Here is a 115,343-nt window from a genome sequence, read left to right on the forward strand (position 1 = left end):
GCTGCAGGAGACGCAGAACCGGCTCATCCTCCAGGACCGGCTCGCCTCGCTGGGCGCCATGACGGCCGGCATTGCCCACGAGCTGCGCAACCCGCTCAACTTCGTCAACAGCTTCTCCCGGCTGTCCGCCGACCTGCTCCAGGAGATGCTGGACGAGCTGGCCTCGCTGGGCACCCAGCTCGACTCCCAGCGCATGGCCAGCCTGCGGGACACCGTCACGGACCTGGGCGGCAACCTCTCCAAGATTGGAGAGCACGGCAAGCGCATGGAGGGCATCATCCGCTCCATGCTGGAGCACTCGCGCGGGGGGCGCGGCAACACGCAGGAGGCGGACCTCAACGCGGTGGTGTCCACCTACGTCAACCTGGCCTGGCAGGGCGTGCGCTCGCGCAAGCCCGACGCGCAGGTGGAGTTCGAGCTGGCGCTGGACGACTCCGCGGGCAAGGTGAGCCTGATGCCCCAGGAGTTCAGCCGCGTCATCGTCAACATCGTGGACAACGCGTGCCATGCGGTGAGCATGAGGAAGGCCCAGGCCGGCCCCGCGGACTTCAAGCCACGCATCCAGGTGCGCAGCCGCAACCTCGGCAACCGGGTGGAGGTGGGCATCCGCGACAACGGCGTGGGGATTCCCCACCTCATCCGGGACAAGATCTTCAACCCGTTCTTCACCACGAAGCAGCCCGGCGAGGGCACGGGCCTGGGGCTGTCCATCAGCCACGACATCATCGTGAAGGGCCACGGCGGCACCCTCCACTTCGAGTCGGAGGAAGGGGCCTTCACCGAGTTCATCATCACCCTGCCCCGGGGCGAGCCGCAGGGCGGCGTCAACTGACGCCGGGGTGGGCTCGGGCTCAGGCCCGAAGACCTCGCCGAGGGCGTCGCCCACGTGGTGGAGGAGAGCAACCCCGCCCCCAGGTGCTCACGCGCTGGCCCGGTGCCTCGCCAGCTCCTCCATGTAGAGCGTCCGCTCCTCGGCCAGGGCCTTCGCGACGCTCGGTCGCTCCGACAGGCGGGTGACGTAGGCACGGAGCGCGGGCCAGCGGTCCAGGTCGATGGGCGTCGCCACGCACCAGTTCAGCACCGTGACGAGGTACGCATCGGCCACGCTGAAGCGGTCCAGGAGGAACTCGCGACCGGTCAGGTGCTTCTCCACGTGGTCCAGCCGCGACTTCCCCTTCTCCAGCGCGTAGGCCCTCACTCCCTCCGGGGCCCTGTTGTCGAGGAGCGGGTTGAAGAGCGCCTTGTGCAGCTCGGTCCCGATGAAGCACAGCCACTGCTGCAGCTGCGTGCGGCCCTTGCGGTCGGTGGGGGCGAGGTTCGCCTTGGGAAAGGACTCGGCCACGTGCTGGAGGATGGCGGCGTTCTCCGTGAGGATGTCACCTTCGTCGGTGCGGATGGTGGGGACGAGGCCGAGGGGGTTGACCTCGCGGAAGTCCATTCCGTCGCGCGTGAGCTTCGTCTTCGGGTCGACCTCCACGTACGTCGCGTCCGCGCCAGCCTCGTAGAGGGAGATGCGGGTCGCCAACGAGCATGCCAGGGGTAGGAAGTAGAGCTGCATGGACAGTCCTCCGGGGTTCGAGCCTCGTTCCCTTCGTGGGAACAGGCGACACTCTCGGCAATGCGGGGTGATGCGTCCAACGCATAGATGGCATAGGCTCGATGCATGGATGACATCGCCTCCCTGCCGAACCCCCGCCTCGACATCCGCGACCTGCGCGTGGTGCTGGCCCTGGCCTCCGCCGGCACCACGGCGCAGGCCGCGTCCGTGCTCCACCTCACGCAGCCGGCGGTGAGCCGGGCGCTGCTCGCGGCGGAGGACAAGCTGGGAGCGCGCCTCTTCGACCGGACCTCGCGCGGGCTCGTGCCCACCGAAGCGGGCCAGCAGCTCGTCTCCGGGGCGACGCGGCTGCTCGTCGAGCTGGGCGACCTGGAGCACCGCGTGCGCGCGCCGGTGGCCCCGCCCATGCGCCTGCGGCTCGTGTGCGAGTGCTACACCGCGTACCACTGGCTGCCGTCCGCGCTGATGAACCTGCGCAGGAGCCTGCCGGGGCTGGAGCTCTCGCTGGCGGTGGAGCACACCCAGGACCCCGTCCCCGCCCTCGTGTCGGGAGACATCGACGTCGCGCTCGTCACGACGTCGCCCGTTCCGCGCGCCAGGCTGGAGGAGCGGCAGATCTTCTCCGACGAGGTGGTCTTCGTCATGGCGGCGTCGCATCCGCTGGCAGCGCGCAAGGCGCTCACGCGTGACGACCTCCGGGCGAGCACGCTCCTGACCGGGCAGACGCCACCAGCGGAGGTGCAGTGGTTCATGACCCGCGCATTCGGGCGCGAGCGCCCGCGGCTGCGCTTCGAGCGGCTGCCCCTCACCGAGGCCCTCCTCGACGTGGCACGCGCGGGCATGGGCGTCGCGGTGCTCTCCGAGTGGATTGCGAGCCCCCACCTCGGCAAGGGGGACCTCGTCGCCAGGCGGCTCGCCTCGGGGCCGCTGCGCCGGCCCTGGCGCATCGCCTGGCGGCGCGAGGTCGGCGACGCCGCGCTCCGCCTCGTGTCCGCGCTCGAGGCCACGGTGCCCCGGGGGCTCGCGGTAGGCTAGGCCCGGGTCGCCTCCGCATCAGGGGTCACCCGTAGGTGGCGTGGAGAGCGGAAAGCCGTGGAAGACTGGCGAGGTTCGCACCAAACCGGGGGGTTCCCACCATCTGACAAGCGAGACGACGTCGCCAGGTCGCCCGCCCGCCATGCGAGCGGGCGCGGGCAATCTCAAGGTCCCGCGCCGACGCCGTTCTCCCGTGGTGCGCCGGTCGCGCCCACAACGACCCTCCAGGCGCGAGGGCTCCGTATGCCAATTGTCCCGTATGTGATGTTTTGGTAGAAGTGCACGCTGGGAGCACACGTATCCTCCCGACATCATGATGGTTTTCTCCGTTCACCACTGGGCCGCGTGGGCTCCCGGGCTTGTCGGGCAGGATGCCTGGAAGGCCTGGTTGTCACGGCCGCATCCGCTTCCGGCCGAGGGCACTCCGCCCTTGACCGAGATGCCGGCGATGATGCGCCGCCGCGTGGAGCGGCTGGGGCGCATCGCGCTGCAGGCGGCGTACGGGTGTCAGGCCGAGGCCCCGCCGTGTCCGGTGGTGTTCGCCTCGCGCTACGGGGAGCTCAGCCGCTCCGTGGAGCTGCTGGAGCAGCTGGCGCGCGCCACGCCACTGTCGCCCACGTCCTTCAGCCTGTCGGTGCACAACGCGATTGGCGCGCTCTTCTCCATCGCCCGCGGTGACACCACCGCCTACACCGCCGTGGCGGCGGGTGAGGAGACGGTGGAGGCCGCCTTCGTCGAGGGGTGCGCCCTGCTCTCCGAGGGGGCCCCGGAAGTCATGGTGGTCGTCTACGACGAGCCGCTCCCCCGCCCCTACCAGCACTTCCAGGAGTACGCGGCGTTCCCTCATGCCTGGGCCTGCCGCCTGCGCGCCGCCGACGGCGCCTCCGGCTACCGCCTCACCTGCGGCGCCGCGACGGGGGCTCCGGAGCACACCGGGGCGGAGGCACTGCCCGCGGGGCTCTCCGTGCTGCGCATGCTGGCCGGCGGGGCGGAGGGCTTCGAGCACGCCGTGGGCCCCCGGCGCTGGCGGTGGCAGAGCCATGCTTGAGACGCTCGAGCGCGGGTGGCGCGTGCTGGCCACGGGAATCTGCTTCGCCACGTTCGGCCTGGGCGGGCTCGGGCTGCGGCTCTTCTACTTCCCCCTGCTGCAGCTGCTCGTCCGGGACCCGGCGCGGCGCACGCGGCAGGCGCGCCTGGCGGTGCACCACACGTTCCGGTTCTTCATCGAGCTGATGCGCGTCGTCGGCGTGCTGCGCTACCGCATCGAAGGGGTGGAGAAGCTGTCGCGGTCCGGGCTGCTCATCCTCGCCAACCACCCGACGCTCATCGACGTCGTCTTCCTCATCTCCCTGGTGCCCAACGCCGACTGCGTGGTCAAGGCCAGCCTGGCCAACAACCCCTTCACCCGCGGGCCGGTGCAGGCCACCGGCTACCTCTGCAACGACTCCGGTCCGGAGCTCGTCCAGGCCTGCATCGACTCGGTGAAGGCGGGCAACAACCTCATCATCTTCCCCGAGGGCACGCGCACGCCGGTGCAGGGCCCGATGAAGCTGCAGCGCGGCGCCGCCAACATCGCGGTGCGCGGGCCCTGCGACATCACCCCGGTCACCATCCGGGCAGAGCCGATTGGCCTCGCCAAGGGAATGCCCTGGTGGCGGGTGCCGCCCAGGCCCATCCAGTTCACCATCGTGGTGCGTGACGACATCGCCGTGGCGCCGCTGCTGGAAGACGCCGGAGGCGAGGCGGCACTCGCCGCCCGTCAGCTCACCACGCGGCTGCACGACTACTTTTCCAGGGAGACACAACGCCATGCAGGCGCTTGAGCAGGACATCAAGAAGCTGGTCATCGAGACGCTGAACCTCGAGGACATCACTCCGGACGACATCGATCCGGCCGCGCCGCTGTTCGTCGAGGGACTCGGGCTCGATTCCATCGACGCCCTGGAGCTCGGCCTGGCGCTGCAGAAGACCTACGGGGTCATCCTTGCGAGCGATTCGAAGGAGAACCGCCGCCACTTCGCCAGCGTGCGCGCCCTCGCGGACTTCGTGAGCGCTCATCGCAAGGCCTGAACTCAAAACCCGAATGGAGGGGGAAACCATCATGACCAAGACTCAGCTCTTCGAGAATCTCAGCACGCTGTTGCAGGACACCTTCGGCATCGAGCCGGAGCGCATCACGCCGGAGGCCCGCCTGCGTGACGACCTGGACATCGACAGCATCGACGCGGTGGACCTGCTGGTGAGGCTGAAGCCCGTGACGGGCAAGCGCCTGCCGCCGGAGGTCTTCAAGTCGGTCCGCACCATCCAGGACGTGGTCGACGCGCTGCACGGGCTCATCGACGAATCCGTGGCGGCGTGAAGCACCTCCGTCCAGCACTGGTGGGACTGCTGACGCTGGCATACCCGGTGCTGGTCTACTTCGGACTGGGCCGGTTCGAGCCCCGCTGGATGGCACTGCCCCTGGTGGGCATTGCCGTGCTCCGGGCCCTGGCCACGCGCGAGAAGGTCTGGCTGGCCGCGGCCGGCGGGGCCTTCGTGCTCGCGGCGGCCACCCTCTTCGGCAACCACGCCCTGCCGCTGAAGCTCTACCCTGTCCTGGTGAACACCCTGCTGCTCACGGTCTTCGCCACCAGCCTCGCCTTCCCCCCCAGCGTCATCGAGCGCCTGGCACGGCTGCGCGAGCCGGCGCTTCCTCCGTCCGGCGTGGCCTACACGCGGAAGGTGACGCAGGTGTGGTGCGGGTTCTTCGTGCTCAATGGCGGCATCGCGCTGGGCACGGCGCTCTGGGGCAGTGACGCCACGTGGGCGCTGTACAACGGCCTCATCGCCTACGGGCTGATGGGCCTGCTCTTCGCCGGCGAGTGGGTGGTGCGGCAGCGCGTGAGGGCGAGCCACAGTCATGGCTGAGCACCTCGGCATCGAAGCGCTCCTCACCCGGGGGCGGCCTCCCGCGCATCCGGTAGCGCTGCGCGACGGCCAGGTCCTCCGGTTCGCCGACTTCGCCGCGCGGGCCGCCCGCTGGCGTGCGGCCTTCGAGCGCCAGCCGGGCCGGCGCCTGGCCCTGTACTTCGAGGACACCTTCGAGTTCGCCGCCGCGCTGCTCGGCGCGTGGCATGCGGGGAAGTGCGTCTATCTCCCCTCCGAGGCCCAGCCCGCGACGCTGGAGCGGCTGCGCGACGAGGTGGACGGCTTCGCCGGCCAGCTCCCCGCGGCGTACGCCCCGCTGGCCCCGGTGGAGGGTGCCGAGGGGGGCTGGCGGCCCCTGTCCCTGGAGGCCCGGGCCCTGGTCGTCTACACCTCCGGCTCCAGCGGCGAGCCCACCGCCATTGCGAAGCAGCTGGCGCAGCTGACGCGCGAGGTCTCCACGCTGGCCGGCCTCTTCGACGCGCGGCTCGGCGAGGCGCGCGTCCTCGCCACCGTCTCGCACCAGCACATCTACGGGCTGCTGTTCCGGGTGCTCTGGCCCCTGTCGGCGGGCCGGCCCTTCCCGGCGCGGAGCCTGACGTACCCCGAGGACATCGTGACCGCGCTGGAGGAAGGCCCCGCCGCGCTCATCGCGAGCCCGGCCCACCTCAAGCGCCTGCCGGAGTCCCTCGACTGGGCGGGCGTCCGGGGGAACCTGCGCGCGGTCTTCTCCTCGGGCGGCCCGCTGCCCGCCGAGGCGCTGCGGGACTGCCGGGACCTGCTGGGCCAGGCGCCGGTGGAGGTCTACGGCAGCTCGGAGACGGGGGGCGTCGCCTGGCGCCAGCGCGCGCGGGACGACGGCTCGGCCTGGACGGTGATGCCCGGTGTCGAGGTGCGCACCGAGGACGAGGCGCTGGCCGTGCGCTCGCCCCACCTGCCCGAGGGCACCTGGCTGCGGACCGAGGACCGCGTCCGCCTCCTGCCGGAGGGCTTCGAGCTGCTGGGGCGCAAGGACCGCCTGCTGAAGCTCGAGGAGAAGCGCGTCTCGCTGAGCGCCATGGAGCGGACCCTGCTGGAGGGCGGGCTGCTGCGGGAGGCCCGGGTGCTGCCGCTCCCGGAGGGACACCGGCTGACGCTCGCGGTGGCGGCGGTGCCAGGGGATGACGGCTGGAAGCTGCACGGCGAGGGGGGCAAGCGCGCCCTGAACCAGGCCCTGCGCGAGCAGCTGTCCAGACAGTTCGAGGCCAGTGTGCTTCCGCGCCGGTTCCGGTATCTGGAGGCGATGCCAGTCAACAGCCAGGGCAAGGTCACCGAGGCGGCGCTGACCGCCCTCTTCGATTCGCGCCGCCCCCCGTCGCGGGTGCTGGAGCGCACCGCGGAGCGTGTCGTCCTGGGCCTGGAGGCGCAGGCGGGCTCGCCCTACTTCAAGGGCCACTTCCCCGGCATGCCCATCCTGCCGGGCGTGGCGCAGCTGGAGTGGGCCATCCAGCTGGGGCGCGAGCACTTCCCCCTGCCCCCCGACTTCCTGCGGATGGAGGCGGTGAAGTTCCAGCGGGTCATCGTGCCCGACACGCGCCTCACGCTGGAGCTCACCTGGGCGGAGGCGAAGGGCAGCCTCCACTTCAAGCTCACCTCGGATGCCGGCGTCCACGCCAGCGGCCGCATCCTGTTCGGAGGAGTCCCGGGATGAAGGTCTGCGCGGTGATTCCCGTCTACAACCATGGCGAGGCCGTGGGCGCGGTGGTGGACGCGGTGCGCGCCCACGGGCTGCCCTGCGTGCTGGTGGACGATGGCAGCGAGCCGGGCTGCGCCGCGGTGCTGGACTCGCTGGCCGCGAAGGACGCCTCCGGCATCGAGCTGGTCCGCTTGCCCCAGAACGAGGGCAAGGGCGGTGCGATGATGGCCGGCCTGCGCGCGGCGAAGGCCCGGGGCTACAGCCACGCGCTGCAGATTGACGCCGACGGCCAGCACGACACCGGCGACATCCCCCGGTTCCTGGAGCTGGCGGCCCGCGCTCCCGAGAAGCTCGTCTGCGGCACCCCCGTCTATGACGAGTCGGTGCCCAAGGGCCGGCTCTACGGCCGCTACGCCACGCACATCTGGGTGTGGATCAACACGCTGTCGTTCGCCATCCGCGACTCGATGTGCGGCTTCCGCATCTATCCGCTCGCCCCCACCGTCGCGCTCATCGACTCGGTGCGCATCGGCAAGCGGATGGACTTCGACGTGGAGGTCCTCGTGCGCCTGTTCTGGCGGGGGATGGGCATCCTCAACCAGCCCACCCGGGTGCGCTACCCCACGGACGGCATCTCCCACTTCGACGTGCTCTGGGACAACGTGCGCATCTCCGGCATGCATGCCCGGCTCTTCTTCGGGATGCTGGTGCGGCTGCCCCTGCTGCTGTGGCGCAAGGTGGCGGCATGAAGGCGCGGCACTGGGCGGAGATGGGCGAGAGCACCTTCGTGCTCGGCATCTGGATGCTCTACTGGATTCACCGGCTGCTGGGCCGGTGGCCGTTCCGCCTCTGCCTGTACCCCGTGGTCGTGGTGCACTGGCTGGCCCGCCCGCTGGTCCGCGAGGCCTCGCTGCAGTACCTGGCGCGGGTGGAGCAGACCACCGGGGCCCTCGGCCGGCCTCCGGGGTGGAGGGACAGCCTGCGCCACGTCGCGACCTTCGCGGAGACGATGCTCGACAAGGTCCTGGCCGTCAGCGGGCGCTACCGCTTCGAGCAGGTCCGCACCGAGGGGCGCGAGCAGTTCTACGAGGCGGCGAAGGCCGGCAGGGGCGGCATCATCATCACCGCGCACCTGGGCTGCCTCGAGCTGTGCCGCGCCATGGCCGAGCGGCGCGGCGAGGTGAAGCTCACCATCCTCGTGCACACCCGGCACGCCGAGCAGTTCAACCGCCTGCTCAAGCGGTTCAACCCGGACAGCGACTTCCGCCTCCTGGAGGTCACCGACCTGGGACCGGCCACGGCGGTGGCACTCCAAGAACGCATCACCGCGGGCGAGTTCGTGGTGATTGCCGGGGACCGCGTCCCGGTGCACGCCAGCCAGACGGTGAGAGTGGACTTCCTGGGCCACGCCGCCCCCTTCCCGGTAGGCCCGTACGTGCTGGCGGCGTTGTTCAAGTGCCCGCTGTTCCTGCTGGGGTGCATCCACGAGGGCCCCGGCTACACCATCCACTTCGAGTGCCTGGCCGAGCGCGTCGAGCTTCCCCGAGGGAAGCGCGAGGCGGCATTGACCGGGTACGCCCGTCACTATGCCGAGCGGCTGACCGCGCTGCTGAAGCGCTCGCCGCTCGACTGGTTCAACTTCTTTCCCTTCTGGGACCAAGCCCATGTCTCCGCCAGGCCTCACCAGTGAGCGAGCGGTCCGCTTCGACGGAAGCCGACTCACCATCGAGGACGTCGCCTCCCTCTCCCGCCGCGAGCGCGGCGCCGAGCTGGGCACGTCCACCGACTTCCGCAAGCGCATCACCCGGGGCGCGGAGTTCCTGGACCGGCTGCTCGCCGAGGACGGCGTCATCTACGGCGTGACGACGGGGTACGGCGACTCGTGCACCGTCTCCATCCCGCCGGAGCTCATCGCCGAGCTGCCGCACCACCTCTACACGTACCATGGCTGCGGCGCGGGCCGGTTCCTCTCCCCGGAGGAGACGCGCGCGGTGCTGGCGACGCGGCTGGCCTCGCTGTCCCTGGGCTTCTCGGGCGTGGGGCTGGGGCTGCTCACGCAGCTGGAGCTGCTGCTGCGGCACGACATCCTGCCGCTCATCCCGGCCGAGGGCTCGGTAGGCGCCAGCGGTGACCTCACCCCGCTGTCCTACGTGGCGGCGGTGCTCTGCGGGGAGCGCGAGGTCTGGTACCGCGGCGAGCGGCGGGCCGCGGGAGAGGTGCTGGCGCAGCTGGGCATCGCGCCGCTGCGCCTGCGCCCCAAGGAGGGGCTGGCCATCATGAATGGCACGGCCGTGATGACGGCCCTGGCCTGCCTCGCGTGGGAGCGCGCCGAGTACCTGTGCCGGCTGGCCACGCGGCTCACCGCCTTCAACGTGGTGGCCAGCGCCGGCAATGCGCACCACTTCGACGAGTCGCTGTTCGCGGTGAAGCCGCACGTGGGCCAGCAGCGCGTGGCCGCGCGCCTGCGCGTGGACCTGGCCACGGGCCACCCCAGCCGCAACGAGCAGCGGCTGCAGGACCGCTACTCGCTGCGCTGCGCGCCGCACGTGATTGGCGTGCTGGAGGACGCGCTGCCCTTCTTCCGTACGCTCATCGAGAACGAGCTGAACAGCGCCAACGACAACCCGCTCATCGACCCCGACGCCGAGCGAGTGCTCCACGGCGGCCACTTCTATGGGGGGCACATCGCCTTCGCGATGGACAGCCTGAAGAACGCGGTGGCCAACGTGGCGGACCTGCTCGACCGCCAGCTGGCGCTGCTCGTCGACACGCGCTTCAACCACGGACTGCCGGCCAACCTCTCCGGCGCGACGGGCCCGCGGGCCGCCATCAACCACGGGCTCAAGGCGCTGCAGATCAGTGTCTCCGCGTGGACGGCCGAGGCGCTGAAGCAGACCATGCCGGCGTCCGTCTTCTCGCGCTCCACCGAGTGCCACAACCAGGACAAGGTGAGCATGGGCACCATCGCGGCGCGCGACTGCCTGCGGGTGCTGGAGCTGTCCGAGCAGGTGGTGGCGGCCATGCTCATCGCCGCGCGTCAGGGCATCTCCCTGCGCCGCCGCGTCGACGAGGGCTTGAAGCTGGCCCCCTCGCTCGAGGCGATGCAGGCCGACCTGGAGAAGCGCATCCCGCTCGTGGTGGAGGACCGCGCGCTGGACCGCGAGCTGCAGGGCCTGCTGGGGACCCTCCGCGCTCGGGAGTGGAGGGTGCATGAAGCCTGACCTCAGCCATGAAATCGAGCTGACCCCCGCCTTCCATGACATCGACCTGATGGAGGTCGTCTGGCATGGCCACTACGTGAAGTACCTGGAGCTGGCCCGCTGCGCGCTGCTGGCGAGGTTCGACTACGACTACCCGCAGATGCTGGAGTCCGGCTTCGCGTGGCCCGTGGTGGACATGCGGCTGAAGTACGTGCAGCCGGCGCTCTTCGGCCAGAAGCTGAAGGTGCGCGCGGAAATCACCGAGTGGGAGAACCGCCTGCGCATCGACTACCTCATCCGCGACGCCGCCACCGGCCGCAAGTTGAATCAGGCGCACACCATCCAGGTCGCCGTGTCGCGGGCCACCCGGGAACTGCAGTTCGTCTGCCCGCCCGTGCTGTGGCAGCGGCTGGGAGTGAAGCCCGAATGAAGCGAGTATTGCTCCTCGTGGGAGTGCTGCTGGCGACGAGCGCCAGCGCCGGTGACGTGGTGGCGGGAGTCCGCGCCCGGCTGGAGGACGCGCCCCTGCTGCGGGGCGAGTTCGAGCAGAAGAAGACGGTGACCGGCTTCAAGAAGCCGCTCGTCTCCCGCGGCGACTTCCTCCTGTCCCGCGAGAAGGGCGTCCTCTGGGACACCCGGGTGCCCTTCGCCTCGACGCTGACGCTGACGCGCACGTCGCTGAAGGCGGAGCAGGGCACGGGCGGCGCGGCCTACCAGCTGGACACGGGCCGCGAGCCTGCGCTGGCGGCGATGAATGCGCTGCTCTTCGCGCTGCTCTCCGGTGACGTGGCCACGCTGGCCACGCGCTTCCGCATCGAAGGGGAGCTGGTCGGCACGGAGGGCTGGAAGCTGGCGCTCACGCCGACGGACGCGAGCCTCGCGCGCGTCTTCCGGAACATCCGGCTCGAAGGAGACCGGTTCGTGCGGCAGGTCCACCTCGAGGAGACGCGTGGGGACTCGAGCGTGATTCAGTTCAGCCACCTGGCGAGCACCCCGCCGCTCAGCGACACGGAAGCGAAGCGCCTTGCGAAGTAGGTGGGCCATCCTCTGGGCGTTGGTGCTGGTCGCCGTCGGCGTGCACCAGGTCGGGTTCTGGCGCTCGGCGCGCCTGGACACCGACGTCCTGGCGTTGCTGCCCGAGGATGAGCAGGCGCCCGAGGTGGGCGCCGCCACCCGGAGGCTCGCGGAGGGCGCGGGCCGGGAATTGGTGCTGCTGGTGGGGGCCCCGGACTGGGCCCTGGCCCAGCGCGCGGCGGACGCCGCCCGGGAGGAGCTGGAGAAGGACTCCGCGCTGCTGGAGCCGTCCGTCACGGATGCCTCCGCGCTGGACGCGGCGGTGGAGTTCTACCGCCCGTACCGGGACCGGCTGCTGACGCCGGCCCAGCGCGCGTGGCTGGCGCGAGCGAGCTCCGAGGAGCTGGGCGGCACGGCCTTGATGAAGCTGTACCAGCCCGCCGGCCCGAGGCTGACGGACTTCGACGCCGACCCGCTGGGCCTGTGGCCCGACTGGTGGGCGGCGCGCGCCACAGAGAGCGCGGCGCGGCCTCGCGATGGACGGCTCTGGGTGTCCGGCGAGGGACGCGAGTGGGTGCTGCTGGCCTGGCAGAGCAAGGTCTCCGCCTTCGCCCTGGGCGCGGACGCGCGAATCACCGCCGCGGTGGAGCGCGCCCGGGCCGCGGTGCTGGCGGCGGTCCCCGAGGGGCGACTGGTTGCGGCGGGTGTGCCGCTCTATGCCGAGGCCGCCGCTTCGCAGGCCAGCACGGAGATGTCGACCATCGGCCTGGGCTCGCTGCTGGCCGTGCTGCTGCTCGTCTGGCTCACCTTCCGCTCTCCCCGCCCCATCCTCCTGGTGGGCGTGTCGCTGGCGCTCGGCTGCGCGGTGGCGCTGAGCGTCACCGCCCTGCTCTTCGAGCGGGTCCACCTGCTCACCCTGGTGTTCGGCTCGAGCCTCGTCGGCGTGGCCGAGGACTATGGCTTCCACTACTTCGCCGCCCGCCAGGGGAAGCCGCCCGAGGAGCGCGGTCCGGTGCTGCGCAGCCTGCTGCCGGGGATGGCGCTGGCGCTCCTCACCAGCGTGGTGGCGTACCTCGCGCTGGGCCTGGCGCCCTTCCCGGGGCTGCGGCAGATGGCGGTGTTCTCCGTCGCGGGGCTGGTGGGCGCCTTCCTGACGGTGGCCTGCTGGTTCCCCACGCTGGATACCGGCGCGCTGCCGGTGACGCCCTTCGCGAAGCGCGTCTCCGCGTCGCTGCTGCGCTGGCCCCGCTTCTCCTCCACGCCGCGGTGGTGGCTGGGGGCGGCGGTGCTGGCGGTGGCCATCGGCGGCGGGCTGTGGCGGCTGGTGCCGCGTGACGACGTCCGCCAGCTCCAGAGCGCGCCCGCGAACCTGGTCGCGGACCAGCGCGAGCTGGGACGGCTGCTCGGCCTGCCCAGCCCGGCCCAGTTCTTCCTCGTCGGCGCGGGAACCGAGGAGGAGGTCCTCGCGCGAGAGGTGGCGCTGAAGGAGCGGCTGGAGCCGCTCGTCGCGGGTGGGGTGCTGGCCGGCTACCGCGCCGTGTCGGACTGGCTGCCCTCCGCGGCGCAGCAGCTCGCGGACGCCAGCCTGAGCGCCCGCGCGGAAGCGCAGGCCGTGGCCGCCGTCGCCGCCGCCACGGGCGAGTCCCCCACCCGGGCCGCCTTCGCCACCGACGTGCTCACCCCCGCCCGGTTCCTCGCCAGTCCCGCCGCGTCCGCCGTGCAGCGGCAGTGGCTGGGGCTCCTCGGGGAGCAGCACTACAGCGTCGTCATGCTGCGCGGGCTGAACGACCCGTCGGTGCTCCCGCGATTGGCTGAGGCTGCGCGAGGGCTGGACGGCGTGCGCTGGGTCGACAAGACGGAGGAGATTTCGCGGCTGCTGGGACGCTACCGGCGGCTCATGGGCGGGCTCATCGTCGTGGGCTACGTGGCGGTGCTGCTGACGCTGGTCGCCCGCTTCCGGCGCGAGGCCTGGCGGGCCTGGCTTCCCTCCGTGCTGGGGACGCTCATCACCCTGGCCGTCTTCGGCTGGACGGGTGAGCCGCTGCAGCTCTTCAGCGTGCTGGGGCTCGTGCTCCTGCTGGGGATGGGCGTGGACTACGGCATCTTCCTGCTGGAGCACCCGGGAGAGGGCTCCGCGTGGCTCGCGGTGGCGCTGGCCGGCGTGAGCACCCTGCTCTCCTTCGGACTCCTCGGGCTGTCGGCCACGCCGGCCCTGCGCTCCTTTGGCCTCGCCATGCTGCTGGGCGAGGTGACCATCTGGTTTCTAACCCCTTGTTTCAGACTGCCTTCGGGCAAGGACATCACGTGAAAGTCGAGAAGACGGAGATCCTCATCATTGGCGCGGGCCCCGCGGGCTCGGTGGCGGCGGGACTTCTGCGCAAGCAGGGCCGCGAGGTACTGATTCTGGAGCGCGAGCAGTTTCCCCGCTTCTCCATCGGCGAGAGCCTGCTGCCGCAGAGCATGGAGTACGTCGAGGAGGCCGGCATGCTCCGCGACGTCGTCGAGGCGGGCTTCCAGTACAAGAATGGCGCGGCCTTCGCGCGCGGTGACAAGTACACGGACTTCGACTTCCGGGAGAAGTTCTCGCCGGGCTGGGGCACCACGTACCAGGTCCAGCGCGCCACCTTCGACCAGGTGCTGGCCGGCGCCGCCGCGCGGATGGGCGCCACCGTGCGCTTCCGCCACGAGGTCACCTCCGTCGACACCGAGGGCGCGCAGCCCGAGGTGACGGTGCGCTCGCCCGAGGGCGAGACGTACCGCGTCCAGGCGCGCTTCCTGCTCGACGCCAGCGGCTTCGGCCGCGTCCTCCCCCGGCTGCTCAAGCTGGAGACGCCGTCCAACTTCCCGGTGCGCGGCGCGCTCTTCACCCACGTCGAGGACCGGATTGCGCCGGGCACCTTCGACCGGAACAAGATTCGCGTCACGGTGCATCCCGAGCACGTGCACGTGTGGTACTGGACCATCCCCTTCGCCAACGGCCGCTGCTCGCTGGGCGTGGTGGCCAAGAAGGAGTTCCTCGAGCAGTTCCAGGGGACGGAGACCGAGCGCCTGCGCGCCATCGTCGGGCAGGACCCGGGGCTCACCACCCTGCTGAAGGACGCGGTCTGGGACACGCCGGCACGCGCCATCACCGGCTACGCGGCGAACGTGAAGTCGCTGTGGGGCAAGGGCTTCGCGCTGCTGGGGAATGCCGGCGAGTTCCTCGACCCGGTGTTCTCCTCGGGGGTGACCATCGCCTTCAAGTCCGCGAGCCTCGCCTCGGCCTGCATCCGCCGCGCCTTCGCGGGTGAGTCCGTGGACTGGGAGCGCGAGTACGCGGTGCCGCTGAAGGCCGGCGTGGACACGTTCCGCACCTTCGTCGAGTCCTGGTACGCCGGTGGCTTCCAGGACGTCATCTTCCACCCGAACGCCTCCCCGGAGGTCCGCCGGATGATCTCCGCCATCCTCGCCGGCTACGCCTGGGACACGAACAACCCCTACGTGGCCGACAGCAAGCGCCGGCTCGGCGTGCTCGAGAAGCTGTGCGCCGCCTGATTCCCACCCTGGCCCTGCTGTGCCTCACCGCCTGCGCCACCGCCCGTCCCCGGGCCGTGGCGCCGGAGGTGGAGCTGCCCGTGCTCGGACTGTCGCCGGCCTCCTTCGGCACGTCCGTAGACCTGACGCAGCGGCTGAGCTTTGCCCACGACGCCGACCCGGACGGCCCCCGCTCGCTGGAGGCCCTGGTGGAAATCGACCCGGCGGCGCTGCGCCTGGCCGGCTTCGCGCTCGGGCAGCGGGTCTTCACGCTGCGGTGGGACGGGACGGCGCTCGACGAGGAGCGCGACCCGCGGCTGCCCGCGCAGTTCCAGTCGCGCCAGGTGCTCCGGGACGTCCAGCTCGTCTACTGGCCGGCCGAGGCGGTCCGCGCCGCCCTCCCCCCAGGCTGGACGCTGGAGGAGGGCCCCGGCCGCCGCGTCCTGCTTCAAGGGGGCCGTGAGTGGCTGACGGTGCGTTATGGTGGCGAGCCCCGCTGGGTGGGGCGCGCGGAGCTGGTCAACCTCGCGGAGCACTACCGCCTCACCATCGAATCGAGCCCCACCGAGGGATGAGTAAATGACCCCTCCCGTCTTCCTGAACCAGCTCGGCCTCGTCTGCGCCCTGGGCGCCGGCAAGCGCGAGGTGACCGAGGCCCTCTTCGGAGACAGGCCCGCGGGCGTGGCGCCGAGCCCGGACTTCGCCGCGCGGACGCTCCACGTGGGACGCGTCACCACACCACTCGCCAGCACGGACGTGCTGCCCGCGCCGCTGCGCAGCCGGAACAACGCGCTGCTGCTCACCGCGCTGGCGGAGCTCCGCCCGGCCATCGATGCCGCCCTCTCCCGCTATGGCCCGGAGCGAGTGGCCATCGTCCTGGGCACCAGCACCTCCGGCATCGGTGAGAGCGAGGTGGCCATCGCCGAGCACGTGGCGACGGGGCAGCTGCCCGGGCACTTCGACCTCCAGCAGCAGGAGCTGGGCTCGGCGGCCCTGGCGCTGAACCACCTGCTGCGGGTGGCGGGCCCTTCACACGTCATCTCCACCGCGTGCTCCTCCAGCGCCAAGGCCCTGGCCAGCGCCGCGCGGCTCTTGCGCTCGGGCGTGGCCGACGCCGTCATCACCGGCGGCGCGGACTCGCTGTGCCGCTTCACGGTGGCCGGGTTCTCCTCGCTGGAGTCGGTGAGCGAGGCCCGCTGCAACCCGATGAGCGTGAATCGCCGCGGCATCAACATCGGCGAGGCCGCGGCCCTGTTCCTGATGACGCGCGAGCCGGGGCCGGTGCGGCTCGCGGGCTGGGGCGAGTCCTCGGACGCCCACCACCTCTCCGCCCCCGAGCCCGGCGGCCGGGGCGCGCTGGCCGCCATGCGCGGGGCGCTGGAGCGCGCGGGCCTCGCGCCCTCGGACGTGGACTACGTCAACCTGCACGGCACCGCGACGCCCCACAACGACGCGATGGAGAGCCTGGCGGTGCATGCGCTGCTGGGGGGAGGCGTGGCGGCCAGCTCCACCAAGCCGCTCACCGGCCACACGCTCGGGGCCGCGGGCGCGCTCGAGGCGGCGCTGGGCTGGCTCACCCTGACGGACAACCCGCGCGGACGGCTGCCTCCGCACTGGTGGGACGGCGAGCCCGACCCCGCCCTCCCCGCCCTGGCGCTGGTGAAGCCCGGGCAGTCGCTGGGACGACCACCGCGCCATGTCCTGAGCAACTCGTTCGCCTTTGGTGGCAGCAATGCCGCCCTCGTCCTGGCGGGGGCCTGATGCGCACCGCAATCTCCTACGACATCGCCGACCTGGTCCCCCACGCCGACCGCATGCGCCTGCTGGACCGGGTGGTGGAGGGCGACGCGGAGAGCCTGGTGGCCGAGGTGACCCTCCGCGAGGACTTTCTCTTCCACGAGAATGGCGGTGTGGGCGGCTGGGTGGGAGTCGAGCTCATGGCGCAGACGATTGGCGCATGGGCCGGATGGCAGGCGCGGCTCCGAGGCGAGCCGCCGAAGGTGGGGTTCCTGCTCGGCACCCGCCGCTATGATTGCAGCCGGCCCACGTTCAAGACGGGGGAGCGGCTGCGCATCGAGGTCCACCGGAAGTTCTGGGCGGACAACGGGCTGGGCCAGTTCGACTGCACCCTGGGCATTGACGGCGTGACGGTGGCCACGGCCGCGCTGACGGTGTTCGAGCCGCAGGTCCCGGGAGATGTGATGAAGGTGGGCACGGATGAGTGACAAGACGGTTCTGGTGACAGGCTCGAGCCGCGGCATCGGCCGCGCCATCGCCCTGCGCCTGGCGCGCGACGGCTACGACGTCGTGGTGCACTGCCGCAGCCAGGTGGAGCAGGCGGAGGCGGTGGCCACGCAGGTGCGCGAGCTGGGCCGGAACGCCCGGGTGCTGCAGTTCGACGTGTCCGACCGCGCCGCGACGGAGCGGGTGCTCCTGGCCGACGTGGAGGCGCACGGCTGCTACTACGGCGTGGTGTGCAACGCCGGGCTGGCCCGGGACACCCCCTTCCCCGGCATGTCCGCCGAGGACTGGGACGTGGTGATTCACACCAACCTCGACGCCTTCTACAACGTGCTCAATCCGCTCTCGCTGCCGCTGGTGCGGCGGCGCAAGCCGGGGCGCATCGTCACGCTCTCCTCCGTGTCCGGCATCATCGGCAACCGGGGGCAGGTGAACTACAGCGCGGCGAAGGCGGGCATCATCGGCGCCACCAAGGCCCTGGCGGTGGAGCTGGCGAGCCGGGGGATTACCGTGAACTGCGTGGCCCCCGGGTTGATTGAGACGGAGATGGTGGAGCCGCACGTCGTGGAAGAGGCCCTGAAGATGATTCCGGCCAGGCGCATGGGCCGGCCCGAGGAAGTCGCCGCCGCGGTCAGCTTCCTGATGAGCGAGGACGCCGGCTACATCACCCGGCAGGTGCTGTCGGTCAACGGAGGGCTCATCGGATGAAGCGCGTGGTCGTCACGGGCGTTGGCGCCCTCAGCCCCCTGGGACATGACTGGCCCACGGTGGAGGCGCGGCTGAAGTCGCTGCGCAACGCGGTGAAGGTGATGGAGGAGTGGAAGCAGTACGACGGGCTGCACACGCATGTCGGTGCCCCCGCGGCCCCCTTCGAGCTGCCGCCCCAGACGTACTCGCGCAAGACGATGCGGGCCATGGGCCGGGTGGCCATGCTGGCCACGCGCGCCAGCGAGCTCGCGCTCGGTGACGCCGGGCTCCTGGGAGACCCGCTGGTGAAGAGCGGCCGGATGGGCATCTCCTACGGCTCGTCCGCGGGCACGCCGGCCAACATGGGCGACTTCGGCCGGATGGTGACGGAGAAGACCACCGAGGGCATCACCGCCACGACGTACGTGCGGATGATGTCGCACACGGCGGCGGTGAACATCGGCGTCTTCTTCGGAATCACCGGACGCATCATCACCACCTCCAGCGCGTGTACCTCGGGGAGCCAGGGCATCGGCTACGCCTACGAGGCCATCAAGCTGGGGCGGCAGGTGGCCATGCTCGCGGGAGGCGCCGAGGAGCTCGACGCCACCGGGGCCGCGGTGTTCGACACGCTGTTCGCCACCAGCACGAAGTGCAACGACACGCCGGAGCTGACGCCGCGCCCCTTCCACGCACAGCGGGATGGGCTGGTGCTGGGAGAAGGCGCCTGCACCCTGGTGCTCGAGGAGCTGGAGCACGCCCGGGCGCGGGGCGCGAGAATCCACGCCGAGCTCATCGGCTACGGCACGAACAGCGACGGGCGCCACATCACCCAGCCCTACGCGGAGACCATGGCCCAGGCCATGTCGCTGGCCCTGGAGGACGCGGGGATTTCTCCCTCGGCGGTGGGCTACGTGAATGCCCACGGGACGGCCACCGACCAGGGCGACGTGGCGGAGAGCGAGGCGACGCACCGCATCTTCGGGGAGCGGATGCCCATCTCCTCACTCAAGAGCTACATGGGCCACACGCTGGGCGCCTGCGGCGCGCTGGAGGCATGGATGAGCCTGGAGATGATGCGCTCCGGCTGGTTCGCCCCGACGCTCCATCTGGAGCGCGACTCGGTGGATCCCCGCTGCGCGCCGTTGGACTATGTCACGGGGAATGGTCGAAGGATTCAGACCGACGTCGTCATGAGTAACAACTTCGCCTTCGGCGGCATCAACACGTCGTTGCTCTTCCGCCGGTGGGAGTGACCGAGGAACCCGATGAAGAAGGCACTGTCCCTGTCGCTGCTGGCGCTCACCCTCTCCAGCCCGGCGCTCGCCCGAGATACCGTCTACATGGTCCCGCTCTCCGAGGTGCTGCAGATGGCGGAGGCCAAGACGAAGCTGGACGGCTCGGTGAAGTTCTACCTGGCCGGCCAGAAGACGCCGAAGGTGCTGGAGACGCTGAACAGCGACGTCACCAACAAGAAGACCAACGGCGTGGGCAAGTCGGACGAGGAAGGCTGCAAGTGGGCGACGCTCTCGGCGCTGATTGCCCTGCAGCAGAGCGCCAAGAAGAACGGCGCCAACGCCGTCGTGGACATCGTCAGCTACTACAAGAAGAACGAGGTCAAGAACGCCAAGGAGATCGAGTGCCACGCGGGCTCGTTCGTCGTGGGCGTGGCCCTCAAGGGGACCTACGCGAAGGTCGCCGCGAAGTAACGCGGCCCGGGGGCCGAGGGAGGGCCAGGCGCCCTCCCCCGCCTGTCCGACTCAGAAGGTGAACTGACCGCTGCTGCCCTGGGCGTTGATGCTCAGGCCGTACGCCACGCGGAAGAAGTCCTGGGCGAGCTGCTGCAGCGTGGCCTGGGGATGCGGCGTCCCGTCGATGGTGGCATAGCGCCAGAGGCCCAGGCGCGCCGGCGGAGTGACGCCCGTGCTGCACTGGAAGTTGTCGAAGGCGACGGCCATCACGTACGAGCTGGAGAAGCGGCCCGTCCCGGTGTTCTTGCCGCCCCAGCCGCGGTTCTTCACGGCGATGTGGCTGGTCAGCTCCAGGGTGTGGACCTGGGCGCTGCTGGACGAGTACTCCAAGGTGTAGGCGCCGACGCGCGCCGCGTCGAAGTTCGCGTACATGTCCTGCGAGGTGGAGCCGTTGGTCCCCGAGCGGCTGACGAGCCCCGCGAAGGAGCGGATGATGCGGCTGATGAGGTCTCCGCTGATCTGCGTGTAGTCGCCCGTCTTGATGATGGCGACGATGTCGAGGGCGGACTTCACCAGGTTGGCCACCTCTTCGATGTTGAAGGCGCTCTGGCTGGCGAAGTGGCTGACGGCGCCCAGCTTGTCGAAGAGCTTCTGCGTGGCCGCCGCGCCGCTGGGAGGCGTGTACTCGAGCACGACACCGTCAGCGACGGACGTGTGCGCGGCCTTGTCCCAGACGCCGTTGGTGTCGCCGTAGGCATAGACGCGAGTCCCGTACTCCACGAACGGATACATCCGCGCGGAGCAGGAGCCGCTGCAGGCCAGGCCCGCGCCGTCCACGCATGCGAGCTGGGTGCGCAGGCGCGTGTAGTGCTGGCGGTCTCGGGAGTGCCCGGACTCACCATGGTAGTGGTAGCGGTACATGGAGCCGGCGTGGGCGGCGCCCTCGGCGGTGATGTTCCACTGGAACTCCTCCTTCACGTCACTCCGGTTGGGCCACGCGCGCATGTCGCGGAAGCCCTCGCTCTCCGGGGTGCTGACGGAAGGGTTGGCGCTGATGGCGGCGAGGACGTTGCAGCTACAGCCGGCCATGGCCGTCCGCTCCTCGGAGCCTGTCGCCGATGCGCGCACCAACTGCTGGTGGAGCTGCTGGGCCTCGGGGGCGAGCTGGGGGGCGTGCTGCTTCACGTAGGACACGAGGTCCACGGGTGCGGCGGCGGCAGCGGACCTCCGCGCCTCGGAGGGGGCCGTCTCCTGGGACCAGCGGGCCACCAGGTCGAACAGCTCGGGAGAGACCTCCGTCTGGGGGGCCTGTACCTCGGCGGGAGCCTCGGGTCCTTCGCCGCAGGCGGAGACCAGCAGGCCCGCGGGGAGTAGCAGGGAAGCCACGACACGCTTCAGGAGCTTCGACATGCTTTGCTTCCTCCTTGGATTGGCGCTCTCGCGAGGCCAGGGGTGGAAGCTTGCAGGTGTAGCAGGGATACACGCCTAGACGGAATACCCGGACTTGCGGGTTGCTCACTGCCGGGCGGGTATCGAAGCGACCCAGGAACTCGGCCCTCTTCTCTTACGGGCAGAGCCGCCGGAGCCAGCGGTGCATGTAGTCCCTGTTCATCGGGGGCCAGAGGCCGCCCTCTTCACAGAGGTAGGGCTCCAGCAGACGCGCCAGCGCTCGGTACTGGGGCGGCACCGCCCCCTTCTCGGTGTCCATGGCATCGGGCCACTCCCCCAACGTCAGCAGCAACCGTTCGCTCTCCATCGGCTCGAAGGTGACCTCTGGAAAGGGCAGCTTGTCGCGCAGCGCTTCGGCGCCTCCGAGCCGCCCGAGCAGCGGCTGGCCTAGGAACGTGAGCCAGTACGCGCCCCGCGCCCCGGTGCCGATGACATCGCTGGTCTCACTCAGGAGATAGAGGTCTAGTCCCAGGTAGCGCTGCAGGAGGTCGAGGAGTTGCCTTCGAACGCCATACCAGACCCCTGGATGCGAGACGAAGGCGAGACTGGCGTAGCCGAAGCTGAAGGGCAGCTCGCGACCGAGTTCCAGAGCCAGGGCGCGCAGGTGGGCGGGGCCGTGCTCCAGGAGGTACTCGGTGGGAAACGAGAAGGACACCCCGCTCGTGACGCCCTCTTTGCGCGAGGACAGGGGGTGGTCGAGCTGCCGGCCTTCGTAGTCGAAGTGATACCCGCCCGCTTCGCCAGGCGTATCGCTCAGCGATGCGAGCCTCCCAGCGCCCGCCCATGGACGCTCGAGAAGCGTCTTGCGGATGTGCTCCCAGCCCTGGTCGTCGAGCGGCAGGGTGTCTCCGTCGTCCGAGCCGTACCAGTTCAGCGACGCGGGGGAAATGGCTCGGTGATAGGCCTGCAAGGCGCGCCACACTGCGGGGGCTAGCTCTCCATGTGAGCGACGCATGAAGAAGCAGAGGATGACGCCGTCGCGGACGGCCACATCGCCGTAATCGTTCCGCACACGGATGATGGGGATGTTCTCTCTCATCGGGTCACCCCTCCCCGTGGCGAGATGAGAAAGGCCTCTCCCCCCAGTGCGTCTTTGTAGACCCGACCCTGGTTGAAGTTGGGATAGGCGCTGTCTTCTCCATACTTCTTCCACCGTGCCGAGTTGGTGTCGGGGCAGGGAAATTTATAGTCGAGGGTGAGCACGGACCGCAGCAGGTCGCGGTCGGCATGGAGCACGATGTCCGGCTTGATGGTGCGCCACAGCTCTCCGGTGCACCCCTGCGCGATGAGTCGCGCCTCCTCCTGCCGGCTGACCGTCTCCAGCAACCCGGCGTTGGGGTAGTAGCGGTAGCGCTGCTCAATGCTGTACGGCTTGGGCCACAGTTCCTCCAGCACCTCGCGGGCGCACTGGAGCGCCAGTTCGTGCTTGCGCTGGCCCAAAAGCATGGCCCGCGTGATTCGTGCACCACACCCGTCTACCTCCACCTCCTCACCGCACTCCTGGCGTGTCGGGGTGCGGTCGCCGAAGAACGCGGTGTTGACCTGGCGCTCGGCCAGCCGGGCGCACTCCACGAGACGCCTATCCAGTTCCCCCACCGCGTTGTCGCTCTCGAGCAGGACGAGCAGGACTGGGGCGGACTCCGCGAGGACGGAGGCCACGATGGCCCGGCCGGCGCCAGGAGCAAGCGCGCTCGCGCCCCTGCCCGTGGCAGCGGCATGGCGGAGCCGACCCACGGTCTCTGTGTCGAGGCGCAGGTCTCCGCGGGCGGCCTGCTGGGCGCTGCTGGCACAGGCCACCGACAACGCGCTGGCCACCAACAGGAGTGAGGGCTTCCAGCGCACGACTCGACGAGCGGGCACGTTCGTCTCCTGGAAGAAGACCAACACACCGACACAGCGCCAGGAACGAAAAAAGCCCCCGAGTCTTTCGACTCGGAGGCTTCTATCGGAGTGCCCAGTGCGGGATTCGGAGCCGGCAAATCACATCATGCCCGGTGCCAGGTGGTGAATCCTCTCCAGGAAAATCAAGCACTTGTGCGGACGACAGGCGCAATACGTCGCGTCCCCTCAAACAGCGGCGTAGCTGTGTAGCAGCACCCCTCACGGTTCGAACCGGCCTCCCGTTCGGGGTGCAGCAGGCCCCCGCTGCCAATGCTTACCCGGCGGTCCGATGGCTACTCCCCGCTCCGCGAGGGACACGGCGCGCCCGAGGCCCCGTAAGGGCCAGTCCCACCATGTATGCACGCACGCCCCTCCCCTGCCAACCTCTGGGCGGGCACTTCTCAAGAAGCCGGTGGGGTGAGAGGCGTCGGAGATCATCACACGCAGAGCCGCCGGTTGAGCAACTCGAGGTCCTTGCGCGCGCCGCGAAGGACTGCCTCTGCGAAACTCTGCTCGCAGTAGCCCGCTTCATCGTCGAGCGATGGGACACCGCCGAGCAGCAACCCGAAGGCGTTGATGCGCTGCCTCATGATGCCGACGGCCTTCTCGTCGCGTGTGCCGCCGAACGTCGGGTACGCGTAGCAGATCGGCTGGCCCGTGAGCGCCGCCCACGAACCGACGCGACGCACGCGGCCGTTGCGCTGCAATGTGCGCACGGGGCTGGGATCGAGTTCATAGTGGATTAGGTATCGGCAGCAGCGATGCAGATCGACGCCCTCGCTCAGGCGGTCGGTGGTGACGAGCACGTCGGGCCCGAACGGGCTATTGAAGAGCGCGAGCACGATGTCGGGCTTGCCCGTGTACAGCGTCTTCGGCGACTCGCCGTGACCATCGTGGTCCCATGCGCCCATTGCTCGAAGGCCGTCATCGAGGCGCCCCGGGAACTGGGAGGCCTTGCCGCCGAAGGTGTGCGTTCCCTTCACAATGCTCTTCAAGAGGGCGCGCGTCGACGTCGACTGCGTGTCGAGGAGAGACTCCGTCAGCGTCGTCGCCGCCTCGAGAATCGTCGGCACGCCGGAGGGCGCATTGCGCGGTCTGATTGTCGCGAACTGGTCCGCCAGAGCCTTCGCGGTGCTCGCCGGCTTGCCGAGCCAGCCACCGATCTGCAACCGCAGACCGGGCGTGCTGAGCCAATCGATGATCGGTGCCACGAGGGCATCCTTGCCGGGCAGCAACGACTCCCACGCTGCACGCCACACCTTCTCAGGCGGACCGCTCCGCGAATCGCTCGCTGCCTTCAGGGATCGCTCCAGCGCGCCGAGCAACTCGCTTGCAGTCGCGCGGTGGTGGCAGAACACGAGCACCTTCTCGCCAGCGTCCAGCAGCGGCCGGATGGCCTCGCTGACCGCCGCAATCTTTGGGTGGGGCATCGTGCGCCTGACGCTCAGCGCCTTCGTCGCCGCCTTGATGTGACGGAGAGCAGCGTGGTCGGAGCCGTCTTTGGCCCGCTCCGTGGCTCGCTCGAGCCTGGTGCCGACGTGCTGCCAGCCGATGTGGAAGCGCGGGTCGTTCCGCCGTTCACCCTTCCGCTCCGGTGTGAGCTGGAGGAGGCGGTCCATCCGTAGGAGCAGCGCGAGATCCTCCTGCGTCGCAGGTGCCGTTGGGATCTCCCATCGCTCTGCGCTGACGGCACCGAAGTGCTTCCGCTCTGACGCCGACAGGTCGTCGACGCCGTGACGGATGAGGTATGGCTGCAGTTCTTCTATCGCCGCCCTCGCAGCGCTCACGAGCCGCTTGGACTCAGCGGTGACGTCGTGGCCATCGCCGAGGGTGTAGAGTCGCTTCAACTCTCCCGCATAGCGTCGCACCGCCTCGAGTTCGGTTGCGCCGGCGAACTGCAGCAGTTGCTCCAGCTCAGCGAGCCTGATGCTAAACGGCGTGGCGGTGAGAATCAGCTTCCGCTTCGCGCGGTCGCCGAGGTTTCGGAGCGCCTCGTTGAACGCGCTGCCGTCCCCCTTCGCACGGTGCGCCTCGTCGATGATCATGAGGTCGCACGCGGTGCGCAGCTCATTGTTACCGTGGCTCTTGACCAGTGCGTGATGGGTCGCGATCTGGATGCGCCCCGCGTTCAGCTTCCCGACGTCGCCTTGCTTGATGCGGTCGTAGCTCGCGCCGAGCTGCTCGAGCAGGGGCACGTGGCGCTCGAGCTCCTCGGCCCAGCGCCGACGCAGGACCTCGTTAGGCGCGTAGATTCGCACGCGCTTGTCCTGGCAGGCGACGACCCACGCGACGAGCGCGCCGACCGTCGTCTTGCCGAGCCCAACGTCGTCGGCCAGCAGCACACCACGTCCGCCCGCGAGTCGAGAGAGGATCTCCTTCGCTGTCTTGAACTGCCTCGCGAGCGGCTCAACCTGGAGGCCGCCCGTCTCGTGTTCGATGTACCGAGCAGGGTTGTCGAGGAAGCGCAACCTCCGGGCGTCGATCTGAAAGTCGTCCATCATGCCTCCTCGTCGAGGCGCCAGCCGAGTTCCTCGGCCACGAGTCCAGCGGCGGGGCCCTCGCGCCGCGCGTAGAGCGCGCGCAGTTCCTCGCCGTCCAAGCGCACACGTTCGAGGAGCGCGGGTTCAATCGCCGCCTCCGCGAGCGCCGATCGCCACCGGTCGACCACGTTGAACGCCGCACGTGCGTCGAGCCATGCTTGAACCGAGTAGTCGGCGGCGGGCGCACCGACGGCCGGCGGCCTGTGGCCGCCTCCGAGACCGGGAATGGACTCGGGATCGACGACCGGACCACCGTAACGCTGAAGGAGGAACGCCTCACGCAGGGCCTTCGCGACAGCGGGATCAACCTCGGGCAAGGGCGTCTTGGCGAACTCGGCAGGAGGGCGAAGGTCGACGACAGCGACCTCCAGCGTCTCAGCGCCCTGAGTGAATCGTGCGGTGATCGGCGTGTGCTCCGGGTCCTTCCACGGTATGGCGGCAGCGCCATCGACGAGCGAGATGCGTTCCTCTGAGCTGCCCGTGAAGGTGACGAGGGTGGTGATCGGCGTGTCGAGGTCGGAGCTGCGTGCGCGCAGCTCAATCCGCTTCCCGTCCCAACTGGCTTCTGCCCATTCGAGCGCCGGATTGGGCTGCTCGTCGTCGGCGCGATCGACGCAGAACGGAATCGTGTCCGGCGGTTCGAACGGCTCGCCGAGCGCTTCGAGGTCCGTCCACTCGGACTCGAAGACGACGCCGAGCTCGAAGTTGCGAGGCGAAGTCTTTCCTGCGCCCCACGCTGCGACACTCCAGTTCGCCGACGTCACGAGCAGCCACCGCTTTCGTCGACTGCGCAGCAGGTACAGCTTGGCGTGACTCCAGCGCGGGTCACCGTCGCGATGCTGCTCCGTGAACCTCGCCTCGTTCGGAAGGCACTCGAGCTGCACCCCGTTGCTCTCCAGCTTCTCGCTGGCGGCAGTGGAGAGCGCCCAGCCCGTCGTCGCGGCCCATGGGTGCTTCTCCGAGATCCACTTGAGGTGGATCTTGCCCGGGACGACTCCCACGTCGGCGCTCCACGCCGACAGAGTTCGATCTTTCCACTCGCCGATGGTCGGCGTGAGCACGTGAAGCTCGGACGGCTCAAACTGCTTGAGCTGTCGAGCGGCGCTCCTCTGACCGGGGATGCTCGCGACGAACGTGACGTCCGCCGGGCACTCCACGCGGCCGAGCAACGTGATGAGGCGCTGGACTCGCGTCGCCGCGACCTCCCCTGCGGAGGCGCCGAGTGCTTCGAGAAACGGAACCAGGTCCCCCCAGGTTTGACGCGTGCTCTGGGTGGTGCGATCGCCCAGCGGCAACGTCACCTGCCAGCCAGCCTGCAACTGCCCCTTGAATGCCGAGGCTGTGAGGTTCGTGGACGAGACGTGCAGCTCGAGGTGCTCCTTGTCGTCGACCTTCCAGTGGAAAGCCCAGAGCTTGGCGTGTTGCACGGCGCGCGCCGCTGCACCGACGGTAAAGTGGCTCACGTAACGCCAGAGCCACGGGTATTGAGAATCCTCCCTCGCTGCGCGTGGCGGCGACGAGATAACGGTGAGCCGGCCGTGCAGCACTTCGAGGGCCGTGCCCAGCTCGCCGAAGAACATAGTGCGCTCCTGCACCTCCTGCGAGAGCGAGTGGCTCGCGCCGAGCAGCGACGGCAGCAGATGCTCGACCAAGAGACCGGCGTCGGGCTGCTCGAAGCTCGTCATCCACGCCTCGTGGAGCCGGCCTCTGGGAGGGGGAATGGGAAGGACGTCTTTCCAATTCGGAGTGGTCACAGGGCGTCGCCTTCCTCGTCGTCGGGCTCGTGCCGTGCAACGTCATCGAGGTCGTTCCGCGCAACGGCGTCGAGCACGTCGCCCATCTTCGCGACTCCGCACTGGGCCGCCAGACGACTCAACGGCCGTAGGCGGAAGCGGTAGTCGCTCGCGGCGATGCCGGTGTCCGCCACGAGCGGGACCATCTTGCCGGCTTGTTCACGGAACCAGCGCCGACCTCCGCCATGTTCGTGGTGATGCCGCGCCAGCGCCCGCAGTTGGTCGACCGGACTCACTGCGTCTCGCATGGCCTCGGCGAGCCTCGTAATCGCGTGATCGTGTGGGAACACACTCCTGCCGGGCGCACGAAGCCATGCCGCGCCAGCGCCATGAACCGAGTCGAGCCTCGAACGCAGCTCCGCCGCTCGCGCCAGCTTCTCGACGGCGGGAGCCTGCTTCGCTTCGTCGTGGTTGATCTCCCTCCAGAGCCCTCGCATCGCGTGCATTGCCGCGTCAGCGAAGCGCGAAAAGGCAGGGAGCGGCGCAAGGGATGCGGGCTCAACCTTCTTCGAGAGCACGCTGCAGTTGGCGAGCGCGTCGCACAGGTCGGCGTGCGACCTCGCGCCTTTCGCGCTGGCCAGCACCTCGGCCGTAACACGGCGAGTCGACTCTGCGCTGAACAACACGGGCTTGAGCAATCGGCGTTCTTCCTCGGGGAGCCGCTTGCTTACGGCCTCGTCGGGCGTGGGCAAGAAGCCACCGACCTTCGCCCATGACGTTTGCCACCCGCGCTCTACCCAGTAGCGCGCCTCGTCACCAGCGCTCCAGTGGCCCCATTTCGTGCCGTTTTCGAAGTGCTCCTGCTTGAGCTGTACATCATGAGGGAGGCTGTCGTTCACGAGGTTCGCGAGCTCAAGACTGGTGGCGTCGGGCGTCCACCCGTCGCCCATCGTCAGCCCTGGGATGGTACGCAGGACCACGCGGTACGCGCCGTACGTTCCGACCTGTCGGTGCCGACGGAACTGGTCCGGGCTCATCGCGAAGTTGGGAAGCTGGCGGTCGGCCTTGCGCCAGCGCTCGATGCTTCGTCGCCCACGAAGCTGGCCCGTGGTCTGCCCGGACTCCAGCGTGCGGTCCACCCAGAGAAGCTCAAGGGGGCGGAGCCACGCGTACCGCGCGCGTTGATCGTCACGTCGAGACAAGTCACCGCCGCCGGCGTTCCGCCACGCGACGTGCGACCACTTCAGACACCACGAGAGGAGGGTAATCCATCTCGCGTCGGAGGCGGCATTGCTCAAGCCGGGTGCCAACAGGTCCGCGAAGTAGTCTGCGCCCGCGCGGAGGCCGAGCGCGTCGCCGCGCCGAACCGGCACTGGGTCCCAGGGTGCAGTGAAGTACCAACCGCGCTGCTCGATCATCTTCTCACCGCTCCGCACGTCGTGGCTCCCGCTCGGCCGCCGTCAGCCTTGCCGCGACCGCTGCGCTCTCTTCCATGAGCCGTGACACAGAGTGTCCGTGGCTCGATCGAAGCAAGCACCGTTCGCGTCGGCCGCGACATGGGCCGGCGGCATGGCAGCAGGCGCGCCACGCGCGAGCGCATTGAGTGCTTCCCCACGATGGTCGATCGACGGGGTCCCCGTCGTGGTCGTCGACGCGGGCGGCGTCACGGCAGCCTCCATCACATCAGCGCTGGCCGTCATGCTGGCCTCCCCCGGTGTCCGGCGTGACGCCCAGCTCGTTGAAGCGCTCGTGAAGCGCGAGGAGCACCTCGGCGTCGAGCGCGGCATACTTCAACTGGTCGGCGTCGAGCGGGCGGCGGCTCCAGTTAGAGGTCTGCGAGGTCTTATCGAGGACGATGCCCAGCTCGCGCTCGCACACCATCGCGAGGCTGTGACCGCCGAGGGCGTCGGTGCCGCGCGCGCGGCGCGAGGCCACCAGGGTGTCGTAGACGCCGTCGAGGGCGACGCCGATGGCCGCGAGGACGCGCCGCTCGAAGCGAGCGTTGTGGATGACCTTCACGGGCACCGCGCCGCTGAGGACGTCGAGAATGGGCTTGAGGTCACCGACGGCCAGCGGGTCGATGAGGAAGGTCCGCTTGCGCGTCGCGATCTGCAGGAGACAGAGTGTTCCGAAGTCGAGCGCGGTCTCGACGTCGAGGCCGACGACGTCGGCGGCGCGCAGCTCCTCGCTGACGACGCGCAGTGCCGCCGGCGTGTCCACCCACTGGACGTCGTTCTTCGGCGCTGCGGCAACGCCCGGGACGGCGCGCGGGGCGAGCTCAAGGGGCAGCGGGCCGGTGGCCTCGACGTCGGCGAGGCGCATGCCGGTCGGTCGCGCGGCCACGCGGGAGCCGTTGACCTTCACGCTGGCGAGGAATCGCAGCGTGCCGGCATGATCGAGGAGGCGCTCGGACAGGAGCCGGTCCTCAGCCTCCTCGGGAAGGCACGGTTGGAATTTGCTGAGCATCCCGCGCGCCATCTCGCGGGCAGCGTCGGCAGCGATGCGCTCCCAGTTCAGGTCGGCGAGCGAGCGGATCGCGTCACCCGCAGCCGTGAAGGCGATGTCCTTGCAACGCAGCGAGAGGTTCCCCGCCACCCACTTCTTGCCGGACTTCTGCTCGAGGCCCGCCGCGAGGAGCCGGTTCACCGCACCGCCCGCGAAGGTGTGCCACTGGACGCCATCGGGGTGGTCTTCGAGCGATGCCGTGCCTTCCTCGAGGAGGCCGTCGTAGCTGTCACGCACGACAGCCAGCTCGGCGGCGGCGGCCTTGCTGAGCCACGCGCCCTCCTGCTTCTCGTGAAGCAGCACGTCGTGCATGCCCTGGCAGAGCGCGTTCGAGAGCACGCCCGGCAGCCCGAGCCAGCTCGGCACGCGGCCGTAGTCGGCGGGGCGCACGTGGAGCACGCCCTTGCCGTAGTCGATCTGCCCGACCTCCCACGCGCGCCCGGAGAGACGGAAGCAGAGCGGGCCCTTGCTGGCGTCATGCATCGAGACGAAAAGCGCCTGGATGTAGCCGACGTCTTCCTTGCCGTGCTGCACGCGCATGACCGGCGGTGCGGTGAAGACGGCGTAGAGCTCGAAGAAGTTCTTGCGGCCGTAGAGCTTCTCGCCGCGCTGGCCGAGCGACAGGAGCCCGTCGGCCTCGTAGAGAATCTCGCGCTCGAGCATCGTGTCGACCAGTTCTTGGACGCGCTCGGGGCGCACCGATGAGAACGGGTACGCGGCCTCGACCCACGGCATCAGCTTGTGCCGCGAGATGCCTCCCTCTTGGAGAATGAGCGCCATCACCTGGTGCGCGAGCACGTGCATCGCGTGAGCGGCGGGCGTGACGTCCTCCACCCATCCCGCCTCGGCGAGGCGCAGCAGCGCCACCGACTGGAGCAGTGACTCGGAGCTCAGGCAGAAGAACGTGCAGTTGGCACGCGTGTTCGCGCGGCGGCCGGTGCGTCCGAGGCGCTGGAGGAACGAAGCGACCGAGGCCGGCGCGTCGACCTGGATGACCTGATCGAGGTCGCCGACATCGATGCCCAGCTCCATCGTCGAGGTGCAGACGATGGCCGTGTTCTGCCCCTTGGCGAACTGCTCCTCAGCGAGGGTGCGGTCGGCGCGGCTCACCGAGCTGTGGTGGATGAAGACCTCGACTCCTGTGCCAGCGAGAGCGTGCGCGACCTTCTCGGCCTTGCTGCGGCTCTCGACGAAGACGAGGCTCTTCTTGCCGCGCGCGACCTGCCCGATGGCGGCCGCGGCCTCGCTGATGTCAACGCACAGGTCAAGGCGCAGGTCACGCTGCGCCTTCGCCTTCGGCGGGTCGACGAGGCGGAACGGCCGCTTGCTCGAGCCCTGGAGCCACTCGCCGATGACATGCGGGTTGCCGACGGTGGCCGAGAGGCCGATGCGCTGGATGTCACGGCCCGTCATCGCGACGAGGCGTTCGAGCAGGCTCGCGAGATGCGCGCCGCGATCGTCGGCGGCGAACGCATGCACCTCGTCGATGATGACCGCCGAGAGCCCCGAGAAGAGCGCCTTCGCGTCGGTGCGCTCGGAGATCATCATGACCTCGAGCGACTCGGGGGTGGTCATCAGGATGTGCGCGGGCGTCTCGCGGAACTTCTTCTTCTTCGAGTCCGAGACATCGCCGTGCCACTTGAAGACCTCGAGGCCCACCATGCGCGCGTACGACGAGAGCCGCTCCTCTTGGTTGTTGAGGAGCGCGCGGATGGGGCACACGTAGAGCGCGCAGACGGGCTTCAGGTCCTCCGTGAGAATCCGCGAGAGCACCGGGAAGATCGACGCCTCGGTCTTTCCTCCGGCTGTCGGAGCGAGCACCACAGCGTTGCAGCCATCGAGGATCGCGTCGATCGTCAGCTCCTGGACAGGGCGGAGCGAGCGCCAGCCCAGGTCGTGGATGATCGCGTGCTGCAGGTGCGGATGAAGGCGCGCGAGTCCCGCCATCGCTACCCGTCCAGTCGTTTCCGCTTTGGAGCCGGGGGCGGTTCCTCGCTGTCGTTGGAAGTCGGCTCTTCGGGCCCCTCGGGCGGCTCTTCGACGGGGCGCCCGTGCTTGGCGGCGAGCTCCTCGGCGGTGAGCTTTCCGTCGTCGAGCGCGAGCTTGTAGTGCTCGCGCGGATCGTAGGCCTCGTGGATGTCGACGCGGTCCATCACGTCGATCAGCTCGCGGAGGAACATGCGCGGCGCCAGCGCCACCTTGCCGCCGAAGCCCGCCGTGACCTGCGTCACGAGCCCCTGGAGGAACGCGTCGCTGACGCGCTCGGTGAGGCGCGCCGGGTTCTTCGCGGGGTACAAGTTGCGGATTCGAGTGCCAACCGTGAGCAGGCGGTCGTCCGTGAACGGCGTGAGCCGCACCTGCGGGGCCTTCAGGTTGTCGAAGCGAGTGTCCTCAGAGAAGTTCACCTGCACGCGCTGGTACAGCGGCGCGAGCGCCTTCAATCCCTTGTAGCCCTCGAAGAAGTCGCGCGTGCCGGTGACCACCAGGTACAGCCCGGGCAGCTCTTCCTTCGCGAGCACGTCCATGAGCTGCCGGAGCGCGTTGAGCGACTTCTCGCGCGTCTGCGCGTTCATGCGCTGCACGGTCTCGACCTCGTCGAGGACGACGACGAGCCCGGCGTAGCCCGACTGCCGGAGCAACTGGAGCAGCCCGGCCAGGAACGTCAGCGACGCCTGGCCGTCGACCTTGCCCTTCACGCCCGCCGCCGCGAGCACGGAGCGATCCGTGTGCGGCTGCCCAGCGAGCCACGCGAGCAGGCCCTGCGCGGTGGCGAAGTCGCCCTGGTGCGTCGCTCGGTGGTAAGCGCGAAGCACCTGCGCGAAGGCGGGGTTGCGCTTCGAGAGGTCGGCGAGCTTGTCCTCGAGCCGCTGCTCGGTCGCGTCGGGGAAGCCTGGGTCGTCCTCACTGATACCGCGCAGGCGCGTGACCTCGTCGCCGACCTGATAGAGCCACCCCTCGACGATGGCTTGGAACGCATTGGGCCCGTCGGCTGCCGTCTCGAGCTTCTCGATGAGGCGCCGGTACACCGTCTCCAGGTGATGGAGCGGTGTGTCGTTGATCGAGATCTGTACCTCGGAAGATGCGAACTTCCGCTCGCGCGCCTTCGCGCACAGGTAGCGCGCGGCGAAGGTCTTGCCGGTGCCGTACTCGCCGCGAATCCACTTCGACAGGCCCTTGCCGCCGGCAACGAAATCGAGGTCCTCGTTGACCGCTCCAACGAGCGCGTCGAGGCCGGTCGCGAAGTGTTCGAGCCCCACGTTCGGCACGAGACCACTGCGGAGCGCGTTCACGATGGCTGCTGATTCGGGGACGACAGCCATCAGCGTCCCCCCTTCGGCTGGTAGCGGTACATGGTCTCCCCACTCGGCAGGACTTCATCGCTGAAGAGAACGTGGCCCCCCTCGTGAAGGGTCCGGCGCAGCGACCGCATGAGTCCGTTGAGGCGGCCCGGGTTCTTCTTGAGGCGTTCGGCCAGCTCGCTCGCCCGCGCAGAGCCCGTCTCGCGCAGCAGCACGAGGATGCTCTTCTCGTCGAGGCTGAGCTTCGCGAGCAGCTCCTTCGGGATGGGCAGCGAGTCCGCCTTGTCGGCCGGGTTGAACAGCGAGAGCTGCGCCTTCGGCTTCGCGGGAACTTCGTCCGATGGCAGCGGCGTCACGATCGGCGGCTGTACCGGCTTCGCTTCGGTGGTGACCTCGGCGAGCGCACCGCGCCCGTACCACCACGCGGGCTCGTCGGCGTGGAGGCCATCGCGCTCCAGCCAAGCAAGAGGGACGACCACCTCCTCGAGCCCGCATCCGCCGTGGAATCCGACCTGCGACCCGCCGAGGTACGCGCCCGAGCGCCAAGCGAAGGCGCGCCGCTCGGGCGGTCCGCCGAGCCCGGCGACGTCGATCTCGATGAAGCCCTCGGGCACCGGATCATGCTTGCCGAGCGCGGTGTAGCGCGGCGTCTTGCCGTTGCCGGAGCGGAGCGACTTGTCGACGAAGGGGCTGTGACCGTGGTCGGCCGTGATGAGCACGCGCCGCTTCGCATTGAGCGCCACGCGCAGGGCGGGCTTGAAGGCGGTGATGTCCTCCGGCGAGATCTTCACCGTCGCGCCCGTATTCGACGAACCGATCTGGTCGTCGACCGCGTTGAACACGACGCCGACCACCGAGAGCGACTCGTCGTCGAGCGCGGAAAGAAGCTCCTGGCCGCCGTCGGTCAGGTCGCCCTTGAGGAAGAGACGCCGCTTGCGGCTGCCGAGGGCGGCGTTCTGGTTGAAGCGCGCCTTGTCTGTCTTCGCCTCGTCCTGGTCCCGGAACACGGTCTCGGCGACGAGCGGGTCGTTCGGCAGCTCGCCAAGGAAGATGGCGCCGCGTGCGTGGCTCGTGACGGTCGGCAGCGGCGAGAGCGCCGGAAGGCCCGCGACGAGCCCGCTTGCATCGGGCTTGATGCCGAGTGGGAAAGAGCTGTCCTGCGCGAGCGTGTAGAGCAACTCGAGGAACACCGGGTAGCTGCAGCCGTCCAGCACGACGAGGAAGAGGCGCGCGTCGGGTTCCTGCTGCCACACGGGCGCGACGGTGCGCTTCCAGAGTCGGTGCAGCGGCGTGAGCCCCTCGCGGTGGAGCGCGGCCTCGTAACCACCGGAGAGCGTCTCGGCGAAGTGGCGGTTCTCGCGGTCGCGGCGCTCACGGCACGCGGCGAGCAGCTTGTTGGCCTCGGCGTGGTAGTGGACGCTGCTCGCGAGCGCGCGGCGCAGTTGCATCATCGCCAGGTCGACGAACGCACCACCCCGCTGGTAGTCGCGTACCTGCTCGAGCAGGCCGAGCTTCGGGCTGAAGGGCTGGTCGAGGTAGCGCGAGATGCGCGCCATCGACTCGAGCACCGCGAGGTCGCCGCGATGCATGCGCGCCGCGCGGTGGTTCGACAGCCACGTGATGTCGGCGGCGCTGATCGCCCTCCCGTTGGCCGCCTGCTGCGCGAGCTCATGGCAGCGGTCCGAGAATGCGAGCGGAAGCACGCGGCTGGTCTGGAGCTGCGTGGGCGTGAGGCTTTCACGCCCGACGCGATCTGCACCGGCGAGGAGGTCACCCGCCGCGTCGCCCAGGAGCGCCAGCGTCTCCTCCGCGAGTCGCGCGACGGTGCGCCGGAGGATGCGCCGGTCCATCTCGAGCGGAGGCTCGGTGGCGGCCTTCCACAGCGTGCCCCAGGCGGGCTTCGGCAGTTCGGCGGCTTCGACCGTGAGGACCGCGCCGTAGACCACGAGCTCGCGCAGGCGCTTCTCCGGCTCGGCGAGCGCCCACGCGAGAAGGCGTCCCTCGTCGCCGTGAAGCGAGGGCATCGCGTCGCGCACGAGCTGGCTGATGTTCGGCGACCAGCGCGGCGGCTCCTGTACCCAAGTGGCCAGAAGCTGCGCGGGGCTACGCGTCCGCACCTGCTCGCCCACGCTCACGTCGACGAGCAACTCCGTGAGCAGCCGGCGGTCGACCACCGTGGGCAGCGTTCGATGGCTCATCACGAAGCCCAAGCGATCCACGTTCTCGAGCGCGAGCTGTTGCATGTAGGGCGCGTCTGCGCCGACGACGCGCACGCCAAGTACGACCTCGAGCACGTCGTTCACCGAGAGCGCGTGGACGCGCTGGTTGCGCGCGCGCCGCAGCAAGTCCGGGGCGTTCTGGATACGCCGCGCCACGTCCTCGGGCATCACGGCGATGAGAGGCGCTCCTTTCGCCTTCCACAGCAAGTGCCGAAGTCCGAGCTCGGACGAGATCCGATGCACGCCGTAGGAGCCCTTCGGCGTTGGCATCTGGTCCGGCAGGTTCTCGAGGCCCTCGCCGTCGATCACAAGCAGGTAGCCCGTCTCGCTGACACCACCAGCTTGATCGAGGAGACGACGGAGAAGGAGCTGGGCAGCACTCACTCGAGTTCCTCAGTGCGCACGAGTACGACGCTGATCGGCTTCGTTCCCTGCGCAGTGAGCGCCTTGCGCACCTCGTCCAGGAAGTCCGAGATGGCGTCGGCGTCGGTCGGGTTCACGCGCTTCTTGAGCAGCACCGTGCGTGGCGTGACCTCAGTGCCACCGCCGACGAGCGGGGGCTGGGCGCCACCACCGATGACGGGCGGCTGCACGCCACCACCGATGGCCGGAGGCTGCTCGATGAGGCGCTTGATCAACTCCTGCGCCTTCTTGTTCCAGGTCGCGACCCAGTCCTTCGTCAAGGGCTGCTCGGCCTGCGCCGCCGCGAGGCGGCTGTCGAGCGCGCTCAGGTGTCCGCTCACCTCGCTGCCGATGACGGGGTGGTTCACGCCCGCCTTGAGGTTCCCTCGCGCGTGCTCGTTCAACTCGGCGAGAGCATCACGAAGCGTCTCGGCCTGCTGCACGATGGTGCGCAGCGCGTCCGACGCATCGTCGGGCCACGCGGCGAGCAGCTCGCTCAGCACCTTGTGGCTGTCGGTCGTGGTCTGCGCGAGCGGGCCGAGGCGCGTGTTCGCGGTCGACAGCTCCTTGAGTCGGTCGCCGCCCTGGACGCCGAGATGCACAAGACGCGTGTGCAATGCCTGCAGCACGGTGCGCCTGGCCTGTCCCCTGGTGCGCAGCTCGGTCGTGAAGCGGTCCTGCCCCTGCAGCGAACGATGCGCGGCGGGGCGCGGGACCTCGAAGAGCTGGTTACCGAGGTCACGCAGCCGGTGCCAGTCGGCGGCGCTCACGAGCTTGCCGCGCTGGAGCCGGATGCGCGTCGTCTGCGACATGCCGATGCGGACGTCGGCGGGCTCGCCGCTGATGTCTTCGAGCGCGCGGTGGTCTCGTTGGCAGAGGAAGCAGAGGAAGAGGTCGACGAGCAGCGGCTGGAACCCGTAGGTCTCTCGCAGGTGGTCGGCGATCGGCGTCCACGACACCGAGTCCTGGTCGGCGCGCTGGAGGACATCCTTGATGTAGCGGGAGTCGAGCCGCAGCGACGCCTTGGTCTGTCCGAGGTTTACCAGCTCGAGCGGCTGGCCGAGGTTCTTGAGGACCTTGCCGACGTTCTCGTCGTACGCGATCGAGACGCTGCCTTCGCCTGCGTCGACCATCCAGCCGAGCAGCGACTCGAGGTCCTGCTTTTTCGGCTCGGCGAGAAAGGTCGGGTGCTGCGGGTAGCGGCGGTCCACGAGCAGCGCCGCGATGTGCTCGAGGTTCTCGGCGAGCGTCTCGCGCGGGCGGCTCGAGTCCACGTCCGAGATCAGCGCGACGAACTCACCATGCCGGACGTAGACTTCCTTGAGCAGGTCTTCGAGCTGGCCCTCGAGCGTCTTCTGGCGAATGCCCGCCTGGTCGAGCACCTTGCTCTTGTCCTGCGGCCCGAGCGTCTCGAGCAGGTCTTCCTGCCCGGCATCCGAGAGCAGGTAGCGCACCGCCGCGAGCTCGGTCAGCACGCCGAGCTCGGTCGGGCTCATGTGACGCGGCAGCCAGCAGACCGTGTGCAAGAGGCCCTGCTTCTTGCGAACGTTGATCGCGCGCAGACGGTCTTCATCGACCGTGTGCCCGGGCTCGTCCCACGGATAGTCGACGAGGATCTTGAATGCCCCGTCCGGCGGCGCGAAATCGTCGTACGACATCTCGCGCACGTTCCCGAGCTTGATGCGACCACGCCGCCTGGTGCGCCGCCACGAGAGGTCCCAATCCCCCTCGTTGGGTCCGCCGTCCTCGAAGCCCTTGGTGCCGGCGACGCCGAGCGTCTGGCGCAGCGCGAGCCAGAACACCTTGAAGCGCTGGGCGGGGTTGTCGACCTTCGAGCGCGCGCGCCCGAGGATCTCGCCAAGGCTGACGCGCCCGAGCACGTAGCGGACGAGCGCGGTCTTGCCTTGCCCGGCCACCTGCAGGTCGGGCACACGCTGCGAGAGCGCGAGCAGGTCCGTCTCGGCCACGCGCACCTGACCACGGAAGGTCTCGCCTTCGACGTCGACGGCGTTGAGCTGCACGATCCGCTCGATGGTGAGCCCACCCTGCTTCAGGCGCGGCGACACCTCGGCGAGCAGCACCGTCTTCACGAGCTGGTTGAGTGCGCGGCGGCGCTCGTCGTTGAACTCGGCGCCGCCCTCTTCGGCCATCTTCGCCATCGCCGGCGCGAGGCGCGAGTAGTACTGGTGGTGGATGTCCTGCATCAGCTCCACCTTCTTGCTCGCCTCGACGCCCGACTCCGGGAAGATGGCAGAGAAGGCCGAGCCCACCGGCAGGAACTCCCCGAGCGGCAGCTTCGGATAGTGAACGACGAGCAGCTCGTAGAGCAGGCGCAGCGCTGAGCGCTCGCGCTGCATCAGCGAGGTGACGTCAACCAGCATCTCGATGAGCGCCGGGTGGAAGGGATAGACGTCGCGCAGGTAGTCGAGGTCGCCGCCCGCCAGGAGCGCGGGCAGCACCTTGCTGTGCTTCTCCGACAGCGAGCTGACCGCAGCCTTCACCTCGTCGGCCTTCTTCGACCGGAGCACGCGGCCGCGCACGATGTGGCGCAGCTCGACGTCCTGCAGCTTCGTGATCTCGAAGCGCTTCGCGTGGTGATCGAGGTGCTCGTGGATCTTCGACTCGTCGACGAGGTCCGGGAAGAACTCCTGGAGATTTCGCTGGCGGGCGACGAAGACGAAGATGGGCGCCGGTCGCTGCCCCGTGTTGTGGTCGACGATGACGTTGAGGTTGTTGATCTCGGCAACGAACTCCTGGCCGCTCTTCTCGGCGAGCCAGAGAAGGAACTCGTCGATCATCAGCACGATGCCGCCGAAGCCCTGGGCCTTGGCGTGCTCGGCCATGCGCTTCAGGCCCTCGCTCCAGCGCGGGTCGATGCCAGCGTCGGAGGCGTCGCGCCCCTTGTACTTGAGCCACGCGCGCGCGAAGCGCTCCTTGGCCTGAATCGAGCCCGCGGCGAGCGCCTCGAAGTCTTCGCGCCCGCCGACGATGCCCTCGGTCTCAAGGCGCTTCCAGACGACCTCACCGTACTCCTTCGCCTCGCGGCGGACCTCCTCGAAGATGGCGTCGACGTTGAGGAACTCGAAGGGCACCTTGCCGCGCCGCTTGAGCGCCGCGTTGAAGCCCTCGTAGACGGCGCGGTCGAAGCCGGTGCTCTTGCCTCGCACCGAGAGCATGTGGATGCGCACGACGAGCAGGCCCGCCTTCGTGAGCCACGCTTCGTGGTCGCTGGCCTCGCCGCCCTTGCTCGCCTTTGCGTCGCGATGGGCGTTGAGCAGCGGGCGAAACTTCTTCCACGCGGGCGGCGCTCCCTCGACAAGCAGCGAGAGCATCGTCATGAAGTGCGACTTGCCGCTGCCGAAGCTGCCGTGGATGAAGCGGCCGTACTCCTCGCCTCGGTCGAAGACCTGCTTCATGTCGTCGAGGATGCGGGGCAGCTCCTTCTCGACGGCGGGGGTGACGACGTAGTCGCGTGCGAGCTGCTCGACCTCCTCGGAGTTGGGGTCCAGTTCGCGCAGTTTGACGACGAAACCCATCGCCCGGATATCCTCGGGACGCGGAAGCTCGAAGGCCTCAGTGATGGTGGTCATGACTCGTCGCTCTCCTCGATCTCGCAGTCTTCCTCGTCACGCGCAGCGGCCTTCTTCGCGCCTCGCTTGGCGCCGGAGGCGCGCGAAGTGGGTGGCGGGAAGCGTTTCTTCCAGTCCTCGATGAGCTCGCGGCTCGGGCCCTCCGGACCCACGAGCGCCTGCAGCTCGGCCTTCAGCCGCGTGGCGGCTGCAACGTCTTCGCGCGCGACGTCGGGCAACAGGCGCCACGAGCTGTCGAGCAGGCCGATGCGGTCAGCGAGCGGCACGGACGCGTCCTCGAGCTCCTCGTCGATGGTGAGGATGGCCTTCACGCGCTGCTGCGCGGTCCAGCCCGCCCAGCCGTAGAGCGTTTCGACGCCGGAGCGCCCGGGCACCTCGGTGAAGGAGATGAAGCGCTCGCGTGGGACGTTCAGCTTTCCCCGCAACCGCCAGTACTCAGTGCGCAGGAAGTCAACTGACTTGCCTCGACTGCCTTGGCTGAACTCTGGAAGAGACTCCCCGCGTTGAAGCTTCTCGCCTGCATCTTCTCTTCGCTGAAACGCCCACACCTCTTCCCAGGCGTTTCGCTTCAACAGGCCAGATACCGTGTAGATGTGGGAGGGGTGGGTCGGAACTGCCTCGGTTGCGAGAACACTTGAGACCAATGCCTGCACGTCGACGTCGCGACGTCCTTCGTAGAGCGAAGCAACGTCGAGGAAGCGTTCATCGTCCTGCACGGCCGCGGCGAGGTGAGCGGTCGTTAGCGGACGCGCCTTGTTTGCGAACACCGCCTCAAGCTGGTCACTCAGCCATGCAAATGCGGCCACCTCGAGGTGGTCCGAGTAGTTGTACGGCTCCCACTTGCGTTTGTACTCAGGGGCTTCGAGTGCGCCCAACGGGGCGTGAGTAGCGATCAGCTTGAGTCTACGCTCAAGCACTTCGCGGTACGCCTTCTGGTACACGTCGGGAACGTCGACGACTGCCATCCCACCGTTCGCCGAGAACCAATGAGTCTGCACGTCGCCAGCAGCTACCCGTCGGGCCAGATGGATTGCGAACGGGCGGTGCTCGGAACTGATCGAGTCGATCTCGGACAACGGCGTGAGTTCTGTTCGCGGCGCCAGTCCAAAGAGGCAGTAGACGGTCCAGTCGAGTTCCTCTTGGAGCGCAATCATCCTTTCGCGCACGACCCGGTGCTTCCGCTCTGCCGTGACCACTTCCGAGGAAAGGTCTGACCATGACTGGCCGAGAAGATAGGAGGGCTCAAGCTGAACCAACTCCCGTGCGAGCTTCTCGATCCGACTTGCGACCTCCCTAACGCGGCCACTGTCGTCCGCAAGGTACGGGAGCCGCTCGACAAGCCCACCAGAGAACCGGAGCCGCTGTGCCCACGGCTCTGCCTGCTTCTTGGTGCCGGAGCTTCGTCCGCCGACCTTCTTCGCGTTGTTGCGGAGCCAGAACGAAGCAAGCGACGAGTTGAGGAATCCGAGCAGCTCAAGGTGCGCAAGCTCGCCGCCGCCCCCCTTGACGCGAATGATTGGAGCCGTGTTGTTGAAGACGAACCCGCCGCGTTCCAGCGCGAAATGGTTGTGCGTCGCTACGTCCGCGAACGTGATGCGCAGCGGTACGCGGTAGCGAGCGGGAATCCACCTGTACCAGTTCCACCAGTTCGCACCCTCAGAGGCGCGATCGCCGGAGAAGGAGCTGACCGAGTTGAGAGCAGTCCGATAGCGCCAGAGGTGGTTGGGGCGAGCGAGTCGTCCTTCGAATGGGAGAGGCTCGGCGTCCTGCACGCCGTAGGGCGTCAGCGCCTCTTCCGTTGGACGGAGGCACCAGTCGCGGACGTTGGTGCCCGCAAGCAGGGGGCGGACAAACTCACAGCTGTATCCAAGGCGGACGAAGGTACCCTTGGGCTGGTAGAACGGCTCGTCTAGACCGGCAAAGGAAGCGAAGCCGATCTGCTCCACAACATCCCCGAGTCGGACCCGGGTCGTTGCTTCAATTTTGCTGATAAGATCCGATGTATCGCCTACGTGCAATACCCACGGATGCGCGGCCATCCTGGCTCGTGCGAGGTCGTCGACTCGGATGTAATCGTTTTCGAAGCCAAGTGTGGCCCAGCCGGCAACCACGCTCGACCACACGGCTGCCGTGGAGAGATCGACAGGCCGATCGGTGTCACCGGACTTTCCGATCACAGTGCGGATCGGCGCCAACTTTTCTGGACGTCGATTTCGCCCGAATAGCATCACGGTCGGCGTCTCGAATCCGGAGTGCGCGACGATGGCTCCCGAGAGATCCACAACGAGGCTCAGGTCGATCCCTGCAAGGACCTCCTCCACGAACGGCTTCCCGGCCTCTCCCTTCATGAAGTTGTTCGCCGTGATCACTCCCACGAAAGCCAAGGGCTTTGCGAGCTGAAAGCATCGTTCGGTGAAGAGAGCGCCAAGTCCGTAGTCCTTGAATGCGGCCACGTAGCGTCGACGGCGACCTACGTTCTCGCGGTGGTACTCCTTCTGAAGCCTGTCGCGTTCCTCGTTGTACGGAGGATTTGCGACCACCGCGTGGAACTTTATCTCGAAGACCTTCTTGAGTGCCGCGCGAACATCCGAGCGCGTGAGCGTCGCGCGCGGCTTCTCTTCGACCGGCTCGAAGAGCGAGAACTGAAGCGAGGGCTTCTGCTCCTCCCTCTCGACCTGTTCGAGCCCATCGGCCCAGTACACGTGCGGATGGAAGCGCGCGGCGTCGGCGAGCTTGGTCACGCCTGCCAGCTCGGCGGCCGTCATGATGAGGCGCGTGCGTGCGAGCGCGCAGGCATAGTCGTTGAGGTCGATGCCGACGACGCGGTCGAGCGCGTGCGCGACGACCTGCTCCTTCGACCAGTCCGAGTGCTTGTCGGCGGTTGCGGCGACGAGGCGCTTCAAGCCGTCGATCAGGAAGTGGCCCGAGCCGCAGGCGGGATCGAGCAGCCGCACTTCGTCAGCGCCGAAGGTCTCGATGGCCGGCGTCAGGGTCCGGTTGAGGATGAAGGCGCGCACGAAATCGGGCGTCTGGCAGAGCGCGAAGCGGTCCTTCACGACCGGATCGAGCTCCTGGTACAAGTCGCCCATCAGCTCGCCTTCGAAGCGCTCCTCGGCGAAGCTCCACACCGCGCCGCTGTCGGCGTCACGGTGGCGCCAGAAGCCGATGAGCGCGCGAGAGAGATCGTCCGACGGCAACGACACCTCGGCGGGCTGGGGGCTGAACAGCTCGGGCACGCCGCCGCGCGTGCTCGCGAGGTCCTTGTAGATCCAGCGCAGGAAGGCCGTGTCGCCGAGGTTCGGCGCGAGCTTCTCGAAGAGCTGCTGTGCCTCAGGATCGAGCAGCCGCCCCGGCGCGAGGAGCCCCCGGTCTTCGAGCACGCGCACGTAGACGCTCTTCAGCACCCAGAGCACCGCAGCGCGGCGCGAGAGGAGGTCCGTCCAGACCTCGAAGTCCTCGGCGACGCGCTCGTCCTTGTGGAGCTGCTCTGCGGCCGCGCGTGCAGCGCCGGGCGCGCGCATCTTCGCGCGCAGGTCGGCGGCGATCTTCGCGACGTGGTCGCGGAGAGCGGTGGTCAATCGGGCTCGGTCGTTCGCTTTCATCGATGTTGGCTCAGCCCGGAAGTGGGTGCAGAAGAGGCAGCGTCGCGCCTTCGAGGTGCCACATGGCGGGGCCCTCGTTGAAGCGCGGCTGGCGGTTGTGGATGACGCCCGGGACCACGAGGATCCAGAAGCCCCGACTGCTGGAGAGCGTCTCGTCGTAGAGGCGGCGCGGAAGGTCAAGCGCCTCGCACAGGCCGAAGAGCGCGGTGTCGCCGAGGACAATCACGTTGCCTGCTCGCCCGTGTTCTTCGAGCAGATTGAACAGCGTCTGCTCGGCCGCCTCGGTGAGCGCCTCGCGCTGCGCGACGAAGCGCTCGGCACGCTCGAGCGACTTGATGTCGGCGGCGTGCTCACCGAAGAAGGCGTCGTCGAACGAGACCCACTTGCCACCGAGCGCGCTGGCGACGGAGCGCCCGATCTCGGCGTGGCCCTCGGGTGGCGTCACCAGCATGCGGAAGCCGCGCGACCCCGCGGCCTCCTTCAGCATGTCGCGCACCACCAGCTCGGGGCTGCGCTCGGCGCCGAAGCTGTTCGGCAGCTCGTCGGCCGCGAGCGGCTGCGCGGCCACGATCGAGCCCGCTCGGCCCGGCAGCACCAGTGCGCCCTGAACGCGGCAGTCGAGGTCGCGCAGAATGGCGAGCAGGTGGTCGGGATCGGGGTACGGCGTATGCGGGCCGAAGATGCGTCGCACGCGCACAGCCAGCTCTTCGAGCGCGATGGGCTCTCGCGCCTGGTCGATGACGAAGCCGATGCTGTGCTTCGGGTCGATCGGGCCGATGAAGAGGTGGCCCGTCTCGGCGATCTCGACGTCCTCGCAGATGCGCACGCCGAGGGCGAGCGGATCGCCGTCGAAGTGTGGCAGGAGCCCCGCGAGCGTGCGCCGCGCAGTGTCGGGCTCGACGGGCGACCACTGACCGGCGAGGCGCACCACCTCAGCGGCGAACGCCTTGACCGTGTCGCGATCGAAGATGGGGCGCGCGACGATCGGCTGCTCGGCGCCGTCGACCTCGAAGATGTGCGCGCGACCGGGCGTGACGCGCACGATCACGCGCACGATGCCTTCACCGGTCACGACGCCGGCGGGCCACTCGCTCTCGAATCGCTGGCCGATCTCGTCGAGCCGCACGAGGCCACCAAAGCCATCGACCACCGCGTCGAAGGCGCTCGTGAGGTCGGCGAGCGCCGAGAGGTCCATGCGCTCGAGCCCTTTGGAGACATCGTGGCTGACCTTCGGCTGATTGGTCCCGAGGTCCTCGGCGATCTGCTCCTGCGTCTCGGGCTCGCCGGTGATGCCGATGACGCGCTCGACGGCGATGCGCTGCTCGGGGGTGAGCGGCCTCGTCGCGAGCTCCCAGACGCGATCGAGCGTGTGCGCGCCGTCGTTGCCACCCTTCGCCTTGCCATCGGTGTACGCGCGGAACTGGTACAGCGCCTCGACGACCTCGGCCAGCTTCTTGCGGCCAATGCCCGGGAGCGCGAGCAGCGCGCTGCGCGTGACCGAGGCCACCGCGCCGACCGTGGGGAGCCCGCCCGCGGCGAGCGCCGAGCGCAGCGTCTCTCCGAGCGGGAGCTTCTGCACAGGCTCAGGGGAGGAGCAGAGGTCGGGCAAGAGCGGAGGCTCGAGCGTGCCCGCCGCCTCGGTGCCTTCGAGCCCGCGACCACGCAGCGTCTCCTGGAAGGCGATGATGTCGTTCGCGGTCTTGGTGCCGATGGCGTGAATGGCGCGCACCTGTGCGGCAGGCAGCGCGAGGAGCTGGCCCACCGTGTGGACCTGGCAGCGGGCGAGCGCGTTGATGGCGCGCGTCGAGAGCCCCGAGGTGCGCAGCGGCGTGGTCGCGTCGATCTGCTTGGGCGGCGGGACGGAGGACGATGTGGTCGTGTCCTCGCCGAGCGCGACGAGCAACGCCTCGCGCATGGCGCGCGCCGACGGGAAGCGCTTCTCGGGTGTCGGATCAAGTGCCTTGCGGAAGAACGCGGCGAGGCCCGTGGGCTGGATGTCGTCGTCGGCGACGATCGGCGCCTGGCCCGGTTCGGGCAGGCGGCCCTCGAAGGCATGGCGGCCGGCATAGAGCTCGAAGAGGCACAGCGCGGCTGCGAAGCGGTCGGTGGCATGCGTCCAGCGCGCGCTCGCCGGGTCGCGGTAGAGGGCGGTGCCGCCGTAGGGCGCGTCCTCGGGCATGGCCGCGAGGCTGAAGTCGATGATGGTGAGCCGCCCGTCGGAGACGAGCAGGTTGTCGGGCTTGAGGTCCTTGTGCGTGACCGACTTCTGCTCGAGGTAGTCGAGGCCCGCGATGAGGTCCTCGGCGAGGCGGCGCTGCGTGGTGGGCTCGGGGGCTGGGTGCTGCGCGAGCCACTGGCGCAGGTTCATGCCGCTCACCCGCTCCATGACGAGCGTCAGGCGCCCCTCGACCATCTTGGTCAGGTCGATGACCCGCACGATGTTCGGGTGATCGAGCCCGGTGAGCACGGTGTACTCGCCGCGCAGGGCCTCTTCCGCGGCGTCCTCCGAGCGCGCGATCTTCAGGGCGCGGGTGCGCCCGCTGACCAGGTGGCGCGCGGCGTAGACGACGGCCATGCCTCCCTGGCCGAGGCGCGTGACGATCTCGTAGTCGGAGCCGATGCGCTGGCCCGCCTGGAGGTTGTCGGCATCGAGCGGCGCGCGCCCGACGTTCGGGATGAGCGCCTGACCGCGGGGCGACGGATCGCGCCCGACGCGCACGGCCTCGATGGCCTCGGCGAGCGTGGCGTAGCGGTCGGTGGCGCGCAGCTCGACCATCTTGGCGACGGCCTCGTCGAGGCTGAGGGGCAGGCGCTGCGAGATGTCGCGCACGCGGCGCATGAGCCGGCGCTGCGCCATGAGCTGGCGGGTGTTCTCGAAGAGCGGCTTGCCGGTGAGGACGAGCGCCAGCATCGCACCAAGGCTGAACTGGTCGGACGCTGGCTCTGCGCTGGAGAACGCGGTCACGACCTCGGGCGCCGCGTACACGAGCCGGTCGTCGTGGATGGTGGTGAGCGAGATGGTGGCGTCGCTCGTCATCTGCTTCGCGAGGTCGAAGCCCGTGACGCGCACCTCTGTCGGCTCTTGCTTGTCCTCGACGAGGACGACGTCGGGCCGAAGCAGGCGATGGACCACGCCCTGACGGTGCACCTCGTCGATGGTCTGGGCGATGCGGATCCAGAGGTCCGTGCGGATGCGGAGATCAGCCTTCTCTTTGCCGCGCGCGTCGGGCCCGTAGCGCTCGACCCAGGTGGTGAGCGTGATGCCCTTGAAGTGCTCGAGCGGCAGCACGATGCCGGCCTCGTCAGAGAAGGGCGGATCGGCGGTGAGCACACCTTCACTGCGACCGAGGCGACCGAGGACCTGCGCTTCCCACCGCGCGCGCTCGGCGATGCGGTCACGCTGCGTCTGCGTGGCGAGGGGCGGGACGCTGTAGATGCGCAGCACGCGCTCGGCTCCCGACAGCGTGTTCTTCCCGAGCAGCTCAGTGAAGGTGTCGTGGTGATCGAAGGTCTCGACGACCTCGTACTCGCGAACGCGGCGCACCGGGCGCGGTCCGCTCTGCGCGCCCGTGAACAGTTCGAGCAGTTCGCGCTCGGCGTTCGACGACGGCATGAGCGCGCGCCCGCCGCTCATGCGATTGATGAGCTCAGGATCCTGGAGCGCGGCGAGGATGGTCTTGCGCGTGTGGACGCGGTCGTTGCTCGCCGGGCCGCGCACGCCGACGTCGGTCGTGGCCGAGAGGAACACGAGGCCTTCGGTCCACACTTGGCCAGCCTGGTAGCTCGCGTTCTTCAGGTGCGACTTGAGCACCTGGGACGTGATGCGATTCAGCTTGAGGGGGCTTCTGATCTTCTCGGGCAGCCACCAGTCGTTGTCGGTGCCCTCGATACGGCCTCGGTACGACTTGATCTCGACGACGAAGACTGCGTGCGGCGCGACGACGACGGCGTCGAGCTCATAGACGACGCCGGTGCGCTCCACGAGCCATGCGTTGCCGTAGACGGTGAAGCTCTCTGGCAATCCATCGACGAGGAAGCGGAGCGCCTGCCGTTCGGCATCGTGCGCGGGCTCACCGATCTGGATGAACTTGGCCGCCATCTTTCACACCAACAGGACCTTCGCGGTCGGGAACCAGATCGCGAGCTGGTCCTCGACGCGGAAGAGCCCGCCCTTGTCGGGGTGGAGTCCGACGACGAAGTCGAAGGAGCGTTGACGGAGCGGGTGCTCCGGGTTCCTGAGGTCGGCCGCGTCGGCGCGCGTAGCGAAGTCGGAGTGCGGTGCGCCGAGCTCGAGCGCGACGATGCCCGCGAGCGTCAGCTCTTGCCAGGAGCCGCATGCGACGGAGAAGTTGTCCTGAAGAGTGAGGTCCTTCTGGCTGCTCACGAGGTGGTGCGCGAGCTGGCCGCCGGTGCCCGGCAGCTCGAGGACCTTCTGGTGCGGCTTCATGACGTGCAGGTCCGAGCGCGCCATGCGCATGGGCAGGCCGAGCAGGCGCGCTTGTTCGAGGATGTAGTCAGCGCCAGCCGTGTTCAGCGGCAGGGACTCGATGGCCTTGAGCCAGTCGTCGGTGACCGTTTCCGGCAGGCGCTCGGGGCGCAGCGCGCCACCCACCGCCTCGGGATCGAAGGGCACGCGATGGAGGACGGCGGCGTCCTCGAAGAGCAGCGAGACGAGGTCGACACTCGACAGGCGCCCACGGAAGCGGGACCAGGTGTCGAGCTTCGGCTCGGTGAGCCGCGGCCGACGGCGGCCCGCGGCTTCGTCGCGCGCGAGGGCGTGGAGCAGCGATGCCGCCCAGACACCGGTGGGGCGCTGAGCGTCGCTCAGCGTGGACACATCAAGGGACGGCATCAACGATCTCCCCGTGTCGGGTGCTCGGCGGCGCCTTCAGCGCGAACCCACTCATCGACCTCGGAGAGCTTGAATTTCCAGAGGCGACCAATTCGGTGAGCCGGGAGCTTCCTCGACTCAATCCAGCGGTACACCGAATCCTTCGCAACCCCGAGGTGCTTGGCGACGTCTTCGACCGAGACCCAAGACTCTGTTGTCATTCCCTTTGCTCCGGGCCGATCGGGACCACTGTGCACTTGAGGACGGTACCTGGGTCGGGCCTTGTCAACAAGACCCGAGGAAAGTCGATGAGACCGGAGGAGCAACGGCAAAGGGCAAGGCCCACAGCTTCGGAGGGGACTGGACCTCGACGAAGTTGGACGTGCTGGCGAAGTATCTGCAGGGGTACACGACAGCGCTGATGGGAGTCGCTCTGCGCGGAGGTGGCGAAGCTGAAGGTGGAGTTCCGACTTCCATCGACGTCGCCGACAGGACGCGCGCTGCCCGCGTCGGACGAAGGCCGGTAGCTACAGTCGAGCTACAGCGCAGAGCCAGGAACGAAAAAAGCCCCCGAGTCTTTCGACTCGGAGGCTCTTTCGGAGTGCCCAGGGCGGGATTCGAACCCGCACACCTTTCGGCGCCACCCCCTCAAGATGGTGTGTCTACCAGTTCCACCACCTGGGCGTTTGCTGCGCGGACCATCTACCGGACCGCTTCGGATCACGCAACGACAATTTCAACCGTCGCGTGACCCGACTTCTTCCTGAAGCCTACTGCGCCGGAGCCGGAGCAGGCGGCGTGGCCGACGGAGCGGCCTCGTTCGTCGCCGGGTTGCCACCGCCCTCGGAGGGAGGAGGCGGAACCGGCGTCTCACCGCGCGGCTGCTCCACGCTGCCCGGGCCGGACGCCGCCGGAGCGGCCGCCCCGGGAGGAGGCGCGGCAACCGAGCCGCCAGCCGCCACCGAGGTGCGCAGCCCCACGAAGGACAGGCCGAGCGAGGAGATGAAGAAGAGCACCGCGAAGACGCCGGTGAGCTTGCTCAGGAACGTCACCGCGCCCCGGCCACCGAAGGCACTCGTGGCAGCGCCGCCGCCGAGCGCGGAGCCCATGCCCGCGTCCTTACCGGGCTGCAGCAGGATGACGAAGATCATGAACACGCAGACAAGGACGTGCACGATCGTGACGAAGGTCAGCATGGCGAGTCTTCCAGACGTTCCGTGAGAAGGAGGCGCACCCTACACAAACTGGTGAACGGGAGACAACATCTTCCCGTCCCCCATTCCTACATGACCCTAGCTGGCCGCCTTGACGATGGCCGCGAAGTCGCCCGCCTTCAGGCTCGCTCCGCCCACCAGCGCCCCGTCCACGTCCGGCTGCCCCAGCAATTCCGCCGCGTTGTCCGGCTTCACGCTGCCGCCGTACTGGATGCGCACCCGCCCGGCCGTCTCCCCGTCGTACAGCCGCTCGAGCAGGCCCCGGATCGCCGCGTGGACCTCCTGCGCCTGCGCCGACGTGGCGTTGCGCCCCGTCCCAATCGCCCACACCGGCTCGTACGCCAGGACGAAGCTGCCCACGTCCTTCGCGTCGAACCCGGCCAGCGCCCCGCGCACCTGGCGCTCCACCACCTCCAGCGTCCGGTTCCCCTCGCGCTCGGCCAGCGTCTCGCCCACGCAGATGATGGGCGTCATCCCCGCCGCTTTCACCGCCCGGGCCTTCTTGTTCACCGACTCGTCCGTCTCACCGAAGAGCTGCCGGCGCTCCGAGTGGCCCACGATGACGTAGGCACACCCGAGCTCCGCCAGCATCTGCGCGGAGACCTCGCCGGTGAAGGCTCCGGACGCCTCCCAGTGGCAGTTCTGCGCCGCCAGTTGCAGCGGCGCGCCCTCCAGCGCCACGTGGAGCGGCTGCAGCGCCACGAACGTCGGCGCCAGCACCACCTCCACCGTGTCTCCCAGCGGGGCCACCATCCCCCGCAGCTCACGCACCAGCGCCAGTGCCTCGGGCACCGTCTTGTGCATCTTCCAGTTCCCGGCGACGATCTTCCGACGACGAACCGCGGCGGCCATGTGTCCCCCCAGGGGTGTGGGATACGGGTTGCGTTGCGGGCGCGCAGCCTAACGCGTTTCCAGTGCCTTGATACCCGGCAATTCACGTCCCTCCAGGAACTCAAGGGACGCACCACCGCCGGTGGAGACGTGGCTCATCTTCTCCGCGTAGCCCATCTGCTCCACGGCCGCGGCGCTGTCTCCACCGCCGATGACGGTGGTGGCCTGGCTGTTGATGGACATGGCCGCGGCCACCGAGCGGGTGCCCTCGGCGAACTTGGCCACCTCGAACAGGCCCATGGGGCCGTTCCACACCACCGTGCGCGCGTCGCGGATGTGCTGGGCGTACATGGCCCGCGTCTTGGGGCCGATGTCCAGGCCCAGCATGTCCACCGGAATCGCGTTGTCCGGCGTCTCCTTGGCCACGCTGTTCTCCGTGAGGTCGGTGCCCACGATGTGGTCCACCGGCAGGACGATGGGCGTCTTCAGCCGCTGCGCGGCCTCCAGCATGCGGGTGGCCAAAGACAGCTTGTCCCCCTCCACGCGGCTCTTGCCCACCTCCACGCCCTGCGCCTTGAGGAAGGTGTAGGCCATGGCGCCGCCGATGAGCAGCGCGTCCACCTTGGGCAGCAGGCTCTCGATGACCTTGATCTTGTCGCTCACCTTGGAGCCACCCAGGATGGCCACGAAGGGCTTCTCCGGGTTCTTGAGCACCTTGCCCAGGTACTCAATCTCCTTGCGCATCAGGAAGCCGGCGGCCTTCTCCTTCACGAAGGGCACCATGCCCGCGGTGGAGGCGTGGGCGCGGTGCGCGGTACCGAAGGCGTCGTTGATGTAGACGTCGGCGTTGGCGGCCAGCTCGCGGGCGAAGGCCTCGTCGTTGGCCTCCTCTTCCTTGTGGAAGCGCAGGTTCTCCAGGAGGACCACCTGGCCCTCCTTGAGGTCCTTCACCTGCTTCTTCACGCCATCCCCCACGCAGTCGTCGGTGAGGATGACCTCGTGCTTGCCGCCGAGCAGCTCGGCCAGCCGCACGGCGACCGGCTCGAGCGACAGCTTGGGGTCCGGGCCCTTGGGCCGGCCGAGGTGGGAGGCCAGGATGACCTTCCCGCCCATCTCGAGCGCGCGCCGGATGGTGGGCAGCGCCTCGCGAATGCGGGTGTCGTCCGTCACGCGCCGCCCCTCCAGCGGGACGTTGAAGTCCACGCGGATGAAGACGCGCTTCCCGGTCAGCTGCAGATCGTCGATGTAGCGGATCATCTCGGTCCTTCCCTCTCGGTGCCCTTCAACGCCCTGGGACTAGATGCCCTTGGAGACCAGGAACTTCGCCGTGTCCACCATGCGGTTGGAGAAGCCCCACTCGTTGTCGTACCAGGCCATGACCTTCACCAGGTTGTCGCCCACCACGAAGCAGTTGGTGGAGTCGAAGATGGCCGAGTGCGGGTTGCCGTTGTAGTCCACCGACACCGTGGGCTCGTCGCTGAACTGGAGGATGCCCTTGAGCGCGCCGTCCGCGGCCTTGCGGTAGGCCTCGATGATGGCCTCGGCGGTGGCGGGCTTGGTGGTGTTCACCGTCAGGTCCACCAGGGACACGTTCGGGGTGGGTACGCGCACCGAGATGCCGTGCATCTTCCCCTTCAGTTGCGGAATCACCTCGCCGATGGCCTTCGCGGCGCCGGTGCTGGTGGGAATCATGGAGAGCGCGGCGGCGCGGGCGCGGCGCATGTCCTCGTGGGTGAGGTCCAGGATGCGCTGGTCGTTGGTGTAGCTGTGGACCGTGGTCATCAGGCCCTTCTCGATGCCGAAGTTGTCCACCAGCACCTTGGCGAGGGGCGCCAGGCAGTTGGTGGTGCACGAGGCGTTCGAGATGATGTGGTGCTTCGCCGGGTCGTACTCGTTGTGGTTGATGCCGTAGGCGATGGTGAGGTCCGGGCCCTTGGCCGGGGCGGAGATGATGACCTTCTTCGCGCCCGCCTTCAGGTGCTTCTCGGCGCCGTCGCGAGCGGTGAAGCGGCCGGTGCACTCCAGCACCACGTCCACGTTCATGCTCTTCCACGGCAGCACCGTGGGGTCCTTCTCCGCGGTGACGGCAATCTCCTTGCCGTCCACCACGATGCCCTTCTCGGAGGCCTTCACCGTGCCCGGCCAGGTGCGGTGCACGGAGTCGTACTTGAACAGGTGCGCCAGTGCCGCGGGCTTGTCGAGGTCGTTGATGGCGACAATCTCGAGGTCTTCCTTGCGGCTGAGGGCGGCGCGCAGGATGCAGCGTCCGATACGACCGAAGCCATTGATGGCAATCCGGGTAGCCATGTCCGTCGTCTCCTTCAAGCGGTGAGCACGAGTGCCCACGGGTCGTCACGTCTGAATTCGAGGGCGCCGACCGTAGGCATGCGCATCCGCCGAGTCAACGCTTCGCGTCGTTCGTGCGACGGCGCGCACGCCGAAGCTGAACAATCACCCCGAGCAACAGCCAGATACTGGAGCCCGTTCCCGCCCCGGCCCCGCAGCCGCAGCCGGAGTCCCCCAGCGGATAGTAGAACTGCGGCGCCTCATCCAGGACCACCGGCTGCGGGGGAGGAGGAGGCGGAGGCGGGGGAGGCGGAGGCGGCGGATGCGGGTCCACCCCGCGCGCGGCCACGCAGGCCGTGAGCAGGCCAGGGCCCGTGCCACCGGGGTCCTCGGCCGGTGGAGGCGGCACCTGGGCAAGCAGGCCTGCGTTCACCAGGAATGCGGACAGCAGCTGCCCGCGCCGCGCCCGGCTGACGATGCCCTCGAAGGGCACCCCCAGCAGCAGCACCTGGCCACTGGAGCCCGAGGCCGCGGAGGCCACGCCGGCCACCAGGTCCGTCCCCGTGTAGCGCAGCACCGGCGAGCCGCCGGAAGCGGGGGTGAGCACGTCCGTCACGCCCACCGGGAATGCCCCGCGCGTGCCGTCATCCAGCTCCGCCGCGGGCACGCCCGAGAGCCAGCCGCCAGGCAGGCCCTCCACCGTGAGCGGCGGCGTCCCACCGGCCGGCGCGGCCCGGAGGATGTCCGCCAGGAAGGCCTGGTCCTCGGCCGAGCCCACCGCGAGCGCCGACGTCACCTGGGTGCCCGAAAGCAGCAGATGGCCGCCCCCGGTGACGAAGGCGCGCAGCGCGTCCTGCTCCGCGCGCGTGGGCCGGGCGCTGTCCGCCCCGCCCCGGCCGGTGAACCAGTCCACCATCCGGTAGGGCGCGCCGAGCGAGAACAGCCCCGCGGGAAGCGCCGCGCTGGTGGCGCTGTCGAAGGCGGTGGCCGCGTGCGCGAGCGCCTCGCCATGGCGCCGCACGTAGGTGCCGTCGTTCATCGCCTCCACCAGCAGGCGCACCGGCGCCGCCAGGTCGTACGCGTCCAGCGCCTCGGCGCACGCCATCGCGGAGTCGAGCCGCTCGAAGGCGTTGACGAGCAGCACGGGCACCTGTGCCCCCTGGGGCGTGCGTACCCCGACGATGGCGGACGGGAAGCCCTCCCCGCCCGCGTTGAGCGCGGCCACGCGGAAGTAGCGCACCGTGCCCGGGGCCAGCGTCGCGGAGAAGCTCGTCCCCAGCACCTCGGTTCCCTCGTCCCAGGCCTGCCCGTCCGCGCTCTGGTAGACGCGGTAGCCGGTGGGCGCGTCGCGGCCCTCCTCGTCCGGGTTCGCGGTGGGGACGGCCCAGCGGACCTCCACCGCGCCGTCCAGGCCGTTGCGCGCGAGCACCGCGGAAGGCGCCTCGGGGGGCAGGAGCACGGGCACGCCGTCGCGCGCGGCGAAGTACTTGATGAGGCCCTGGAGGATGGCGCGCGCCGCCACGCGGCGGAAGGTGGGCTCCTTCAGCCGGTTCGAGTCGGTGAGGTTGTCGTGGTACGCCATCTCCAGCAGCACGGAGGGCATCTCCGGGTTGTGCGTGGGGTTCACCTCGCCCAGGTTGGCCGACCGCAGCGTGCGCACCCGCCAGGTGGGGTCCACCTCGCGGCGGAGGTCCCTTCCGATTTCGTCCAGCAGCGCGCGCGCCATGACGTCGCTGCCGGGCACTCCGGTGAAGTTGAGCGTGCCGTCCACCGGGTTGGGCCCGTACACGTAGGCCTCCGTGCCCGCCACGTTGCCGGAGGTGGACGCATTGGTGTGCCAGGCCACGTACACCGCGTCCTCGCCATCCTCGTGCAGCCACGCGGCGAAGCGGGGGCGCGCGCTGACATCCGCGTTGCGCTCGTTGGCCAGCGCGTTGGCCCCGGTGGGCGCGTACACGGACGCGGGCGCGCCGCTGAACTGCACGTGGTAGCGCGCGGACTCCTCGTAGCGGGGCCGGGGCAGCGGGGGAATCTCCGCGTCGCCAATGAGGCCGCTGCCGCCACCGAAGCGCACCGCGTCCAGCGACACCGTACCGCCCGCCGCCGAGTCGTTCATCGCCACCACGGACCCGGCTTCCGGGTGCCGGCCGGCCTTGAAGTAGAAGCGGCCGAGCAGCACCCACGTGCCGCCGTGGCGGCGCTGGTTGACGCGGAAGTGGCTCTCACCGCCCGCGTGCCGCACCACGTAGTGCGCGTCCGTCGCCCGCGTCGGGTCCGCCGCGTACGAGACGTAGACGTGGTACGCGCCGTCCACCGGGACTTCCGGCGCCCACGTCGCGCTCGCGGTGGCGGTGGCCGCCGTCGTCATGACGCGGGTGGTGCCCAGCGTGAAGGGCTCCACGCTGTTGCCCATGGGCGACGGAAGCGCCCCCCACCCCTTCTGGGCGGAGGACTGGAAGACGTCGCCGGCCTCGGTGTAGGCGCCGGCCTGCCCATCGTCGACGATGGCCATGCGCGCGTTGAGGTCCGGCTCGCGCACCGGCACCACCGTGGCGCCCGCCCCCATCAGCATCGGCAGCAGGTACTGGTTGAGCACCTCCGCGGAGATGAGGTCCTCCACCACCGCCCAGGTGTTGGGGCGCTGCGTGGCCCACCGGTCCAGCGGCGCGCTCCGCGTGAAGCCGTGCCCCGGGCTCAGGTACACCACCTTGCCGGACAGCGCCCCACCCCGTACCCGCGTCTGCGGCACACCGGCGAGCGCGGCGCGCACCGCCCCACCCGGGGCTTCGCGCCGCACCACGGGCGGCTCCGCGGCGGACAGCCGGCGGGACTCGTGCGGCCGGGGGCCCGGGAGGGGGACGTACTCGACGCCGGGGGGCTCCAGGCCACAGGCCCCCTCGTCCAGGGTGGGGGCCGGGGCGTGGGCCCGGGCCAGCGTGGAAGTCAACAGGAGGGCCAGGGCCGCGCCACCCAGGCGCGCCCTCTCACGGTAGGAAGCAGAAGTCACGGGGTCGGACCATACCCCTTCACACCCGAGGGGCAACCGTACCCATGGGTGCTAGGGTGCGCGCCCCTTCCATCTCCGATGAACGTACCTGTCCGGCCACCCTCCGCCTTCCCTCCCCGTCACGGCTCGGGGCTGTTCGCCTCGTTCGGCCATGCGTGGGCGGGGCTCATCCACACCGTCGTCCACCAGCGCAACATGCGCGTCCACCTCATCTCCGCGGTGCTGGTGGGCCTGGTGGGCAGCGGCATCCCGCTGGGGCTCGCGGAGAAGGTGACGCTCATCTTCTGCGTCCTGCTCATCTTCTTCGCCGAAATCCTCAACAGCGCGCTGGAGCACCTGGTCGACCTGGCCGTCCAGCAGTTCGACGAGAAGGCCCGCCTCACCAAGGACGCGGCCGCCGCCGGCGTGCTGGTGCTGGCGCTGGGCACGGTGGTCATCTTCGCCGCCATCCTCGTGCACAACTGGGACACGGTGCGTGGCAGCACGGACGCCATCGTCCGGCAGGTCGTGCTGGGAGTGCCGCTCACCGTGTGCATCCTCGCCCTGGTGCTGCCTCAACGCCGCCCCCTCGGGGTGGACGTGGGCGCCTTCCTGGGCGGTGGCGCGCTGCTGGTGCTGCTGGCGCAGCGCTCGGCCAGCATCGTCTTCACCGCGATGACGGGAGGCCTGCTCGTGGTGGCCGGCGCGGCCGCGTACGAGCGGAGACGGGAGCTTCGGTCAGCGGTGGGGGCGGCGGCCGATTCGCCAGTCAGCGGAAACAAAAAGACCGGCTGACGCCGGTCCTTTCACATCCGTCTCCGCGCGGGCGGGAGCCCCGAAGCCAGTCCGGAGCCCGCGCGCCCGCGGGGTGTTGCAGTTGCGAAGGCTAGGCAATCAGGCGCGCTGGCGCCACTCGGAGCCCTGCTCCTGTGTTGCCTGGACGGCAACGGCCTTGTCGCCTTCCTTCAGGTCCGCGGTCACCAGATCGAGCAGCTCCGTGGCGATACCGATGACCTGGTGCGGCGTGTAGCCGCTCGCGCGCAGCTGGTTGAAGAAGGTGCGCGCCAGGATCCGGGTGCCCTTTTGATCGGTGCTCACAGTGAATGCCTCCAGAGGCGGCGGATTGAGGGGGGCCGCCGCGTAATCATGCGGCGTCAACACTTCAACCCCCGTGCCAGACGTTTCCTTCCTAACGGATTCCCCAGCAGTTCTCAGTGGTTGAGGTACACCAGGGCCCGGCATGGCCCCTCCAGCGGTGCGAAGGCGGTTACGCACCGCACGGCGTCACGGGGGGATGGCCGAGGGGGGTGCATCGGCGGGTACGCACCCCTGAAGCCCCCAAAGGGCCTCGTGGTTTCAAGTGCTTGCAATCTTTCAGGAGGGCGGAGCAGATACGCGCCCCCACCTTTAGGAGCAGACAGCAATGGCGTATCGGGTGAACAACATCGGGCTGTGGCTGGACGAGCCGGAGGAGCTGCTCGGTCAGCGGGCCGCGGAGAAGCTCGGGGTCACCCGCTCCGACCTCGCCTCCGTGCGGGTGGTGCGCTCGGTGCTCGACGCCCGGAAGAAGGGCAGCCCGCGCTACATCTACACGCTGGAGGTGGAGCTGGCGCCCGGCCGCAAGCCGGCCCGCCTGCCCCCCGACGTGGGCGAGGCCCCTCCGCCCCCGGAGGCCCTGCCGCCGGTGAAGCCGCCGGAGCGGTGGCCCATCATCATCGGCACCGGCCCCGCGGGGCTGTTCTGCGCCCTGGGGCTGATGGAGCGCGGGGTGCGCAGCATCCTGGTGGAGCGCGGCCGCGAGGTGGTGACGCGCCGCAAGGACGTGGCGAAGCTGATGCGCGACGGCTCGCTGGACCCCGAGAGCAACATGAACTTCGGCGAGGGCGGCGCCGGGGCCTACACGGACGGCAAGCTGTCCACGCGCATCAACCACCCCATGGTGCGCAAGGTCATCGAGGCCTTCGCGAAGTACGGCGCGCCGGACCACATCCTCATCGAGGGCAAGCCGCACATCGGCTCGGACCTGCTGCCGGGCGCGGTGGCGAAGCTGCGCGACGAGCTCATCGCCGGCGGGTGCCAGGTGCTCTTCGAGACGCGGGTGGAGGACCTGCACTACCGGGACGGCCGCGTGGCCGGCGTGAAGCTGTCCGACGGGCGCACCCTGGAGAGCGACCGCGTCATCCTCGCCCCCGGCAACTCCGCGCGCGAGCTGTACGAGCGCTTCGCCGCCGACGGCCGGGTGAGCGTGGAGGCCAAGCCCTTCGCGCTGGGCTTCCGCGCCGAGCACCCCCAGGCGCTCATCAACAGCATCCAGTACGGCAACGCGGCGAAGAACCCGCGCCTGCCTCCCGCCGACTACAAGCTGGCGGAGAACCTGGACGTGGACGGCGAGGTGCGTGGCGTCTACTCGTTCTGCATGTGCCCCGGCGGCATCGTGGTGCCCACGCCCACGCAGGACGGCCTGCAGTGCACCAATGGCATGAGCAACTCGCGCCGCAACGCGAAGTACGCCAACGCCGGCATCGTCGTCTCCGTGTCGGTGGCGGACTTCGAGCGCGAGGGCTTCCGGGGGCCGCTGGCGGGCCTGGAGTTCCAGCGCCACTGGGAGTCCAAGGCGTACGAGCTCGGCGGCGGCCGCTTCTACGCCCCGGCCCAGACGATTCCGGACTACCTGGCCGGCCGCGTGAAGAAGGACCCGGGCGGCACCAGCTACCGGCCCGGCCTGGCGCACACGGACCTCAACCGCCTCTTCCCGGCGCGGCTCACCGAGTCGCTCAAGCAGGCGCTGCGCACCTTCGAGCGGAAGATGCGCGGCTTCATCAGCGAGGAGGGCAAGCTCATCGGCATCGAGAGCCGCACGTCCTCGCCGGTGCGGATCACGCGGGGCGAGGACCTGCAGTCGGTGTCCCTCAAGGGGCTCTATCCCGCGGGCGAGGGCTGTGGCTACGCGGGCGGCATCGTGTCGTCCGCCATTGATGGCCTGCGCGTCGCTGAGCAGATTGCCACCGAGCTATCCTGAGGGAAGGACAGCCCGGGAGGAGGGCCCCATGCGCTACGTGGTCCGCACGACAGAAGGTGAGCTGACCTACCCGAGCCTGCTCGACGTCGAGAAGGCGTATGTCCAGGGACTGGTGGACCCGGAAGACGAGGTGCGGGAGGAGACGGCCTCCACCTGGCGCAAGGCGGGAAGCCTCCCGACGCTGGCGCAGGCCCGCCGCACCTCCGCCGGCGTGGCCGCCCGGGGGCAGGCGCTGATGGTGATGGGGGTCGTGCTGCTGGGAGGCCTGGCCCTGTCGCTGCTGTTCCGCGACTCGTGGAACCTGCGCCTGATGGGCATCGTCCTCGCCCTGGTGGCCAGCTTCATGCTGACGCGCGTGACGTTCAGGGCCTTCAAGCGCCCGTCCTCCGGCGGCTGAAGTCCCCTGGCCCCGGGCTTCCGGGGCCCGCTCCCTCCCCTGCCCTCCTGCGCGGCGGCCCGGCGCCCGCCGCAAGCTGGCGGCCGGCGGCGCATGTTCTCTCCCGGGAGCACGCCCAGGGGCGACGGTGCCCGGGCACACGCGAGAGGGAGGACACACCTTGCTCAGCACCTATCTGTCCCGGGATGCCGCCCGCCGGCTTCGCCATGGTGCCCCCTGGCTTCGCCGGGAGGACATCGTCTCGATGGAAGGCACGCCCCAGCCCGGTGAGCCCGTGCAGCTCCGGGACGAGGACGGCTCGGTGCTGGGACTGGGCGACGTGGACCTGGAGGCCTCGTACGCGGTGCGTCGGCTGGGCCAGCCGGACGAGGCCGTGGAGGGCCTCATCCCCCGCCACCTCCGCCACGCCTTCGAGCGGCGCGGCCGGCTGGTGGACGACCCGCGCTTCTGCCGGGTGGTGAACGATGACGGGGACGGCCTGCCCGGCCTCGTCGTGGACCGCTACGACACCCACTTCGTGGTGCAGACCCTCACCCGCGCCATGGACGCGCGCCAGGCGGAAATCACCCGCGCGCTGGTGGAGGTGACGGGCGCCGGCTCGGTGCTGCTGCGCAACGACACGCCCCGCCGCAAGGCCCTGAGCCTGCCCACGCAGCGGCCCCACGTCCTCTATGGCACCCCGCCCCGCTGGTGCCGGCTGCTGGAGCTAGGGGCGCGCTTCACCGTGGACCTCACCTACGGGCTGGGCACCGGCTATCAGTACGACCAGCGCGAGCTGCGTCGCATCATCGCCCGCCTGTCCCAGGGCGGCCGGGTGCTGGACGTGGCCTGCAACGTCGGCGGCCTCTTCGTCCACGCGGGCCTGCACGGGGCGCGGCAGCTGCTGGCCTTCGACAGGAACCCGGACTCCGCGGACCTGGCCCGGGAGAACGCCGAGGCCAACGGCCTGCTCGGCCGGGCAACGGTGGAGACGGGCGAGTCGCTCCAGGTGCTTCGCGCCCTGCGGGACACCTTCGACCTGGTCCTCCTGGACACGCCCGGTGTGGGCTCCGAGGAGGCCTTCGTGGAGCAGTTCCGGCACGCCCTGCGGCGCACCCGCCATGGAGGGAAGCTGCTGGTGGCCGGCTACCACCCCCCCCTGCCCGTGGGGGGCTTCGACGAGCTGGTGGCCACCGCCTGCGAGGGGGAGGCCCGCATCGCCACCCGGCTGGCCCGCCTGGGCCTGCCCCCGGACCACCCCACGCTGGTCGGCTCCCCTGGTTCCGAGTACCTCGAAGCCGTGGCCCTCGAAGTGAGCTGACGCCTTCCCCCCACAGCGCCTTCCTGGTGCTAGTGTCCGCCGCCGCAATGACCAACGAAAACGTGCCAGAGACCGCGCCCCCTACCACCCCGGAAGGTTCCGTGGAGACCGTCCGCAAGGTGTACGCGGCGGACCTGCGCGAGAAGGACCGCGTCAACACCGTCTTCCGCGTCACCAAGAAGGAGAAGGTGACCGCGCGCAGCGGCAAGGTGTTCCTCGCCCTGACCCTCGTCGACAAGAGCGGCGAGGTGGACGCGCGCATCTTCGACAAGGTGGACGCGCTCGAGCCCACCTTCCAGTCCGGTGACTTCGTGCTGGTGCAGGGCGGCGTCATCCAGTTCCACGGCCGCACCCAGGTGGTGGTCGAGGCCGTGGAGCGGCTGGACCCGGAGCCCCTGGACCCCAAGGAGTTCGAGCCGCCTCCGGCCCCGCCCGCGGACGCGAAGCCGGCTCAGGACGGCAAGCCCGCGCAGGACGGCAAGGCCGCGCAGGAGGGCAAGCCCGCTGGCGAGGCGAAGGCGTCCGAGAACCGCGCCGACAAGGCCGAGGCCCGGAACACCGAGGGCAAGGAGCCCAAGGGCCCCGAAGGGCGCCATGACGGCGCGGCGGGCGCGCGCGCGGCCGGCCTCATCCGGGAGATGGTCTCCGAGCGCATCAACGACCCGCACGTGAAGCAGCTGCTGCTGGCCTTCCTGGACGACCCGCAGATTGCCGCGGGCCTGCCGGTGGCCCCGGCCGCCAAGGGCATGCACCACGCGTGGCGCGGCGGACTGGCCGAGCACCTGCTGTCGGTGATGCGGCTGACGCTGCGCGTGGCGGACCACTACCCCATGGCGGACCGCGACCTGCTGCTGGCCGGCGCGCTGCTGCACGACGTGATGAAGGTGGCCGAAATCTCCCCGGACAAGGGGTTCGACTACACCGACGAGGGCAAGCTCGTCGGCCACCTGGTGATGACGGCGCAGAAGATTCGCGAGAAGACGCTCGCCATCCCCGGCTTCCCGCCGCTGCTGGAGCAGCACCTCACCCACCTGGTCATCTCCCACCACGGCCACCTCGAGTACGGCAGCCCCAAGGTGCCGATGACGCTGGAGGCGCACATCGTCCACGCGCTCGACTCGCTGGACTCGCGCATCGCCTCGTGGCTGGAGGCCATGCAGAAGGACTCCAACGAGAAGTGGACGGACGTGCTGCGCCACTACGACCGGCAGCTCTGGAAGGGCCCGGCGCCGACGTCGCGCGGCCGCGCCCCGGTGGAGGGCGGCGGAGGCGGCCGCCGCAAGTCCCGCGAGGAGAAGCGCAAGAACCGGGGCGACAAGCCGCAGCAGCAGGCTGCCGCCCCGGCCGAGGGTGCCGCCGCGCCGCAGCCCGCCCGCGACGAGCAGCGCCCGCCCCGCCGCGAGCGCCCGCCCCGCGAGGAGCGTGCGCGCGAGGACCGTCCGCCCCGCGAGGACCGGCCGCCTCGCGAGGATCGTCCTCCCCGTGAGGAGCGTGCGCCCCGGCCTCCCCGTGAGGAGCGCCCGCCGCGAGACCCGAACTCGCTGCCCCGCGAGCTGACCTTCAAGCCGTTCAGCGCGCTGACCTCCATCGCCCCGGCCGGCAACGGTAACGGCGAGGGCTCCTCGGAGAGCTGAGGGACCGAGGCACCATGGCGAAGAGGTTGGGAGAGCGCCTCATCGAGGCGGGCCTCGTCAACGCGGGGGCCGTCGAGCAGGCCCTGGAGCACCAGAAAATCACCGGCCACAAGCTGGGTGACTGCCTGGTGGAGCTGGGGCTGCTCCAGGAGGCGGCGCTGCTGCGCTTCCTGGCCTCGGAGTTCCAGACGCGCTTCGTCACCGCGGACAAGCTGGCCAAGGCGAAGATTGCCACCGAGGTGCTGGACCGGCTTCCGGTGCGCCTGGCGGAAGCGCAGAACGTGCTGCCGCTGGCGGTGGACCCGGAGCGCAAGCTGCTGTCGGTGGTGGCCGCCGAGCCGCAGAACAAGGCGCTGATGGACGAGATTGCCCTCGTCACCGGCATGTCGGAGGTCTACGCGTACGTGGGCCTGCGCAGCGCCATCGCCGCGGCCATCCGCAAGCACTACTACGGCGACCCCACCGCCTTCACCGCGCTGCTGGAGTCCGCCAGCGCGCAGGGCCGAGCGCCCGAAATGGGCTCCCGCCCGGGCGCGGCGGAGCACGGCCGCACCACCACCACCGCGCGCAGCACCATGACGGGCCTCAGCCTCCAGTACCGCATGGAGACGGACCCGCGCATGCGGGTGCAGCGCCCCAGCAGCAGCGGCACCCCGGCCGTCCGCCCCTCCACCCAGCGCCGCGAGCCGGGTGGCCCGCGCGGCATGGTCAGCGACAGCGACTACGTGGAGACGCTGAGCATCATGGTGGGCCTGCTGGAGCAGGACCGGCAGCGCCACCGCGGCCACTCCGCGCAGCTCGCGCGGCAGGCGGGCATCGTCGGCCAGCGCATGGGCATGCCCCACAAGGAGCTGACGGCGCTGGCCATCGCCGCCTACCTGCATGACCTGGGCAAGCCGTCCGAGCGCCACTTCTCCCTGGCCAGCAACGCCGTCAGCCCCGACTGGAAGGCGCAGGCCAAGGTGGCGTGCCGCACGCCCACCAAGCTGTTCGAGACGGTGCACCTGCCCGCGCAGGTGAACACCATCCTCGCCCAGCTCTACGAGGCCTGGGACGGCTCGGGCACGCCCCAGGGCGCCAAGGGCGAGGACATCACCCTGGGCGCGCGCATCCTCGCCGCGGTGGACAGCTTCCTCGAGCTGACGAAGAACCCGGGCAACGCGCTGGGCAAGGCCCTGCCGAAGGAGCAGGCCCTGGAGCACCTGCGCAAGAACGCGGGCGTGCTCTATGACCCGATGGTGGCGGACATCGTCATCCAGCTCCAGAGCGGCGAATTGCTGCGCCACCGGCTGGAGAGCGAAGGCCGGCAGGTGCTCGTCGTGGAGCCGGACGAGGCGGCGCGCGGAGAGCTGCTGGAGGCGGTGCTGAAGCAAGGCCTGGTGGCCCACGCGCTGTCCACGATGGAGGGCGCCCAGGACGGGCTGGCCCGGCAGGACTGCGACGTGCTGGTGGTGAGCCTGCGCCTGGGACAGCAGGAGGTGCTGGAGCTGCTCCAGCAGGCGCGCTCGGCGCCGGAGACAGCGGGGCTGCCCATCCTCGTGGTGGGAGAGCCGGACGCGGCCACGCGCGAGCGGCTGTTGATGGGCGGAGCCACGAGCGTCCTCCCGCCGGGAGACCGGCCCGCGGTGGCCAGCGCGGTGCGCGAGCGCCTGGAAGACCGGGTGCTGCACAACGGCCCGGGCCGCGTGGTGCGCGGCAGCTTCGACGAGCTGCCCCCGCGCGAGCTGCTGCGCACGCTGTCCGGTGGGCTCAAGAGCGGGCGGCTCCAACTGCGCCAGCACACGCTGGAGGGCTTCCTCCACCTGGAGCGCGGCCGCGTCGTCTTCGCATCCTTCGGCGGCATCCTGGGCGAGCCCGCGCTGCAGGCGCTGCTGAAGCTGAAGCAGGCGGACTTCCAGTACGACCCGGACGCGCTGCTGCTCGACGTGCCGCAGATGGACCAGGACCTCCAGGACCTGCAGGCCCTGGCCGGCGCCGTCAACGCGGGGTGAGCCCGGAAGGGCTCAACGCAGGCTGAGCCCGGAAGGGCTCAACGCAGGCTGAGCCCGAAGAGCGCGGAGGCGTTGGCGGTGGTGGTGGCCGCCACCTCTTCCAGCGTCACGCCCTTGAGCTCGGCCACCTTGCGCGCCGTCTCCACCACGTGCGCGGGCTGGTTCTTCCGCCCTCGGTGCGGCACGGGCGCCAGGTACGGGCTGTCTGTCTCCACCATCAGCCTGTCGAGCGGCGCGAAGCGCACCGCGTCCTGCAGCGCCTGCGCGTTCTTGTAGGTGACGACGCCGGAGAGGGACAGGAAGAAGCCCAGGTTCAGGTAGCGCCGCGCCGCGTCCGTGTCGCCCGTGAAGCAGTGGATGACGCCGCGGGACAGCCCCACCTCGCGGAGCACGGCCTCGCAGTCGTCATGCGCGTCGCGCACGTGCACCACCAGCGGCTTGGCCAGCTGGAGTGCCAGGGCGCACTGCCGCCGGAAGACGGTGGCCTGCACTTCCCGAGGCGAGTGGTCGTAGTAGTAGTCCAGGCCCGCCTCGCCCACCGCGCGCACCTCGGGCCGGGCGCACGTCTTCTCCAGCGTGGCGAAGTCCTCTTCCGTGGCGCGCGCGGCCTCGTGGGGGTGGATGCCCAGCGTGGGCGACAGGAAGTCCGGGTGCGCGGCGGCCAGCTCCAGCGCGTTGCCCCAGTCACCGGGCCCGTGGAACTGCCCCACGACAATCGCATGCACCAGGCCGGCGGCGCGGGCACCCTCCAGGATGGCGGCCACGTCCGGGTAGTCCTTCACCTCGAGGTGGCAGTGGGCGTCGACGAGTCTCATGGCTCCTCCAGCAGCTCTTCCAGCTCCCTGCGCGCTTCGGGTGACGCAAAGGTGGGGATGGCGGCGCGCACCCGCTCGCGGCCCTCCGGCAGGGCCAGGCGCCACAGCGCGTCGGCCGCGTCCAGGCGGAAGTCCTCGGTGGCGCGCCGGTCCTCGAGCAACGCGAGCAGCCAGGGCAGCGCCCGCGCGTCGCCCAGCCGCCCCAGCCCGCGCGCGGCGGCGCCCCGCGCGTCGTCCTTCGGGTTCTCCAGAATCTCCCTCAGCCGCTCCAGCGCGCCCTCCGCCTTCACCGCGCCGCACAGCTCCACGGCGAGGGCCCGGTCCTGGCTCCACTTCTTGCGCGTCCGCTGGAGCAGCCAGGTCGAGCCCTCCGCGTCTCCCAGCACCGCCATGACGCCCGCGGCCTGCGTCTTGTCGAAGGCGGGCAGCAGCCACCGGTGGAACAGGCGCTTCACTGCCGGGAGTGCGCGGGGGTCCTCCAGCTCGCCAATGGCGCCCAGCGCGCGGAAGCGCAGCAGGTCCGCGTCCAGCGCCTCGATGAGCACTTCCAGACCCGCGGGGTGCTTCAGGGAGGCGATGCCGCGCGCGGCCTCGAAGCGGACCTCGGGCATGGGGTCCTCCAGCATGCCCGCCAGCGCGCCGCGCAGCTCCGGCCGCGCCAGGTCCGCGAGCCGGCCGGTGGCCTCGAGGCGCACCTGGAACTCCTCGTCGCGCAGCCGGGCGAGGAGCGCGCCGGGGAGCTCCTCCGCGGGCAGCACCACGGCGGCCAGGCTGACGCCGGAGCGGCGCACCTCCGGCTGCCGGTCCGCCAGCAGCCGGGTCAGCGCATCCGTGAAGTCAGGCGCGCGCTCCGGCGCCTCGGAGGCCAGGTGGTAGAGCTGGTCCGCGGCCTCGGCCCGGAACACCGGGCGCTTCTCGCGCTCCAGTGTCAGCAGGGCGCGGTCGCGCTCGGCGCGCCAGTCCGTCACGTCACTTCACCTCGCTGCCGGGCGGCATGTCGCCCGGGTCCAGCAGCGACAGGTCCTTTCCTCCCGAGCCGGCCGTCAGCAGCATGCCGCGCGACTCGATGCCCTTCAGCTTGCGGGGCTTGAGGTTGGCCACCACGACGACGCGGCGTCCGGTGAGCGACTCGGGCGCGTACGCCTCCGCGATGCCGGAGACGATGGTGCGCGGGCCCGTCGGCTCTCCCAGGTCCACGGTGAGCTTCAGCAGCTTGTCCGCGTCCTTCACCTTCTCCGCGGCCAGCACCTTGCCCGACTTGAGCACCACCTTCGCGAAGTCCGCGTACTCGATTTCCCCCGGCGCCTCGCCAGCGCCCGCACCGGGCGAGGCCTGCGTGGCGGGAGGAGCGGCCTTCTTCTCCGCCTTCTTGTCCTTGCCCTCCTTCGCGCCGGCGGGCTTCGCCTCCTGCGCGGCCGGGGCGCCCTCGGGCGTCTTGATGATGGCGTTGACGCGGTCCGGCTCCAGGCGGGGCAGCAGCGGCTCCGGGGTGCCGGTGGGGCGGCTGCGGTCCAGGAGCGGATACTTCGCCCCCTCCAGCGCCTGGAACGTCAGCGCCGGCGCACCCAGCTGGGTGAACAGCTTCTCCGACAGGCGCGGCGTCACCGGGGCGAGCAGCGCGCCCAGGAGGTACACCACGTCCGCCACGTCGGACAGGTCCGCGCGCGCGGCCTCCGCGTCCTTCTTCACCTGGGCCCACGGCGCCTGCGCCTGGACGAAGGCATTCGCGGCCGAGGCAATCTCGGTGATGACGCGGATGGCGTTGCGGTACTCCAGCTTGTCGAACGCGTCGCGCACCTCGGGCACGCGGGCCAGCGCGGACTCCACCAGCGCGCGGCCCGGCCCCTCGGTACGGCCGGGCGCCAGGCGCTTCTCCAGCGGCCCGGCCAGCAGCGACAGGGCGCGGTTGGCCAGGTTGCAGATGTTGTTGACCAGCTCGCCGTTCACCCGCTCGCGGAAGATGGAGAGGCTGAGGTCCAGGTCCTCCACGCCCGCGCCCAGGTTGGCCGCGTAGAAGTAGCGCAGGTAGCTGGGGTCCAGCTGGTCGAGGTAGTCGCGCACCGGGACCATGGTGCCGCGGCTCTTCGACATCTTCTCCCCGTTCACCGTGAGGTGGCCGTGGACCTTGATTTCGTTCGGGATGTGGAAGCCCGCGACGTTGAGCACCGCCGGCCAGAACAGGGCATGGAAGTAGACGATGTCCTTGCCGATGAAGTGGACGATGCGCGAGGGGGCGCCCGCCTCCCAGTAGTCCAGCGCACTCTTCGCCTTCCCCGTCTCCGTCGCCCACTTCTCCGTGGTGGCGATGTAGCCGATAGGGGCGTCCAGCCAGACGTAGAAGAACTTGTCCGTCTCGCCCGGAATCGCGAAGCCGAAGTAGGGCCCGTCGCGACTGATATCCCAGTCCGCCAGGCCCTTCTCGAAGAAGCCCTGGAGCTGGGTGGCGAGACCCGGGTGGATGAAGCCCGGCTTGCGCAGCACCGACTGCAGGAAGTCCTCGTGCCGCGACAGCTTGAAGAACAGGTGCTCGGAGTTCTTGCGCACGGGCGGGGTGCCGCACAGCGCACAGCGCGGCTCGATGAGGTCGGTGGGCGCGTAGGCCTTGCCGCACTTCTCGCAGGCGTCGCCGTACTGGTCGGGCGCCTTGCAGTTGGGACAGGTACCCTTGATGAAGCGGTCCGGCAGGAAGCGGCGGTCCTTCTCGCAGTACGCCTGCTCGATGTTGCGGCGCTCGATGTCCCCCTTCTCCTTCAGCCGCCCGTAGATGAGCTCCGCGTAGTGGCGGTTCTCCGGCGAGTTGGTGGAGTGGAAGTAGTCGAAGCGGATGTCGAGGTCGTGGAAGTCCCGCTGGTGCTCCCCGTGGAACCGGGCGACGAAATCCTCCGGCTTGATGCCCTGCTTCGCCGCGTTGATTTCGATGGGGGTTCCGTGGGTGTCATCCGCACAGAAGTAGACGACGTCCTTGCCGCACGAGCGGAGGAAGCGGACGTAGATGTCGGTTTGCACGTACTCGACGGCGTGGCCGATGTGGACGGGGCCGTTGGCGTACGGAAGTGCGCTGGTGACGAGGATTCTCTCAGCCATGGACTCTCCTGAGGGCGGCGGACCTTAGCCGCTCGGATGGCCGAGGTCATCGACGGCGTGAGGGGCGCGAGCACGAATGCGCCACGGGGCCGCAGATGTTATCGACCGGATACGCATGTGCACCATCGTCATCATTCGCCAGGTCCACCCTGAATGGCCGCTGGTGCTCGCGGCCAACCGGGACGAGTTCTACGCCCGCCCCGCCACCGGTCCCCAGGTCCTCCTGGAGTCCCCTCGCGCCGTCGGGGGACGGGACGTGGAGCGTGGCGGCACGTGGATGGGTATAACCAACGAGGGAGTGTTCGTTGGACTGACAAACCAGCGCGGTGGGCGAAGCCAGGGCCCGGCCCCCCGCTCGCGGGGCGAGGTCGTGCTCAAGGCCCTGGCGGCGGGGAGCGTGGAGGCCATCGACCGCTACCTGGACACCCTCCCCGGCGACGAGTTCCTCCCCTTCAACCTCCTCTACGGGGACGCCCGGGTGCTGCGAGCGGCGTACGCCCGCCGGGGGAGCAGGCAGCTGAGACGGGAAGACGTCCCGCCCGGCATCCACGTGCTGCCCAACGACATGCTGAACGCGCCCGGGATACCCAAGGTGGAGCGGGCCCGGCTGCTGGCGGCGGAGGTGGCCCACCGGCCCTGGCCGGAGCTGGAGGCGGGGCTGAAGGCCCTGCTGGCCGACCCCACCCTGCCGGCACTGGAGCAACTGCCCCCGCTGGCAGACGGAGAGGACCTGCCGCGCGACTTCCTCCAGCGGCTCCAGGCGCTGTGCATCCACACGCCCCTGTATGGCACGCGCTCGTCCAGCATCGTCGCGCTCGCGCCCGGGCGCGTGGGCCACTACCTGGCCTCGGACGCGCCCCCCTGCGAGGGCCCGTGGCGCGACGTCACCGGACTGCTCGCGCCCACCGGCTGACAGCCCCGTCCGCCGGGCGCCTACGAGGTACGCGGGGCCGGCTCGCCCACCAGCACGCGGGCGCGCCCGTCCATGGACAGCGTCACCTCTTCCACCTTCGCGAAGCCCGAGGCCCGGGCCAGCTCGGCCAGGTGCCGCATCCACGGGTTGTAGGGCATCCCGTTGTCCGAGCAGCACGGCACCACGGCGAAGGGCAGCCCGTGCTTCGCGGCGTACTCGATGATGACGCGGGTGGCGCCGTCCGGGTGCATGCCCACCACCAGCTCCGCCTCGCACGGCTCGTCCAGCGTGAAGATGCGCTGGGCATAGGTGACGGGCAGGTGCTTGTGCCGCAAGTCGAACGTGGTGACGGCACGGCCGCGCTTCGTCAGCGCCTCATTGAGCCGCCCCTGCCCGCCCGCCACGTCGAAGACGCGAGGGGCCGCGAAGCGCGACACGAGGAAGTCCGCGAAGAGGTCGAAACGACGTTTGTCCGCCATACGCGCCTCCTCTACCCGAGCCCGGGCCTCCATGCACCCGGAAGCGCTCCGGGGTGGGCCGGACAGGCGGCCCCTCCCCCGTCCGGTCAGGGGCTCAGAGGCCCTTGCACACCGTGGTCAGCAGCCGCTCGATGACCAGCTTCCCGCTGGCCGAGGACTTGAGGGCCAGGTCCGCCTCCGCGCACGCCACCAGCGCGCCCAGCAGCTCCCGGCGCTCGTAGCCGGCGGCGGCCTTCATGCTGAAGGTGAGCGCCCAGGCATTGGGCATCTTCCGCTTGGTGCCCTTCAGCTCCGCCTCCAGCCGGGGCAGCACGCGCGCCTCCACGTCCTTCGCCGTGCGCGGCGGGGTGCCGCCCGCGTAGCGGTGCAGCCACTCGTGGCTCTCCAGCAGGCTTCTCACGATGGACGCCACCGCGCCCAGCAACTGCAGCGCGTGGGTGCCCTGCCCCATCGCGTCCTCCGCGTAGTGCAGCGCGCCCCGGAAGTCGCGCTTCTGCAGGGCCTCGGACAGCTCGAAGAACTCCTCCTCGCGGGCGTGGTGGACCAGCATCGCCACGTCCGTCTTTTCAATCGCGGGCCCCTCCGAGTAGGTGGCCAGCTTCTCCAGCTCCGACTGGAGCAGGCGGATGTTGCCGCCGATGCGCTCCTTGAGCTCGTCCAGCGCGCCGGGGCCCAGCCGCTTCTTGAAGGGCGCCAGGAACTCCTTCGCGATTTCGGAGAGGTCCAGGTCCTTGTGGCGCGCGGCCACCTTGCGCTCGACGACGTGCCCCTTGTCATGGGCCAGCTTCACCAGCGGATTCTTGGCGTCGACTTCAGAGGCCGCCATCACCAGCGCATGGCCGGGCGGCACACCCTTCTGGATGAGCTCCACCAGCGCGGAGGTGTCCCCTTCGGGCGCGGAGATGCGCTCCTCGCGGCAGAAGGCGGCGGCCTCCTTGAGGAAGGCGAGGTCCGCCTCCGCCAGGTCCACGTTGAGCTCGTCCTTCCACTGCTCCACGGACGGAGCGCCGGACTTGCCCGGGTCCAGCTGCTCCACGCCCCAGCCCGCGCGCGCCGCGAGCGCCAGCAGTCGCCGCGCGCCCTCCTTCCGCTTGCCCGCCTTCCACGCCTCGCGCGCCTTGCCCAGCGCGTCCCCCTTGCCCTTCTTGGGCGCGAGGAACTCCGGGTCCCTCACCAGGACCACCTTGCGCCCGGGGAACAGCGGCATCGTGGCCAGCTCCTGCGCCACCTCGCGCGGACTGCCCGCGTCCAGCACGGCCAGGTTGAGCCCCATGGCCGCGTCCGGCACCAGCAGCTTCACCAGCTCGTCCGCCCCCTTGCGGACCAGGAACTCCTCGCCCCACAGGAGGTAGAGCGGCGCCACCTTGCCCGCCTTCGCCTCCGCCAGCACGTCGTCGATATCGGCGCTCATCGCGCGGCCTCCGTGAGCATCTCGATGAGCATGCGCTCCAGTTGCAGCCGGGGCGCGCCGTTGCGGGCAATCGCCGCGCGCGTGCCCTCCAGCAGGGAGTGTCGCCGGTGCAGCGTGGCCTCGGAGGTGCGCGAGGCCACCTCGCGAGCCAGGTCCTTCATGTCCCGGTTGGCCAGCGAGTCCTCCAGCCCGGCCCGGGACAGCGCCACGTCGCGCGTCCACAGCACCAGCAGCTCCAGCGCGCCCTCCGCGTCCTCGCGCGAGCCGCCGTGCGCCTCCGCGAAGCGCAGCAGGGCCACCGCGTTCTCCCCCGTCAGCGCCTCGAAGGCGGTGATGACGTCCTTGCGCTGGGCGAGCGCGTCCACATCCAGCGCCAGCGCGCGGCCCAGGCTGCCACCGGCCATGACGGCCGCGAGCGCGGCGGTGCCCGCGTCCAGCTTGCGCTCCTGCTGCACGCGCTGGGCGACCAGCTCCGCCGGCAGCGGGCCGAAGTGCACCTTGCTGCACCGGCTGCGGATGGTGGGCAGCAGCTTGTCCATGGCGCTGGCCACCAGGATGAGCGTCGTCTCCGAGGGCGGCTCCTCCAGCGTCTTGAGGAAGGCGTTCTGCGCCTGCACGTTCATCGTCTGCGCGGAGACGATGATGGCCACCTTGCGCTTGGACTCCAGCCCGCGCAGGGCCAGCCGCTCCTGGAGGCCTCGAATCTGCTCCACGCGCAGCTCCCGGCTGGGCGTGCCCGTGAAGTCCGAGCGCCCCGCCAGCCCGCGCGACACCCGCTCCTCGTCCGGCATCACCCACGTCACGTCGGGGTGCAGGCCCTTGAGCACCCGCGTGCAGCTCGCGCAGGTACCGCAGCCCACGTCGGGCTGCTCCGGGCAGGTGAGCGCCTGCGCCAGCCCCCCCGCCGCAAGCTCCTTGCCCACACCCTCAGGCCCGGCGAAGAGATACGCATGGTGGACCGCGCCACCCCGAAGTGCCGCCTGGAGTGCATCAATCGCGCGCGGCTGTCCCAGCACTGATGCGAGCGTCATGAGGGGTGTATCCCCGCTCGCGCGGCACCCGTCAACAAGCTGCCTTGACCCCCATGGAAGCCACGGGGGACATTCGGGGGGTCTTGCTTCCCTTCCTCCAGAGCAATCTGTCCCTGGCCGTGGGCGCGTTGCTGGTGCTGGTGCTGCTGGCCGTGCGCACCGGTACGGGCGACAAGGACCTGAAGAGGGACCTGAACGGGGCCATCCGGCTGCTGGTCGCCTTCCTGGTGCTGCGGCTGACGGCCTGGGCGCTGCCGGAGGCGACGCCCCAGGCGCTGCTGACGACCGTCCGCGTCGGCTGGATGCTGACGGCCGCCTTCGGGCTCATCCGCACGGGCGTGGCCTTCGGGCTGAAGCTGATGCGGCTGCGGGCCGCGTCGGTGGCGCCGCCCAAGATTCTCCGGGACGTCATCGACTTCACGCTGTACACGCTGGCGGCCGTCCCCATCCTCAAGACGCAGCTCTCCCTGGACCTCACGGGCCTGGTGGCGACGTCCGCGGTGCTGTCGGTGGTGATGGGCCTGGCGCTCCAGGAGACGCTGGGCAACCTCTTCGCGGGGCTGTCGCTGCAGCTCGACAGGCCCTTCGAGGTCGGCGACTTCATCCGCATCGGCAGCCACTCCGGGCGGGTGGTGTACATCGGCTGGCGCTCCATCCGGCTGTCCACGTTCCGGCGCGAAATCATCACCCTGCCCAACAGCATGGTGGCCAAGGAGCTGGTGCAGAACTTCTCCCAGGACCAGGAGCCGGTGGGCGTGGACGTCGAAATCCGCCTGTCGCACGACGCGCCGCCCAACCAGGTGAAGACGGCGCTGCTCGAGGTCATGCGGGAGATTCCGCAGATTCTCGTGGAGCCGCCGCCCATGTCGCGCACGCTGGCGTACGACGAGTCCGCCATCCGCTACATGGTGCGCTTCTTCCTGGCGGACTACGGGCTGGCGGACGCGGTGAAGGAGGACCTGCACACCCGGCTCTGGTACCGGCTGCGGCGGGAGAACATCGAGATTCCGTACGCGCAGCGCACGGTGCACGTGCGGCAGCAGGTGGCGCGCACGGAGCTGTCCGAGGACACGGTGCGCGGCCTGCTGCGCGCGGTGGACGTCTTCCAGCCCCTGGGCACCGAGGACCTGGACCGGCTGCGCCAGGAGGTGCTGGTGCGGCGCTTCGGCAAGGGCGAGCGCATCATCCAGGAGGGCGACGAGGGCAGGACGTTCTACGTGCTCGCGTCCGGCGAGGTCAGCGTGCGCGCCGGCAAGGCCCAGGCGGAGGTGACGCGGCTGGGGCGCGGCGGCTTCTTCGGGGAGATGTCGCTGCTGACGGGCGAGCGGCGCTCGGCCACGGTGGTGGCGGTGGAGGACTCGCTGCTGCTGGAGGTGGACCGACCCACCTTCGCGCGCCTGTTCGAGCAGTACCCCGGGCTGGCGCGGCAGCTGTCCGCACTGCTCGCCCAGCGCAGGACGCAGCTTCGCGCCCTGGCCCAGGCCAGCGGCGGCGGCGCGGACGCCATCCCCGCCGAGGTGGGCCGCATCCTCGGAAGGCTGCGGCAGATTTTCGGACTCAGCGCCACGGAGTGACGGCGGAAAAGCCCCCCTGCTCCCGCCGCATCGTTGAGACTCCAATCAACCGGGAGTGCGCGAAGACACACCCGTGGAGCAGTGAGCAGGCGCCCGGGGTGACGCGGATTGTCACTCGACGCGCCGCCACCGGCATGCGAGACGCCGGTGCATGGAAGTCGCAGCACCGTCGCCCTCGCCGCACGACACACACGCGCAACCGCACCTGGGGCTGTTCCGGCTGACGTGGCCCATCTTCCTGGAGCTGCTGCTCTTCATGATGATGGGGACCGCGGACACGCTGATGCTCAGCGGCGTGTCGGATGACGCCGTCTCCGCGGTGGGCGTCGTCAACCAGTATGTCTTCATCTGCATCCTCATCATGGAGGTCATCGGCAACGGCGCGGCCATCGTCGTCGCCCAGTACCTCGGCGCCCGGCGCACGGAGGAGGCGGCGCGCATCGCCGCGCTCTCAATCACCCTGAACCTGGGCCTGGGCCTCGCCGTCAGCGCGGGCCTGCTGCTGTTCGGGGACCGCATCCTCGGCGGGATGAACCTCCAGGGCCCGGTGCTCGCGCACGCGCGCACGTACCTGCACGTCGTGGGCGGGTTCCTCTTCCTCCAGGCGCTCATCAACGTCTTCGCCAGCCTCATCCGCACGTATGGCTTTACCAAGGAGTCGATGTTCGTCTCCCTGGGGATGAACGTGCTGCACGTGGCCGGCAATGCCGTGCTCATCTTCGGCCACCTGGGCCTGCCGGCGCTGGGCGTGGCTGGCGCCGCCGTCTCCACCGTGGTCAGCCGCGCCGTCGCGCTCGGCGTCTTCGTCTGGGTGCTCTACCGCGTCATGCCCGTCCGGATGGTGCTCCGCGACTACGTGACGCTGTCGAAGGACTACGTCCGCAAGATTCTCAAGGTGGGCCTGCCCTCCGCCTTCGAGCAGCTCACCTACCAGGCCTGCCAGACGGTGTTCCTGTACTACGTCACCTTCCTCGGCCCCGTCGCCCTGGCCTCGCGGCAGTACGCGCACTCCATCTCCCAGTATGTCTTCCTGGGCAGCCTGGCCATCGGCATGGGCACCGCCATCGTCGTGGGGCGGCTGGTGGGCGCCCACCGCGCGGACGAGGCGTACCGCCGCGCCCTGCAGAGCCTGAAGTGGGGCCTGGCCCTCACCGTCGGGGTGGACGTGGCCGTCATCCTCGTGCGCGAGCGGCTCGTCAGCCTGTTCACCGACAATGGCGACATCCTCCGCGTGACGTCCCAGGTCATCGTCCTGGGCCTCCTCCTGGAGACGGGCCGGGCCTTCAACCTCGTCCTCATCAACGCGCTGCGGGCCGCCGGTGACGCCACCTTCACCGTCTACATGGGCATCCTGTCCATGGTCTGCATGAGCCTGCCCCTGGGCTACTACCTCGTCTTCAAGCTCGACCTCGGGCTGGGCGGCGTGTGGCTCGCCGTCGCCGCCGACGAGTGGGTGCGCGGCATCACCATGTGGCTCCGCTGGCGCAGCCGCGCCTGGGAACAGCAGTCCCTCGTGGCCCCCTCCGAGCCCGTGGCACCGCCCGCCACCGCGCTCGGCGCCTGAGGCACTTTCACCCCACCCCTTCCCCTCCCCCGCGCCCATGGCGTGACGGTGGATGTGTGCCCGTGGATTGAAAGATTTTTCGCATTATCCCGTGAAGATTTGGCTTCCGAGACGTTGTGATTTTGCCTGGGGGAGATGCGTGTGGCCCGTCACGACGGCCCGGGTGTGGGACTCACATCCTTCGCGTGCAAAGCCAACCACGCAGGGGGTGTGCCGGCACGGGCATGAGGGGGGGCGTCGAAGACGGACGCTCGAGCCAAACCACAACCAAGGAGTACTCAAGACATGCGAACCCCGTTCTCATGGCTGACGGACCCGCTGCGTCCGCTGGCCCTCTCCATCCTCGGCACCAGCCTGCTGGCGCCGCTGCCTGTCTTTGCGGCGGACAAGTCCTCCGCCGACGCGCGTCCCGCCGAGGAGATGCTGGCCACACGCACCTCCGCGCTGGCGCCCGCGCGCGTCGTCGACCTGGGTCGGTCCACCCCCGCTGAAGACGGGCCGAGCCGTGGCATCGCCCCGGTGTCCCATGGCCGCTATGCCCTGACCACCAGCGAGGGCCTCACCTTCCATCGCACCGACCGGCCCGTGCGCGGCCTGCGCACCATCGACGTGTCCGGCTCCTCGCTCCAGCTCTATACGTGGGACGAGCAGCAGGCGGACGGCACCCAGAAGTCGCACTACGCCTTCAGCCGCGGCGGGCTGCTGCCCGTCGGCCGCGTGCAGGAGACGACGTACCAGGTCCGCCTCCAGGAGTCGCAGTTCGACCCGCTGCGCACGCCCGAGCCCCTGCGCACGGGCATCCTGTCCGCGGACGCGGGCAACCAGCTGCACCTGGTGCAGTTCCTGGCCGCGCCCATGCCCGAGTTCCGCGAGGCCATCGAGGCCGCGGGCGGCAAGGTGCTGCGCTTCCTCACCGACCACACCTACCTGGTGGAGATGAACCGGGACGTGAAGTCGCGCGTGGCGCAGCTCGGCTACGTGCGCTGGATTGGTGACTACCACCCCGAGTACCGCCTGGAGCGCGAGCTGCGTGACTCCCTGATGGGCGTGGCGCCGCGCCTGCCGGAGACGCAGCGCTACTCCATCATGCTGGGCGAGGGCGGCCGTGGCCGCCAGGACGCCGTGGCCAGGCTGGTGGAGCGCGTGGGCGGCAAGGTCGCCCTCATCGAGGACGGCGGCCTGCGCGTCGAGGCGACGCTCACCCAGGAGCAGCTCCAGCAGGTGGTGCGCGCCAACGAGGTGCAGTTCATCGACCGGTGGGGCGGACCCGGTGAGACGGACATGAACGCCGTCCGCGAGCTGGGCGGCGCCAACCACCTGGAGACGCTGAAGGGCTGGACGGGCCAGGGGGTGCGCGGAGAAATCTTCGACACCGAGCTGCTCCCCACCCACCAGGAGTGGCCCCACACGCCCATCATCCACAGCACGGGGACCACGGGCGGCCTCCACGGCACGTCCGTCTACAGCAACATCTTCGGCCGGGGCACGGTGGCCAACGCGCGCGGAATGATTCCCAGCGGCCAGGGCATCTTCTTCCGCTACAACGAGTCCTCCCAGTTCGGCGGCGCCATCTCCCGCTACACCATCAACCAGGAGCTGACGGACCCGAACGGCCCGTACCGCGCCGTGTTCCAGACGTCGAGCGTGGGCAGCGCCCTGACGACGTCGTACACCACCATCTCCGCCGAGGTGGATGACTACCTCTTCAAGCACCCCATCCTCAGCACGCAGTCGCAGAGCAACGCGGGCAGCCGCAGCTCGCGGCCGCAGGCGTGGGCGAAGAACATCGTCTCGGTGGGCGCCTTCTACCACAACGACACCGTCAGCCGGACGGATGACGTGTGGAGCTTCAGCGGCAGCATCGGCCCCGCGGCGGACGGCCGCATCAAGCCGGACCTGTCGTACTTCTACGACATGATCCACTCGGCCACCGGCTCGGGGAACGCCAACTACACCGAGTTCGGCGGCACCAGCTCCGCGACGCCGCAGACGGCGGGCCACTTCGGCCTGCTGTTCCAGATGTGGCACAACGGCGTGTGGTCCGGCCACGGCGGCGGCGCGGACGTCTTCGCCAGCCGGCCGCAGATGGCCACCGCCAAGGCGCTGATGATCAACATGGCGCACCGCTACAACTGGCTGGCGGGCGGCAGCAACGCGGACATCGACCGCAACAAGCAGGGCTGGGGCACCTCCGACGTGAAGCGCCTGCTGGACCGCGCGTCCGTCACCAGCATCATCAACGAGACGGACGTGCTCGCCCCGCTGGGGGTCAAGGGCTACAACGTCAGCGTCGCCGCGGGGCAGACCGAGCTGAACGTCACCATGGTCTACACCGACCCGATGGGCACCGTGGGCGCCGCCCAGGCGCGCATCAACGACCTGTCGCTGCGTGTGACGTCGCCCTCGGGCGTCGTGTACTGGGGCAACAACGGCCTGACGGCGGGCAACACGTCCACCTCGGGCGGAGTGTCCAACAAGGTCGACACGGTGGAGAACGTCTTCCTGGCCAACCCCCAGGCGGGCATCTGGCGGGTGGACGTGTTCGCGGACGAGCTCGTCCAGGACGCGCGCCTGGAGACGCCGGGCGTGGTGGACGCGGACTACGGCCTGGTGGTGAGCGGCGGCCGCATCATCGCGGGCGACCCGGAGATGACCCTGCCGAGCTACGGCAGCACCTTCACCAGCCCCACGCTGACGCGCGGCCTGTGGTTCACCTCGCCCACCCAGTTCACCATCACCGGCCTGCAGGTCCCCAACGAGGCTGGCCACGCGCTGCAGAACATCGAGGTGGTGCGCTTCAACCCGGGCGTGACGCCGCCGACGTTCGCCTCCACCACCAACGCCTTCACGTCGCTGTTCCGCGCGGCGGGCGTGTCCTCCGGGCAGATCATCTCCGTGAAGATTCCCGTCTTCGCCGGTGACGTCATCGGCATCCTGGGCGCCACGGGTGACGCCACGAACATGTACAACTCGTACTCCACCGGCAACAGCGGCACGTACGTGACGCACATCAACGGCCAGCCCGTGACGCTGAACCGCCTGGGCATGCAGTACAATCTGGCCAGCAACACGGCCCGGGAGCTGTTCAACTCGTCGGGGGCCATCTCCCGCGTCCGGATGCTCTACACCACCAACAACCAGGTGCCGGCGCCGCCCTTCAGCAGCACCTTCAGCGGCGCAACCTTCACGCGCGGCCTGTGGTTCACCGCGCCCACCAGCTTCATCCTCACCGGTGTGCAGGTGCCCAACGAGGCCGGCCACGCGCTGCAGAACGTCCAGGTGGTGCGCTTCAGCCCCGGCGTGACGCCGCCCGCCTACTCCACCACCACCGACTCCTTCACGTCGCTGTTCCGCTCCGTCGGCCAGCCGTCGGGCCAGGTGCTGCGGACCTTCGTCCAGGTCAACGCTGGAGACGTGATTGGCGTGCTGGGCGCCACGGGTGACGCCACCATGATGCACAACTCGTACTCGTCCAGCATCAGCGGGACGTTCAACGGCCACATCTTCGGCCAGCCGGTGACGCTGTATCGCCTGGGCATGCAGTTCAACCTCGCGAGCACCAGCGCCACGCAGCTGTGGACCGAGGCGGCCGGCAGCATCAGCCGCGTGTCGCTGTTCTACACGCGGGTGGGCGCGCTCCGGGGCGAGGAGCGCACGGCCAGCCTGACGCTGCACTAGTCAAGGCGCTGTGACGTGACACAGGAGGGCCCGTCCGGGACGTCTGTCCGGGCGGGCCCTTCGCGCTTCAGGCGGTGAACACCACCCCGTCCTCCACCCGCACGGGCCAGGGCGTGAGCCGGGCGCCCGCGCAGGGGCCTCCCACGCACAGCCCGTCCTTCGGCTGGAAGAGGGCGCCATGCCAGGAGCAGGCGATGAGCGACCTGTCCGGCGTGAGGTACCCGTCCAGCTTCTGCGCCAGCGGCAGGCCCGCATGGGGACAGCGGTCCACGTAGCCGTGGACCTCGTCGCCCACGCGCACCAGGAAGCCGTGGAAGTACGCGTCGCCTATCTGCAGCACCAGGTTGCGCGCGCCAGGGTCCTCGAGCGCGGACACCGGCAACAGCCGCACGTCCGGCGGCGTCGTCCAGACCTTCACGGCGCGCGCCTCAGGGCAGCTTCGCCTTCTGGAAGCCGGACCAGCAGTGGTCGTAGTCGGACTGCAGCGTCGGGCTCTCCATGGCGGAGCGCGTCGGCCGGATGACCCAGCGCGACTCGAACATGAAGGCCAGCGTGTCCTTAAGCTTGTGCGGCTTCAGGTCCGCGTGGATGGCCTGCTCGTAGCTGGCCTGGTCCGGCCCGTGGCCGCTCATGCAGTTGTGCAGCGAGGCCCCGCCCGGCGCGAAGCCACCGGCCTTGGCGTCGTAGACGCCGTGCACCAGGCCCATGAACTCGCTCATCACGTTGCGGTGGAACCAGGGTGGCCGGAAGGTGTGCTCGGCCACCATCCAGCGCGGCGGGAAGATGACGAAGTCGCAGTTGGCCGTGCCCGGAAGCTCGCTCGGCGACGTGAGCACCGTGAAGATGGACGGGTCCGGGTGGTCGAAGCTCACCGTGTTGATGGTGTTGAACCGGGACAGGTCGTACTTGTACGGGGCGAGGTTGCCGTGCCAGGCGACCACGTCCAGCGGCGAGTGGTCGAACCGGGACTCCCACAGCCGCCCCAGGAACTTCTGCACCACCAGGGTGGGCCGGTCCACGTCCTCGTAGGCCGCCACGGGCGTCAGGAAGTCGCGCGGGTTGGCCAGGCCGTTCGCCCCGATGGGGCCCAGGTCCGGCAGCCGGAAGAAGGCGCCGTGGTTCTCACAGACGTAGCCGGAGGCCTGCCCGTCCGGCAGCTCGGCCCGGAAGCGCACGCCGCGCGGCACCACCGCGATTTCGCCCGGCGCCACGTCCAGCACGCCCAGCTCCGTCACGAGGCGCAGCTTCCCGGCGCCCGGGACGATGAGCAGCTCGCCGTCCGCGTCGTAGAACACCTTGTCCGTCATGGACCGGTTGGCGGCGTACAGGTGGATGCTGATGCCCGCGCCCGTCGCCGGGTCGCCGTTGCCGCCGTAGGTGCTGAGCCCCTCGATGAAGTCCGTGGGCTGCGCCGGGGGCGGCCGCGGGTCCCACCGCAGCCGGTTGGGCGAGACGGGCACCTCGTCGAAGGGGCCGCTGCGCAGCAGCCCCTGCGGGTGGGGCTGGTACGCGGGGTGGTTGGCGCTGGGCCGGATGCGGTAGAGCCACGAGCGCCGGTTCTCCCGGCGCGGGGCGGTGAAGGCGGCGCCGGAGAGCTGCTCCGGGTAGAGCCCGAAGGGCGCCCGCTGCGGCGAGTTCTGCCCTTCGGGGAGCGCGCCGGGGACGGCCTCCGTCGCGAACTCGTTGCCGAAGCCGGAGAGGTAGCCGCCGGGGGCCATCTTCAGGGTGCTCCTGGGAGTGGTCCCGGCCTGCGTGTCGGTCGTCACTGGGTGCGTCCTCCGCGGCTCCGAGAGGGCCTAGCGCTTCGTGTCGACCTTGATCACGCCGCGGCGGATCTGGTCAAGCTCGATGGACTCGAAGAGCGCCTGGAAGTTCCCGTTACCGAACCCCTCGTTGCCCTTGCGTTGGATGATCTCGAAGAAGATGGGCCCGAAGAGGTTCTCGGTGAAGATCTGCAGCAGCAGCCCCTCCTGCTCGTTGCCGTCGATGAGGATGCGGTTCTTCCGCATCCGCGCCAGGTCCTCGCCGTGGTTGGGGATGCGCTTGTCGACGAGGTCGTAGTAGGTCTCGATGGTGTCCTGCAGGGCCACGCCGCGCTCGCGCAGCCGCTCCACGGTGCCGTAGATGTCGCGCGTGGTGAGCGCCAGGTGCTGGATGCCCTCGCCGTTGTACTGGCGGATGAACTCTTCAATCTGCGACTTGTCGTCCTGGCTCTCGTTCAGCGGAATCCGGATGTTGCGGTCCGGGGCAATCATCGCCTGGCTGAACAGGCCCGTGGCCTGGCCCTTGATGTCGAAGTACTTCTGCTCGGCGAAGCCGAAGATGCGGCTGTAGAAGGCCGACCAGGTGCGCATCTGGCCGCGGCGCACGTTGTGCGTCAGGTGGTCCAGCGACTCCAGGCCCACGCTGTTGCGGGCCTCGGCCTCGTCCGCGCCGGGAATCTTCACCCAGGAGTCATAGAGCGAGCCCTTCGCCCCGTGGCGGTCGACGAGATAGAGCAGGCTGCCGCCGATGCCCTCCAGGACATAGGAGCCCTCGCCCAGCGCGCCCCGGGAGGGGTCCGCCGCGCGGGCGCCGCGCTCCAGGGCCATCTCGTAGGCCCGCCGGGCATTGCCCACGCGGAAGGCCATGCCGTTGGCCGAGGGGCCGTGGGCCGCGCGGAACTCGGCGACCTGGCCCGTCGTCTCGCGGTTGATGAGCAGGTTGATGCCGCCCTGCTTGTAGCGGACCAGGTCCTTGCTCGGGTGCTTGGAGTACGCGGTGAACCCCAGCCGCTCCAGCAGCCTGACCATCACCTCCGGCGCGGGGCTCGTGAACTCCACGAACTCGAATCCGTCCAGGCCCAGCGGGTTCTCAGCCGTCTCCACCATGACACCGCCTCCGTGCTTCGCGTGGGGGCGCGCCGCCTGCCGCGCCCGAAGGGTCGAGGTCCCTCTTCGGAACCATTCGCGGCGCAAGGTAAGGACGGGGGTGGACAACGAAAAGTACAAAGCACAGGCAGAGACTGTCAGCCGTCCGCACAATGCAATGCGCCATGAACGGCGCCGGGAAGGCGCCCTCCGCGGCGGGTGGAGGGGGCCGAATCCTACCTTCCGGGGTGGAGCCGGAGCCCCCCGCCCCCGCAGCCGGCCCACCGAGGGAATGTCAGACCCCTCCGGTAGTCTCCTTTCATCAACGAAGCCGAAAGGAAGGCCGCCATGTCCACGACCACGACCATGACCACGACCACTCCTCGCGAGAACCCGCGCGTCTCCGTCAACAAGCTGGGCCAGTACCTCACCGCGACGCCGTCGCTCCGCAAGCGCATCATCCACGGACAGAAGCACCCGGTGGACCCGCAGTACCTGCGCTACCCCGCCGCGGCGCAGGCCATCGTCGAGTTCCTCTGCGAGGGCCGCGACGAGGTCATCCTGCGCTACCACCAGCGTCGGCTGCTGAACGCCATGCCGGAGTCGGACTTCGACGCGCACCGCCTGGCGCTGTGCGCCGAGGCCCTGCAGCGCTGCCTCGTCGCCTCGGAAGGCCTGGCCAGCAAGGCCATTGCCAGCCCCGCGGACGCGGAGCTGCCGCCGCTGGAGCTGTCCGGCGTGGCCATCAGCGTGCGCCCGGAGGTGCTGCTGCGCAGCGTGGACGCGCAGGGGCAGATGCGCTCCGGCCTGCTGAAGCTCTACTTCTCCAAGCACACGCCGCTGGATGAGCGCGCGGGGCAGTACATCGCCACCGTGCTGCACCGCTACGCCGAGCAGCGGCTGGAGCAGCGCGGCCCGGTGGACCCGCGCCTGGTGGGCGTCTTCGACGTGTTCGCGGGCCGGCTGTTCCTCGCGCCCCGCGCCCAGCAGCGGCGGATGAACGACGTGCTGCTCGCGTGCGAGGAGATTGCCGCGCGCTGGCACGTGAACTGACCCGCGTCATGGCGGCCGGCACGCGCGCCCCTCCCCGCGCGCCGGCCGCCCTCGGTGACGGGCACCGGGCACCCGGCCACGGCTCCAAGCCCGGCGGTGTCCGGTGTCCGTTTCCGGGACGCTTCATCCCGCTTCCGTGAAGCCTCCGGGCGCGCGCGGGCGGAGCGCGCATGCAACCCCCTGGGGTTGCTTCGGCCCCGGGGTTGGCATGTGCTTCGCTTAGGGGCACGCCATGGACTCCCTCCGCCAGGACTTCCGCTACGCGCTGCGCACCCTGATGCGCACCCCCGGCTTCACGCTGGCCGCTGGAATCACGCTCGCGCTGGCCATTGGCGCGAACACCGTCCTCTTCAGCGCCATCCACGCCATGCTGCTGCGGCCCCTGCCCTTCCCCGAGGCCAGCCAGCTGGTGCGCATCTGGTGCAACCAGGAGGGCACGGACACCGCCTCCGTGTCGTCGCCGGAGCTGCTGGGCTGGCGTGAGCACGGCAAGGGCTTCGTCCGGCTGGCGGGGTATGCGCGCACGGACCTCAACCGCACGGGCGGGGACGCCCCGGAGCGCGTGCGCGGAGGCCGCGTCACGCCGGACTTCTTCGCGACGCTGGGCGTGAAGCCGGCCCAGGGCCGCGACTTCGCGGAGGACGACGCGCAGCCGGGCAACGCCGCGTCCACGGTGGTGGTGAGCCACGGCTTCTGGAAGCGGGCGCTGGGCGGCGCGGCGGACGCGGTGGGGCGCACGGTGGTGCTGGACGGGCGGACCCACACCGTGGTGGGGGTGCTGCCGGAGGACTTCTCCTTCCCGGACTTCGCCGACGAGGCGGAGGTGTGGGTGCCGCACTGGCTGGACGCGCAGGACCACGGCCACCACTACCTGTCCGTGCTGGCGCGGCTGGCCCCGGGGCTCTCGCTGGAGGCGGCGCGGGAGGACCTGCTGCGGGTGGCCGCGGCCATCGACCGCTCGGAAGCCGGCCAGAAGCCGCACACCGTGACGCCGCGCCTGTGGCAGGACGAGCTCACCTCCAACACGCGCCCCCTGCTGTGGACGCTGTGGGGCGCGGTGGCCTTCGTGCTGCTCATCGCCTGCGCCAACGTGGCCAACCTCATGCTGGTGCGGGCGCTGGCGCGGCAGCGGGACGGGGCCATCCGCGCGGCGCTGGGGGCCAGCCGCCGCCGGCGCGTGCAGCAGGCGCTGGCGGAGAGCGTGCTGCTGTCCCTCTTCGGCGGCGCGCTGGGCATGCTGCTGGTGCTGTGGGGCCTGGAGCTGGTGCGCACCCTGCTGCCCGCCAACATGCTGCGGCTGACGCCGGTGGAGCTGAGCGCGCCGGCCATGGCCTTCAGCGTGGCGCTGTCGGTGGGCGCGGGGCTGCTCTTCGGCCTGGCGCCCGCGCTGCACACCTCCGGCATGGACGTGCTGCCCCTGCTCAAGCAGTCGGGCAGCGCCACCGGGGCGCGCTCCAGCCACCCGCTGCGCAATGGACTCGTCATGGTGCAGCTGGCCCTGGCGCTGGTGCTGCTGGTGGGCACCGGGCTCATGGTGCGCACGCTGCGCAACGTGCAGGCGGTGGACCTGGGCTTCGACATGGATGGCCTGCTGAGCGCCCGGCTGTCCCTGCCAGGGACGAAGTACACGGACCCGGCGCTCCGGCGGTCCTTCCATGACGCGCTGCTGGGCCGGCTCCAGGCGCTGCCGGGTGTGGAGGCGGTGGGCATGGTCAACGACGCGCCCCTGGGCGGCAGCTACACCAGCGGGGACTTCGTCCTCGAGGGAGACACCGCGCAGCCCGGGGACCTGCGCATCGCCGAGTACCGGGTGGCCAGCCCGGACTACTTCCGCGCCATGCGCATCGCCGTGCGCCAGGGGCGCGCCTTCGGTCCGCAAGACGGGGAGAAGGGCGCGCCTGTCCTCATCGTCAACGAGGCCTTCGTCCGCGCCTACGTCGCCGGTGGCGAGCCCCTGGGCCGCAGGGTGAAGCTGGACTGGAACGGGGACACCGCGTTCCGCGAAATCGTCGGGGTGGTGGCGGACGTGCGCCATGACAGGCTCACCGTGCCGACCCGCCCGGAGGTGTACCTGCCCCTGGCACAGCTCCCCCTCCCCGGCGTGTCGCTGCTGCTGCGCTCCCGCAACACGCAGGAGGCCGCGGTGGCGGCCCTGGTGACGGCGGTGCGCCAGGAGGTGAAGGCGGTGGACGCGGAGCAGCCCGTCTATGACCTGGCGCCCTTCGCGGCGCGGGTGGAGCGGCAACTGCTGCGCCCCCTGGCGACGGTGCGGCTGCTGACGGCCTTCGCGCTGCTGGCGGTGGTGCTGGCGGGCGTGGGCGTCTACGGCGTCATGGCGTACACGGTGGGCCAGCGCACGCGCGAGCTGGGCATCCGCCTGGCACTGGGCGCGCATCCGCGGCAGGTGCTGCGCCTGGTGATGGGCCAGGGCCTGAAGCTGACGGCCATGGGCGTGGGAGTGGGCCTGCTGGCCGCGTTCGGCGTCACGCGGCTGCTGGCCTCGCTGCTGTACGGCGTGGACGCCAGCGAGCCGACCATCTTCATCGGTGTCACCGTGGTGCTCGGCGGTGTGTCGCTCCTGGCGAGCTGGCTGCCCGCGCTCCGCGCCAGCCGCGTGTCGCCCTCCATCTCCCTCCGCTCGGAGTAGCCCGGAGCGGGCCGCACCTCCTCCGCCCTGCCCGCCTGCCTTCCCACCTGGCGAGCAGGGTGGTTTTCGCCCCACCCCAAGGCCTATGCGGGGTTACCGCATTCTTCGCGGAGGGTAGGACTGTTGGGCCTTTGACGCTCGGCGACTGTCGGGTCTAAGTGTCTGCATGCACTTCGACTGGACCTTTGTGGTGCGGCTGAGCGCGCTGGTGCTGCCAGCCATCATGCTCATGGCCCTGCACGGCGCTGCACACGCGGCGCCGCCGACGTCCTCCGCGGCGGGCGTGTCGCTGGAGAAGCTGGCGCAGCAGCGCATCTTCTTCGGACACCAGTCGGTGGGCGGAAACATCCTCGACGGCGTGAAGCAGGTGACGGCCGGCCAGCAGGGCCCCGCGCCGCGCATCGTGGAGGTGAAGGACCCCACGGTGCCGCTGGCGCCGGGCACGATTGCCCACGCCATGGTGGGGGAGAACCTCAAGCCCGAGACGAAGATCGCCGACTTCGAGCGGCTGATGGACGGCGGGCTCGGGAAGGGGGCGGACGTCGCCTTCATGAAGTTCTGCTACATCGACTTCAACGGAGCCACGGACACCCGCGCGGTGTTCGAGAAGTACCGCGCGACGATGGAGGGACTGAAGGCGCGCCACCCGCACACCACCTTCGTGCACCTCACCGTGCCGCTGACCACCGTGCAGCGCGGCGCCAAGGCGTGGGTGAAGGAGCTGCTGGGCCGGCCGGTGTGGGGAATCGCGGAGAACGTGCAGCGGGAGACGTTCAACCAGCTGCTGCGCAAGACGTACGGCGGCAAGGAGCCGCTGTTCGACCTGGCGGCGCTGGAGTCCACCACGCCAGAAGGCACGGCGGAGACGTACGAGCTCAACGGGCAGACGTGGCCGGCCATGGTGCCGGCGTACTCGGATGATGGCGGGCACCTGAACGCCGCCGGGCAGCAGCGCATCGCCAGGGAGTTCCTCGGCTTCCTGTCCACCCTGCCCGCGCCCGCGGTGCAGCCTCCCATTCCCGCTGTCCTGAACACCCCGTGACATGAGCCCGCACACCCTTCCCCTGTCGCGCGGGCTGGGCACGCTGCTCACCCGGATGAAGTTGCGGCGCTGCCAGTCCGTGGGGGCTGCCCCCACGGTGCTCGGCCGCGTGTGGATTCACGGCCCCGGCGAAATCCGCCTGGGAGACCGCGTGGTGCTGGACGGGCGCGTGGCGCCCATCGAGCTGCACGCGATGCAGGGCGGCAGCATCGTCCTGGGAGATGACGTCGCCATCGAGGGCGGCGCCTCCCTGGAGGCCCTCCAGTCCATCACCGTGGGCACGGGCGCGAGGCTGGGCGCCTTCTGCAAGGTGCTGGACAACCAGCACCACCCGCTGCGCGGCAACCGGCACGAACGGCCGCCCTCCGTGCCCCTGGTCATCGAGGAGGGCGTGACGGTGGGCAGCCGCGCCATCCTCCTGCCGGGCTCGCACGTGCAGAAGGGCACCACCGTGGCCCCCGGGACGGTGATTTCCCGCCGGATTCCCCCGGGCGTGACGGTGGGAGGCTCGCCGGCGCGCGTGCTCCGCAAGGAGGTGGCCGGATGAACGCGCGACTTCCCGCCCCGCCCGTGTCGGAGTGGCTGACGCGGTTCCACGAGCTGCGCGACTCCCTGGAGCCCCGCGCCGAGCGCGTGCTGGCCGTGGCGCGGGCGCACTGGCTCTTCCGGGGGTTGCCGTCCCTCGGCCGCAACGTGGCCGCCTATGGCCCCGTCGTCGTCAAGAACGAGGGCGCCCTGGAGCTGGGAGACCGGCTCACCTTCGCGAAGGGGATGATGGCCACCTCGCTCACCTGCCACCCCGGCGCCCGGCTCGTCATCGGCGCCGACACCACCTTCAACTACGGGGTGTCCCTGGAGGCGTGGGAGCGGGTGGAGCTGGGGGCCCGGTGCATGCTCGCTTCGTTCGTGCGCATCGCCGACCGCGACGGGCACCGCACCGCGCCCATCGTCATCGAGGACGACGTCTGGGTGGCCCATGGCGCCATCATCATGCCCGGGGTCCGCGTGGGGGCGCGCTCGGTGGTGTCCGCCGGGAGCATCGTCACGCAGGACGTGCCCCCGGACTCGCTCGCCATGGGCAACCCCGCCCGGAACATGAGCCTGGAGTTGGTGGCCCGCGAGCCGGGCGCCTGACGCCGTAAGCCTTCTCGCCCAGGACGTCTTCACCTGGACTGGGCGTCTTTCCCCTTCACCCGGTACCCCGACAGGATTGATTCCATGAGCACTCGTGAGCGCATCCGCAGCTTCATCGTCGACACCTTCTTCGTAGACGAGTTCGGTGACGACGACTCCTTCCTCCGCAAGGGCCTCATCGACTCCACGGGCATGATGGAGCTGGTGGCGTTCCTGGAGCAGGACTTCGGCCTCAAGCTGGAGGACCGCGAGCTGGTGCCGGAGAACCTGGACTCGCTGTCGCGCGTCGTCGCCTTCGTCGAGCGCAAGCAGCAGGCGCGCCTCCCGCAGGCGGGCTGAGAGACAGCCATGTGTGGCATCGCGGGTTTCACCTTCCCTCGGGGAAGTGGCGCCACGGAGGCACGGCGGGAGGCCGCCGGGCGGCTGCGCCGGATGACCGCCAGCCTCCAGCACCGGGGCCCGGACGCACAGCGGGCCCGGGTGATGGACGGCGTGGGCCTGGGCCACACGCGGCTGTCCATCGTCGACCTGGAGGGCGGCCACCAGCCCATGCGGGATGCGGCAACGGGGCTCACCGTCGTCTTCAACGGGGAGATCTTCAACCACGTGGAGCTGCGGGAGCAGCTCTCCGGCCGCTACACCTTCCGCACGCGCTCGGACACGGAGGTCATCCTCGCCGCGTTCCTCGCGTGGGGCATCGACTGTGTGCGCCGCTTCGAGGGCCAGTGGGCCTTCGCGCTGTGGGACCCGCGGGACGGGGCGCTCTGGCTGTCCAGAGACCGCGTCGGCATCTGCCCGCTGTACTACGCGCACCTGCCCGGCGGGCAGCTGGCGTTCGGCTCGGAGGCGAAGGTCTTCTTCGCGGGCGGGCTGGTGACACCGGCGCTGGACGCGCGGGGCCTCAAGCAGACCTTCCAGCTCTGGGCGCCGGTGGCGCCGCGCACCTCGTTCGAGGGCGTCAGCCTGCTGCCCCCGGCGCACTCGGCCTGCTTCCGGGACGGGAAGCTGGAGGTGTTCCGGTACTGGGACCTGGACTTCGGCGTGACGCCGGAGGCCGCGGACGAACCGAAGCTGCTGGAGGAGCTGGGCGCGGTGCTGGAGCGCGCGGTGCGCCTGCGGCTGCGCGCGGACGTGCCGGTGGCGGCGTACCTGTCGGGCGGGCTGGACTCCAGCCTCCTGTGCGCGCTGGCGCAGGAGCAGCTGGGCGGCACGCTGCGCACGTTCTCCGTGGGCTTCGCGCACGCGCGCTTCGACGAGCGCCAGCACCAGGCCACCGTCGCGGAGGAGCTGCGCACGCAGCACCACGTGGTGGAGCTGGGCGATGGCGACATCGGCTCGCTGGTGCCCGGCGTCATCTTCCACGCCGAGCAGGCGATGATGCGCTCGGCGCCCGCGCCCTTCCTGCGCCTGAGCCGGTGGGTGCGGGACAACGGCATCCGGGTGGTCCTCACCGGGGAGGGCTCGGACGAGATGTTCCTCGGCTACGACCTCTTCAAGGAGACCAAGGTCCGGCAGTTCTGGGCCCGCCACCCGGAGTCGAAGTCCCGGCCGCTGCTGTTGCGGAAGCTGTACCCCACCCTGTCGGTGAGCCAGCAGAACGTGGAGCTCCTGCGCGAGTTCTTCGGCCTGGGGCTGGACGCGCCCGGGGGCCTGGCCTTCTCGCACCTGGTGCGCTGGTCCAACAGCGGCCGCATCTTGCGCTTCCTCGCGCCGGAGTTCGCCGCGCGCGTGGCGGACGAGGACCCGGTGGCGTCGGTGCTCCAGTCGGTGCCGGAGCACGTGGCCCGCTGGCGGCCGCTGGCGCGCGCGCAGTACCTGGAGGCGAAGACGCTGCTGTCCGGCTATCTGCTGTCCGCACAGGGCGACCGCATGCTCCTGGGCAACGCGGTGGAGGGGCGCTTCCCCTTCCTGGACACGGCGGTGATGGAGTTCGCCGCGCGCGTGCCGGAGCGGCTGCGCCTGAAGGGCCTGGACGAGAAGCACCTGCTCAAGCGCTTCGCCCGGGGCAAGGTGCCCGCCTCCATCCTGGAGCGCAGCAAGTTCCCCTACCGCGCGCCCATCGCCGGAGCGCTGGTGGGGCCCGACGCACCGGCCTGGGCCCGGGAGCTGCTCGCGCCCGAGGCCGTGGCCAGGGTGGGCGTCTTCGACGCGCGCAAGGCGGAGCGGCTGGTGGCCAAGCTGCGCGCGCCCAATGCCGCGGAGAGCGAGGCGGACACCATGGCCCTCTTCGCCATCGCCTCCACGCAGCTGCTGGCCCACCACTTCCTCCAGCCCAAGCCCCCGCCCTCGGAGCACGTGGACGCGGTGGTGATGGAGACCGCATGAGCGGCCAGGACTCATTCCAGCCCCGCTTTCCTCCCTCCCCGTCCGTGGACGCGCGGGCGTTGGAGACCGCATGAGCGCGCCCGACTCATCACCCGCCTGGGTGCTCGGCCACGCCGGGCGCACGCCCGACGCGCCCGCTGTGGACTCCCCATGGGTGCGACTGACTTACGCGCAGCTCGCGGCGCGGATGCGCGCCCTCGCCGGCCACCTGCACGACGCAGGCGTGTCACCGGGAGACAAGGTCGTCATCGCCCTGCCCCTCGGTCCGGCAGCCGTCGTGGCGGGCCTGGCGGTGCAGGCACTGGGTGCGTGCGCGGTGGAGCTGGACCGCGAGTCCGGCGCGGCGTCGCTGGACGCCATCCTCGCGCAGACGCGCGCGCGCCATGCCTTCCTCTTCGGACAGGACGCGCGCCGGTGGGCGGGCAAGCCCGGCCTGGGCCACCTGTACGTCGTCCACTCCGCACGGCCGCCGGAGCGCATGCTCCAGGTGCTGTCACCTTCCGTCTGCACCTGGCTCCAGGAAGACGGCGCGCTGGACCCGGAGGTGAAGGCCCCGCCGCTGGAGGCCCTGCCGCCCACTGCGCCGGATGCGCCCGCCTCCATCGTCTACACGTCCGGCAGCACGGGGACGCCCCGGGGCGTCATCCAGACGTTCGGCAACATCGCGGCCAACACGCGCTCCATCGTCGAGTACCTGGCCCTGACGCCCGCCGACCGGGCGCACCTCATCCTCCCGCTGCACTACTGCTACGGGAAGAGCGTGCTCCAGACGCACCTGCTCGTCGGGGCCTCCGTGTTCCTGGAGCCGCGCTTCATGTACCCGCGCGTGGTGCTGGAGGCCATGGCCGCCGAGGGCAGCACGGGCTTCGCCGGCGTACCCATCACCTTCGAGCTGCTGAAGCGGCAGGCCAGCACGGAGCCGTTGCCCGCCCTGAAGCTGCGCTACGTCACCCAGGCAGGTGGCGGCATGGCGCCGGACACCCTCCGCTGGACGCGCGAGGCCTTCCGCCCCGCGGAGCTGTACGTCATGTACGGCCAGACGGAGGCCACCGCGCGGCTGAGCTACCTGCCGCCCCGCTACGCCGAGCAGAAGGCGGGCTCCATCGGCGTCGCGATTCCGGGCGTGGAGCTGCGCGTGGTGGCCGAGGACGGCGCGCCGCTGCCCGTGGGCGAGACGGGACACCTGGTGGCGCGCGGGGCCAACGTCACGCCGGGCTACCTGGACGCGCCGGAGGAGACGGCCACCGTGCTGCGCGACGGCTGGCTGTGGACGGGCGACCTGGCCTGGCGCGACGCGGACGGCTTCTTCTTCCTGGTGGGCCGCGCGAAGGAAATCCTCAAGGTGAATGGCCACCGGGTGAGCCCGGTGGAGCTGGAGCACCAGCTGGCGCGCCACCCCGCCGTGCAGGAGGTGGCCGTCGTCGGCGTACCGGACGCGCTGGGCGGCGAGGCGGCCTGCGCCGTGGTGGTGCTGCGCGCGGGCGCCGAGGTGAGGGAGGACGAGCTGCGGCGCTTCTGCCGCGAGTCGCTGCCCGCGCACAAGGTGCCCAAGCACGTGGTGTTCTCGGAGGCGCTGCCGCGCGGCCCCGCCGGCAAGGTGCTCAAGGCGGAGCTGCGTACCCGGTATTCGTCAGTCGGTTCTTCGTGAAGGGCTTGAGAGGGGTGGACACGATGAAGTTCTCGAAGCAGGTGCTGGAGCTGGACTGGGAGACCAAGGCCGTCGAGCTGTCCGAGGGGCTGCGCGAGGCGGTGCTGAAGAAGCTGCGCAAGCGCGGGCTGGTGGTGGCCATCTCCGGTGGCATCGACTCGGCGTGCGTGGCGGCGCTGGCGGTGCGGGCGCTGGGGCCGGACCGCGTCTTCGGCATCCTCCTGCCGGAGCGTGACTCCAGCGGGTGGAGCTCGCAGCTGGGCCGCAAGCTCTGCGAGAAGCTGGGCATCAAGTACCAGCTCCACGACATCGCCCCCATCCTGGAGGCGGCCGGCTGCTACGAGCAGCGGGACGCGGCGGTGCGCTCGGTGTTCCCGGAGTTCACTGCGGACATGAAGTGGAAGATTGTCATGCACGGCGACCGGCTGAACACGGACGCGGTGAACTTCTTCTACGTCGTGGTGCAGGTGAACGGCGAGGAGCGCCGCTTCCGCCTCTCGCCGCAGGCGTACACGCAGATTGTCGCCGCCACCAACTTCAAGCAGCGCACGCGGAAGATGATGGACTACTTCCACGCGGACCGGCTGAACTTCGCGGTGGCCGGCACCCCCAACCGGCTCGAGTACGACCAGGGCTTCTTCGTGAAGCTCGGCGACGGCGCGGCGGACGTGAAGCCCATCGCCGGCCTCTACAAGACGCAGGTGTACAAGCTGGCGAAGCACCTGGGCGTCATCGACGAAATCACCAGCGGCGAGCCCACCACGGACACCTTCAGCCTTCCGCAGTCGCAGGAGGACTTCTACTTCTCCGTGCACTACTCGCAGCTCGACCTGCTGATGTGGGCCAAGAACCACGACGTGTCCACCGAAGAGGCCGCCCAGGTCATGGGCCTGACGCCCACCCAGGTGCGGCGCGTCTACGACGACATCGACCAGAAGCGCCGCTCCACCGCCTACCTCCACTCCGCCCCCGTGCTGCTGGAGAAGGTGCCGGAGCTGGACGGGTTCAAGCTCGCCTAGGGCTACTCGAACTCGTCACACTTCTCGGCGCGCACGGGGATGCCGCTCTTCTTCTCCTCGCGCACGAAGAGCGTGCCGCCGCGGAAGAAGCCCGTGCCGCCCTTGAGCTGGACGATGTTCCGCTTCGCGTCGGCCACCGTCCACTCCAGCGTCTCGCGCGAGCCGCTGGGGCCCGTCACCTCCAGCGTGTACGCGCCCGCCCTGCCGGGCTTGCTGCCCGTCACCTTGAGCTGCTCGCCCTCCTGGCCGTACTCGACGTCCAGGACTCCGCTGACCTGGAGGGAGAAGGAGGGGTTCTCGGCGGAGCAGGGCTGGTCGATGACGTACCCCTTGCCCTTGCGCTGCACCTGCACCCAGCGCCCCACGAGCGACTTCACCTCCACCGGAGCCGGAGCCGAGGCCCCCGCGCCGCTCCCCTGCGCCTTGCAGTCGAGCTGATCTCTCCGCAGCAGCCCCACCGTGGCGCTTTTCGCCCCCGCGAAGCGCGCGGGCACCAGGTCCGGCTCGAGCGGCGGCACGTAGACCTGCACCGCGTCACCGGCCACCACGAAGGCCTTGCGCTGCGTGTTCTTCGCGTCCGAGTCGTGGAAGTACGCGCGCGGCGCCGTCACCTTGCAGCCGCGCAGCGGCGTCACTCCCTTGCGGGGAAGGACCTCCCGCCCGGGCCAGCCCGCACCGCAGCACTGGGGACTTCCGTCCTCGAGCACCAGCTGCTCGGGCTCCAGCCGCAGGGTCCACGTGTCTTCGGAGTCGGTGCTCTTCAGGGCCCAGCGCGTGGCGGACTCCTTGCGCTGCAGCACCAGGGGACACTCACAGGTGCCCACGCTCTGCCCCTGCGGGAAGCCGGCGCCGTAGTGCAGCAGCGTCTCCTTGTCGCCCTGCAGCACCGCCAGCTCCGCGCCTTCCTTGCGGTACAGGCCCGTCACCTCCGCCACCGGCTGGGCCACGGCCAGCGCCGCCCATGCCACCACCGTCAGGCCCAGCCACACCTGCCTGCTCTCCATCGCTCGCTCCCTGACTCAGTGAATCCGAGGGGTTACGTAGCCCATCCTGGGGGCTCCTGGAAGTCTCCCGCTCCAGCAACAATGGGCGGAACTCGGCGATAATCATGGGAAATCCTCGACTGCGGGTCGAGTGGCCGTGGAGCAGTCAGCCCATGGCACGGGAGCGGATGATGACGAGCGTCAGCAGCTACAAGGTGCGGTCGGGTGACACCCTGTCGGCCATCGCGCGGGCCAAGAACACCACCGTCGATGCGCTGGTGAAGGCGAACAACATCAAGGACCCGGACCGCATCCTCAAGGGCCAGGTCCTCCGCATGCCGGACGACTTCCAAGCGAAGCCGGCCGGCACCTCCACCGGGAAGAAGCAGCCGCAGGTGGACAGCTTCCAGCCCACCGGCACCACCACGAAGCCCGCCGAGACGACGAAGGGCGGCGCCGTCCCCTCGGACCTGGGCAGCCTGAGCCGCAAGTACGAGGCGACCGGCCCCGGCACCGTGTCCAAGGGCACGGGCGACGCGGGTGGCGTGTCCTACGGCTCGTACCAGTTCGCCAGCAAGACGGGCTCCGCGAAGGAGTTCGTGGACGGCCTCAAGGGCACCTACCCCGAGTACCACAAGGCCCTGTCCGGCAAGACGCCCGGCAGCGAGGAGTTCTCCGCGGCCTGGAAGGCGCTGGCGAAGAAGGACCCGGAGGGCTTCTTCAAGGCCCAGCACGACGCCATCCAGCGCACGCACTACGACCCGGCGGTCGCCAACATCAAGAAGGCCACCGGCCTGGACGTCACCACGCGCTCGAAGACGCTGCAGGACGTGGCCTGGTCCACCTCCGTCCAGCACCGCAACAACTCCGACGACATCTTCAAGGCCGCGCTCAAGGGCAAGGACCCGGCGAAGATGAGCGACGAGGACATCATCAAGGCCGTCTACGCCGAGCGCGGCCGCCGCAACGCGAGCGGCGGGCTGGTGCACTTCAGCCGCAACTCGGCCAAGGTGCAGGAGAGCGTCGCCAACCGCTTCGTGAACGAGTCGAAGGACGCCCTGGCCCAGCTCAAGAAGGAGCAGGCGGGTGGCACGACGCCCGCCGCGAAGCCGGAGACGAAGCCCGCGAAGAAGCCGGACACGTCCTCGTCCACCCCCCAGCCCGCCGACAAGCCGGTGACGGACACCGGCGCCACCACGAAGCCGGGCGCGACGGAGCCGAAGAAGGTCAAGGTCCCGTACTACAGCCAGTTCGAGGGCGGCCACGGCTACACCCCGAGCGACACCGCGTGCTTCAAGGCGGCGGTGGCCATGGCCAAGGCGGCCGGCGCCACCGTGACGGGCCCCGGCGAGCGCATCCAGGTGGCCAAGAGCGAGAACTCCAAGGGCCAGGTGACGGTGGACCCGAAGAAGGCCGCCGAGGGCCGCAAGTACATCGACTCGCAGCTGGACGCGGGCAAGCCCGTCGTCGTCGGCGTCAGCCACAAGGACTCCAACTACAACGCGGACCAGCTCACGGACCACTTCGTGGTCATCACCGGCCGCGGCGTCGACGAGAAGGGCCGCACCTACTACACCTTCCACGACCCGGGCACGAAGCAGCAGGCCAAGGGCGCGGACACCAACCCGAACAACCGCTTCTACGTGGATGACAGCGGGAAGATGTACCGCCCGGGCAAGCAGGCCACCGGCTACATCACCGACCGTCAGCTCGAGGTCGCGATGGTCCGCCGCAACGCTTAGCCCCCCCTTCGAAGCGCCGTGACAGCGAAGCCGCGCGCCGACCCGCCTGACGGGCTCTGCGCGCGGCTTCCTGCATTTCGGGGCTCGTCGCCCACCCCTTGTCAACGACGGGGCGTCCCGCCGAGCACTCCCAGTCGAATCCGCGTGCGCTGTCGTCCGCTTTCCCGCGTGCGCCCAGACCTATTTCAGCCTCCTCGGCTTGGGGCACTGACGCTCCACGTCCGCGTCTGGAGGTCGTCATGAAGTGCCTGTCTCGAGCGCCATGGCCCGGTACCCTGGCCTTGTCCCTGTCCCTCGTCGCGTGCGGTGGGCTTCAACTCGCTCGAGGATGGACCGCGGCCGGACACCGCGAGCGTGCGCGAGGCCCGGCGGCATGCCACGGACCCTGCGCCCCTGGTGGCTCCAGGCGCGAACTCCGACTGCAGCGCGCTGAAGACTGGCCGCCAGACCCGCGCATCGACCGCTGGGTCGCCGACCGCGATGCGGAACAGGGGTCCTGTTGCGACGTGAGGCGCGAGTGGGCCTGGGGCGGTGAGAGGGCAGGAGGGTCCTCCCTGGCCTAGCCGGCCGGGGCATCCGGCCCGAGGCCCTGGGCGAGCTCGATGAATGTGACCTCGGGCAGGGCGGCGACGCGCGCGAGGTCGGCGAGCCCGATCGCGGCGGGGGCGACGTCACCCGCGACCGAGCCGATCATCACACCTTGCCGCCGCAGCCACTCGACCGGGCCCGCGAAGCGCAACATGACGGTGACGCGCCGCTGGCCACGCTCCGCCTCCGGGACACGCACCCACAGCGCCAGGAGCCGGTGGTCGACCTTGCGCTGCCAGGCGTCGTCACTCAATGCCGTGACCTCACGCCCTGCGGGGCCGCAGTTCCAGACTCACGCCGCCCACGAGCTGCCCGCCCGAGTGCTGGGCGATGTGCACGAATCGGCGCTCCTTGTCGATTTTCGGCTTGCTCACATGGAGCTTCGCCACCATGCGAGCGCCGTCGGCGATCCGGACATAGGGCACGTGCAGGCGACCCGCCTTGCCCATCGTCACCGTGGCGATGCCGTCCCTGAGCACGAGCAACTCCGCACCGACGATATCCGTGATGGCTCGAACCTTTTCGCCCTCCAGGGTCGCATTCACGCGAGCGAGCGGATCAACGGCGCCACAGCAGCCGAAGCCCGGCCGCGGCCCGTTGTTGCGCTCGATCAGCGCTCTGTCGCGCCATGGCAGTGCCTGGACAGGCAGCAGCAGGCTCACTCGTCCGGCCGCGAGCTTGGGATGGACGATCAGGCTGTCCTGCTCCGCCGAGCCGACCACGTAGAAGCTCATGTCCGCGTCGCTCGGATCGTCGGGCTGGACGTGCACGTTGTGGAGGCCGACGTTGTTGCGCGCGCTGATCGCGCTCCATCCTCCGGTGCCAATCTGCGAGAGGTCGCTCTCGTTCTCCAACCGGACCAGCAGGCAGAAGTGGTCGTCGCCGCGGATGTTCGAGCCCGGCGCGGGGGGCGCCCAGCCGAACTGCACCTGAGTGCTCGCTCCCGCCGCGAGCTGTGGGATGACGATCATGTTGGATTGGTTCACGAACCCGGGGGCATCGTTGTAGATGCCGGTGGTGTTCCACGCGGCTGGATAGGGAATGTTCGTGGCAGGGTCCGCCCAATAGAAATAGACCTCGGTGTTGCGCGCTACATTGGCGCCACGGTTGCGCACGGTGATGCGGATGATGTTGTTGAACCGCTTCACCGGGTCGAAAGTGGGATTGGGAACCGGGTTGCCAGCGGTATCCAGCACCTCGATGTCGGGAGAGAGCCAGGCGACCGGGCCGACGAACGGCTCGGTACCGGTGTCGGCCGCATCGTCGCGCAGCCACACATCGACGCTCGGCGCAGGCGCGGCGCAGCCGGTGCCGACCTGCATGAAACCGAAGCCGAATGCATTGCCGGGAATCGCAAGCCCCGCGGTTCCGGCCGTGTCCTCGAGAATCTGCTTCAGGTTCGCCCAGGTGCTTGTCCCTCCCCGGCACTGGAACAGACAGGCACAGGCACCCGCCACGAGCGGTGCGGCCATGCTGGTCCCACTCATGGGGGTATAGAGCGCACCCGGCACCCCCGCGTTCATGTTGCGCGAGCGTGGTGCGGTGACGCTGCCGCCGACCGTCGCGATCTCCGGCTTGATGCGACCGTCGCGCGACGGACCGCGCCCACTGCTGGCCGAGATATTGGGGGTCGGCGCCGTCTTGTTGTGGTTGCCGACGGTGATTGGCCGGCGCGCGGTGGCGGGAACGCCGAGGGTGAGCGTGCCCTCCTGCAGGAACGGCGCCTGAAATGACGAGAGCCCGCGATTGTTGCGGTCGACCCAGGCCTGGAACGCACCGTTGATCACCGTCGTTCCGGTAAGTGCAATCGTCGTGTTGCCGAGCGGGATGTTCTGCCCGCCCGGCACGACGAAGATGATGCTGATGAGATTGTCGCCGTTGCGGGGATCGTTGAGGACCGAGGTGACCTGGACAGAAACCCCGCCCGGCAGGGCGGCATTCGCCATGCCTCCGGGAGCCACCGGCCCGATGACCGTCGGCACCGCCGTCGGAACAGTCACCGTGACGTTGAAGCGGTCGTGCCCGTCGTACCAGATCTCGACGTCGTCGCTCAGCGGCACCTCGTTGATGCCATCTCCGTTGAGGTCCGCAGCGAAGTAGTTGAGCACGAGATTCGACGTCCCGCCCATCGCCACGTTACCCGCGGCATGTGAACCGGTGTTGTTCGAGTTTCCCGCCGAGAGGGTGATCGCGCGGCCCGGCGTGAGCAGCAGGTTGTCGAGAAACTGCTCGCCGAGCACCATCCCGTCATGCGACCCCTGGTTGTCGCTCGCGCTCATGTTGATGACGCACGGCTGCCCGAGCTGGGCCGCACGGGCAAAAATGTAGGCGAAGGCGTCGGCCATCCCGACGCTGTCACCGAACAGCGCCGTCCCCGCCGTGCCCTGCTGGCGTACGAAGACGAGGTCCGCAGCCGGTGCGGCACCGGTAAACGTGCCACCTTGACCGAGGCCGTTGCCCGCCGCGATGCCAGCGACATGAGTCCCGTGCTCACTCGCGGTGCCGCCGTGCCGCACGATCTGGTACGCGGGCGGGGGGTTGACCAGTTCGTTGTCGATCGTGGCTCGATTGTATTCGACGCCATAGGTGACGCCGCCCGCGGGCACGAACCCCGGCAAGGCCGGGTGGATTGGCGGGCCGGCTTCGCCCGCGGTCGGCACGAGCGTCTGGTCCCAGAGGAACAGCACGCGCGTCGCATTGGCGGCGGTGCGGAAGTCCGGGTGGTAGATGTCGAGCCTGGTGTCGACGATTCCGACAATGACGCCGGTACCGTCGATCGCGGGCATCGCGTTGTGCAGCGTGTCGAGCTGCGTGTAGGGCACGGCCGCGTTGAGCGTGCGAAACAACGGTCGCGCCAACTCGATGTAACGGATGGCCGCCGACTTCTCCAGCTTCGGGATCGCCGACAACGGGATGAAGGCAGAGAAGATGTCACCAACCTGGCTGCGCACACGCACGCCGAGACGCTTGAGATCGTCTGCACTCGCGTCTGAGAGGACGAATGCGGCGACGAACGACTCCCTCATCGGGAAGGGCCACGGCTTCTTGCGCCCGGCCAGCGGAAGGAACAGGCCGGTGGTGAGTGGCGAGAACAGCTGGAGATCGAGCTTGCGCAGCCGGTCGACGGCGCCTTCACGCGCCTCATCCTTCGCACCATCGAGCGCCGCGAGCGCCTCGTCGAGCTCCCTGGCCAATCTGCCGAGCCGCTCATCCTCGTGCTCCTTGAGCACGCGGCGCTGCTTTTCGGTGAGCGTGAGCAGGAGCGCCAGTCGAGGATCCAGCTTGGCGCGTGTGGGGCGAGTCTTCTCGAAGCGTCGCGTCTTGCGAGAAGACACCTTCTGCCGCCTGGCCATCATCCACCTCCGTTGCCTTGTGGAGCAGAGTCTCGGTGAGGCCAGGCTCCCAAGGAGTGACCGCTTGAGGTGTCATTCCTTCAATCTCTAATCAAGAATGCGAGGGCGCGGCAGACCCTGGGGTGTCTTGAGGCCCACGCCCGGTCTGGCCCACAGTGTGGATGCCAGCAACTCCCGCCAGTTGTTGTTGCTGGACTGACGCTTCCCCATACCCGCTCCACTGTCTGCGCCCACCCGGTCAGGGACTTTCGGAGCCCAGGCATCCCACCGAGGTCCATTCCACTCACTCTGGATGAGTCGCTCCCCCGCTGAGCACCCCGGCCCGCCAGCATGCAGTATTGCTGTCACGGCACAGCCCCGCGGTACTGCCCCGCTCCGCGGGTCCGGGGAGCCGCTCGGGAGGTCCCGCAATCGCCAGGAGGTCAGCAACTCTTCTTCGCGAGGTTCGAGAATACCCCTGTAAGCCGTACGCTCACCTTTCGAAGCTGGAGCCCTCCATGTCTCCTCGTATCGAATCCCGTCAGCCGTCCTATACGTCCTCGACGACGCAGGCCTCGGGGCTGCCCCAGGGGCGGGACGCACAGCTCAACCTCCAGCAGCTGTGGCCGCACATCGAGAAGTACGCGCAGAAGTACGGCGCGGACCCGAAGGTGCTGGCGGGCATCATCGCGCAGGAGTCCTCCTTCAAGAACCACGGCGTGCACCGCGACGGCACGGGCCACGGCCTCATCGGCCTGGACGACAACGGCCTGCTGCCCTCGTTCGAGAAGTGGTCCGGCATGCAGGTGGGCCGCGGCGCCAACGCGAAGACGATTCCCCCCGAGAAGCAGGTGGAGTTCCTCGCGAAGACCATCGGCGACCTGACCAAGCAGCACGGCAACAGCAACGCCGCCGCGCGCGAGTGGCACCGCGGCCGGGGCAACATGAACGACGCCCGCGGCTACGACTACCAGAACAAGATCCAGAACCACATCAACACCCTGTTCCCGGGCGGCAAGACGCCGAGCGGCACCAACACCCACGTCCCGGACACCACCGTGCCGGGCGGGGACACGAAGCCGGGCAGCAAGCCGGGGACGCAGCCGGGCAGCAAGCCGGGGACGCAGCCGGGCGGCGACTCGCGCCAGCCGGTGGGTGACTCCGACTACCAGATCAAGAAGGGTGACACCCTGTGGGGCATCGCCTCGCAGCTCAAGGCGAAGGGCATGCAGGGCTCGCACTGGGACATCATCAACCAGATTCAAGCGCTGAACCCGAAGATCACCGACCCCAACCTCATCATCGCCGGTGACTCGCTGAAGCTGCCGGGCGTGGCGGGCTCGGACCAGAGCACCTTCCAGCCCGGCGCCAACAAGCCCGGCCCCGTGGACATCAACCCCCAGAACCCCAAGCCGGGCACCGCGCCGACCGAAGAGGCCGCGCCCGTGAACAACAACGGGAAGGTGGACGCCAGCAAGGTGCCGCAGATCAGCCAGTACAACCCGGCCGGCAAGGACGGCAACTACTGGAACGGGCCGGCCAACTGCGGCCCCACGTCCATGGCGCAGATTGCGCGCGCCGTCGGGTACGGCAAGGGCATGACGGACGCCCAGCTCATCAACCACCTGGGCAAGATTGGCGGCACCAGCGGCAACGGCACCGACGTGAACGGCATCGCGAAGATGGCCAAGGCCATGGGCCAGAATGCCGTCACCAAGGGCCCCGGCGCCAACGTGGACTGGATTGCCGACCAGCTCAAGCAGGGCAAGCTGGTGGTGGCCAACGGCGACTACCACGCCATGCCGCCGCACCAGAACGAGGGCCGCACCTCCGGCCACTACGTGACGGTGGCGGGCATGGACGCCAACGGCAACTTCATCGTCCGGGACCCGGCCGATGCGAACGTGAAGACCATCACCCCGGAGCAGATGAAGCACTTCCTCAACTCCAACCCCAACGGCGGCTATCAGATCTCCATCGGCTGACCGGCGGGACCCACAGGAAGCGCTGTCCTTCGTGGACCGACATCTTCATGATGCCGGTCCATTTCATTTCCGACTCCGAGGCCCCGCATGACCCAGAGCAAGCAGCCCGCCCAGAATGCGTGCATCAACTGCAAGCGCTCCGAGAGTGGTGACGTGGTCGGCTCCTCGTTCATCTCCAATGGGGAGAACGGGATGATCGTCCGCTTCTGGATGTGCGACGACTGCGCCCTGAAGCTGGGGCCGGGCCAGGGCCCCATCGACATCGACGACCCGACGAAGCCCGCCGAGAAGCGCTGAGCGGGCAGGTGCCGGGCAACCCGGTGGAGCCCGGCGGACAGGCGGGGTATGGAATACGCGGCCCCCGCCTCCGTCGGAGAAGACATGAACAAGCTCCTTGGCATCGCCTCCCTCGTCCTGGCCTCCTCGGCGCTCGCCGTCGCCCTCTGGGGCGGCCGGGGTGAGCCCGTGTCGCCCTCCCCCTCCGGCCAGGAGCCGTCCGCCGCAATCGCACCCGCGGACGTGGAGGACCTGGAACGGCGGGTGAAGGCGCTGGAGGACACCACGCTGGGCCTGTCCCGCCGGCTGATGGAGCTGGAGCGGCGCCCGGTGGTGACGGCTGACGGCGGCATGGTGGCCGCCGCGCCCGGCGCCCTCACGGCGGAGCTGGAGCAGCTTCGCGCGGAGGTGCGCGGGCTGGTGGCCGGCGAGGCGCTGAACTCCGAGGGCGGGCGTGAGTACCTGAAGCAGGCGGTGCGCGCGGCGCAGGAGGAGATGCGCACGGAGCAGCGGCAGGAGCGCCAGCAGGAGTGGGTGCAGGCGCAGACGGAAGCGCGCACCCAGCGCACCGAGCGCGTGCGCCAGTTCGTGAGCGAGGCGCGCCTCAACTACAACCAGGAGCAGACGCTGACGCGCCGGCTGGAGGCCGAGGACGCGAAGCGCCAGGCCCTGATGGAGGAGGTCCGCGCCGGCACGAAGAACCCGCGCGACGTGCGGCAGGAGCTGCGCGCCGAGCGCCAGAAGACGGACGAGGAGATGAACGCCCTCCTCGATGAGGCCCAGCGGGCCCAGTACCAGGAGCTGCGGCGCGAGGAGCGCCGGGACGAGCGCCCCCGCGGACAGCGCGGCGAGCGCGCCGGGACGCCCTGAGCGCGCGGCCTCGGGCCGCCTGAGCGCGGGCCCTTCAGCCCATGGGCGGCCGCGCGTCGTGGGAGATGACGAGCACCTCTTCGGGCCTCCGCTCCGCGCGGGCGTGGGCCAGCAGCGTGCCCAGGCAGTCGGCGCCCCGCGCCTGGGCCGTCTCCAGCGGCACGTCCTCGCGGTAGGGGAAGAACAGGTCCCGCTCGCCCAGGCTCTGCTCCACCCAGCGCCGCCAGCCGGGCAGCGCGTGCCCTCGCGCGGGCTGCAGCCCCACCACCTCGTAGCCCGCGCTCGCGAAGGCCCGGTGCAGCCCCACCACGGTGGCGCCCGTGCCGAAGCCACACACCACGCTGCGCACGGCCGGGAAGACGTCGAACACCACGTCGCACAGCCGGGTGGCCCACTGCTCCACGCAGCCGATGAGGGCCGCGTTGGCGAGCTGCCTCGGCCAGCACCACCCTTCCCGCTCGTAGCCCTGCGCCAGCTCCCAGGCCTCGCCCAGCCCCGTCACGGTGCGCACCTCGCCGCCGAACCCGCGCGCCGACAGGTTCGCCGTCCCCGCCGCGTCCGTCAGCGCCACCACCGGCATCCCCCGCTCCCGGCCCAGCGTGTCGAGCGCCAGCGCGGAGGAGGCACCCGACAGCTCCACCAGCCCCTTCGCGCCGGCCGGCACCGACTCCAGGTAGCGCGAGAAGGTGAGGTACTTGAGGCTGCCCGACGGGAACTCGCCTCCCCACAGCACCACCGGGCCCCCCGGCCACGGACGCGACAGCGGAAACATGGCACGCATGCGCGGCCCCCCTGGTTGAGGCCCCATGGCACTTCCGGGCCTGGCCCCAGCGTCCCCGTCCGGGCGCCTCGACGCCATGGCCGGGCGGGCGCGCTGTCCGCCCGTGGACCGGAAGCCCGGCTGCCCGCCATCCAAGGACATTCGCCTCCGTCGCGGGTACGACGTGGAACTCCCTGGCGGGTCCGGTTGTGCAATAGTCGCAGGTGACTCCAAATGCTGCGCCGGCTCCTCCCCACGCTCGTGGCCCTGGGTATCGGTCTCCTGGCTCTCGGCTGGGGGCTGGTCAGCCTCCAGCGCATCTTCATGCGCGAGCGCGAGGATGCGCACGCCCAGCTGCGCTCCCGCCGCCAGGCCCTGGAGCACACCGCCACGGAGGCGCTGCGGCAGAGCCTGGCGTGGCACCTCAAGTCGAGCATCACCGACATCCACGCGGCCGTGGGGGACCCGCTCGCCCCGGGCGAGGGCTACTACCTCCTGTTCCGGGGCTACCGGCTCCTGCCCCGGCTCAGCCCCAAGCACAGCAGCGAGACGCCCGCGCGCAAGACGTACGAGGCCCTGCTGGGCCACCTCCAGGACAACTCCCATGCGGGCGCCTGGGAGCAGCGCCTGTCCCTGCTGCGCGCCGCGGAGGCGGCGCTGGCGGCCGGCAACAGCGTGAAGGCCGGCAAGCGGGTGGAGGAGCTCTTGCGGCACCACGACGCCAACCCGCTCCCGACGGAGCAGGAGATTCCCTTCCTGCTGCTGGTGGTGGAGCGGCTGCAGCGCGGGGAGGCCACGGCGTCACTGGTGCGGGAGCTGCTGACGCTGGGACTGCCCGAGGGCCTCGGCGGCTTCGGACGCTCGTCGGGACTCCAGAAGGACCTGCTGCGAGAGCGCGAGCGCTTCACCCAGGAGGACTTCCAGTTCCTCCATGAGCGCATCACCCAGGTGAGCAGGCTCCTGGGCGAGGACACCCGCGCCTTCATCGCCCGGGCCCAGGAGATGACGGCCGGCATGCTGGTGATACCGGAGACGCTCGATGAGCCCTTCCTGCTGGGCGAGAACTGGTACCTCGCCCCCATGGAAGAGAAGGTGTACGGCGTCCGGGTGGAGATGGACTCGCTGCTGCGGCCCATCGCCGCGGACATGCGCGCCCGGCACCTCTTCGGCGAGGACGGCCGGCTGCGGCTGAGGACCAACAGCGCCATGCAGCCGCTGCGCACGCTGCGGCTGGCGGTGGAGCTGCCCGAGTGGGCCCGCTCCGAGGCGGACATCGAGGCGCGCTACGGGCTGAAGACGCTGCTGGTGGCCGTGTGCGGCGCGCTGGCGGCGGCCATCGTCGCGCTGGCGATGATTGCGCAGCAGAGCAAGTACCGCTTCCTGGAGCTCAAGAGCGACTTCGTGGCCACCGTCTCCCACGAGCTGCGCACGCCCCTGGCGTCCATCCGCCTGATGGGAGAGACGCTGGAGCGCAAGCTGTCCCAGGCTCCCGAGGTGCGGGACTACCCGGCGCGCATCGTCCAGGCGGCGGACGGGCTGCACTTCCTGGTGGAGAACATCCTGTCCTTCAACCGCATCGACAAGGGCCGCTGGAAGCTGCGGACCTCGCAGGTGCGGCTGGAGGAGCTGGTGAATCCGCTGAGGGACGACCTGGCCAGCGCCACGTCGGTGCCGCTGGAGCTCACCACCGACGTGGGCGACGCGGAGCTGGAGGCGGACCCCTCGCTGCTGCGGCTGCTGTTCTCCAACCTGGGCCGCAACGCCTGCGCCTACAACCACCGCAGCCCGGTGCGCCTGAGCGTCAGCGCCGAGGTGATTCCCGGCCATGGCTGCACGGTGCTCTTCCGCGACAACGGCATCGGGATTCCCGACTCCGAGTGGGAGAACGTCTTCCAGGACTTCTACCGGCTGACACAACCGGGGGCCCCCGAGGTGCACGGCAGCGGTTTGGGATTGGCGCTCTGCCGGAAGATCATGAAGCTGCACGGTGGTGACATCCAGGTGGCGACCTCCGGCCCGGAGGGGACCACCTTCGCCCTGACCTTTCACGAGCCACGTCGATGACGACCGCCGCGCCACCGCCGTCCACCCGCCCCACCATCCTCATCGTCGAGGACGATGCCCACCTGCGCATCGGCCTGCGGGACAACCTGCAGGACGAGGGCTACACGGTCACCGAGGCCCCTTCCGCCCGCGACGCGGAGCCGATGCTGCGCGAGCGCGAGTTCGACCTGCTCATCCTGGACGTCATGCTGCCGGGCGAGGACGGCTACAGCTTCTGCCGCCGGCTGCGCTCGCAGGGCATCAAGAGCATGGTGATGATGCTCACCGCGCGCTCGCTGGAGGACGACATCCTCAAGGGGTTCGAGGCGGGGGCGCAGGACTACCTCACCAAGCCCTACCGCCTGCGGGAGCTGCTGGCCCGGGTGCGCGCCCTGGTGCGCCGGGCCGGCACGACGCCGCCCCAGGTGATGACCTTCAGCGGCTACACCGTGGACCTGGGCCGGCGCGCGGTGACGCGGCCGGACGGGACGGACGTGGAGCTGACCCGCACCGAGTTCGACCTGCTCGCCTTCCTGCTGCGCCACAAGGACCGGGCCCTGCCCCGGGGAGAAATCCTGGACGCGGTGTGGGGCAAGGACGTGGTGGTGGACCCGCGCACGGTGGACAACTTCGTCTCCAGCCTGAAGAAGAAGCTCGGGTGGACGAGCGCGTCCGGGTTCTCCATCCACACCATCCGCGGCGTGGGCTACCGGATGGAGCTCTCCTCGCCATGACGCAACCTTGACGAAGAGATGGCCGAGCCACGGCCATCTTCCCTCGACGACTCCGTAGGCTGACTCTTGCGTGGATGGGGCCACGCCAGTGAGGAGGTCTTGGAAATGTTCCAGTCGGTCATCGAGCGGCAGAGAGCGGGGCGGCTTGGCTCGGGCGTGTGGGTGTCCATCGGCGTGCACGCGGCGCTGTTCGCCGCGGTGCTCTTCATCTCCGCCCGGGTGCCGGAAGAATCGCGCCCCCCGGAGCCCCCACCGCTCGACTTCCCGGAGCTGAGCCCGGGTGTGACGCCCAAGGGGACTCCGGCCCCCGCGACGCCGAAGCAGGGCACCCAGCGGCCCCCACGCGCCAGGAGAGACCGCGTGCCGAGCCAGGTGCGGCCCCTGCCGACGGAGCCGGCGCATCCCGTGGAGCCCGACCCGACGGACGAGGTGGCGACCCCGGACGTGCCCGGCGACGCTTCGACGAGCACGAAGTCCATCGGGCTGCCCATCGGCGTCGACCTCGGTGGCCCGGGCTGGGGCCCGGGCCTTGGCTCCGGCGTCCCCACGGGCGAGGACCATGAGCCGTTCGGCCAGGGAATGACGCCGCCGGTGCTGCTGGGCGGCCAGCACATCGACTACACGCCCCAGGCCCTCGCGGCCCGGGTGGAGGGCACGCTCGTCGCGAAGTGCGTCATCACCGTGGAGGGCCGGGTGCGCGACTGCAAGGTCCTCAAGGGCCTGCCACACATGGACGAGGCCGTGCTGGACGCCCTGCACAGCCGGCGCTACCGCCCGGTGACCTTCCAGGGCCGGCCGGTGAGCGTGTCCTATAGCTTCACCCTCCGGCTCTCGCTTCCCCGGTAGCACCGTGCGGCTACGGAGTGGGCGCGGAGGCGGCCTCGGCCACCTGACGCGCCCACTCCGCGCGCAGCACCCTGGGCAGGAAGCCTGGGACTTCGTGGTCCGGGTAGCGCTGGCTCACCCGCTGGGAGATGCGCTCGAGCGCCTCCGGCGTGGACCGGCCCCGCGGCTGCTCCTCGGAGACGGCGGCGACGACGGCCTGGAGATATTCCGTCTGTCGCTCCAGCAGCTCGGGCCCGCCGCTGAGCCCGCGCCCCGGGTGGACCCACCTCGGCCGCAGGGCGCGCAGCTCGTCGAGCCGCCGGAGCCACTCGTCGATGCGGCCGTTCTCGACCCAGCTGTGGGTGCCATTGGCGACCAGGTCCCCCACGAAGAGGTGTCCCTCCCACTCCACGACGACATGGGCCGGGCTGCACCCGGTGCCCAGCACGTGCGCTTTCAAGGTGAGGCCGCCCGCGCTCAGCTCCTGGGTGGCGGCGCCGAAGGCCTCGGGCAGCACGAGCGTCCGGGGGTACCGGCCGTTCCAGTACTTCTCGAAGTAGACGGGCGCCCACCTCTCGTGGACCGCGGGGATGAGGTCGCGGACCTGCTGGGAGGTGACGACGCGCACACCCCGCTCCCGGAGCCACGCCGTCCCGTTGAAGCGGTCGGGGTTCGGATGCAGGACGATGGCCAGCACGACCTTCTTCCCCGTGACACCCTCCGCGTAGTGGACCTCCTTCTTCAGCGCGGATGGGAGGAATTGCGTGTCAATCAAGACGAGCCCCTCGGGACCTTCAATCCAGAAGGAGGACGTCATGAAGGACCAGCTGGATGAGAGGTATTGGCCGACCCGTGTGTCTCCCTGCTCCTCTACGGAGTTCGAGTACCGGTGGTGGCGGGCGGGGCTGGCACAGCCGACGACGGCGAGGAGCGAGGCCAGGAGCATGAATCGCATGGGTGTCGACAATAGCCACCGCGCGAAGCCGTACAACAGACAGCATGTCCGTGGAGCAGGCAGCCGGCTGTCATGACAGAACCGTGACCGAGAGATGGCCGAGCCACGGCCAACTCCTGCTCATGACTCCGTAGGTTGACTCTTGCGTGGTGAGGGCGTTCCCAGGCCCTCCGCCCACGTCACAGAGGGAGGCCTTGCGACATGTTCCAGTCGGTCATCGAGCGGCAGCGGGCGGGACGTCTTGGCGCGGGAGTGTGGGTGTCCATCGGAGTGCACGCGGCCCTGTTCGTCGCGGTGCTCTTCATCTCGGCCCGGCCCTCGGGGCCGCCGCCCGAGCCGGACAAGGAAATCACCCTCATCGTCCGCCCGGGCCCCAACGTGGCGAAGGGCACCCCGGCCCCCAAGGCCCCGCAGCAGGCGGCGGCGCCCAGCAAGCCGCGCCGCCCGCGCAACCTGAACCAGATGCCCACCCAGGTCGCGCCGATTCCTCCCGAGGCGCTGACGCCGCCCGAGCCCGACACGTCCGGCAGCAGCGACACGGACGAGCAGGCCGACACGGGCGACGGCGTGGTGGGAGGAGATCCGAACGGTGACCCGAACAGCACCGTCATCGGCGTGCCGCTCATCCCCGGCCTCACCGGCGGCGGCCAGGGCGGCACGGGCACGGAGGTCCTCCCGTTCGGCCAGGGCATGACGCCGCCGTCGCAGGTGGGAGGCCGGCCCATCGAGTACACGCCGCAGGCCCGCGCGGCCCAGGTGGAGGGCACGCTCATCGCCAAGTGCGTCATCACCGCGGAAGGGCACGTGCGCGACTGCCGCATCATCAAGGGCGTGGCGCACATGGACGAGGCCGTCATCGACGCCCTGCACAGCCGGCGCTACCGCCCGGTGACCTTCCAGGGGCGGCCGGTGAGCGTGTCCTACGTCTTCACCATCCGGCTGCGCATGCCCTAGAGGTCGTGGCGGCCCGACGCTCCCGCCGGCACCAGGACGTGCTTGAGCACGTACGTCTTGAGTCGCTGGCGGACGGCGTCATCCATCGTGAGGACGACCTGGGGATGCACGCGGGAGCCCACCTCGAAGAGCACCGCCTCCAGCAGCATGCCGTCCTGGGCGATGACGAACAGCCGGTCCAGCGTCGGGTCCGACGCCTCCATCTTCCCCTCCGCCTTGCGGCCCTCGTGGACGACGAGCGCGGAGCCCAGGCACTCCAGCTCCTCGGTGGAGGTGAAGTGCTCGTCGGTGGTGCCCGTCATCTCCAGGCGGTGTGACGGCTCGCCAATCCACAAGGCCTTGCAGTTGGCGAAGGCGAACCACGCGGGGTCGTGGTCGGGGTCGAACTGGATGGAGACGTCCTCGCCCATGCGCTCGGCGAAGCCACGGGGGACGATGGTGTCCTCGCGGATGACGAGCCCCAGGTGCGCGTTGGTGCGGAAGAACTGGCGGATGACGGGATAGCGAGGGCTGAGCACCAGGCACCACGCCCACGAGTCCAGCGCCTCGTCGTAGCGCCCCAGCTTCGCGAGCGCGTTGCCCTGGAAGAACCAGGTGCGGTGGTCCTCCGGGTTGATGGCGATGGCCTTCTGGTAGTGCGTCAGCGCGGTGGCCGCGTCGTCGGCGAAGTAGGCCGCGTCCCCGCGGAAGATCCAGGCCCTGTAGCAGTCCGGGCACACCTCGGTGGCGCGCGTGTAGAGCTTGGCGGCTTCCGCGTAGCGCTTCGCCTGGAAGAGGGGCTCGGCCTCCTGGAGCAGCGCCTGCGCCTTCGCGTCCTCCGGCCAGGGCTGGATGACGCGCTCGCCGCCCTGCACCACCACGCGGGGGAACTCCACCGCCTCCATGCGCTGGGGCCACAGCTGCTCCGCCCAGCCTCCCGGCGGAGAGTCCTTGCCCTCCACGCGGTAGGACACCTTCGACTCCTCCAGGCGCTTCAGGATTTGCGCGGGCGTGAGGTACGCGGGCGACTTGCGCGAGGACGGTGGAGTGACGGCGGGGGCCTTCGCCTCCTCCACCGGACGGGCGGCTCCGGGCTTCGGCGTGGACGCGCAGCCGAGCGCGAGCACACAGCCGAGGACGATGAGTGAGCGGTGCACGAGACGTGTCCTTTCGGTGGGGAGGGCCGCCCAGTGTATGCGCCTCCCCCCGGGTCTTCTCGCACCCGAAATGGAAGGAAACCGCCTGTCGCAGTGCGCCTCGTTTTTCTCCGCTCCCAGAGAGTACGGTTCTCTCCGGTTCAAGCCCGTAGCGAGACACACCGGAGGAGTCATGCGAATGCAGGGGATGAAGCAGTGCGGCGCGCTGGCACTCGTCGTGGGAAGCCTGGTGGCCTGGGGCTGTGGGGGCGCGGAGGTGGAGCCTCGGGAGGCGAGCCCGGCGGAGGTCGCGGAGTCGTGGTGTGCCACCTCGGAGCCGTCCGCGGCGGAGCTGGAGGAGGTCGCCGCGAGGCTGGCGGAGCGCGAGGTGAGCGCGATGCGGCTGCCGGGCTCGGTGCGGGTGCCCACGTATGTCCACGTCATCCGCAAGGGCACGGGCACGACGAACGGCGACGTGCCGGACACGGTGATTCGCCAGCAGCTGGACGTGCTGAACTTCGCGTACCGGAACACGCCCTTCTATTTCGACCTGGTGGGCACTGACAGGACCACCAACACCACCTGGTATGCGATGTCGCCGGGCAGCTCGGCGGAGACGATGGCGAAGAATGCGCTTCGCCGGGGCGGCAAGGAGTCGCTCAACCTGTACACCGCGAGCCCTGGGGGCGGGCTGCTGGGCTGGGCCACCTTCCCGTGGAGTTATGCCGGCAGCCCGAAGCTCGACGGCGTGGTGCTGCTGAACTCGACGCTGCCGGGCGGCACGGCGACGGGCTACAACTCGGGCGACACCGCGGTACACGAGGTGGGGCACTGGCTGGGCCTGCTCCACACGGCCACGGGCTGCTCGGGCAGCGACCAGGTCGCTGACACGCCGAACGCCAACGCGTCGTACACCTGCGCCGAGGGCGCGGACACGTGCGTGAGCGCGGGGCTGGACCCCATCCACAACTACATGCACACGACGGACGAGGCCTGCATGTGGGAGTTCACGCCCGGCCAGGGCGCGCGCATGGACGCCCAGGCGCTCCAGTACCGCTGAGCGCGGTGGGCCTCCGGCCCGGGCCCTCCGGGGCTTCGGGCCGGGTATGGCTGGGCCCATCGTGGCGCTGACGCTCCGAGCGGGCTGGCGCCGCCCGGCCCGCGTCGGGCTGAATGCAGTGTCGTCCAGGCCGGGGGCGCTCGCAGGTCCGCAGGCCAGGCAACGGTGTTCAGCGCCGTGCGTGAGCCCGAGGAAAGGCTCGCGGGCGGGGACGTGCCTCGTTAGTCACGGGGCGCCGTGCCCGGGCCGGGGCGCGGTACTGAAGGCGCGGGGGCGCGGGCTCCCGGCGGCGTCCCGCCAGCCTCGGGTTCCAGGCAGGGACGATGCCGAGCACCTGGTACGACGCGGTGGTGGTGGGCGCGGGCTTCGGCGGACTGGCCACGGCGCTGGAGCTGACACGGCGGGGCGCGCGCGTGGCGCTGTGCGAGACGCTGAACTATCCCGGCGGCTGCGCCAGCACCTTCCGGCGGGACGGCCATGCCTTCGAGGCCGGGGCCACGCTCTTCTCCGGCTTCGAGCCGCACCAGCTCTTCGGCCGGTGGATTCGCGAGCACGCCCTGCCCGTGACGGTGGAGTGGCTGGACCCCGTGGTGGAGCTGCGCACGCCGGGACTGCGGCTGCCCGTGCATCGGGACCGGGAGCGTTTCATCGCGTCGCTCTGCGCCCTGCCTGGCGCGCCCGTGTCCGCGGTGCGGCGCTTCTTCGAGCTGCAGGAGAAGGTCGCCGGCGCCCTGTGGCCGCTGTTCGATGACCCGACGCTGCTGCCGCCGCTGGACGTGAAGTCCCTGCTGCGCCATGCGGGCCGGGCCTTCCAGTACCCGCTGCTGCTGCGCTGGCTGGGGCGGCCGCTGGGCGCGGTGCTGGAGCACCTGGGGCTGACGGGCTTCACGCCGCTGCGCACGTACCTGGATGCGCTCTGTCAAATCACCGTGCAGTGCAACGCGGCGGAGGCGGAGGCCCCCTTCGCCCTGGCGGCCATGGACTACTACTGGCGCGGCACGGGACATGTGCGAGGCGGCATCGGGAGGCTGGCGGAGGCCCTGGCGCACGCGGTGGAGGCGCGCGGCGGCACGGTGCTGCTGGCCAACCGGGTGAAGTCCCTCACGCGGGTGCCCGGAGGCTGGAGCGTGGCCTCACGACGCGGCGAGCTGCTGGCGCGGAACGTGGTGGCCAACCTGCTGCCGAAGGGAGTGACGCGGCTGCTGGGCCTGCCGCCCGAGCAGCTCCCCAAGCTGGGCGCGCTGTCGGGTCGTATCGAAGAGGGCTGGGGCGCGGCGATGCTGTACCTCGTGGTGAAGGCGCCGGAGCATGGGGACGCCAGCGCGCACCACCTCGAGCTGGTGCGGGACGAGGGGGCGCCGTTCATCGAGGGCAACCACCTGTTCATGTCCATCAGCGGCGCGGCGGACGAAGGCCGCGCGCCACCGGGTCACCGCACGGTGACGGTGTCCACGCACGTGCCGCTGAAGACGCTGGCGCGCATGCCGGCGGAGGAGCAGGGCCGCTACCTGTCCGGAATCCAGGAGCGCATGCACGAAGGCCTGGAGCAGCTGGCGCCGGAGTGGATGGCGGGGCTCACGCACACGATGACGGCGTCGCCGCGCACGTACCAGCGCTTCACGCAGCGGGAAGGCGGCGCGGTGGGCGGCGTGCCCCGGCGCGCGGGGCTGGCCAACTACCGGGGCCTGGGCCCCATGCAGGTGCTGGACGGGCTGTGGCTGGTGGGGGACTCGGTGTTCCCAGGGCAGAGCACGCTGGCCACCGCGGTGGGCGGCGTGCGCACGGCCGCGAGCATTGCCTCGCGAGGCTGATGGCCGGTGCCTCTCGACACGCCTGGCAAAGAGCGTCGCAGGGCGGCAGGGAGCGCCCAGGCGCGAGCAGTGCCGCGCGGCCGGTGCGGGGTGAGCGCCCGCCCCGCCGGAAGTGCGACTCAGGCGCCCCGCGCCTCCACGGAGCCGCCCACGGTGGGGGGCTCGTTGCGCGCGGTGGAGGCCAGCTCCGCGAGGATGCGCACCGCCTCGCGCGCCGCTGCCTCCGGCCGCACGCTCGTGTCGGAGATGCCGGCAATCAACCGGGTGATGTCGTGGTCCACCCTGCCCTGCCGTCCCCACGCCCGCGCCGAAGGCGCGCTGAGGTACGCGGAGAAGGCGTGGTGCCCGGAGCCCGGCCGCTCGCCGATGACGTGCACCAGCGCCCGGGGCGCCGCCTCGTCCGGGTCACCGAACAGCAGCTCCCCCACCTGGTAGCCCGCGCGCACGCGGCCGTACTTAACCACCAGGTGCTCGGGCGCCACCTTCCAGCCCGCGGCAGCCAGCTCGTGCCGCAGCTCGGCCAGGAATGGCCGCAGGTGCCCCTCGTCCATCAGCGAGCGCGCGTCCAGCCCATCCGAAATCACGATCTGCGCGTCCCACTGCCCCGCATGCATCAGCCGCAGCATCCGCACCGCCATCTCGGACGAGGCGTCCAGCCGCTCGCCCGACGGCGGGTGCAGGATGTAGTCGCGCCGGTCCTCCGAGCACGTCCGCAGCCACACCGCGTCCGGAAGCCGCTCCACGTCCGCCGCGGACAGCTCCGACCAGATGCCCGCCTTCGCGTCCTCGTACAGCGCGTGGAGCTCCCGCTCCAGCGACGGCTCCAGGTCCCACGGCTGCGCCCCGTGCCCCACCGCCAGCGGCACGCTGCGCTCACGCACCGCCGCCATCTCCCGCTTCGCCTCCGCGAGCACCTCCGCGTCCGGGCGCGTGTCCCCCTTGCGCCGCCGGTACTGCAGGTACACCCACGCCGGGTCACCGAAGTGCGCCGTGGGCTTCCCGTCCGCGTCGATGACGCCCAGCTCCTGGAAGAAGGCCCACATCCGGTCATCCACCTTGAGGCCGAACTTCTCCCGCAGCCGCACGTGGTCCTGGAACGCCGTCGTCAGGTAGCTGAGCATCGGGTCGTTCCGCGTGGGCAGCGCCATGAGGTAGCCGGGGCCCGCCGGGGCCACCTGCTCCAGGCACCAGCCCAGGTCGTCCAGCGACACGTCCATGTGCAGCGTGGAGCACACGTCCAGGCCAATCATCAGCCCGTGCAGCTTGCCCATGACGATGTCTTCCAGGCAGCAGCGCACCAGCTGCTCCCGGGTGCGGAACACCTCCGGCCCGATGAAGCCCGCCACGTCATTCACGTGCACCCACGGCTCCGGCGCCCGCCCCGCCCCGAGCTGCGCCAGCGCCACGCGCGCCTTGAGCGCCCGCGCGAAGCCGTACTTGCGCGCCTCGTGGATGAGCATGTCGCAGCCGTGGTGGTGTCCGTTCGTCGCGTCCGCGCCCTGCCCCGTCTCGAAGTAGAGGCCGAACTTCCCGGTGCGCCGCGCCGCGTACCCCACCATCTTCTCGATGGTGACGTCGAAGGTGCGGTTGGCGGACTCGTTGCCCGCCAGGCTCTGGAACCAGATGCCCGTGGTGCCCGGCTGCCGCGCCTCCACCTGCGCCTGCACGTCGATGTGTGACAGCACGCAGTGGGGCATCACCTCGTCGAGCCCGAAGGTGACGAGGATGTCGTGCAGCGCCGCCTCCACCGCCGCCACGGAAGAGGGAACCGAGGACACCGGGTTGGTGCCCAGCACCACGTCTCCCACCGCGAAGGACCAGCCGTTGAAGACCTGCCAGCGGATGTCGTCCGGGTGGTCCGTGGGCGAGTTCGGCTGCAGCCGCGCGCCCAGGTAGCCCTTCGCGCCCAGCTTGCTGCCCGGCAGCGGGTGGAAGATGCGGGCCCCCACGGCCGTCAGCTCCGCGTCGCTCATCAGCTTCACGACACAGGCGATGACGTCACTGCCCAGGCCGCCGAGGATGGCGTGGACCTCCGCCTCGTCCGCGGTGAGCAGGAACGACTTCAGCTGTCCCAGCGTCCACTCGGACAGCTCGGGCAGCAGCTCCATGTCCAGCCCCTCCAGCATGAAGGCGTGGAGCCGGTCCTCGAACGGCGGGTGCGAGTGGATGGCGCCCAGCTTCGTGCGGGACAAGAGCGCACGCGCGTTGGCGCGAGACGTCTCGTCCGCCGCGGCGATGCCGAGTGTCGCATCTCCTTCCTTGAACGCGTTGGCCGCGCCGAGAACCTGCTGATACAGGCGCTGATCGAAGAAACCCTGGACCCGGTGGACGTAGCCGAACACGTCCTCGCCGGTGAGGACGTCGCGGAGAAACACGCTCATGGCGCGGCACAATGTATCCGCCGTCCCATTCGGGAAGCCACGCACGGCTCGTCCTGTCACCTGGGTGACGCCCGCCTGTCGGCTCCGGGTTCATGAAACGGATTCATTGCGGCACCAAGCGGTGACGGGAAGCCGGGGCTCGCGCGGCTACTCGTCGAGCAGGTCGGACCAGAAGCCCACCAGCCGCCACACGTCCGCGGCCTCCGCCTGCCGGTCCACCTCGGCGTGGGAGATGAGAGGCGTGGCCAGCTGGTGGACCTCCGTGTGCGGCCGCAGCGCCTGGGCCAGCAGCACGGACTCCATGGCGGGAATCACCGTGTCCCCCGCGCCGTGGAGCAGGTAGACGGGAGCGGCCGGAGCGGGCGAGCGGGCCGGGGACAACGACGGGTCCGCGGCGAAGGCCTTCACGTACGGCAGCAGCGTGGGGCCGAGCGCCGCGACGTCGCGGGTATTCACGTGGCCCATCAGCGTGGCGGCGGGCTCGGGCAGCTGCGCCTGCAGCGCGCGCGCTCGGGCGAAGGTCTCCTCCGCGAGCCGCCCGTCGGTGAGCGTCAGGTGCGAGGCCCGCAGGAAGGTGCGGATGGCCGCGCGCAGCGGCTCCACCTGCTCGGGCGGCACCAGCCGGTCCGCCACGTTGAGGAGGATGACCACCACCCCGTAGTCGTGGGGTGCCAGGCGGCTGCCGTCCGGCAGCTCGCCCGTGCACAGGAAGGCCAGCACCCGGGGCAGGTCGCCGTGCCCGCCGAAGGAGAGCGTGGCGGCCACCCGGTCCTTCAGCGCGGGCCGGCCGGCGGCCACCACCGACAGCCCGCCGGAGAAGCTGATGCCGAACAGGCCCACCTTCCCGTCCGGGGCCAGGTCGGGCTGCGCCGCGGCCCACAGGGCGGCGTCCTCGATGACGTCGGGCAGGCGCGGGGTGATTTCGTAGCGCAGCAGGTCCGCGGGCTCGGGCGTGAGCACCGCGAGCCCGCCCGAGGCCAGGTTCCCGGCCAGCTTCACCAGGCGCGGCTCGTCGATGCCGTCCGCGTGGACGCCCGAGGTGAGCACCACCGTGCGCCCCCGCCCCTCGACGGGACGGTAGAGCCGGGCCCGCGCCGGGCCGTGCCGCGTGGGGACCTGGAGCTCCTTCACGTCGAAGGGCCCGGTGCGCCAGCGCGACAGCGCCTCGGCCGCGTCACCCTGGAGGTCCGCCGCGCGCGCCACGAAGGCCAGGCCGCGCAGCCAGTCCGGCCCCGCCCACAGGCCCAGGGCCAGCAGTGCCACCAGCGAGGCGCCCAGCGTCCGGCGGGCGACCCGGCGGCTCATTGGAGCAGGTGCTCCACGAAGGTGCACAGCCGCTCGCGCTCGAAGGGCTTCTCCAGCAGCCCTCGCGTGTGGCGGCCCACGAACTCGCGCGCCTGCGCGGTGAAGGCGCCGCCCGTCATCAACCCGGTGCG

General features: G+C 70.1%; 89 protein-coding genes and 1 tRNA gene (2 of these 90 cut by a window edge). 50 read left to right on the forward strand and 40 right to left on the reverse strand.

Going from position 1 to position 115,343, the window contains the following annotated elements:
* Positions 1 to 832, forward strand: partial view of a trifunctional serine/threonine-protein kinase/ATP-binding protein/sensor histidine kinase gene (locus LXT23_RS27000; RefSeq protein ID WP_253983194.1) — the final stretch only. 4,517 nt of this gene lie to the left of the window's left edge; the window shows 832 of its 5,349 coding nt (coding positions 4,518-5,349); its start codon lies off the left edge, out of view; its stop codon occupies positions 830 to 832.
* An 87-nt stretch (positions 833 to 919) separates the two neighbouring features.
* Here the strand turns inward: LXT23_RS27000 and LXT23_RS27005 are convergent, their stop codons facing one another.
* Entirely contained in the window at positions 920 to 1,558 is a 639-nt protein-coding gene (locus tag LXT23_RS27005; RefSeq protein WP_253983195.1) for a glutathione S-transferase C-terminal domain-containing protein, read from the reverse strand.
* A gap of 105 nt (positions 1,559 to 1,663) precedes the next feature.
* Here LXT23_RS27005 and LXT23_RS27010 point away from each other — a divergent pair, with 105 nt between their 5' ends.
* From LXT23_RS27010 to LXT23_RS27105, 20 genes are all read left to right on the forward strand, one after another.
* A complete protein-coding gene (locus LXT23_RS27010) occupies positions 1,664 to 2,593 on the forward strand; it encodes a LysR family transcriptional regulator (protein ID WP_253983196.1) in 930 nt (309 codons plus the stop codon).
* Positions 2,594 to 2,909: 316 nt separating this feature from the next.
* Positions 2,910 to 3,641 carry a beta-ketoacyl synthase chain length factor gene (locus tag LXT23_RS27015; protein ID WP_256561253.1) on the forward strand — a complete coding sequence of 244 codons (732 nt, stop codon included), beginning with the start codon at positions 2,910 to 2,912 and terminating at the stop codon, positions 3,639 to 3,641.
* Positions 3,634 to 4,416: a lysophospholipid acyltransferase family protein gene (locus LXT23_RS27020; protein ID WP_253983198.1), complete on the forward strand. Its 783-nt coding sequence runs from the start codon at positions 3,634 to 3,636 to the stop codon at positions 4,414 to 4,416. The genes LXT23_RS27015 and LXT23_RS27020 overlap by 8 nt, the downstream gene beginning before the upstream one ends.
* A complete protein-coding gene (locus tag LXT23_RS27025; RefSeq protein WP_253983199.1) occupies positions 4,403 to 4,663 on the forward strand; it encodes a phosphopantetheine-binding protein in 261 nt (86 codons plus the stop codon). Before LXT23_RS27020 ends, LXT23_RS27025 begins: the two co-directional genes overlap by 14 nt.
* A 31-nt stretch (positions 4,664 to 4,694) precedes the next feature.
* Positions 4,695 to 4,952 carry an acyl carrier protein gene (locus LXT23_RS27030; protein WP_253983200.1) on the forward strand — a complete coding sequence of 86 codons (258 nt, stop codon included), beginning with the start codon at positions 4,695 to 4,697 and terminating at the stop codon, positions 4,950 to 4,952.
* A complete protein-coding gene (locus tag LXT23_RS27035) occupies positions 4,949 to 5,500 on the forward strand; it encodes a COG4648 family protein (RefSeq protein WP_253983201.1) in 552 nt (183 codons plus the stop codon). The genes LXT23_RS27030 and LXT23_RS27035 overlap by 4 nt, the downstream gene beginning before the upstream one ends.
* Positions 5,493 to 7,187 (forward strand): AMP-binding protein, encoded by a 1,695-nt coding sequence (locus LXT23_RS27040; protein ID WP_253983202.1) that lies wholly within the window; start codon positions 5,493 to 5,495, stop codon positions 7,185 to 7,187. The genes LXT23_RS27035 and LXT23_RS27040 overlap by 8 nt, the downstream gene beginning before the upstream one ends.
* Entirely contained in the window at positions 7,184 to 7,921 is a 738-nt protein-coding gene (locus LXT23_RS27045; protein ID WP_253983203.1) for a glycosyltransferase family 2 protein, read from the forward strand. Before LXT23_RS27040 ends, LXT23_RS27045 begins: the two co-directional genes overlap by 4 nt.
* Complete coding sequence (locus tag LXT23_RS27050; RefSeq protein WP_253983204.1) at positions 7,918 to 8,862, forward strand: LpxL/LpxP family acyltransferase; 945 nt, start codon at positions 7,918 to 7,920, stop codon at positions 8,860 to 8,862. Before LXT23_RS27045 ends, LXT23_RS27050 begins: the two co-directional genes overlap by 4 nt.
* Complete coding sequence (locus LXT23_RS27055; RefSeq protein WP_253983205.1) at positions 8,837 to 10,393, forward strand: HAL/PAL/TAL family ammonia-lyase; 1,557 nt, start codon at positions 8,837 to 8,839, stop codon at positions 10,391 to 10,393. Before LXT23_RS27050 ends, LXT23_RS27055 begins: the two co-directional genes overlap by 26 nt.
* On the forward strand, positions 10,383 to 10,802 hold the full coding sequence (locus LXT23_RS27060) for an acyl-CoA thioesterase (protein WP_253983206.1): 420 nt from the start codon (positions 10,383 to 10,385) through the stop codon (positions 10,800 to 10,802). Before LXT23_RS27055 ends, LXT23_RS27060 begins: the two co-directional genes overlap by 11 nt.
* Entirely contained in the window at positions 10,799 to 11,407 is a 609-nt protein-coding gene (locus LXT23_RS27065) for an outer membrane lipoprotein carrier protein LolA (protein WP_253983207.1), read from the forward strand. Before LXT23_RS27060 ends, LXT23_RS27065 begins: the two co-directional genes overlap by 4 nt.
* Positions 11,397 to 13,694, forward strand: coding sequence for an MMPL family transporter (locus LXT23_RS27070; RefSeq protein WP_253983208.1), 2,298 nt, complete (start codon positions 11,397 to 11,399; stop codon positions 13,692 to 13,694). The genes LXT23_RS27065 and LXT23_RS27070 overlap by 11 nt, the downstream gene beginning before the upstream one ends.
* Positions 13,691 to 14,920 (forward strand): NAD(P)/FAD-dependent oxidoreductase, encoded by a 1,230-nt coding sequence (locus LXT23_RS27075; protein WP_253983209.1) that lies wholly within the window; start codon positions 13,691 to 13,693, stop codon positions 14,918 to 14,920. The genes LXT23_RS27070 and LXT23_RS27075 overlap by 4 nt, the downstream gene beginning before the upstream one ends.
* On the forward strand, positions 14,908 to 15,474 hold the full coding sequence (locus tag LXT23_RS27080; protein ID WP_253983210.1) for a DUF3261 domain-containing protein: 567 nt from the start codon (positions 14,908 to 14,910) through the stop codon (positions 15,472 to 15,474). Before LXT23_RS27075 ends, LXT23_RS27080 begins: the two co-directional genes overlap by 13 nt.
* A 4-nt stretch (positions 15,475 to 15,478) precedes the next feature.
* A complete protein-coding gene (locus LXT23_RS27085; protein ID WP_253983211.1) occupies positions 15,479 to 16,660 on the forward strand; it encodes a beta-ketoacyl-ACP synthase in 1,182 nt (393 codons plus the stop codon).
* On the forward strand, positions 16,660 to 17,124 hold the full coding sequence (locus LXT23_RS27090; protein ID WP_253983212.1) for an ApeP family dehydratase: 465 nt from the start codon (positions 16,660 to 16,662) through the stop codon (positions 17,122 to 17,124). The genes LXT23_RS27085 and LXT23_RS27090 overlap by 1 nt, the downstream gene beginning before the upstream one ends.
* Positions 17,117 to 17,848, forward strand: coding sequence for a 3-oxoacyl-ACP reductase FabG (gene fabG / locus LXT23_RS27095; RefSeq protein WP_253983213.1), 732 nt, complete (start codon positions 17,117 to 17,119; stop codon positions 17,846 to 17,848). Before LXT23_RS27090 ends, fabG begins: the two co-directional genes overlap by 8 nt.
* Positions 17,845 to 19,083: a beta-ketoacyl-ACP synthase gene (locus LXT23_RS27100; protein WP_253983214.1), complete on the forward strand. Its 1,239-nt coding sequence runs from the start codon at positions 17,845 to 17,847 to the stop codon at positions 19,081 to 19,083. The genes fabG and LXT23_RS27100 overlap by 4 nt, the downstream gene beginning before the upstream one ends.
* Before the next feature lie 12 nt (positions 19,084 to 19,095).
* Complete coding sequence (locus tag LXT23_RS27105) at positions 19,096 to 19,536, forward strand: excinuclease ATPase subunit (protein WP_253983215.1); 441 nt, start codon at positions 19,096 to 19,098, stop codon at positions 19,534 to 19,536.
* A 51-nt stretch (positions 19,537 to 19,587) separates the two neighbouring features.
* On the opposite strand, the gene LXT23_RS27110 is transcribed toward LXT23_RS27105, so the two are convergent.
* From LXT23_RS27110 to LXT23_RS27205, 20 genes are all read right to left on the reverse strand, one after another.
* Positions 19,588 to 20,928, reverse strand: a complete 1,341-nt coding sequence (locus LXT23_RS27110) for a hypothetical protein (protein ID WP_253983216.1) — start codon at positions 20,926 to 20,928, stop codon at positions 19,588 to 19,590.
* 154 nt (positions 20,929 to 21,082) lie between these two features.
* A complete protein-coding gene (locus tag LXT23_RS27115) occupies positions 21,083 to 22,006 on the reverse strand; it encodes a type VI immunity family protein (protein ID WP_253983217.1) in 924 nt (307 codons plus the stop codon).
* Positions 22,003 to 22,827: a hypothetical protein gene (locus LXT23_RS27120; RefSeq protein ID WP_253983218.1), complete on the reverse strand. Its 825-nt coding sequence runs from the start codon at positions 22,825 to 22,827 to the stop codon at positions 22,003 to 22,005. The genes LXT23_RS27115 and LXT23_RS27120 overlap by 4 nt, the downstream gene beginning before the upstream one ends.
* Before the next feature lie 458 nt (positions 22,828 to 23,285).
* Positions 23,286 to 25,349, reverse strand: a complete 2,064-nt coding sequence (locus LXT23_RS27125; RefSeq protein WP_253983219.1) for an SNF2-related protein — start codon at positions 25,347 to 25,349, stop codon at positions 23,286 to 23,288.
* On the reverse strand, positions 25,346 to 27,073 hold the full coding sequence (locus tag LXT23_RS27130) for a hypothetical protein (RefSeq protein ID WP_253983220.1): 1,728 nt from the start codon (positions 27,071 to 27,073) through the stop codon (positions 25,346 to 25,348). The genes LXT23_RS27125 and LXT23_RS27130 overlap by 4 nt, the downstream gene beginning before the upstream one ends.
* A gap of 65 nt (positions 27,074 to 27,138) precedes the next feature.
* On the reverse strand, positions 27,139 to 28,539 hold the full coding sequence (locus tag LXT23_RS27135; RefSeq protein ID WP_253983221.1) for a hypothetical protein: 1,401 nt from the start codon (positions 28,537 to 28,539) through the stop codon (positions 27,139 to 27,141).
* A 265-nt stretch (positions 28,540 to 28,804) separates the two neighbouring features.
* Positions 28,805 to 31,573 carry a DEAD/DEAH box helicase gene (locus tag LXT23_RS27140; protein WP_253983222.1) on the reverse strand — a complete coding sequence of 923 codons (2,769 nt, stop codon included), beginning with the start codon at positions 31,571 to 31,573 and terminating at the stop codon, positions 28,805 to 28,807.
* Positions 31,574 to 31,575: 2 nt separating this feature from the next.
* A complete protein-coding gene (brxD, locus tag LXT23_RS27145) occupies positions 31,576 to 32,946 on the reverse strand; it encodes a BREX system ATP-binding protein BrxD (protein ID WP_253983223.1) in 1,371 nt (456 codons plus the stop codon).
* Complete coding sequence (gene pglZ, locus LXT23_RS27150) at positions 32,946 to 35,528, reverse strand: BREX-2 system phosphatase PglZ (protein ID WP_253983224.1); 2,583 nt, start codon at positions 35,526 to 35,528, stop codon at positions 32,946 to 32,948. Before pglZ ends, brxD begins: the two co-directional genes overlap by 1 nt.
* Positions 35,525 to 39,136 carry a DUF6079 family protein gene (locus LXT23_RS27155; protein ID WP_253983225.1) on the reverse strand — a complete coding sequence of 1,204 codons (3,612 nt, stop codon included), beginning with the start codon at positions 39,134 to 39,136 and terminating at the stop codon, positions 35,525 to 35,527. Before LXT23_RS27155 ends, pglZ begins: the two co-directional genes overlap by 4 nt.
* Positions 39,133 to 42,738, reverse strand: coding sequence for a BREX-2 system adenine-specific DNA-methyltransferase PglX (pglX, locus tag LXT23_RS27160; protein WP_253983226.1), 3,606 nt, complete (start codon positions 42,736 to 42,738; stop codon positions 39,133 to 39,135). Before pglX ends, LXT23_RS27155 begins: the two co-directional genes overlap by 4 nt.
* Before the next feature lie 10 nt (positions 42,739 to 42,748).
* Positions 42,749 to 46,837 (reverse strand): protein kinase domain-containing protein, encoded by a 4,089-nt coding sequence (locus LXT23_RS27165; protein WP_253983227.1) that lies wholly within the window; start codon positions 46,835 to 46,837, stop codon positions 42,749 to 42,751.
* A 3-nt stretch (positions 46,838 to 46,840) separates the two neighbouring features.
* Complete coding sequence (locus LXT23_RS27170; protein ID WP_253983228.1) at positions 46,841 to 47,590, reverse strand: hypothetical protein; 750 nt, start codon at positions 47,588 to 47,590, stop codon at positions 46,841 to 46,843.
* On the reverse strand, positions 47,590 to 47,790 hold the full coding sequence (locus tag LXT23_RS27175) for a helix-turn-helix domain-containing protein (RefSeq protein ID WP_253983229.1): 201 nt from the start codon (positions 47,788 to 47,790) through the stop codon (positions 47,590 to 47,592). Before LXT23_RS27175 ends, LXT23_RS27170 begins: the two co-directional genes overlap by 1 nt.
* A gap of 381 nt (positions 47,791 to 48,171) precedes the next feature.
* Positions 48,172 to 48,253, reverse strand: a tRNA-Leu gene (locus tag LXT23_RS27180).
* Positions 48,254 to 48,339: 86 nt separating this feature from the next.
* Positions 48,340 to 48,765, reverse strand: a complete 426-nt coding sequence (gene secG / locus LXT23_RS27185; protein ID WP_253983230.1) for a preprotein translocase subunit SecG — start codon at positions 48,763 to 48,765, stop codon at positions 48,340 to 48,342.
* Positions 48,766 to 48,861: 96 nt separating this feature from the next.
* Positions 48,862 to 49,635 (reverse strand): triose-phosphate isomerase, encoded by a 774-nt coding sequence (gene tpiA / locus LXT23_RS27190; RefSeq protein ID WP_253983231.1) that lies wholly within the window; start codon positions 49,633 to 49,635, stop codon positions 48,862 to 48,864.
* Between the two features lie 48 nt (positions 49,636 to 49,683).
* The gene (locus LXT23_RS27195) at positions 49,684 to 50,871 is read right to left on the reverse strand and encodes a phosphoglycerate kinase (protein ID WP_253983232.1); all 1,188 of its coding nucleotides are present in this window, start codon (positions 50,869 to 50,871) and stop codon (positions 49,684 to 49,686) included.
* A 39-nt stretch (positions 50,872 to 50,910) separates the two neighbouring features.
* Positions 50,911 to 51,921 carry a type I glyceraldehyde-3-phosphate dehydrogenase gene (gene gap / locus LXT23_RS27200; protein WP_253983233.1) on the reverse strand — a complete coding sequence of 337 codons (1,011 nt, stop codon included), beginning with the start codon at positions 51,919 to 51,921 and terminating at the stop codon, positions 50,911 to 50,913.
* A gap of 94 nt (positions 51,922 to 52,015) precedes the next feature.
* Complete coding sequence (locus LXT23_RS27205) at positions 52,016 to 54,907, reverse strand: golvesin C-terminal-like domain-containing protein (RefSeq protein ID WP_253983234.1); 2,892 nt, start codon at positions 54,905 to 54,907, stop codon at positions 52,016 to 52,018.
* A 78-nt stretch (positions 54,908 to 54,985) separates the two neighbouring features.
* On the opposite strand from LXT23_RS27205, the gene LXT23_RS27210 reads away from it, so the two are divergent.
* Entirely contained in the window at positions 54,986 to 55,681 is a 696-nt protein-coding gene (locus tag LXT23_RS27210) for a diacylglycerol kinase family protein (protein WP_253983235.1), read from the forward strand.
* A gap of 99 nt (positions 55,682 to 55,780) precedes the next feature.
* On the opposite strand, the gene LXT23_RS27215 is transcribed toward LXT23_RS27210, so the two are convergent.
* On the reverse strand, positions 55,781 to 55,984 hold the full coding sequence (locus LXT23_RS27215; RefSeq protein ID WP_253983236.1) for a hypothetical protein: 204 nt from the start codon (positions 55,982 to 55,984) through the stop codon (positions 55,781 to 55,783).
* Between the two features lie 325 nt (positions 55,985 to 56,309).
* On the opposite strand from LXT23_RS27215, the gene LXT23_RS27220 reads away from it, so the two are divergent.
* The 5 genes from LXT23_RS27220 (at position 56,310) to LXT23_RS27240 (ending at position 63,227) form a co-directional block, all read left to right on the forward strand.
* Positions 56,310 to 57,905: an NAD(P)/FAD-dependent oxidoreductase gene (locus LXT23_RS27220; RefSeq protein WP_253983237.1), complete on the forward strand. Its 1,596-nt coding sequence runs from the start codon at positions 56,310 to 56,312 to the stop codon at positions 57,903 to 57,905.
* A 28-nt stretch (positions 57,906 to 57,933) separates the two neighbouring features.
* The gene (locus LXT23_RS27225) at positions 57,934 to 58,302 is read left to right on the forward strand and encodes a hypothetical protein (RefSeq protein WP_253983238.1); all 369 of its coding nucleotides are present in this window, start codon (positions 57,934 to 57,936) and stop codon (positions 58,300 to 58,302) included.
* 160 nt (positions 58,303 to 58,462) lie between these two features.
* Positions 58,463 to 59,602, forward strand: a complete 1,140-nt coding sequence (locus tag LXT23_RS27230) for a class I SAM-dependent rRNA methyltransferase (RefSeq protein WP_253983239.1) — start codon at positions 58,463 to 58,465, stop codon at positions 59,600 to 59,602.
* A 47-nt stretch (positions 59,603 to 59,649) separates the two neighbouring features.
* A complete protein-coding gene (locus LXT23_RS27235; protein ID WP_253983240.1) occupies positions 59,650 to 61,236 on the forward strand; it encodes a 3'-5' exoribonuclease YhaM family protein in 1,587 nt (528 codons plus the stop codon).
* Between the two features lie 14 nt (positions 61,237 to 61,250).
* Complete coding sequence (locus tag LXT23_RS27240; RefSeq protein WP_253983241.1) at positions 61,251 to 63,227, forward strand: HD domain-containing phosphohydrolase; 1,977 nt, start codon at positions 61,251 to 61,253, stop codon at positions 63,225 to 63,227.
* Between the two features lie 38 nt (positions 63,228 to 63,265).
* On the opposite strand, the gene LXT23_RS27245 is transcribed toward LXT23_RS27240, so the two are convergent.
* Genes LXT23_RS27245 through metG form a run of 3 tightly spaced genes read right to left on the reverse strand, consistent with a single transcriptional unit; the run spans position 63,266 to position 67,126 of the window.
* Positions 63,266 to 64,042, reverse strand: coding sequence for a TatD family hydrolase (locus LXT23_RS27245; protein ID WP_253983242.1), 777 nt, complete (start codon positions 64,040 to 64,042; stop codon positions 63,266 to 63,268).
* Complete coding sequence (locus tag LXT23_RS27250; RefSeq protein ID WP_253983243.1) at positions 64,039 to 65,010, reverse strand: HEAT repeat domain-containing protein; 972 nt, start codon at positions 65,008 to 65,010, stop codon at positions 64,039 to 64,041. The genes LXT23_RS27245 and LXT23_RS27250 overlap by 4 nt, the downstream gene beginning before the upstream one ends.
* A gap of 1 nt (position 65,011) precedes the next feature.
* Complete coding sequence (metG, locus tag LXT23_RS27255; protein WP_253983244.1) at positions 65,012 to 67,126, reverse strand: methionine--tRNA ligase; 2,115 nt, start codon at positions 67,124 to 67,126, stop codon at positions 65,012 to 65,014.
* Between the two features lie 115 nt (positions 67,127 to 67,241).
* Between metG and LXT23_RS27260 the strand changes: the two genes are divergently transcribed.
* Positions 67,242 to 68,039, forward strand: a complete 798-nt coding sequence (locus tag LXT23_RS27260) for an NRDE family protein (RefSeq protein WP_253983245.1) — start codon at positions 67,242 to 67,244, stop codon at positions 68,037 to 68,039.
* Between the two features lie 20 nt (positions 68,040 to 68,059).
* Here LXT23_RS27260 and LXT23_RS27265 read toward each other — a convergent pair whose 3' ends face one another.
* The 3 genes from LXT23_RS27265 to holB all read right to left on the reverse strand — a co-directional run bounded on the left by LXT23_RS27265 (position 68,060) and on the right by holB (position 70,960).
* On the reverse strand, positions 68,060 to 68,518 hold the full coding sequence (locus tag LXT23_RS27265; protein WP_253983246.1) for a hypothetical protein: 459 nt from the start codon (positions 68,516 to 68,518) through the stop codon (positions 68,060 to 68,062).
* Positions 68,519 to 68,612: 94 nt separating this feature from the next.
* Positions 68,613 to 69,929 carry a DNA polymerase III subunit delta gene (gene holA / locus LXT23_RS27270; protein WP_253983247.1) on the reverse strand — a complete coding sequence of 439 codons (1,317 nt, stop codon included), beginning with the start codon at positions 69,927 to 69,929 and terminating at the stop codon, positions 68,613 to 68,615.
* A complete protein-coding gene (gene holB, locus LXT23_RS27275; RefSeq protein ID WP_253983248.1) occupies positions 69,926 to 70,960 on the reverse strand; it encodes a DNA polymerase III subunit delta' in 1,035 nt (344 codons plus the stop codon). Before holB ends, holA begins: the two co-directional genes overlap by 4 nt.
* An 83-nt stretch (positions 70,961 to 71,043) precedes the next feature.
* Here holB and LXT23_RS27280 point away from each other — a divergent pair, with 83 nt between their 5' ends.
* The 3 genes from LXT23_RS27280 (at position 71,044) to LXT23_RS27290 (ending at position 77,776) form a co-directional block, all read left to right on the forward strand.
* Complete coding sequence (locus LXT23_RS27280) at positions 71,044 to 72,534, forward strand: mechanosensitive ion channel family protein (RefSeq protein ID WP_253983249.1); 1,491 nt, start codon at positions 71,044 to 71,046, stop codon at positions 72,532 to 72,534.
* Positions 72,535 to 72,685: 151 nt separating this feature from the next.
* The gene (locus LXT23_RS27285; protein WP_253983250.1) at positions 72,686 to 74,098 is read left to right on the forward strand and encodes an MATE family efflux transporter; all 1,413 of its coding nucleotides are present in this window, start codon (positions 72,686 to 72,688) and stop codon (positions 74,096 to 74,098) included.
* A gap of 285 nt (positions 74,099 to 74,383) precedes the next feature.
* Positions 74,384 to 77,776, forward strand: a complete 3,393-nt coding sequence (locus LXT23_RS27290) for a S8 family serine peptidase (RefSeq protein ID WP_253983251.1) — start codon at positions 74,384 to 74,386, stop codon at positions 77,774 to 77,776.
* Between the two features lie 67 nt (positions 77,777 to 77,843).
* Here LXT23_RS27290 and LXT23_RS27295 read toward each other — a convergent pair whose 3' ends face one another.
* The 3 genes from LXT23_RS27295 to hppD form a co-directional block, all read right to left on the reverse strand.
* Positions 77,844 to 78,194 carry a Rieske (2Fe-2S) protein gene (locus LXT23_RS27295; protein WP_253983252.1) on the reverse strand — a complete coding sequence of 117 codons (351 nt, stop codon included), beginning with the start codon at positions 78,192 to 78,194 and terminating at the stop codon, positions 77,844 to 77,846.
* Positions 78,195 to 78,204: 10 nt separating this feature from the next.
* The gene (gene hmgA / locus LXT23_RS27300; protein ID WP_253983629.1) at positions 78,205 to 79,494 is read right to left on the reverse strand and encodes a homogentisate 1,2-dioxygenase; all 1,290 of its coding nucleotides are present in this window, start codon (positions 79,492 to 79,494) and stop codon (positions 78,205 to 78,207) included.
* A 78-nt stretch (positions 79,495 to 79,572) separates the two neighbouring features.
* On the reverse strand, positions 79,573 to 80,646 hold the full coding sequence (gene hppD, locus LXT23_RS27305; RefSeq protein WP_253983253.1) for a 4-hydroxyphenylpyruvate dioxygenase: 1,074 nt from the start codon (positions 80,644 to 80,646) through the stop codon (positions 79,573 to 79,575).
* A 327-nt stretch (positions 80,647 to 80,973) separates the two neighbouring features.
* On the opposite strand from hppD, the gene LXT23_RS27310 reads away from it, so the two are divergent.
* From LXT23_RS27310 to nadE, 9 genes are all read left to right on the forward strand, one after another.
* Positions 80,974 to 81,678 (forward strand): hypothetical protein, encoded by a 705-nt coding sequence (locus LXT23_RS27310; RefSeq protein ID WP_253983254.1) that lies wholly within the window; start codon positions 80,974 to 80,976, stop codon positions 81,676 to 81,678.
* Positions 81,679 to 81,910: 232 nt separating this feature from the next.
* Complete coding sequence (locus LXT23_RS27315) at positions 81,911 to 84,325, forward strand: ABC transporter permease (RefSeq protein WP_253983255.1); 2,415 nt, start codon at positions 81,911 to 81,913, stop codon at positions 84,323 to 84,325.
* A gap of 166 nt (positions 84,326 to 84,491) precedes the next feature.
* Complete coding sequence (locus LXT23_RS27320) at positions 84,492 to 85,367, forward strand: hypothetical protein (protein ID WP_253983256.1); 876 nt, start codon at positions 84,492 to 84,494, stop codon at positions 85,365 to 85,367.
* A 1-nt stretch (position 85,368) separates the two neighbouring features.
* Positions 85,369 to 85,914: an acyltransferase gene (locus LXT23_RS27325; RefSeq protein ID WP_253983257.1), complete on the forward strand. Its 546-nt coding sequence runs from the start codon at positions 85,369 to 85,371 to the stop codon at positions 85,912 to 85,914.
* Positions 85,911 to 86,501 (forward strand): acyltransferase, encoded by a 591-nt coding sequence (locus LXT23_RS27330; protein ID WP_253983258.1) that lies wholly within the window; start codon positions 85,911 to 85,913, stop codon positions 86,499 to 86,501. The genes LXT23_RS27325 and LXT23_RS27330 overlap by 4 nt, the downstream gene beginning before the upstream one ends.
* A gap of 84 nt (positions 86,502 to 86,585) precedes the next feature.
* On the forward strand, positions 86,586 to 86,840 hold the full coding sequence (locus LXT23_RS27335) for an acyl carrier protein (protein WP_253983259.1): 255 nt from the start codon (positions 86,586 to 86,588) through the stop codon (positions 86,838 to 86,840).
* Between the two features lie 9 nt (positions 86,841 to 86,849).
* A complete protein-coding gene (gene asnB, locus LXT23_RS27340) occupies positions 86,850 to 88,826 on the forward strand; it encodes an asparagine synthase (glutamine-hydrolyzing) (RefSeq protein ID WP_253983260.1) in 1,977 nt (658 codons plus the stop codon).
* A gap of 70 nt (positions 88,827 to 88,896) precedes the next feature.
* On the forward strand, positions 88,897 to 90,474 hold the full coding sequence (locus LXT23_RS27345) for a class I adenylate-forming enzyme family protein (RefSeq protein WP_253983261.1): 1,578 nt from the start codon (positions 88,897 to 88,899) through the stop codon (positions 90,472 to 90,474).
* A 23-nt stretch (positions 90,475 to 90,497) separates the two neighbouring features.
* Positions 90,498 to 91,493 carry an NAD(+) synthase gene (gene nadE / locus LXT23_RS27350; RefSeq protein WP_253983262.1) on the forward strand — a complete coding sequence of 332 codons (996 nt, stop codon included), beginning with the start codon at positions 90,498 to 90,500 and terminating at the stop codon, positions 91,491 to 91,493.
* A gap of 2 nt (positions 91,494 to 91,495) precedes the next feature.
* Here nadE and LXT23_RS27355 read toward each other — a convergent pair whose 3' ends face one another.
* On the reverse strand, positions 91,496 to 92,497 hold the full coding sequence (locus LXT23_RS27355) for a hypothetical protein (RefSeq protein ID WP_253983263.1): 1,002 nt from the start codon (positions 92,495 to 92,497) through the stop codon (positions 91,496 to 91,498).
* Between the two features lie 152 nt (positions 92,498 to 92,649).
* Here LXT23_RS27355 and LXT23_RS27360 point away from each other — a divergent pair, with 152 nt between their 5' ends.
* Positions 92,650 to 94,218 (forward strand): LysM peptidoglycan-binding domain-containing protein, encoded by a 1,569-nt coding sequence (locus LXT23_RS27360; protein WP_253983264.1) that lies wholly within the window; start codon positions 92,650 to 92,652, stop codon positions 94,216 to 94,218.
* A gap of 559 nt (positions 94,219 to 94,777) precedes the next feature.
* Here LXT23_RS27360 and LXT23_RS27365 read toward each other — a convergent pair.
* Together LXT23_RS27365 and LXT23_RS27370 are read right to left on the reverse strand one after the other, a co-directional pair.
* Positions 94,778 to 95,059: a hypothetical protein gene (locus LXT23_RS27365; protein ID WP_253983265.1), complete on the reverse strand. Its 282-nt coding sequence runs from the start codon at positions 95,057 to 95,059 to the stop codon at positions 94,778 to 94,780.
* Positions 95,060 to 95,069: 10 nt separating this feature from the next.
* Positions 95,070 to 98,141, reverse strand: a complete 3,072-nt coding sequence (locus LXT23_RS27370; protein WP_253983266.1) for a S8 family serine peptidase — start codon at positions 98,139 to 98,141, stop codon at positions 95,070 to 95,072.
* Positions 98,142 to 98,656: 515 nt separating this feature from the next.
* Between LXT23_RS27370 and LXT23_RS27375 the strand changes: the two genes are divergently transcribed.
* From LXT23_RS27375 to LXT23_RS27385, 3 genes are all read left to right on the forward strand, one after another.
* Entirely contained in the window at positions 98,657 to 100,123 is a 1,467-nt protein-coding gene (locus LXT23_RS27375; protein WP_253983267.1) for a C39 family peptidase, read from the forward strand.
* Between the two features lie 87 nt (positions 100,124 to 100,210).
* Entirely contained in the window at positions 100,211 to 100,420 is a 210-nt protein-coding gene (locus LXT23_RS27380; RefSeq protein WP_253983268.1) for a hypothetical protein, read from the forward strand.
* 84 nt (positions 100,421 to 100,504) lie between these two features.
* Positions 100,505 to 101,269, forward strand: a complete 765-nt coding sequence (locus LXT23_RS27385) for a hypothetical protein (RefSeq protein WP_253983269.1) — start codon at positions 100,505 to 100,507, stop codon at positions 101,267 to 101,269.
* A 34-nt stretch (positions 101,270 to 101,303) separates the two neighbouring features.
* On the opposite strand, the gene LXT23_RS27390 is transcribed toward LXT23_RS27385, so the two are convergent.
* Complete coding sequence (locus LXT23_RS27390) at positions 101,304 to 102,050, reverse strand: pyridoxal-phosphate dependent enzyme (RefSeq protein ID WP_253983270.1); 747 nt, start codon at positions 102,048 to 102,050, stop codon at positions 101,304 to 101,306.
* Positions 102,051 to 102,263: 213 nt separating this feature from the next.
* On the opposite strand from LXT23_RS27390, the gene LXT23_RS27395 reads away from it, so the two are divergent.
* The 3 genes from LXT23_RS27395 (at position 102,264) to LXT23_RS27405 (ending at position 105,652) form a co-directional block, all read left to right on the forward strand.
* Positions 102,264 to 104,093, forward strand: coding sequence for a sensor histidine kinase (locus tag LXT23_RS27395; RefSeq protein ID WP_253983271.1), 1,830 nt, complete (start codon positions 102,264 to 102,266; stop codon positions 104,091 to 104,093).
* A complete protein-coding gene (locus LXT23_RS27400; RefSeq protein ID WP_253983272.1) occupies positions 104,090 to 104,806 on the forward strand; it encodes a response regulator transcription factor in 717 nt (238 codons plus the stop codon). Before LXT23_RS27395 ends, LXT23_RS27400 begins: the two co-directional genes overlap by 4 nt.
* A 105-nt stretch (positions 104,807 to 104,911) precedes the next feature.
* Entirely contained in the window at positions 104,912 to 105,652 is a 741-nt protein-coding gene (locus tag LXT23_RS27405; RefSeq protein ID WP_253983273.1) for an energy transducer TonB, read from the forward strand.
* Positions 105,653 to 105,662: 10 nt separating this feature from the next.
* Here the strand turns inward: LXT23_RS27405 and LXT23_RS27410 are convergent, their stop codons facing one another.
* Positions 105,663 to 106,586 carry an MBL fold metallo-hydrolase gene (locus LXT23_RS27410; protein WP_253983274.1) on the reverse strand — a complete coding sequence of 308 codons (924 nt, stop codon included), beginning with the start codon at positions 106,584 to 106,586 and terminating at the stop codon, positions 105,663 to 105,665.
* Between the two features lie 201 nt (positions 106,587 to 106,787).
* On the opposite strand from LXT23_RS27410, the gene LXT23_RS27415 reads away from it, so the two are divergent.
* Positions 106,788 to 107,540, forward strand: coding sequence for an energy transducer TonB (locus LXT23_RS27415; protein ID WP_253983275.1), 753 nt, complete (start codon positions 106,788 to 106,790; stop codon positions 107,538 to 107,540).
* Here LXT23_RS27415 and LXT23_RS27420 read toward each other — a convergent pair.
* Entirely contained in the window at positions 107,537 to 108,676 is a 1,140-nt protein-coding gene (locus LXT23_RS27420; protein WP_253983276.1) for a tetratricopeptide repeat protein, read from the reverse strand. The genes LXT23_RS27415 and LXT23_RS27420 overlap by 4 nt on opposite strands.
* Before the next feature lie 172 nt (positions 108,677 to 108,848).
* On the opposite strand from LXT23_RS27420, the gene LXT23_RS27425 reads away from it, so the two are divergent.
* Together LXT23_RS27425 and LXT23_RS27430 are read left to right on the forward strand one after the other, a co-directional pair.
* Complete coding sequence (locus tag LXT23_RS27425) at positions 108,849 to 109,715, forward strand: zinc metalloprotease (RefSeq protein ID WP_253983277.1); 867 nt, start codon at positions 108,849 to 108,851, stop codon at positions 109,713 to 109,715.
* Positions 109,716 to 110,038: 323 nt separating this feature from the next.
* Entirely contained in the window at positions 110,039 to 111,526 is a 1,488-nt protein-coding gene (locus tag LXT23_RS27430) for a phytoene desaturase family protein (RefSeq protein WP_253983278.1), read from the forward strand.
* Between the two features lie 119 nt (positions 111,527 to 111,645).
* Here LXT23_RS27430 and eutB read toward each other — a convergent pair whose 3' ends face one another.
* From eutB to LXT23_RS27445, 3 genes are all read right to left on the reverse strand, one after another.
* Entirely contained in the window at positions 111,646 to 113,907 is a 2,262-nt protein-coding gene (gene eutB / locus LXT23_RS27435) for an ethanolamine ammonia-lyase subunit EutB (RefSeq protein ID WP_253983279.1), read from the reverse strand.
* 147 nt (positions 113,908 to 114,054) lie between these two features.
* Positions 114,055 to 115,212, reverse strand: a complete 1,158-nt coding sequence (locus tag LXT23_RS27440) for a dienelactone hydrolase family protein (RefSeq protein WP_253983280.1) — start codon at positions 115,210 to 115,212, stop codon at positions 114,055 to 114,057.
* Positions 115,209 to 115,343, reverse strand: partial view of a hybrid sensor histidine kinase/response regulator gene (locus tag LXT23_RS27445; protein WP_253983281.1) — the 3' end only. The gene runs 1,767 nt beyond the window's last position; only the last 135 of its 1,902 coding nucleotides appear in the window; its start codon lies beyond the right edge, outside the window; the stop codon is at positions 115,209 to 115,211. The genes LXT23_RS27440 and LXT23_RS27445 overlap by 4 nt, the downstream gene beginning before the upstream one ends.

The organism is Pyxidicoccus xibeiensis (assembly GCF_024198175.1).
GTDB classification, from domain to species: domain Bacteria; phylum Myxococcota; class Myxococcia; order Myxococcales; family Myxococcaceae; genus Myxococcus; species Myxococcus xibeiensis.

Excerpts from the sequence above, each read along its gene's own strand:
- LXT23_RS27085 (WP_253983211.1), top strand. The coding sequence starts at position 15,479 with ATGACCCCTCCCGTCTTCCTGAACCAGCTCGGCCTCGTCTGCGCCCTG.
- LXT23_RS27440 (WP_253983280.1), bottom strand. The coding sequence starts at position 115,212 with ATGAGCCGCCGGGTCGCCCGCCGGACGCTGGGCGCCTCGCTGGTGGCA.
- LXT23_RS27165 (WP_253983227.1), bottom strand. The coding sequence starts at position 46,837 with ATGGCGGCCAAGTTCATCCAGATCGGTGAGCCCGCGCACGATGCCGAA.
- LXT23_RS27225 (WP_253983238.1), top strand. The coding sequence starts at position 57,934 with ATGCGCTACGTGGTCCGCACGACAGAAGGTGAGCTGACCTACCCGAGC.
- LXT23_RS27360 (WP_253983264.1), top strand. The coding sequence starts at position 92,650 with ATGGCACGGGAGCGGATGATGACGAGCGTCAGCAGCTACAAGGTGCGG.
- LXT23_RS27005 (WP_253983195.1), bottom strand. The coding sequence starts at position 1,558 with ATGCAGCTCTACTTCCTACCCCTGGCATGCTCGTTGGCGACCCGCATC.
- LXT23_RS27410 (WP_253983274.1), bottom strand. The coding sequence starts at position 106,586 with ATGCGATTCATGCTCCTGGCCTCGCTCCTCGCCGTCGTCGGCTGTGCC.
- LXT23_RS27015 (WP_256561253.1), top strand. The coding sequence starts at position 2,910 with ATGGTTTTCTCCGTTCACCACTGGGCCGCGTGGGCTCCCGGGCTTGTC.
- LXT23_RS27020 (WP_253983198.1), top strand. The coding sequence starts at position 3,634 with ATGCTTGAGACGCTCGAGCGCGGGTGGCGCGTGCTGGCCACGGGAATC.
- LXT23_RS27170 (WP_253983228.1), bottom strand. The coding sequence starts at position 47,590 with ATGCCGTCCCTTGATGTGTCCACGCTGAGCGACGCTCAGCGCCCCACC.
- LXT23_RS27330 (WP_253983258.1), top strand. The coding sequence starts at position 85,911 with ATGAACGCGCGACTTCCCGCCCCGCCCGTGTCGGAGTGGCTGACGCGG.
- LXT23_RS27310 (WP_253983254.1), top strand. The coding sequence starts at position 80,974 with ATGTCCACGACCACGACCATGACCACGACCACTCCTCGCGAGAACCCG.
- LXT23_RS27140 (WP_253983222.1), bottom strand. The coding sequence starts at position 31,573 with ATGGCGGGACTCGCGCGCCTTCATCCGCACCTGCAGCACGCGATCATC.
- LXT23_RS27380 (WP_253983268.1), top strand. The coding sequence starts at position 100,211 with ATGACCCAGAGCAAGCAGCCCGCCCAGAATGCGTGCATCAACTGCAAG.
- LXT23_RS27175 (WP_253983229.1), bottom strand. The coding sequence starts at position 47,790 with ATGACAACAGAGTCTTGGGTCTCGGTCGAAGACGTCGCCAAGCACCTC.
- LXT23_RS27130 (WP_253983220.1), bottom strand. The coding sequence starts at position 27,073 with ATGACGAGCTTCGAGCAGCCCGACGCCGGTCTCTTGGTCGAGCATCTG.
- brxD (WP_253983223.1), bottom strand. The coding sequence starts at position 32,946 with ATGGCTGTCGTCCCCGAATCAGCAGCCATCGTGAACGCGCTCCGCAGT.
- LXT23_RS27385 (WP_253983269.1), top strand. The coding sequence starts at position 100,505 with ATGAACAAGCTCCTTGGCATCGCCTCCCTCGTCCTGGCCTCCTCGGCG.
- LXT23_RS27025 (WP_253983199.1), top strand. The coding sequence starts at position 4,403 with ATGCAGGCGCTTGAGCAGGACATCAAGAAGCTGGTCATCGAGACGCTG.
- pglX (WP_253983226.1), bottom strand. The coding sequence starts at position 42,738 with ATGAAAGCGAACGACCGAGCCCGATTGACCACCGCTCTCCGCGACCAC.
- LXT23_RS27040 (WP_253983202.1), top strand. The coding sequence starts at position 5,493 with ATGGCTGAGCACCTCGGCATCGAAGCGCTCCTCACCCGGGGGCGGCCT.
- gap (WP_253983233.1), bottom strand. The coding sequence starts at position 51,921 with ATGGCTACCCGGATTGCCATCAATGGCTTCGGTCGTATCGGACGCTGC.
- LXT23_RS27285 (WP_253983250.1), top strand. The coding sequence starts at position 72,686 with ATGGAAGTCGCAGCACCGTCGCCCTCGCCGCACGACACACACGCGCAA.
- LXT23_RS27315 (WP_253983255.1), top strand. The coding sequence starts at position 81,911 with ATGGACTCCCTCCGCCAGGACTTCCGCTACGCGCTGCGCACCCTGATG.
- LXT23_RS27105 (WP_253983215.1), top strand. The coding sequence starts at position 19,096 with ATGAAGAAGGCACTGTCCCTGTCGCTGCTGGCGCTCACCCTCTCCAGC.
- LXT23_RS27430 (WP_253983278.1), top strand. The coding sequence starts at position 110,039 with ATGCCGAGCACCTGGTACGACGCGGTGGTGGTGGGCGCGGGCTTCGGC.
- holA (WP_253983247.1), bottom strand. The coding sequence starts at position 69,929 with ATGAGCGCCGATATCGACGACGTGCTGGCGGAGGCGAAGGCGGGCAAG.
- LXT23_RS27045 (WP_253983203.1), top strand. The coding sequence starts at position 7,184 with ATGAAGGTCTGCGCGGTGATTCCCGTCTACAACCATGGCGAGGCCGTG.
- LXT23_RS27135 (WP_253983221.1), bottom strand. The coding sequence starts at position 28,539 with ATGATCGAGCAGCGCGGTTGGTACTTCACTGCACCCTGGGACCCAGTG.
- LXT23_RS27030 (WP_253983200.1), top strand. The coding sequence starts at position 4,695 with ATGACCAAGACTCAGCTCTTCGAGAATCTCAGCACGCTGTTGCAGGAC.
- hmgA (WP_253983629.1), bottom strand. The coding sequence starts at position 79,494 with ATGGCCCCCGGCGGCTACCTCTCCGGCTTCGGCAACGAGTTCGCGACG.
- LXT23_RS27390 (WP_253983270.1), bottom strand. The coding sequence starts at position 102,050 with ATGCGTGCCATGTTTCCGCTGTCGCGTCCGTGGCCGGGGGGCCCGGTG.
- LXT23_RS27210 (WP_253983235.1), top strand. The coding sequence starts at position 54,986 with ATGAACGTACCTGTCCGGCCACCCTCCGCCTTCCCTCCCCGTCACGGC.
- LXT23_RS27245 (WP_253983242.1), bottom strand. The coding sequence starts at position 64,042 with ATGAGACTCGTCGACGCCCACTGCCACCTCGAGGTGAAGGACTACCCG.
- LXT23_RS27240 (WP_253983241.1), top strand. The coding sequence starts at position 61,251 with ATGGCGAAGAGGTTGGGAGAGCGCCTCATCGAGGCGGGCCTCGTCAAC.
- asnB (WP_253983260.1), top strand. The coding sequence starts at position 86,850 with ATGTGTGGCATCGCGGGTTTCACCTTCCCTCGGGGAAGTGGCGCCACG.
- LXT23_RS27055 (WP_253983205.1), top strand. The coding sequence starts at position 8,837 with ATGTCTCCGCCAGGCCTCACCAGTGAGCGAGCGGTCCGCTTCGACGGA.
- LXT23_RS27355 (WP_253983263.1), bottom strand. The coding sequence starts at position 92,497 with ATGGAGAGCAGGCAGGTGTGGCTGGGCCTGACGGTGGTGGCATGGGCG.
- LXT23_RS27110 (WP_253983216.1), bottom strand. The coding sequence starts at position 20,928 with ATGTCGAAGCTCCTGAAGCGTGTCGTGGCTTCCCTGCTACTCCCCGCG.
- hppD (WP_253983253.1), bottom strand. The coding sequence starts at position 80,646 with ATGGTGGAGACGGCTGAGAACCCGCTGGGCCTGGACGGATTCGAGTTC.
- LXT23_RS27100 (WP_253983214.1), top strand. The coding sequence starts at position 17,845 with ATGAAGCGCGTGGTCGTCACGGGCGTTGGCGCCCTCAGCCCCCTGGGA.
- LXT23_RS27155 (WP_253983225.1), bottom strand. The coding sequence starts at position 39,136 with ATGACCACCATCACTGAGGCCTTCGAGCTTCCGCGTCCCGAGGATATC.
- LXT23_RS27405 (WP_253983273.1), top strand. The coding sequence starts at position 104,912 with ATGTTCCAGTCGGTCATCGAGCGGCAGAGAGCGGGGCGGCTTGGCTCG.
- LXT23_RS27425 (WP_253983277.1), top strand. The coding sequence starts at position 108,849 with ATGCGAATGCAGGGGATGAAGCAGTGCGGCGCGCTGGCACTCGTCGTG.
- LXT23_RS27265 (WP_253983246.1), bottom strand. The coding sequence starts at position 68,518 with ATGGCGGACAAACGTCGTTTCGACCTCTTCGCGGACTTCCTCGTGTCG.
- LXT23_RS27065 (WP_253983207.1), top strand. The coding sequence starts at position 10,799 with ATGAAGCGAGTATTGCTCCTCGTGGGAGTGCTGCTGGCGACGAGCGCC.
- LXT23_RS27415 (WP_253983275.1), top strand. The coding sequence starts at position 106,788 with ATGTTCCAGTCGGTCATCGAGCGGCAGCGGGCGGGACGTCTTGGCGCG.
- LXT23_RS27345 (WP_253983261.1), top strand. The coding sequence starts at position 88,897 with ATGAGCGCGCCCGACTCATCACCCGCCTGGGTGCTCGGCCACGCCGGG.
- metG (WP_253983244.1), bottom strand. The coding sequence starts at position 67,126 with ATGGCTGAGAGAATCCTCGTCACCAGCGCACTTCCGTACGCCAACGGC.
- fabG (WP_253983213.1), top strand. The coding sequence starts at position 17,117 with ATGAGTGACAAGACGGTTCTGGTGACAGGCTCGAGCCGCGGCATCGGC.
- LXT23_RS27060 (WP_253983206.1), top strand. The coding sequence starts at position 10,383 with ATGAAGCCTGACCTCAGCCATGAAATCGAGCTGACCCCCGCCTTCCAT.
- LXT23_RS27320 (WP_253983256.1), top strand. The coding sequence starts at position 84,492 with ATGCACTTCGACTGGACCTTTGTGGTGCGGCTGAGCGCGCTGGTGCTG.
- LXT23_RS27335 (WP_253983259.1), top strand. The coding sequence starts at position 86,586 with ATGAGCACTCGTGAGCGCATCCGCAGCTTCATCGTCGACACCTTCTTC.
- LXT23_RS27220 (WP_253983237.1), top strand. The coding sequence starts at position 56,310 with ATGGCGTATCGGGTGAACAACATCGGGCTGTGGCTGGACGAGCCGGAG.
- LXT23_RS27010 (WP_253983196.1), top strand. The coding sequence starts at position 1,664 with ATGGATGACATCGCCTCCCTGCCGAACCCCCGCCTCGACATCCGCGAC.
- LXT23_RS27325 (WP_253983257.1), top strand. The coding sequence starts at position 85,369 with ATGAGCCCGCACACCCTTCCCCTGTCGCGCGGGCTGGGCACGCTGCTC.
- LXT23_RS27125 (WP_253983219.1), bottom strand. The coding sequence starts at position 25,349 with ATGATGGACGACTTTCAGATCGACGCCCGGAGGTTGCGCTTCCTCGAC.
- LXT23_RS27290 (WP_253983251.1), top strand. The coding sequence starts at position 74,384 with ATGCGAACCCCGTTCTCATGGCTGACGGACCCGCTGCGTCCGCTGGCC.
- LXT23_RS27235 (WP_253983240.1), top strand. The coding sequence starts at position 59,650 with ATGACCAACGAAAACGTGCCAGAGACCGCGCCCCCTACCACCCCGGAA.
- tpiA (WP_253983231.1), bottom strand. The coding sequence starts at position 49,635 with ATGGCCGCCGCGGTTCGTCGTCGGAAGATCGTCGCCGGGAACTGGAAG.
- LXT23_RS27050 (WP_253983204.1), top strand. The coding sequence starts at position 7,918 with ATGAAGGCGCGGCACTGGGCGGAGATGGGCGAGAGCACCTTCGTGCTC.
- LXT23_RS27400 (WP_253983272.1), top strand. The coding sequence starts at position 104,090 with ATGACGACCGCCGCGCCACCGCCGTCCACCCGCCCCACCATCCTCATC.
- LXT23_RS27375 (WP_253983267.1), top strand. The coding sequence starts at position 98,657 with ATGTCTCCTCGTATCGAATCCCGTCAGCCGTCCTATACGTCCTCGACG.
- eutB (WP_253983279.1), bottom strand. The coding sequence starts at position 113,907 with ATGAGCGTGTTTCTCCGCGACGTCCTCACCGGCGAGGACGTGTTCGGC.
- LXT23_RS27260 (WP_253983245.1), top strand. The coding sequence starts at position 67,242 with ATGTGCACCATCGTCATCATTCGCCAGGTCCACCCTGAATGGCCGCTG.
- LXT23_RS27195 (WP_253983232.1), bottom strand. The coding sequence starts at position 50,871 with ATGATCCGCTACATCGACGATCTGCAGCTGACCGGGAAGCGCGTCTTC.
- secG (WP_253983230.1), bottom strand. The coding sequence starts at position 48,765 with ATGCTGACCTTCGTCACGATCGTGCACGTCCTTGTCTGCGTGTTCATG.
- LXT23_RS27115 (WP_253983217.1), bottom strand. The coding sequence starts at position 22,006 with ATGAGAGAGAACATCCCCATCATCCGTGTGCGGAACGATTACGGCGAT.
- nadE (WP_253983262.1), top strand. The coding sequence starts at position 90,498 with ATGAAGTTCTCGAAGCAGGTGCTGGAGCTGGACTGGGAGACCAAGGCC.
- LXT23_RS27090 (WP_253983212.1), top strand. The coding sequence starts at position 16,660 with ATGCGCACCGCAATCTCCTACGACATCGCCGACCTGGTCCCCCACGCC.
- holB (WP_253983248.1), bottom strand. The coding sequence starts at position 70,960 with ATGACGCTCGCATCAGTGCTGGGACAGCCGCGCGCGATTGATGCACTC.
- LXT23_RS27395 (WP_253983271.1), top strand. The coding sequence starts at position 102,264 with ATGCTGCGCCGGCTCCTCCCCACGCTCGTGGCCCTGGGTATCGGTCTC.